99 protein-coding genes, 3 tRNA genes, 1 pseudogene and 1 riboswitch (1 of these 104 only partly in view) are annotated in these 114,165 nt (G+C 71.3%); of the genes and pseudogenes, 62 read left to right on the top strand and 41 right to left on the bottom strand.

The window, feature by feature from the left end; all coding sequences use genetic code 11:
• Together ctaD and IE263_RS31500 are read left to right on the top strand one after the other, a co-directional pair.
• Nucleotides 1–1,266: the 3' portion of an aa3-type cytochrome oxidase subunit I gene (gene ctaD, locus IE263_RS31505; protein WP_189941235.1), read on the top strand. The gene continues 432 nt to the left of window position 1, outside the view; the window shows 1,266 of its 1,698 coding nt (coding positions 433–1,698); the start codon falls outside the window, past its left edge; the stop codon is at nt 1,264–1,266.
• Between the two features lie 19 nt (nt 1,267–1,285).
• Nucleotides 1,286–1,639 carry a cytochrome C oxidase subunit I gene (locus tag IE263_RS31500; protein ID WP_189941234.1) on the top strand — a complete coding sequence of 118 codons (354 nt, stop codon included), beginning with the start codon at nt 1,286–1,288 and terminating at the stop codon, nt 1,637–1,639.
• A gap of 65 nt (nt 1,640–1,704) precedes the next feature.
• Here the strand turns inward: IE263_RS31500 and IE263_RS31495 are convergent, their stop codons facing one another.
• The 4 genes from IE263_RS31495 to IE263_RS31480 are packed head-to-tail and all read right to left on the bottom strand — an operon-like array spanning nt 1,705 to nt 3,644.
• Nucleotides 1,705–2,382 carry a class I SAM-dependent methyltransferase gene (locus tag IE263_RS31495; RefSeq protein ID WP_189941233.1) on the bottom strand — a complete coding sequence of 226 codons (678 nt, stop codon included), beginning with the start codon at nt 2,380–2,382 and terminating at the stop codon, nt 1,705–1,707.
• A gap of 9 nt (nt 2,383–2,391) precedes the next feature.
• A complete protein-coding gene (locus IE263_RS31490) occupies nt 2,392–2,631 on the bottom strand; it encodes a hypothetical protein (protein WP_229911274.1) in 240 nt (79 codons plus the stop codon).
• 12 nt (nt 2,632–2,643) lie between these two features.
• The gene (locus IE263_RS31485; protein WP_189941232.1) at nt 2,644–2,958 is read right to left on the bottom strand and encodes an AzlD domain-containing protein; all 315 of its coding nucleotides are present in this window, start codon (nt 2,956–2,958) and stop codon (nt 2,644–2,646) included.
• Nucleotides 2,955–3,644 (bottom strand): AzlC family ABC transporter permease, encoded by a 690-nt coding sequence (locus IE263_RS31480; RefSeq protein ID WP_189941231.1) that lies wholly within the window; start codon nt 3,642–3,644, stop codon nt 2,955–2,957. Before IE263_RS31480 ends, IE263_RS31485 begins: the two co-directional genes overlap by 4 nt.
• 81 nt (nt 3,645–3,725) lie before the next feature.
• On the opposite strand from IE263_RS31480, the gene IE263_RS31475 reads away from it, so the two are divergent.
• Nucleotides 3,726–4,298 carry a helix-turn-helix domain-containing protein gene (locus tag IE263_RS31475; protein ID WP_189941230.1) on the top strand — a complete coding sequence of 191 codons (573 nt, stop codon included), beginning with the start codon at nt 3,726–3,728 and terminating at the stop codon, nt 4,296–4,298.
• 210 nt (nt 4,299–4,508) lie between these two features.
• Here IE263_RS31475 and IE263_RS31470 read toward each other — a convergent pair whose 3' ends face one another.
• Nucleotides 4,509–4,712 carry a cold-shock protein gene (locus IE263_RS31470; RefSeq protein ID WP_003992177.1) on the bottom strand — a complete coding sequence of 68 codons (204 nt, stop codon included), beginning with the start codon at nt 4,710–4,712 and terminating at the stop codon, nt 4,509–4,511.
• Nucleotides 4,713–4,996: 284 nt separating this feature from the next.
• Between IE263_RS31470 and IE263_RS31465 the strand changes: the two genes are divergently transcribed.
• Together IE263_RS31465 and IE263_RS31460 are read left to right on the top strand one after the other, a co-directional pair.
• On the top strand, nt 4,997–5,845 hold the full coding sequence (locus tag IE263_RS31465) for a menaquinone biosynthetic enzyme MqnA/MqnD family protein (protein ID WP_189941229.1): 849 nt from the start codon (nt 4,997–4,999) through the stop codon (nt 5,843–5,845).
• 177 nt (nt 5,846–6,022) lie between these two features.
• Complete coding sequence (locus IE263_RS31460) at nt 6,023–7,804, top strand: serine/threonine-protein kinase (protein WP_189941228.1); 1,782 nt, start codon at nt 6,023–6,025, stop codon at nt 7,802–7,804.
• A gap of 42 nt (nt 7,805–7,846) precedes the next feature.
• Here the strand turns inward: IE263_RS31460 and IE263_RS31455 are convergent, their stop codons facing one another.
• Nucleotides 7,847–10,003, bottom strand: coding sequence for a hypothetical protein (locus IE263_RS31455; protein WP_189941227.1), 2,157 nt, complete (start codon nt 10,001–10,003; stop codon nt 7,847–7,849).
• A 284-nt stretch (nt 10,004–10,287) separates the two neighbouring features.
• Between IE263_RS31455 and IE263_RS31450 the strand changes: the two genes are divergently transcribed.
• From IE263_RS31450 to IE263_RS31430, 4 genes are all read left to right on the top strand, one after another.
• Nucleotides 10,288–11,817, top strand: coding sequence for an alpha/beta fold hydrolase (locus IE263_RS31450; protein ID WP_229911273.1), 1,530 nt, complete (start codon nt 10,288–10,290; stop codon nt 11,815–11,817).
• Nucleotides 11,818–12,313: 496 nt separating this feature from the next.
• Nucleotides 12,314–13,012 (top strand): prepilin peptidase, encoded by a 699-nt coding sequence (locus IE263_RS31440; RefSeq protein WP_189941367.1) that lies wholly within the window; start codon nt 12,314–12,316, stop codon nt 13,010–13,012.
• Nucleotides 13,013–13,085: 73 nt separating this feature from the next.
• Complete coding sequence (gene mqnC, locus IE263_RS31435) at nt 13,086–14,285, top strand: cyclic dehypoxanthinyl futalosine synthase (RefSeq protein ID WP_189941226.1); 1,200 nt, start codon at nt 13,086–13,088, stop codon at nt 14,283–14,285.
• Between the two features lie 23 nt (nt 14,286–14,308).
• The gene (locus tag IE263_RS31430) at nt 14,309–14,914 is read left to right on the top strand and encodes a hypothetical protein (protein ID WP_189941225.1); all 606 of its coding nucleotides are present in this window, start codon (nt 14,309–14,311) and stop codon (nt 14,912–14,914) included.
• Between the two features lie 81 nt (nt 14,915–14,995).
• Here the strand turns inward: IE263_RS31430 and IE263_RS31425 are convergent, their stop codons facing one another.
• Nucleotides 14,996–16,030: a chitinase gene (locus IE263_RS31425; RefSeq protein ID WP_189941224.1), complete on the bottom strand. Its 1,035-nt coding sequence runs from the start codon at nt 16,028–16,030 to the stop codon at nt 14,996–14,998.
• Between the two features lie 394 nt (nt 16,031–16,424).
• Between IE263_RS31425 and IE263_RS31420 the strand changes: the two genes are divergently transcribed.
• From IE263_RS31420 to IE263_RS31405, 4 genes are read left to right on the top strand one after another with little or no spacing between them, the layout of a single operon-like run.
• Nucleotides 16,425–16,733 carry a hypothetical protein gene (locus tag IE263_RS31420; RefSeq protein ID WP_189941223.1) on the top strand — a complete coding sequence of 103 codons (309 nt, stop codon included), beginning with the start codon at nt 16,425–16,427 and terminating at the stop codon, nt 16,731–16,733.
• A 19-nt stretch (nt 16,734–16,752) separates the two neighbouring features.
• On the top strand, nt 16,753–19,134 hold the full coding sequence (locus tag IE263_RS31415; RefSeq protein ID WP_229911270.1) for a bifunctional polysaccharide deacetylase/glycosyltransferase family 2 protein: 2,382 nt from the start codon (nt 16,753–16,755) through the stop codon (nt 19,132–19,134).
• Nucleotides 19,134–20,249 carry an acyltransferase family protein gene (locus IE263_RS31410; protein ID WP_189941222.1) on the top strand — a complete coding sequence of 372 codons (1,116 nt, stop codon included), beginning with the start codon at nt 19,134–19,136 and terminating at the stop codon, nt 20,247–20,249. The genes IE263_RS31415 and IE263_RS31410 overlap by 1 nt, the downstream gene beginning before the upstream one ends.
• Before the next feature lie 32 nt (nt 20,250–20,281).
• Nucleotides 20,282–20,977 carry a demethylmenaquinone methyltransferase gene (locus IE263_RS31405; RefSeq protein WP_189941221.1) on the top strand — a complete coding sequence of 232 codons (696 nt, stop codon included), beginning with the start codon at nt 20,282–20,284 and terminating at the stop codon, nt 20,975–20,977.
• 37 nt (nt 20,978–21,014) lie between these two features.
• On the opposite strand, the gene IE263_RS31400 is transcribed toward IE263_RS31405, so the two are convergent.
• Nucleotides 21,015–21,329 carry a PASTA domain-containing protein gene (locus IE263_RS31400; RefSeq protein WP_189941220.1) on the bottom strand — a complete coding sequence of 105 codons (315 nt, stop codon included), beginning with the start codon at nt 21,327–21,329 and terminating at the stop codon, nt 21,015–21,017.
• Between the two features lie 143 nt (nt 21,330–21,472).
• On the bottom strand, nt 21,473–21,979 hold the full coding sequence (locus IE263_RS31395) for a GNAT family N-acetyltransferase (RefSeq protein ID WP_189941219.1): 507 nt from the start codon (nt 21,977–21,979) through the stop codon (nt 21,473–21,475).
• A gap of 98 nt (nt 21,980–22,077) precedes the next feature.
• On the opposite strand from IE263_RS31395, the gene IE263_RS31390 reads away from it, so the two are divergent.
• The gene (locus tag IE263_RS31390) at nt 22,078–23,373 is read left to right on the top strand and encodes a geranylgeranyl reductase family protein (RefSeq protein ID WP_373312133.1); all 1,296 of its coding nucleotides are present in this window, start codon (nt 22,078–22,080) and stop codon (nt 23,371–23,373) included.
• Nucleotides 23,374–23,422: 49 nt separating this feature from the next.
• On the opposite strand, the pseudogene IE263_RS31385 reads toward IE263_RS31390, so the two are convergent.
• Both IE263_RS31385 and IE263_RS31380 read right to left on the bottom strand, forming a co-directional pair.
• Nucleotides 23,423–23,776 (bottom strand): annotated as a pseudogene (locus IE263_RS31385) (peptide deformylase); the annotation flags it as partial.
• A gap of 72 nt (nt 23,777–23,848) precedes the next feature.
• Entirely contained in the window at nt 23,849–24,685 is an 837-nt protein-coding gene (locus IE263_RS31380) for a C40 family peptidase (RefSeq protein ID WP_189941218.1), read from the bottom strand.
• A gap of 713 nt (nt 24,686–25,398) precedes the next feature.
• Between IE263_RS31380 and IE263_RS31375 the strand changes: the two genes are divergently transcribed.
• The 15 genes from IE263_RS31375 to recQ all read left to right on the top strand — a co-directional run bounded on the left by IE263_RS31375 (nt 25,399) and on the right by recQ (nt 43,775).
• The gene (locus tag IE263_RS31375) at nt 25,399–25,758 is read left to right on the top strand and encodes an NADH-quinone oxidoreductase subunit A (RefSeq protein WP_030494815.1); all 360 of its coding nucleotides are present in this window, start codon (nt 25,399–25,401) and stop codon (nt 25,756–25,758) included.
• A 13-nt stretch (nt 25,759–25,771) separates the two neighbouring features.
• On the top strand, nt 25,772–26,326 hold the full coding sequence (locus tag IE263_RS31370) for a NuoB/complex I 20 kDa subunit family protein (RefSeq protein ID WP_055635348.1): 555 nt from the start codon (nt 25,772–25,774) through the stop codon (nt 26,324–26,326).
• Nucleotides 26,323–27,087 (top strand): NADH-quinone oxidoreductase subunit C, encoded by a 765-nt coding sequence (locus IE263_RS31365; RefSeq protein ID WP_189941217.1) that lies wholly within the window; start codon nt 26,323–26,325, stop codon nt 27,085–27,087. Before IE263_RS31370 ends, IE263_RS31365 begins: the two co-directional genes overlap by 4 nt.
• Entirely contained in the window at nt 27,084–28,424 is a 1,341-nt protein-coding gene (locus tag IE263_RS31360) for an NADH-quinone oxidoreductase subunit D (protein WP_189941216.1), read from the top strand. Before IE263_RS31365 ends, IE263_RS31360 begins: the two co-directional genes overlap by 4 nt.
• Entirely contained in the window at nt 28,421–29,293 is an 873-nt protein-coding gene (gene nuoE, locus IE263_RS31355; protein ID WP_189941215.1) for an NADH-quinone oxidoreductase subunit NuoE, read from the top strand. The genes IE263_RS31360 and nuoE overlap by 4 nt, the downstream gene beginning before the upstream one ends.
• Nucleotides 29,293–30,639 carry an NADH-quinone oxidoreductase subunit NuoF gene (gene nuoF, locus IE263_RS31350; protein WP_373312131.1) on the top strand — a complete coding sequence of 449 codons (1,347 nt, stop codon included), beginning with the start codon at nt 29,293–29,295 and terminating at the stop codon, nt 30,637–30,639. The genes nuoE and nuoF overlap by 1 nt, the downstream gene beginning before the upstream one ends.
• Nucleotides 30,636–33,143: an NADH-quinone oxidoreductase subunit G gene (locus IE263_RS31345; RefSeq protein ID WP_189941213.1), complete on the top strand. Its 2,508-nt coding sequence runs from the start codon at nt 30,636–30,638 to the stop codon at nt 33,141–33,143. Before nuoF ends, IE263_RS31345 begins: the two co-directional genes overlap by 4 nt.
• Nucleotides 33,140–34,501: an NADH-quinone oxidoreductase subunit NuoH gene (nuoH, locus tag IE263_RS31340; protein WP_189941212.1), complete on the top strand. Its 1,362-nt coding sequence runs from the start codon at nt 33,140–33,142 to the stop codon at nt 34,499–34,501. Before IE263_RS31345 ends, nuoH begins: the two co-directional genes overlap by 4 nt.
• On the top strand, nt 34,494–35,135 hold the full coding sequence (nuoI, locus tag IE263_RS31335) for an NADH-quinone oxidoreductase subunit NuoI (protein ID WP_189941211.1): 642 nt from the start codon (nt 34,494–34,496) through the stop codon (nt 35,133–35,135). Before nuoH ends, nuoI begins: the two co-directional genes overlap by 8 nt.
• Nucleotides 35,132–35,998, top strand: a complete 867-nt coding sequence (locus IE263_RS31330; protein WP_189941210.1) for an NADH-quinone oxidoreductase subunit J — start codon at nt 35,132–35,134, stop codon at nt 35,996–35,998. Before nuoI ends, IE263_RS31330 begins: the two co-directional genes overlap by 4 nt.
• Nucleotides 35,995–36,294: an NADH-quinone oxidoreductase subunit NuoK gene (nuoK, locus tag IE263_RS31325; protein ID WP_019756142.1), complete on the top strand. Its 300-nt coding sequence runs from the start codon at nt 35,995–35,997 to the stop codon at nt 36,292–36,294. The genes IE263_RS31330 and nuoK (IE263_RS31325) overlap by 4 nt, the downstream gene beginning before the upstream one ends.
• Nucleotides 36,295–36,309: 15 nt before the next feature.
• A complete protein-coding gene (nuoL, locus tag IE263_RS31320) occupies nt 36,310–38,301 on the top strand; it encodes an NADH-quinone oxidoreductase subunit L (RefSeq protein WP_189941209.1) in 1,992 nt (663 codons plus the stop codon).
• A gap of 5 nt (nt 38,302–38,306) precedes the next feature.
• Nucleotides 38,307–39,878, top strand: a complete 1,572-nt coding sequence (locus IE263_RS31315; RefSeq protein WP_189941208.1) for an NADH-quinone oxidoreductase subunit M — start codon at nt 38,307–38,309, stop codon at nt 39,876–39,878.
• Nucleotides 39,875–41,524 (top strand): NADH-quinone oxidoreductase subunit NuoN, encoded by a 1,650-nt coding sequence (nuoN, locus tag IE263_RS31310; RefSeq protein WP_189941207.1) that lies wholly within the window; start codon nt 39,875–39,877, stop codon nt 41,522–41,524. Before IE263_RS31315 ends, nuoN begins: the two co-directional genes overlap by 4 nt.
• Nucleotides 41,525–41,768: 244 nt before the next feature.
• Nucleotides 41,769–43,775 (top strand): DNA helicase RecQ, encoded by a 2,007-nt coding sequence (gene recQ, locus IE263_RS31305; protein ID WP_189941364.1) that lies wholly within the window; start codon nt 41,769–41,771, stop codon nt 43,773–43,775.
• Between the two features lie 63 nt (nt 43,776–43,838).
• Here recQ and IE263_RS31300 read toward each other — a convergent pair whose 3' ends face one another.
• Nucleotides 43,839–44,777 (bottom strand): M56 family metallopeptidase, encoded by a 939-nt coding sequence (locus IE263_RS31300; RefSeq protein ID WP_189941206.1) that lies wholly within the window; start codon nt 44,775–44,777, stop codon nt 43,839–43,841.
• A gap of 160 nt (nt 44,778–44,937) precedes the next feature.
• The gene (fahA, locus tag IE263_RS31295; protein ID WP_189941363.1) at nt 44,938–46,149 is read right to left on the bottom strand and encodes a fumarylacetoacetase; all 1,212 of its coding nucleotides are present in this window, start codon (nt 46,147–46,149) and stop codon (nt 44,938–44,940) included.
• 381 nt (nt 46,150–46,530) lie between these two features.
• On the opposite strand from fahA, the gene IE263_RS48905 reads away from it, so the two are divergent.
• Together IE263_RS48905 and IE263_RS31280 are read left to right on the top strand one after the other, a co-directional pair.
• Nucleotides 46,531–48,063 carry a DegT/DnrJ/EryC1/StrS family aminotransferase gene (locus IE263_RS48905; RefSeq protein WP_268256077.1) on the top strand — a complete coding sequence of 511 codons (1,533 nt, stop codon included), beginning with the start codon at nt 46,531–46,533 and terminating at the stop codon, nt 48,061–48,063.
• A gap of 238 nt (nt 48,064–48,301) precedes the next feature.
• A complete protein-coding gene (locus tag IE263_RS31280; protein WP_229911286.1) occupies nt 48,302–50,473 on the top strand; it encodes a lipopolysaccharide biosynthesis protein in 2,172 nt (723 codons plus the stop codon).
• A gap of 379 nt (nt 50,474–50,852) precedes the next feature.
• Here IE263_RS31280 and IE263_RS31275 read toward each other — a convergent pair whose 3' ends face one another.
• The 6 genes from IE263_RS31275 to IE263_RS31250 form a co-directional block, all read right to left on the bottom strand.
• Nucleotides 50,853–52,019, bottom strand: coding sequence for a glycoside hydrolase family 26 protein (locus tag IE263_RS31275; protein WP_229911268.1), 1,167 nt, complete (start codon nt 52,017–52,019; stop codon nt 50,853–50,855).
• Entirely contained in the window at nt 52,016–52,531 is a 516-nt protein-coding gene (locus tag IE263_RS31270; RefSeq protein WP_229911267.1) for a DUF1616 domain-containing protein, read from the bottom strand. The genes IE263_RS31275 and IE263_RS31270 overlap by 4 nt, the downstream gene beginning before the upstream one ends.
• 93 nt (nt 52,532–52,624) lie before the next feature.
• A complete protein-coding gene (locus IE263_RS31265) occupies nt 52,625–54,529 on the bottom strand; it encodes a hypothetical protein (RefSeq protein ID WP_229911266.1) in 1,905 nt (634 codons plus the stop codon).
• Nucleotides 54,530–54,632: 103 nt separating this feature from the next.
• Entirely contained in the window at nt 54,633–55,388 is a 756-nt protein-coding gene (locus tag IE263_RS31260; protein ID WP_189941359.1) for a polysaccharide deacetylase family protein, read from the bottom strand.
• 173 nt (nt 55,389–55,561) lie between these two features.
• The gene (locus IE263_RS31255) at nt 55,562–56,896 is read right to left on the bottom strand and encodes a glycosyltransferase family 2 protein (RefSeq protein ID WP_189941205.1); all 1,335 of its coding nucleotides are present in this window, start codon (nt 56,894–56,896) and stop codon (nt 55,562–55,564) included.
• Between the two features lie 89 nt (nt 56,897–56,985).
• The gene (locus tag IE263_RS31250) at nt 56,986–58,080 is read right to left on the bottom strand and encodes a GNAT family N-acetyltransferase (RefSeq protein ID WP_189941204.1); all 1,095 of its coding nucleotides are present in this window, start codon (nt 58,078–58,080) and stop codon (nt 56,986–56,988) included.
• Nucleotides 58,081–58,368: 288 nt separating this feature from the next.
• On the opposite strand from IE263_RS31250, the gene IE263_RS31245 reads away from it, so the two are divergent.
• Nucleotides 58,369–58,830: a carboxymuconolactone decarboxylase family protein gene (locus IE263_RS31245; protein WP_189941203.1), complete on the top strand. Its 462-nt coding sequence runs from the start codon at nt 58,369–58,371 to the stop codon at nt 58,828–58,830.
• Nucleotides 58,831–58,874: 44 nt separating this feature from the next.
• On the top strand, nt 58,875–59,699 hold the full coding sequence (locus IE263_RS31240; protein WP_189941202.1) for an HAD family hydrolase: 825 nt from the start codon (nt 58,875–58,877) through the stop codon (nt 59,697–59,699).
• A gap of 12 nt (nt 59,700–59,711) precedes the next feature.
• On the opposite strand, the gene IE263_RS31235 is transcribed toward IE263_RS31240, so the two are convergent.
• Complete coding sequence (locus tag IE263_RS31235) at nt 59,712–60,182, bottom strand: transglycosylase SLT domain-containing protein (protein WP_189941201.1); 471 nt, start codon at nt 60,180–60,182, stop codon at nt 59,712–59,714.
• A 3-nt stretch (nt 60,183–60,185) separates the two neighbouring features.
• Nucleotides 60,186–60,366: riboswitch (cyclic di-AMP (ydaO/yuaA leader) on the bottom strand.
• A gap of 293 nt (nt 60,367–60,659) precedes the next feature.
• Nucleotides 60,660–62,162 (bottom strand): peptide MFS transporter, encoded by a 1,503-nt coding sequence (locus IE263_RS31230; RefSeq protein WP_189941200.1) that lies wholly within the window; start codon nt 62,160–62,162, stop codon nt 60,660–60,662.
• A gap of 244 nt (nt 62,163–62,406) precedes the next feature.
• Here IE263_RS31230 and IE263_RS31225 point away from each other — a divergent pair, with 244 nt between their 5' ends.
• From IE263_RS31225 to IE263_RS31210, 4 genes are all read left to right on the top strand, one after another.
• Nucleotides 62,407–63,417 carry a polyprenyl synthetase family protein gene (locus IE263_RS31225; RefSeq protein ID WP_189941199.1) on the top strand — a complete coding sequence of 337 codons (1,011 nt, stop codon included), beginning with the start codon at nt 62,407–62,409 and terminating at the stop codon, nt 63,415–63,417.
• Nucleotides 63,418–64,416: 999 nt separating this feature from the next.
• The gene (locus IE263_RS31220) at nt 64,417–65,637 is read left to right on the top strand and encodes a LolA family protein (protein ID WP_189941198.1); all 1,221 of its coding nucleotides are present in this window, start codon (nt 64,417–64,419) and stop codon (nt 65,635–65,637) included.
• A gap of 34 nt (nt 65,638–65,671) precedes the next feature.
• Nucleotides 65,672–66,658 carry an ABC transporter ATP-binding protein gene (locus IE263_RS31215; RefSeq protein ID WP_189941358.1) on the top strand — a complete coding sequence of 329 codons (987 nt, stop codon included), beginning with the start codon at nt 65,672–65,674 and terminating at the stop codon, nt 66,656–66,658.
• Complete coding sequence (locus IE263_RS31210; protein WP_189941197.1) at nt 66,645–67,541, top strand: ABC transporter permease; 897 nt, start codon at nt 66,645–66,647, stop codon at nt 67,539–67,541. Before IE263_RS31215 ends, IE263_RS31210 begins: the two co-directional genes overlap by 14 nt.
• Before the next feature lie 57 nt (nt 67,542–67,598).
• On the opposite strand, the gene IE263_RS31205 is transcribed toward IE263_RS31210, so the two are convergent.
• The 3 genes from IE263_RS31205 to IE263_RS31195 all read right to left on the bottom strand — a co-directional run bounded on the left by IE263_RS31205 (nt 67,599) and on the right by IE263_RS31195 (nt 70,166).
• Complete coding sequence (locus IE263_RS31205; RefSeq protein WP_189941196.1) at nt 67,599–68,186, bottom strand: flavodoxin family protein; 588 nt, start codon at nt 68,184–68,186, stop codon at nt 67,599–67,601.
• A 49-nt stretch (nt 68,187–68,235) separates the two neighbouring features.
• On the bottom strand, nt 68,236–69,513 hold the full coding sequence (locus IE263_RS31200; RefSeq protein WP_229911265.1) for an amidase family protein: 1,278 nt from the start codon (nt 69,511–69,513) through the stop codon (nt 68,236–68,238).
• Nucleotides 69,514–69,635: 122 nt separating this feature from the next.
• Nucleotides 69,636–70,166: a DUF6668 family protein gene (locus tag IE263_RS31195; RefSeq protein ID WP_189941195.1), complete on the bottom strand. Its 531-nt coding sequence runs from the start codon at nt 70,164–70,166 to the stop codon at nt 69,636–69,638.
• A gap of 173 nt (nt 70,167–70,339) precedes the next feature.
• On the opposite strand from IE263_RS31195, the gene IE263_RS31190 reads away from it, so the two are divergent.
• Nucleotides 70,340–71,710: a tetratricopeptide repeat protein gene (locus tag IE263_RS31190; RefSeq protein WP_189941194.1), complete on the top strand. Its 1,371-nt coding sequence runs from the start codon at nt 70,340–70,342 to the stop codon at nt 71,708–71,710.
• 21 nt (nt 71,711–71,731) lie between these two features.
• Here the strand turns inward: IE263_RS31190 and IE263_RS31185 are convergent, their stop codons facing one another.
• The 9 genes from IE263_RS31185 to IE263_RS31145 form a co-directional block, all read right to left on the bottom strand.
• Nucleotides 71,732–72,685, bottom strand: a complete 954-nt coding sequence (locus IE263_RS31185; RefSeq protein ID WP_189941193.1) for a M28 family metallopeptidase — start codon at nt 72,683–72,685, stop codon at nt 71,732–71,734.
• Between the two features lie 162 nt (nt 72,686–72,847).
• The gene (locus IE263_RS31180; protein ID WP_189941192.1) at nt 72,848–73,312 is read right to left on the bottom strand and encodes a VOC family protein; all 465 of its coding nucleotides are present in this window, start codon (nt 73,310–73,312) and stop codon (nt 72,848–72,850) included.
• A gap of 83 nt (nt 73,313–73,395) precedes the next feature.
• Nucleotides 73,396–74,346: an EamA family transporter RarD gene (rarD, locus tag IE263_RS31175; RefSeq protein ID WP_189941191.1), complete on the bottom strand. Its 951-nt coding sequence runs from the start codon at nt 74,344–74,346 to the stop codon at nt 73,396–73,398.
• 199 nt (nt 74,347–74,545) lie between these two features.
• A complete protein-coding gene (locus tag IE263_RS31170) occupies nt 74,546–75,400 on the bottom strand; it encodes an SDR family oxidoreductase (RefSeq protein WP_189941190.1) in 855 nt (284 codons plus the stop codon).
• A gap of 239 nt (nt 75,401–75,639) precedes the next feature.
• Nucleotides 75,640–76,719: a 2-oxoacid:ferredoxin oxidoreductase subunit beta gene (locus IE263_RS31165; protein WP_189941189.1), complete on the bottom strand. Its 1,080-nt coding sequence runs from the start codon at nt 76,717–76,719 to the stop codon at nt 75,640–75,642.
• Nucleotides 76,712–78,640 carry a 2-oxoacid:acceptor oxidoreductase subunit alpha gene (locus IE263_RS31160; RefSeq protein WP_189941188.1) on the bottom strand — a complete coding sequence of 643 codons (1,929 nt, stop codon included), beginning with the start codon at nt 78,638–78,640 and terminating at the stop codon, nt 76,712–76,714. The genes IE263_RS31165 and IE263_RS31160 overlap by 8 nt, the downstream gene beginning before the upstream one ends.
• Nucleotides 78,641–78,921: 281 nt before the next feature.
• A complete protein-coding gene (locus IE263_RS31155) occupies nt 78,922–79,593 on the bottom strand; it encodes a LuxR C-terminal-related transcriptional regulator (RefSeq protein WP_373312145.1) in 672 nt (223 codons plus the stop codon).
• A gap of 637 nt (nt 79,594–80,230) precedes the next feature.
• Nucleotides 80,231–81,586 carry a sensor histidine kinase gene (locus IE263_RS31150; RefSeq protein WP_189941187.1) on the bottom strand — a complete coding sequence of 452 codons (1,356 nt, stop codon included), beginning with the start codon at nt 81,584–81,586 and terminating at the stop codon, nt 80,231–80,233.
• 149 nt (nt 81,587–81,735) lie between these two features.
• Complete coding sequence (locus IE263_RS31145; RefSeq protein ID WP_189941186.1) at nt 81,736–82,995, bottom strand: sensor histidine kinase; 1,260 nt, start codon at nt 82,993–82,995, stop codon at nt 81,736–81,738.
• Between the two features lie 208 nt (nt 82,996–83,203).
• Between IE263_RS31145 and IE263_RS31140 the strand changes: the two genes are divergently transcribed.
• From IE263_RS31140 to IE263_RS31085, 12 genes are all read left to right on the top strand, one after another.
• Nucleotides 83,204–83,599, top strand: a complete 396-nt coding sequence (locus IE263_RS31140; RefSeq protein ID WP_189941185.1) for an NADH-quinone oxidoreductase subunit A — start codon at nt 83,204–83,206, stop codon at nt 83,597–83,599.
• Nucleotides 83,590–84,219 (top strand): NADH-quinone oxidoreductase subunit B, encoded by a 630-nt coding sequence (locus IE263_RS31135; protein ID WP_189941184.1) that lies wholly within the window; start codon nt 83,590–83,592, stop codon nt 84,217–84,219. Before IE263_RS31140 ends, IE263_RS31135 begins: the two co-directional genes overlap by 10 nt.
• A complete protein-coding gene (locus IE263_RS31130) occupies nt 84,216–86,042 on the top strand; it encodes an NADH-quinone oxidoreductase subunit C (protein WP_189941183.1) in 1,827 nt (608 codons plus the stop codon). Before IE263_RS31135 ends, IE263_RS31130 begins: the two co-directional genes overlap by 4 nt.
• A complete protein-coding gene (locus IE263_RS31125) occupies nt 86,039–87,007 on the top strand; it encodes a complex I subunit 1/NuoH family protein (protein ID WP_189941182.1) in 969 nt (322 codons plus the stop codon). Before IE263_RS31130 ends, IE263_RS31125 begins: the two co-directional genes overlap by 4 nt.
• Before the next feature lie 2 nt (nt 87,008–87,009).
• Nucleotides 87,010–87,603: a NuoI/complex I 23 kDa subunit family protein gene (locus tag IE263_RS31120; RefSeq protein WP_189941181.1), complete on the top strand. Its 594-nt coding sequence runs from the start codon at nt 87,010–87,012 to the stop codon at nt 87,601–87,603.
• Entirely contained in the window at nt 87,600–88,238 is a 639-nt protein-coding gene (locus IE263_RS31115) for an NADH-quinone oxidoreductase subunit J family protein (protein ID WP_189941180.1), read from the top strand. The genes IE263_RS31120 and IE263_RS31115 overlap by 4 nt, the downstream gene beginning before the upstream one ends.
• Nucleotides 88,238–88,645, top strand: coding sequence for an NADH-quinone oxidoreductase subunit NuoK (gene nuoK / locus IE263_RS31110; protein ID WP_189941179.1), 408 nt, complete (start codon nt 88,238–88,240; stop codon nt 88,643–88,645). Before IE263_RS31115 ends, nuoK (IE263_RS31110) begins: the two co-directional genes overlap by 1 nt.
• A complete protein-coding gene (locus IE263_RS31105) occupies nt 88,642–90,636 on the top strand; it encodes an NADH-quinone oxidoreductase subunit 5 family protein (RefSeq protein ID WP_189941178.1) in 1,995 nt (664 codons plus the stop codon). Before nuoK (IE263_RS31110) ends, IE263_RS31105 begins: the two co-directional genes overlap by 4 nt.
• Nucleotides 90,637–90,642: 6 nt before the next feature.
• On the top strand, nt 90,643–92,217 hold the full coding sequence (locus IE263_RS31100) for an NADH-quinone oxidoreductase subunit M (protein WP_189941177.1): 1,575 nt from the start codon (nt 90,643–90,645) through the stop codon (nt 92,215–92,217).
• Nucleotides 92,214–93,737, top strand: coding sequence for an NADH-quinone oxidoreductase subunit N (locus IE263_RS31095; RefSeq protein WP_189941176.1), 1,524 nt, complete (start codon nt 92,214–92,216; stop codon nt 93,735–93,737). The genes IE263_RS31100 and IE263_RS31095 overlap by 4 nt, the downstream gene beginning before the upstream one ends.
• Nucleotides 93,738–93,919: 182 nt before the next feature.
• Nucleotides 93,920–94,783, top strand: coding sequence for a zinc metalloprotease HtpX (htpX, locus tag IE263_RS31090; protein WP_189941175.1), 864 nt, complete (start codon nt 93,920–93,922; stop codon nt 94,781–94,783).
• Nucleotides 94,780–95,172 (top strand): YccF domain-containing protein, encoded by a 393-nt coding sequence (locus IE263_RS31085; RefSeq protein WP_189941174.1) that lies wholly within the window; start codon nt 94,780–94,782, stop codon nt 95,170–95,172. The genes htpX and IE263_RS31085 overlap by 4 nt, the downstream gene beginning before the upstream one ends.
• Before the next feature lie 265 nt (nt 95,173–95,437).
• On the opposite strand, the gene IE263_RS31080 is transcribed toward IE263_RS31085, so the two are convergent.
• Entirely contained in the window at nt 95,438–96,694 is a 1,257-nt protein-coding gene (locus tag IE263_RS31080; RefSeq protein WP_189941173.1) for an APC family permease, read from the bottom strand.
• Between the two features lie 259 nt (nt 96,695–96,953).
• Between IE263_RS31080 and IE263_RS31075 the strand changes: the two genes are divergently transcribed.
• On the top strand, nt 96,954–97,220 hold the full coding sequence (locus IE263_RS31075; protein WP_189941172.1) for a GlsB/YeaQ/YmgE family stress response membrane protein: 267 nt from the start codon (nt 96,954–96,956) through the stop codon (nt 97,218–97,220).
• Nucleotides 97,221–97,319: 99 nt separating this feature from the next.
• Here IE263_RS31075 and IE263_RS31070 read toward each other — a convergent pair whose 3' ends face one another.
• Complete coding sequence (locus tag IE263_RS31070; protein ID WP_189941171.1) at nt 97,320–97,808, bottom strand: YajQ family cyclic di-GMP-binding protein; 489 nt, start codon at nt 97,806–97,808, stop codon at nt 97,320–97,322.
• 136 nt (nt 97,809–97,944) lie between these two features.
• On the opposite strand from IE263_RS31070, the gene IE263_RS31065 reads away from it, so the two are divergent.
• Nucleotides 97,945–98,077: transfer RNA gene (locus tag IE263_RS31065), tRNA-Phe, on the top strand.
• 94 nt (nt 98,078–98,171) lie between these two features.
• Here the strand turns inward: IE263_RS31065 and IE263_RS31060 are convergent.
• Entirely contained in the window at nt 98,172–98,462 is a 291-nt protein-coding gene (locus IE263_RS31060) for a hypothetical protein (RefSeq protein ID WP_189941170.1), read from the bottom strand.
• 99 nt (nt 98,463–98,561) lie between these two features.
• Between IE263_RS31060 and IE263_RS31055 the strand changes: the two genes are divergently transcribed.
• Entirely contained in the window at nt 98,562–98,774 is a 213-nt protein-coding gene (locus tag IE263_RS31055) for a hypothetical protein (protein WP_189941169.1), read from the top strand.
• A gap of 20 nt (nt 98,775–98,794) precedes the next feature.
• On the opposite strand, the gene IE263_RS31050 is transcribed toward IE263_RS31055, so the two are convergent.
• Nucleotides 98,795–99,451 (bottom strand): SDR family oxidoreductase, encoded by a 657-nt coding sequence (locus IE263_RS31050; RefSeq protein WP_189941168.1) that lies wholly within the window; start codon nt 99,449–99,451, stop codon nt 98,795–98,797.
• Between the two features lie 146 nt (nt 99,452–99,597).
• Nucleotides 99,598–100,848, bottom strand: a complete 1,251-nt coding sequence (locus tag IE263_RS31045; protein ID WP_189941355.1) for an amidohydrolase family protein — start codon at nt 100,846–100,848, stop codon at nt 99,598–99,600.
• A 235-nt stretch (nt 100,849–101,083) separates the two neighbouring features.
• Between IE263_RS31045 and IE263_RS31040 the strand changes: the two genes are divergently transcribed.
• The 9 genes from IE263_RS31040 to IE263_RS31000 all read left to right on the top strand — a co-directional run bounded on the left by IE263_RS31040 (nt 101,084) and on the right by IE263_RS31000 (nt 109,457).
• Nucleotides 101,084–101,156, top strand: a tRNA-Thr gene (locus tag IE263_RS31040).
• A 46-nt stretch (nt 101,157–101,202) separates the two neighbouring features.
• Nucleotides 101,203–101,275 (top strand) — tRNA-Met (locus tag IE263_RS31035).
• Between the two features lie 90 nt (nt 101,276–101,365).
• Nucleotides 101,366–101,530, top strand: coding sequence for a 50S ribosomal protein L33 (gene rpmG, locus IE263_RS31030; protein WP_003948671.1), 165 nt, complete (start codon nt 101,366–101,368; stop codon nt 101,528–101,530).
• Nucleotides 101,531–101,648: 118 nt separating this feature from the next.
• Entirely contained in the window at nt 101,649–102,101 is a 453-nt protein-coding gene (locus IE263_RS31025; protein WP_189941167.1) for a MaoC family dehydratase N-terminal domain-containing protein, read from the top strand.
• 1 nt (nt 102,102) lies between these two features.
• Complete coding sequence (locus IE263_RS31020; protein WP_189941166.1) at nt 102,103–102,531, top strand: MaoC family dehydratase; 429 nt, start codon at nt 102,103–102,105, stop codon at nt 102,529–102,531.
• Between the two features lie 96 nt (nt 102,532–102,627).
• A complete protein-coding gene (locus IE263_RS31015) occupies nt 102,628–103,683 on the top strand; it encodes a UDP-N-acetylmuramate dehydrogenase (RefSeq protein ID WP_189941165.1) in 1,056 nt (351 codons plus the stop codon).
• A gap of 410 nt (nt 103,684–104,093) precedes the next feature.
• Entirely contained in the window at nt 104,094–108,026 is a 3,933-nt protein-coding gene (locus IE263_RS49585) for a CHAT domain-containing protein (protein WP_189941164.1), read from the top strand.
• Nucleotides 108,013–108,807 (top strand): hypothetical protein, encoded by a 795-nt coding sequence (locus IE263_RS31005; protein WP_189941163.1) that lies wholly within the window; start codon nt 108,013–108,015, stop codon nt 108,805–108,807. The genes IE263_RS49585 and IE263_RS31005 overlap by 14 nt, the downstream gene beginning before the upstream one ends.
• Complete coding sequence (locus tag IE263_RS31000) at nt 108,807–109,457, top strand: RES family NAD+ phosphorylase (RefSeq protein ID WP_229911264.1); 651 nt, start codon at nt 108,807–108,809, stop codon at nt 109,455–109,457. Before IE263_RS31005 ends, IE263_RS31000 begins: the two co-directional genes overlap by 1 nt.
• A gap of 399 nt (nt 109,458–109,856) precedes the next feature.
• Here IE263_RS31000 and IE263_RS30995 read toward each other — a convergent pair whose 3' ends face one another.
• From IE263_RS30995 to IE263_RS30985, 3 genes are all read right to left on the bottom strand, one after another.
• A complete protein-coding gene (locus IE263_RS30995; protein ID WP_189941162.1) occupies nt 109,857–110,405 on the bottom strand; it encodes an FHA domain-containing protein in 549 nt (182 codons plus the stop codon).
• 14 nt (nt 110,406–110,419) lie between these two features.
• Nucleotides 110,420–112,465, bottom strand: coding sequence for an AAA family ATPase (locus tag IE263_RS30990; RefSeq protein ID WP_189941161.1), 2,046 nt, complete (start codon nt 112,463–112,465; stop codon nt 110,420–110,422).
• Between the two features lie 26 nt (nt 112,466–112,491).
• On the bottom strand, nt 112,492–114,165 hold a 1,674-nt coding region (locus tag IE263_RS30985; RefSeq protein ID WP_189941160.1), incomplete at its 5' end, for a hypothetical protein.

Below are 114,165 nucleotides of genomic sequence, written 5' to 3'. Positions count from 1 at the left end.
CTCACCCCGAACGGCGCGGCCGACTTCGGCTGGTTCGCCTACACCCCGCTCTCGGACGCCACCCGTACCCCCGGCCTCGGTGGTGACCTCTGGGTCATGGGTCTGGCCTTCTCCGGCTTCGGCACCATCCTCGGCGCGGTCAACTTCATCACCACGATCATCTGCATGCGCGCCCCGGGCATGACCATGTTCCGCATGCCGATCTTCACCTGGAACGTGCTGCTGACCAGCGTCCTGGTCCTGCTGGCCTTCCCGGTCCTCGCGGCCGCGCTGTTCGCCCTGGAGGCCGACCGCAAGTTCGGCGCGCACGTCTACGACGCGGCCAACGGCGGCCCGCTGCTGTGGCAGCACCTCTTCTGGTTCTTCGGGCACCCAGAGGTGTACATCATCGCCCTGCCGTTCTTCGGAATCATCACGGAAGTCATCCCGGTCTTCTCCCGCAAGCCGATCTTCGGCTACATGGGCCTGGTCGCCGCGACCATCGCGATCGCGGGGTTGTCCGCGACGGTGTGGGCCCACCACATGTTCGTCACCGGCGGTGTGCTGCTGCCGTTCTTCGCCTTCATGACGTTCCTCATCGCCGTCCCGACCGGCGTGAAGTTCTTCAACTGGATCGGCACGATGTGGAAGGGCAGCCTCTCCTTCGAGACCCCGATGCTCTGGGCCACGGGCTTCCTCGTGACGTTTCTCTTCGGTGGTCTGACCGGCGTCATCCTGGCCTCCCCGCCGATGGACTTCCACGTCTCCGACTCGTACTTCGTGGTGGCGCACTTCCACTACGTCGTCTTCGGCACCGTCGTCTTCGCGATGTTCGCCGGCTTCCACTTCTGGTGGCCGAAGTGGACCGGCAAGATGCTCGACGAGCGGCTGGGCAAGGTCACCTTCTGGACGCTGTTCGTGGGCTTCCACGGCACGTTCCTGGTGCAGCACTGGCTGGGCGCCGAGGGCATGCCGCGCCGGTACGCCGACTACCTCGCGGTCGACGGCTTCACCGCCCTGAACACGATCTCGACGATCAGCTCGTTCGTGCTCGGTCTGTCGATCCTGCCGTTCTTCTACAACGTGTGGAAGACGGCCAAGTACGGCAAGCCGGTCGGCGTCGACGACCCGTGGGGCTACGGCCGCTCCCTGGAGTGGGCCACCTCCTGCCCGCCGCCGCGGCACAACTTCGTCACGCTGCCGCGGATCCGCAGCGAATCCCCGGCGTTCGACCTGCACCACCCCGATGTGGCGATGGCCGAGGCCGAGGCCTACGGGGTCCGGTAGCGAATGACAGGGGACAGGGATGAGCGATCCGTCGCACCGAGAAGCCGCGGGCGTCGACCTCGGCAACGAGGTTGAGGGATATCTGCTGTGGCAGGCCAGGATCACGGAGGCGGAGAGACGCGCGCGTGAGTTCGTCGCACCCATGGAATGGGCCACCACCGCACAGCGCGACGAGATCGAACAGCACTACGTGGCGGACAGCCTCAACCGCGCTCGCGGCGACCTGGAGAGGGTGGCGGCTCGTTGTGTGTCCCTGCGGGGTGAATACGAGCGGCGCTACAGGACACTGCGGCTGCGCTGCGTGGGCTGGGCAGTGGCCACGAACGCCGGTCTCGTCGCCCTTGTCGCCTCTTTCGCGTTCCGGTGGCGATGATGTCGATGTCCGGTGAACCGGGCCGCCGGCTCGTGCTGGTCCCGGGTCGGCGGAAAACCACTCGTCTAGCCGTCCGCCGCCGCCGTCGTCGGCTTACGGGCGATCAGGTACGCCTGCGGCACCGGCTCGCCCCGGTCCGTGTCCGGCTCGCGCACCGTCCGGACGCGGACGTCGAAGCCGGCCGCCGTCAGCAGGTCGGCGACCGGCTCGGGGCGCCGTCGTAGGAAGTCCAGCGCCACCGGATGGCCCCAGGGGCGGTCGTGGTGCCGGGGCTCGTCGCCGACCTGGAAGGCGAGGAGCAGGTGGCCGCCCGGGGTCAGGACCCGGTGGAACTCGGTGAACAGGGCGGGGAGTTCGTCCACGGGGATGTGGATGGAGGAGTAATAGGAGACGACCCCGTCGAGGGAGCCGTCCGCGTGGCCGACCAGGTCGAGCATGGAGCCCTGCTCGAAGGGGATCCCGGGGTTCTCGCGCCGGGCGATCGCGAGCATCGACTCGGAGAGGTCGAGGCCGGAGACGGACAGGCCGAGGGAGGCGAGGTAGCCGGTCACCCGGCCGGGGCCGCAGCCGAGGTCGGCCACCTTTCCGCCCTCGCCGACGAGTTCGGCGTACGCGGTGAGGAAGGCCCGGTCCAGCGGCATCGCCGCCAACACGTCGCGGAAGTGCTTGGCGTAGTCGTCGGCGACGGCGTCGTAGAAGGTGCGGGTGGCGGTGAGGAAGTCAGCGTGGTCGGTGTCGGTCATGGCCGGAGCCTATTCGGGACGCGCCTCGCCCCGACCCTCGCCGCCCTCTCCGCGCGCGCGTGCGGCGCCCACGCCGGCCCCGACGGCCGTGCCCAGTCCCAAGCCCAGGGCGAGGCCGAGTCCGAGGTTGTCGAAGACGGTCATCCCGAGCGCGATGCCGAGGGCTGTGCCGGTCGAGAGGCCGAGCGCCATCCAGTTCACCGGTGTGTTCGGGGCGGGAGACGGGTCGCCCTGTTCAGCGTTGTCCATTCGAACATCTTTTCATGCCACGCCCGCCGCCCGCAGCATCGCCGTGGCCACCGCCGCCCCCAGCACGACCACCGCGAACGGTGCCCGTCGCCAGGCCAGTACGGCACCCACCAGCACCCCGGCCGGCCGCGCCCATCCGGCGAAGCCCCCGCCCTCGGTCAGCGCGCCCGTCGCCAGCAGCGCGACCAGCAGGACCACCGCCCCCGCCGACAGCAGCTCCTGCACCCGGGCGGGCAGTTCGACCCGTCCGTGCAGCGCCGGGCCGACCAGCCGGAAGGCGTACGTCCCGACCGCCAGCACCAGGATCACGGCGACCGACGCGCTCATACGGCGGCCTCCTTACGGCCGTACGGAATCAGTCCGGCGAGTGCCAGCAGGACCGGCACTCCGGCGGGGAGGGCGGGGGTCGCGGCCAGGGCCAGGAGGGCGCCGAGGGCCGCTGCTCGTCGTAGGGGTGCGTCCTTGCGGAGGGCGGGGAGGACCAGGGCCACCAGGACGGCGGGGAAGGCGGCGTCGAGGCCGTAGGCGGCGGTGTCGCCCAGGGCGGTGCCGGCGAGGGCTCCGGCCAGCACGCCCGCGTTCCAGACCGCGAACAGGCCGAGGCCGGAGATCCAGAACGCGGCCCGGCGGCGCGCCGGGTCCGGCTGGGCGAGGGCGAAGGCGACCGTCTCGTCGGTCACGAGGTGCGCGCCGAGGAGGCGGGCCGCGCGGCCGGGGCCGAGGAGGTCGGCGACGGCGAGGCTGAAGGCGGCCGTACGGGTGTTGAGGAGGAGCCCGGTGGCCGCCGCGGCGAACGGGCCGCCTCCGGCCAGCAGCACGCCGACCGCGCTGAACTGCGCCGAGCCCGCGTACACCACCAGGGACATCACCACCGGCACCCAGACCGGCAGCCCGCCGGCCACGGAGATCGCGCCGAACGAGACCCCGACGACACCGCTCGCCAGCCAGACGAGGGAGCTGTCGCGGATCAGACGGCGGTTGCGGGTCCAGGGTGTTCGGGGCAGCGAACGCATGTTTTCTACAATGAACAAAGCGGTCGGTGTTCGTCAAGGCGAACGAACGTACCGCCACAGCGAACGAGGGAGTCATACGACGTGTCCGATGCCGCGCCCCCGCCCTCCCGCCTGCCCCTCGACTGGATCGCCGCCTCGCTGCGGCGCGAGCGGACCCGGGCCGGGCTGTCCCTGTCCGAGCTGGCCAAACGGGCCGGCATCGCGAAGTCCACGCTGTCGCAGCTGGAGGCGGCGAGCGGGAATCCGAGCATGGAGACGATCTGGGCGCTGGGCGTGGCGCTCGGGGTGCCGTTCGCCGCGCTGGTCGAGCCGCCCGTGCCCGCCGTCCGGGTGATCCGGGCGGGAGAGGGGCCCACTGTCGCCTCCGAGCAGGCGCCGTACGTGGCGACCCTGCTGTCCGCCAGCCCGCCGGGCGCCCGGCGCGACATCTACCACCTGCGGGCCGAGCCCGGCGCCGCCCGTGAGTCGGAGCCGCACATCCCGGGCACGGTCGAGCATCTGATCGTGAGCACGGGACGGGTGAAGGCGGGGCCGGTCGGGGAGACGGTGGAGCTGGACCCCGGGGACTACATGACGTACCGGGGCGATGTGCCGCACTCGTACGAAGCGCTGGTGCCGGGGACGACCTTCGTGCTGGTGATGCAGCACGTGTGAGTTTCCCGAGGATTCATGGCGGGATTTCGACGGTTCACGCAGGACTCCCCGAAGATTCACCGGTGCTTCCCCGGGATTCACCGTGGCTTTCCCAGGGTTCACCGGGGCTTCCCGGAGATTTCCCGGCGGGAAAGGCAGGAGCCCCGCTGCCGTGCGGCGCGGGGCTCCTTGGGTACTGCTCTCAGACTTGCGATCTCACGGGTGTGAGGCTCAGACGGGAGTGACGTTCTCCGCCTGGGGGCCCTTCGGACCCTGCGTCACGTCGAAGGAGACCTGCTGGTTCTCCTCCAGCGAACGGAAGCCGCTCGCGTTGATCGCGGAGTAGTGGACGAAGACGTCGGGGCCGCCGCCTTCCTGGGCGATGAAGCCAAAGCCCTTTTCGGCGTTGAACCACTTAACGGTTCCGGTAGCCATAAGCCCTCCTTGGGCCCAAAGGGTTGCCCTGCTCCAGAACCTGCAAGTGTGAAAACAGTGCCGCACAACTGCATACGTCTGAAAACGACGAGAGCCCGCGGTTACATGCTCCGCAGGCTCTGTACTGCAAGGAAACCAAACTGCAACTTGCGGCGAGCCTAGCACGCAGGCAGCCGAAAGCAATAGAGGTCAAGATCACGTCACCCGAATGTTTGAACGTCCGGGGGGAAGTTGACCCGGGGGGCGGAGTCCGCAGCGTACCCGACGGGGTCTAGTCTCGCGATGTGGACAATTCTCGCACCCGGCCGCGCGTCGGCCACATCCAGTTCCTCAACTGCCTGCCCCTCTACTGGGGGCTCGCGAGAACCGGCACACTCCTCGACTTCGAGCTGACCAAGGACACCCCGGAGAAGCTCAGCGAGCGGCTCGTGCGAGGGGACCTGGACATCGGTCCCGTCACCCTCGTCGAGTTCCTCAAGAACGCCGACGACCTGGTCGCCTTCCCCGACATCGCCGTCGGCTGCGACGGCCCGGTCATGTCCTGCGTGATCGTCTCCCAGGTCCCGCTGGAGCGGCTGGACGGCGCCCGGGTCGCCCTCGGCTCGACCTCCCGCACCTCCGTGCGCCTGGCCCAGCTGCTGCTGTCCGACCGCTACGGCGTCCGGCCCGACTACTACACCTGCCCGCCCGACCTCAGCCTGATGATGCAGGAGGCCGAGGCGGCCGTTCTCATCGGCGATGCGGCCCTGCGGGCGAACCTGCTGGACGGGCCGAAATTCGGGCTCGAGGTGCACGATCTCGGCCAGCTCTGGAAGGAGTGGACCGGGCTGCCGTTCGTCTTCGCGGTGTGGGCGGCCCGCCGCGAGTACCTGGAACGCGAGCCGGTCATCACCCGCCAGGTCCACGAGGCCTTCCTCGCCTCCCGCAACCTCTCCCTGGAGGAGGTCGGCAAGGTCGCCGAGCAGGCGGCCCGCTGGGAGGCCTTCGACGAGCGGGTCCTGGAGCAGTACTTCACCACGCTCGACTTCCGCTTCGGCGGACCGCAGCTGGAGGCGGTGACCGAGTTCGCCCGGCGCGTCGGGCCGACGACGGGCTTCCCGGCGGACGTGAAGGTGCAGCTGCTTCAGCCCTAGGGACAGGTCCTGGCTCGCGTCGGCCCTGATTCTGTTCAGCCGTGGTTCTGTTCAGCCGTGGTTCTGTTCAGCCGTGGTTCTGTTCAGCCGTGGTTCTGTTCAGCTGTGGCTCTCTTCAGCCCTGGCTCCGTGGAGCCGTAGTCTGCTGGCGAGTCGTACGGGGGAGGGGTGGTCGTCATGCAGCCGCTCGGAGCCGACGAGCCCACCGGCGTGGGGCCCTACCGGCTGCTCGGCCGGCTCGGCTCCGGCGGGATGGGCCGTGTCTACCTGGGCCGCAGCGCCGGCGGCCGCACGGTCGCCGTGAAGATCGTGCACCCGCACCTCGCCCTCGACGAGGAGTTCCGCGCCCGTTTCCGGCGCGAGGTCGAGGCCGCGCGGAGAGTCGGCGGCGCCTGGACCGCGCCCGTGCTGGACGCCGACCCGGAGGCGCCGGTGCCCTGGGTCGCCACGGGATACGCGGCCGGCCCCTCGCTGGCGTCGGCGGTGGCGGGCGGGGGCCCGCTGCCCGCGCACACGGTACGGGTACTGGGCGCGGGGCTCGGGGAAGCGCTCGCGACCGTCCACGATCTGGGGCTCGTGCACCGGGACGTCAAACCGTCCAACATCCTGCTGACCGTCGACGGGCCCCTGCTCATCGACTTCGGCATCGCGCGGGCGACGGACGGTACGGCGTCGCTGACGTCGACCGGGGTGTCCGTCGGCTCACCGGGCTACATGGCGCCCGAGCAGATCCTCGGCAAGGGGGTCACGGGGGCGGCCGACGTGTTCTCCCTGGGGGCGGTACTGGCGTACGTGGCGACCGGGGAGCCGCCGTTCCCCGGGGACTCCTCGGCCGCGCTGCTCTACAAGGTCGTGCACGAGGAGCCGGTGCTCGGAGAGCTCGGGGGTGAGCTGCGGGAGGTGGTCGAGGCGTGCCTGGCGAAGGAGCCGGGGGCACGGCCGGCTCCCGGGGAGGTGGCCCGGCGGCTCGCTCCGCAGGGGGCGGCGCGGCTGGTGGCGGGTGGGTGGCTGCCGGGGGCGGTCGTGGAGCAGGTGGGGCGGACTGCCGTAGAGGTGCTGAATCTTGAGGCTGCGGGGGCGGCTGCGGGGGCAGGGCCAGGGCCGGTTTCCGGGCCGGTGGGGTTCAGCAGTCCGTCGGTGGGGGAGACGCAGGCGCCGGTGACGACGGGGAATGCGCAGGCGCCGGTGACGGTGGGGGAGGCGCAGGCGCCCGTGACGGCGGGGGACGCGCAGGCGCCGGTGGGCGTGGGGGAGTTCGGGCCGCCGTCGGTGACCGTCGGGGAGTTCGGGCCGCCGCCGGTGATGGGGGCGCCGACTCCGGTGGACGCGGTGCCCACGCCTCGTGCGGGCGGGGAGCGGCCCGGGAAGCTCTCCGTGACCGTCGCGGCCGCCGCGACGCCGGGGGAGGGCGGTCGCGGGCGGCGGCTGAGCTGCACGGTCGCGCTGGCGGTCGCGGGGGCGATGGCGGCGGTGACGGTGGGGTCGGTGTTCGTCTTCGACCTGCTGCCGGGGACCTCCGGCGACGCCGGGAACGACGCCGGCAGTGGTGCCTACTCCTCGGCACCCCCGGCTGCCACGCCCACCCCGGCCGACGGCGCCCCGGCCACTGCGGTGCCCGCCCGTTACGTCGGCACCTGGGAGGGGCCGGGCAGCGGGCTCGACGGCAAGCTGCCCATGGGAACCTTCCGGGTGACGGTCCAGCGTGCCGAGGTGGGCGAGAAGATGGGAGAGCTGCGCCAGACGGACATCCTCGGCGCGGTCTGCCTCGACATCCTGACCCTGAAGCAGGTGACGGAGAAGGAGGTCGTCGCCACGTCGGTCGGCGCGAAGAGCAACCACGCCGGCTGCAACCCGAAGCCCCACACCATCCGGCTCACCCCGACGGGGGACGACCTCACCTACAGCTCGGACAGCGCGGCGGAGGGGAATCCGGTGGCGCGGATGTCGCGGGTCAAGTAGCGGGTCCGGCGGGCGAGTTCTCGCCGTTCTCGCAGCGGTTCACTACGCGGGGGCGGGCGGATCCGCGAGGGCCGTGGTCCCCGGGGTGCCTGTGGTGCCTGTGGTCCCCGTGGTGCCTGTGGCCGCCGCCCAGTCACGCACCGCCGCGATCAGCCGGGGAATGTCCTGCGGGACAGCGGACAGCGGTCCCTCGGTCTCGTAGTACGGCGCCCCCTCCCCACCGGGCAGCCGCAGCAACAGGGTGGGGATGGTCCGTGGTTCCACGACAGCCGTGTCCTGGCACTCCGCGCACACCGGCAGCATCCGGCGGTGCGGGCCCTCCGGCGCGACCCGTACGTGGCGGCGGGTGCGGGCCGGTCCGTGGAGCGGGTTCACGCCGCAGCACAGGTCGTTGAGCTCACCTGCGAGCGCGGCGCGGCCCGCACGGGCGAGGAGGGTGACGGCGACGAGGATCGCCGGGTCCTGGGGGGCCGTGGCGGCGTCGTCGAGTCGGCCGGGGTCCCTGTCGACGAGCAGCAGCGCGGCGTCGGCGCAGTCGCGGAGCCGGGCCCGGGCGGCCGGATCGTCCACCTCGCCCCTCCCCATGTCCCGCACCAGCGTCCGGAGTTCACTGCGCGCCACCATCAGCAGATACGCCGCCGACGGCTCCGTCGGTGCCGTGTACGGCAGCAGTTCTGTCGGCAGCGGCTCCGGGTTGCGGCGCCGGATGACCGCGCCGGCGATTCCGAGAGCGCCCGCGACGAGGGTGAGGAGGACCACCGCGGCGAAGGCGCCGAGCAGCAGACCGGGCCAGAAGTCGCCGGAGAAGAGCGGGCGGAGAGTGGTCTCCGAGACGGGGTCGGAGGCGGGGGCCGGGGCGGAGGGGTGCTCCGGCTCGGCCGTGCGCGGGGAGTCGTCCAGGTAGGTCATGAGCCGGTCGAGCCGCTCGCCGAGCAGGTGGTCGTCGGCCTCGTCCGCCGCGTCGTCGCCGTACGCGATGGGCTCCGGCAGGTCGAAGTACAGGCGGGTGCTGTCCAGCCGGAGGCCGTGGTTGAGGACGGTGATGAAGCCGTCGTGCGGATCGGCGACGACGTACACGCCGGCCCTGCCGAGGCGTTCGTGCACCGAGGCGGCGAACAGCTCGGGATCGGCGGCGGACTCGTCCTCGCTCAGCTGCGGGACGAGCGCGACGTACACCGGGCCACCGCCCGCCGAGCGGGCGAACGACCGGATCCGCTCGCGCAGGCGGTTCGACTGGCCGGCTTCCAGCACGGATCGGCTCTCCGGATCCTCGTACACCGGGTCCTTCGCCAGACCCGCCGCCACACGGTCCACGCGGGCCGACAGGTCGGCGGCCGTGGGTGCGGGGGCGGCGCTCGACCGGGTCTGGTCGAAGAGGAGGGTCGCGGTGAGGGCGATCCCGCCGGCGGCCAGGAGGGCGAGGGCGGGGGCGAGCCACGGCCGTCCCCACGCCGGCCGCGCCGCACCCGGCCGCGCCGCACCCGGTCGACGCCCACGCCAACGCCGTACGTACGCCGTCACCAGCAGCAGCGACAGCGGTACGGCGGCCAGCAGGATGCCGGTGAGGAAGGACTGGTTGTCGCGGTCGGTGGGGCCGATGTACTGGGCCGGGGGGTCGTCGTCGGCGTACTTCTCACGCGCCGCGTCCGCCCGGGCGGCGGCCTTCGCGGAGCCCTGGGCGACGACCTCCGCGAAGCGTTCCATGCTGCGCAACGGGCCCGCGTCATACGGCAGTTCGTACGTGGTGACCGTCAGGGCGTCCTCGACGGGTGCGCGTACGCCGAAGGCGGCCGCCTCCGTCACCCCGACGCCGTCGACCAGCACGTACAGCCCGTCCCGGCCGAGCTCGTCGTGCACCGCGCCGAGCAGTTCCCTGTCGTCGCCGCGCTGTGGGGGAAGGACGAGGACGTACGTCGGGACACCCGTCCGCTTCGCCAGCTCGGCGAACTCGGGCGCCGTGGAGCGGGGGATCTCGCGGGGTAGCTGGTCGGTGACGTGGACGGGGTTCGTACGGAGGCGGGCGGCGAGGTGGGCCGCCTGCGCGGATTCCGGCTCCGCTGCCCACGTGGTCGTGGCGGACGCGAACAGGGAGGCGAGGAGGAGGAAGAGGGGGACGAGGAGGGTGGGGAGGAGGGTGAGGAGGGCCCGTATGCGTACAGGTCCCCGAGCGTCCGTACCCCGTGCCACGACTGTCCTCACGACTGCTCCCCCGACTCTCCTGCACCGTGTCCCGCGGCACCCTACTGAGGACTTCGCTACTGCGAAAGCGAAGTCCTTCAGGCAGGCGCTGAAGGGGGGTCAGGGGAAGACCCGGGGTGCTGGGGGGCAACCCCTGAGGCACATTCCCGAGGCCGGCCCTGGGGGTGTCCCGGGGACTTCCCTGATTCCGTTCTCCAGTGGTTGTGGCGCTCTTCGCCTGCCTGCCACGGTCGTTGCGGGACAGTCCCCGTGATCCATTGCGCAGGACCCTCGGAAGGGACTTCATGCAACCGTTCTTCAGAACGCTCACCGGAGTGCTCGCCGCCGGAGTGCTCGCCGGAGCGCTGACGCAGGGTGCGGCGGCGGCCGCGGCCGGGCCGGCCGGCAGGAGTGCGACGGCGTCGGCCGCCATCGACTGGAAACCGTGTCCGAAGGACGCCACGGCGGAGTGCGGCAGCTTACGTCTGCCCGTCGACTGGGCTCGTCCGTCGGGGGAGCAGTTCGAGCTTGCGGTGGCGCGTCGCAAGGCCGCCGATCCGGATCGCCGGGTCGGTGTGCTGTTCGTCAACCCGGGCGGGCCGGGCGACTCGGGCGTGGACTTCGCCGTGCGGCGGGCCACAGGGCAGTTCAGCGCGGACATCCTGGAGAGGTTCGACATCGTCGGCTTCGATCCGCGTGGAGTCGGGGGAAGTCAGCCGGTGAAGTGCTCGACGGAGTTGCTGGACCGACGGCCGTCGGCATATCCCCGTGACCAGGCGGAGTTCGAGCGGCTCGCCGCGTACAACCGGGCCCTGCGGGAGGACTGCCGACGCCACAGCGGGCCGGTCTTCGACCACGCCGACACCTTGAGCGTCGTCCGGGACATGGACGCGCTGCGCAGCAGCCTCGGCGAGCAGAAGATCAACTACTTTGGCCACTCCTACGGCACGCTGATCGGCCAGCAGTACGCGGAGCGGTACGGCGACCGCATCCGGTCCATGGCCCTCACCGCGAACGTCGACCACAGCATCGGCGCCCGGGAGTTCATGGTCTCCTCGGCGGCCGCCGCGGAGGACTCGTTCCACCAGTTCGTGCGGTGGTGCGACCGCACCCCCTCCTGCGCCCTGCACGGCCGGGACGTCACCGCCGTATGGGACGGCGTCCTCGCGCGGGCGGACCGGGGCGAGCTGCGCGACCCGGAGAACCCGGACACGCTCCTCACAGCACACGCGATCACTCTCGTTGCCTTCAAGGCGTTCTACGACCCGGACTGGGAGGAACTGGCCACGTACGTGGCGGGACTCGACGCGCAGGAACGGCGTGCGGCCCCACCTCGGACGGCGACGACGCAGAGGACGGATCAGCAGACGGATCAGCAGACCGAGGAGAAACCATTTCACGCAGTCTTCTGCCAGGACTGGAACATCCGGACCGAGGACTACCAGGAGTACGCCCAGCTGACCGCGGCCGAACTACGCGCCGCCCCCCACATGCGCGGCTCCCCCCGTGTGCACGACGCCGTCGTCGGCTGCGTGGGCTGGCCGGAGAAGGTGAACAACCCGCAGCACCGGCTGCGCATCCCAGGGACCACTCCGAGGATTCTCATGCTTCACTCGCTCCACGACCCGGCGAACCACTTCACCTGGGCGGCGAACATACATCGGCAGACCCGCGGGACGACCGTCCTGCTGCCCTACGAGGGCGCGGGCCACAGCGTCTACGGCCGCACCGACTGCACCCGCGACGCCGTGGACGCCTACCTCACCGAGCGGCGCATACCGAGCCCGGGAAGCCGCTGCGCCGCAGCTGAGAAGCAGGCCCTCACCGGAGGCTGAACCGCGTGGGGACGCTGCGGGGCCGGGACCTGCGGACGAGGGCCGTGGGCGGCCGCGGGATCTCTGTAGGCTCGACGCACCGCCCCCCCTGCCCGCACACGACCTAGGACACCGCCATGGCGCGACGCAGCACTTCACCCTTGACGGGCTCGACGGGAAGCCCGGCGGGAAGCCCGACGGCGCCCGGGCGGTTCGGCGTCGCGGTCGCGGTCGCGGGATGAGTGAGATCGCGCCGCTCGACGCCGTACTGATCGCCGTCGCGGCGGTGTGGGGCGCGGTGACGGGGGCGCTGCTGCCGCGGGCCGCCTATCGGTTCTCCGTGCCGTGGGAGGAGCCGGAGGCGGAGTCCGGGCGGGAGGCGGAGTCCGGGCGGGAGGCGGAGTCCGGGCGGGAGGCGGAGTCCGGGCGGGAAGCCGAGCGCGGGCGTGACGCCGAGCGCGGGCGGGAAGCTGAACCTGGGCGGGAAGCCGAGGCCGGGCGGGGCGAAAAGGCCGCGGTGGAGGCTGCTCCGGGCTGGCGGACGGTCTGTCCGAGCGGGCACCCGGTCCGCGGCTGGCTCGGTCCCGCCCGCTGTGCGAGCTGCGCCGCCGCCGTCCCGACGGCCGTCCACGCGGACGCGGGACCTCTCCCGCCCACGCCCTCCACGGCGTCCTACGGCCCCGCCGCCCCCCTCCTCGCCGGAGTCACCGCCCTCCTCTGCGCCACCCTCGCCGTCGCCACCGGCATCCGCCCCGAGCTGGCCGTCTGGCTGCTGATCGCGCCCGTCGGCGTGCTGCTCGCGGTCGTCGACCGGCGTGTCCAGCGGCTGCCCGACCCGCTCACCCTCCCGCTCGCCCCCACCGCTCTCGCGCTGCTCGGCGTGGCCGCGCTGCTGCCCGAGCACGCCGGGGACTGGACGACGGCCCTGCTGGGCTCACTCGCGTTGAGCGCCGGCTATCTCGTCCTGCACCTCATCAACCCCGGCGGCATGGGCTTCGGCGACGTGAAACTGGCCCTCGGTGCGGGCGCCGCCCTCGGCTGGTACGGCTGGGCCACGGTCATGTTGGGCACCTTCGCAGGGTTCCTGCTCGGCGCGCTGTACGGCGGCGCGCTCGTCGTGGCGAGGAAGGCCGGGCGCGGGACGACGATCCCGTTCGGGCCGTTCCTGCTCGCGGGAGCGTTCGTGGGGCTGCTGATCGGCGCGTACGCGGCCTGAAGTGAGGCTGGTGAAAACGCTGGCGTAGGCTGGTTCGGTCCGTCCACAACCCTTGACGAAAGGGATGCCCCCGGTGACCGAGAAGGCCGACCTGCAGTCCGTGCTCGACCGTGCCGCCGCCGGTGGGCGGATCACGCCGCAAGAGGCCCTCGACCTCTACCGTGACGCGCCCCTGCACGCGCTGGGGGCCGCCGCCGACGCCGTACGCCGCCGTCAGTACGCCGGTACCGAGCACATCGCGACGTACATCATCGAGCGGAACATCAACTACACGAACGTGTGCGTCACGGCGTGCAAGTTCTGTGCCTTCTACGCGGCCCCGAAGGACAAGGCCAAGGGCTGGACGCGCGACCTGGACGACATCCTCCGCCGGTGCGCGGAGACCGTCGAACTGGGCGGCACCCAGATCATGTTCCAGGGCGGGCACCACCCGGATTACGGCGTGGAGTACTACGAGAAGCACTTCTCCGCCATCAAGAAGGAGTTCCCGCAGCTCGTCATCCACAGCCTGGGGGCGAGCGAGGTCGAGCACATGGCGCGGATCTCCAAGGTGTCCGTGGAGGAGGCGATCCAGCGCATCCACGCGGCGGGTCTGGACTCCTTCGCCGGCGCCGGCGCGGAACTGCTCCCCGAGCGCCCCCGCAAGGCCATCGCGCCCCTCAAGGAGTCCGGCGAGCGCTGGCTGGAGATCATGGAGGCCGCGCACCGGCTGGGTGTCGAGTCCACGTCGACCATGCTGATGGGCACCGGCGAGACGAACGCCGAGCGCATCGAGCACCTGCGGATGATCCGTGACGTGCAGGACCGGACGGGCGGCTTCCGGGCCTTCATCCCGTACACCTACCAGCCGGAGAACAACCACCTGAAGGGCCGCACCCAGGCGACCCTCTTCGAGTACCTGCGGATGATCGCGATCGCCCGCCTCTTCCTCGACAACGTCCGCCACATCCAGGGTTCGTGGCTGACCACGGGCAAGGAGGTCGGCCAACTCTCCCTGCACTACGGCGCGGACGACCTCGGCTCGATCATGCTGGAGGAGAACGTCGTCTCCTCGGCCGGCGCCAAGCACCGCTCCAACCGCCTGGAGATCATCGACCTGATCCGCAAGGCGGGCCGCGTCCCGGCCCAGCGCTCCACGACGTACGAGCACCTCGTCGTCCACGACGACCCGGCGAACGACCCCGTCGACGAGCGGGTGATGTCCCACATCTCGTCGACGGCGATCGCGGGCGGGACGGCCCACCCCGAGCTGAAGCTGCTCGCGTCCAACTAGCCGGCCTGCCGACCGACCTCGCCATGCTCACGATCCACGCGGACTCCAAGGGCCGGGCGCTCGCCGTCAAGGGCGCGTGGATCGCCGAGGCGGGCCCGCTGGAGGACCTCGTCGCCGCCCATCCGCGCGCCCGGGTGCGCCAGTGGCCCGGCATCCTTACCCCTGGGCTCGTCAACCTGCACGGCAACGAGCTGCTGGAGGAGGCCTACCACCCCGACCCGCGCGAGGCCGACGAGCTGGGCACCGAGCCGCTGACCGGGGACGCGCTCGCGGCACTCGAACTGGACGACGCCCGCTGGGGCGCGAGCGCCCGGCGCGGGGTGCAGCGCATGCTGGCGCACGGCACGGTCGTGGCGGCCTGCGAGGAACTCCGCAACCGCGCGGTCCGGGACGCCGTACGCCGCTCCGGCCTGGGGACCATGGGCCGGCTCGGGCGACCCGGCGGAGTGCCCTCGCTCGACCCGTACGCCTCCGGCTGGCCGGTGGAGTTCGCACAGCCCAGGGAGCCCGGCTCCGCCGCCCGGTTCGCGTTCTTCGACGTCCCGGACGAGGCCGCACTCGCCGAACGGGGGGCCGCGACCTGCGTGGCGACCGTGGTCGAGGGGCGCCTGGTGTACCGGCGGCGCTGAGGGCGCCCTGCAGGGGCGCGGGGAACTGCGCGACCAGCCACCAAGGACCCGCAGTCGGCCGACGACAGAACCCGCCGAGGCCTACTCCGAGAACGCCTCCGCGAACGCCCCCGAACTCTGCTCCACCCCGCTGCAGTTGGTCAGCGGGTCGTCCGTGGAGGTGCCGTCCGCACACTGCTGGTCGCGGAAGGTCGACCACATCGACACCCACGCGATCCCCTTCCCCTCGGCGAACGTCCGCACCTGAGCCGCGTCCGCCAGCGTGAAGGTCTCGTTGTCGACGTCGTTGACGCCGATCATCGAGGTGAGCGCCATGCCCTTCCAGGCAGCGGCGTCCGACGTGCCGAAGATCTTCTTCAGCTGGGTGTGCGCGGCCGTGGCCGAGGCGATCGCGTAGCCGCCCATGTCGCCGGTGTACGACTCGCCGTAGTTCATCGTCATCAGGTTGACGGTGGAGACCTGCACGTCGTACATGTTCGCCGACTCCAGCAGCGCGAGGCCGTCGGCGTCCAGTCCCGAGGGCATCACCGGAAGGGTGAAGGAGACCTCCAGGTCGGGGCGTTCCTTCTGCAGCACGGCGATGGCCTGGGAACGCAGGGCGACCGAGGCGGAGTCGGTCAGCTCGTCGCCCTCGATGTCGAAGTCGGCCTGCGTGGAGCCGGCCGCGTCGAGCGCGGCGCCGTACGCCTCCGCCAGTTCCGGCACGCTGTCGCAGACCGCCGCCAGCTCCTTTCCGGAGGCCCCGCCGAAGGAGACACGGACCGAGGCACCGGAAGCGGTGAGCGCGGAGATGCGGGACTTCACCGTCGTGTCGCCGATGGCGTGCGCCCCGTTCCATTCCGGGGTGCACCCACTCCCGTCCGAGATGACGAAGGCGAGGTTGTACGTCGTGGGGGATCCGGCCGCGTCGTTCTCGGAGGCCTCGGTGGCGCTCACGTACGGCGCGTAGGAGGTGTGCGTACTGAACGCGGCGCTCTGCGACGGGGAGGCACTGCTGCTCTTTTCGGGCGCCGCGGCTGCCGCGTCCGACGTGCCGCCGGACCCTGCGGAGCATCCCGTCGTGGCCAGAGCAAACAGGCAGCTGAGCCCTGCCGCAGGCCTCAGGAAACTCCTCATTGCGCATGCACCCGCTCTCGTGATTTCTGTCGCAGGACGGAAACAAAGGGTGTTTCCGGGGTGGAAATGTCTCACATACGGGCAGCTCGCGCGGGAACAGTGCGCACACAGGCATTCCATGGATGTAATCGCGCAAAAGAGGGCAACTGCCCGCCCAAAAGGGACAATCAACCGTCTCATTCCATGAGGTGGCCGCGCAGGGATTTCCCGGATCTCTCAGGCAACGGACAGGTTCGGCCGTTTCTCATGGTTCTCTCACATGAAGCTCAGAGTTTAGGCCACATAAAGGCTCCCTAGTGTCTGGGGAATGCATTCCGAGCCTGCCGTCGAAAGCCGTGCCGCCACTCGCAGTCGCCGCCGCAAACGCGGAAACGACTCCGCCGCGGACGGGCCCGTGTTCGTTGACAACTCCGGACGCAGGTCCAAGCTGCTGCGCCGGATCGGCCTCCTCCTGGGCGTCGGCTGCCTCGCCTACGCGGTCGTCCTCGGCGCCGCCTTCATGGGCTGGGGCACCTCGCTGACCCCGTCCTCGCTGCTGCCGTTCGGCGGCAGCGGCCAGGGCGGCCAGCGCGGCCAGGGCGGTCAGGGCCCCAGCGGTGTCCGTCCCGACGGCGGCCTGGGCAACCAGATCGGCCTGCCGGGCGGCACTCTGCCCTCGGGCGCCGCCTCCCCGACCCCGTCCGCCTCGGCGACCGCCAACTGACCGGAGCGCAGCCACCCTCATGACGACGACTCCCACCCGCGGCCGGCGCCGCGCCCCCTCCCGCATGGAGCGGGCGGCGGGCAAGGCCGCGGCCCTGCAGAAACCCCGTGTCATCCTCGCCGGTCTGCTCCTGCTCGCGCTGACCAGCGTGATGCTGCTCGACGGCTATCTGCGCGCCGAGGTCGGCGGCGACCAGCGCGTCCGCACCGGGGCCAGTTCCAGCAAGGTCCCCGACGACGTCCTCGACGGCGGCCCGATCCTCACCTTCCGCGGCGGCCAGGCTACCACCCTCTCGGTGCCCGACAAGACGATCGCGCTCACCTTCGACGACGGCCCCAACCCCACCTGGACCCCCGAGGTGCTGGAGGTCCTCCAGAAGTACGACGTGCCCGCCACCTTCTTCGTGGTCGGTTCGATGGTGTCGCGCTACCCGAGCGTCGTGAAGGACATGGTCGAGCAGGGCCACGAGGTGGGCATCCACACCTTCACCCACATCGACCTCTCCTACCAGAGCGACACCCGCGTCGACCGCGAGATGCAGCAGACCCAGCTCGCGCTCGCGGGCGCGGCCGGCATCACCACCACGCTGTTCCGGGCGCCGTACTCCTCGAAGACGGACGCCATCGACAACTACAGCTGGCCCGTCTACGAGAGGCTCGGTGAGGACGGCTACACCAGCGTGTTCATCGACACCGACAGCGACGACTGGAAGCGGCCGGGCGTCTCGAAGATCATCGAGGGGGCCACGCCGGAGGACGGCAAGGGCGCGTCAGTGCTCTTCCATGACGCGGGCGGCGAGCGCTCGCAGACGATCGAGGCACTGCCGACGTACATCGAGAAGATGAAGGCGGCGGGGTACACCTTCACCACCATCAGCGGGGTCATGAGGGCGCAGAACGCGACCGCGCCCGGGGGGTCCGGCCGGCAGCAGGCCGGCGGTGCGGCCGAGGCGGGGGCCGCGGGTGCCACCGGTGCGGCGGGTGCAGGGGGTGCCGGTGGTGCCGCCGGCGCGGCTGGTTCCGAGGGTGGGCAGCCCGGTGCCGGTGCCGGTGCAGGGCCGAACGGTGAGGGCGACGGTGCCACCGTGAACGTTCTCCAGGCCGCCCACCGCGAGGCCACCGGCCTCACCCTGTACGAGGGCAAGGCCCTCGTCGCGGCGGTCGCTTTCGCCGAGTGGACGGTGCCGGCGCTCTCGGTCGGGCTGATGGTCGTCGGCGTGGCCGTCATGGGCCGCTTCGGGATGATGCTGCTCCTCGCCCGCCGCCACTACAGGATCCGCAACAAACGCCGCTTCAGCTGGGGACCGCCGGTCACCGGCCCGGTCAGCGTGATCGTCCCCGCGTACAACGAGAAGGAGTGCATCGCCAACACCCTCGAGTCGCTGTCGCAGAGCACCCATCCGATCGAGATCATCGTCGTCGACGACGGCTCGAGCGACGGCACGTCCGAGATCGCGCGCAGTGCGGCCGAGTCGCTCGGCATGTCGAACGTCCGCGTCATCCGCCAGCAGAACGCCGGCAAGCCGGCTGCGCTCAACAACGGTGTCCGCAGCGCCAGTTACGACATCGTCGTGATGATGGACGGCGACACCGTCTTCGAACCGGACACCGTACGGCAGCTGGTGCAGCCCTTCGCCGACCCGAAGGTCGGCGCGGTCGCCGGCAACGCCAAGGTCGGCAACCGCAACACCGTCATCGGCGCCTGGCAGCACATCGAGTACGTGATGGGCTTCAACCTCGACCGCCGCATGTACGACCTGCTGCGCTGCATGCCGACGATCCCCGGCGCGATCGGCGCCTTCCGCCGCGACGCCGTCCTCGAGGTCGGCGGCATGAGCGAGGACACCCTCGCCGAGGACACCGACATCACCATCGCCATGCACCGCGCGGGCTGGCACGTCGTCTACCAGGAGCACGCCAAGGCGTGGACGGAGGCGCCGGGCTCCCTGAAGCAGCTGTGGTCCCAGCGCTACCGCTGGTCCTACGGCACCATGCAGGCGCTGTGGAAGCATCGCAAGTCCCTGACGGACAAGGGTCCTTCGGGCCGCTTCGGCCGGGTCGGCATGCCGCTGGTCGTCCTCTTCCAGATCGTCACGCCGGTCTTCGCCCCGCTCATCGACGTGTTCACCGTCTACTCGATGATCTTCATCGACTTCAAGGCGGCCCTGCTGGCGTGGCTGGCGGTGCTGGGCGTCCAGTTGGTGTGCGCGGCCTACGCCTTCCGGCTCGACCGCGAGAAGTACCGCTACCTGCTGATGATGCCGCTCCAGCAGCTCGCCTACCGCCAGATGATGTACCTCGTCCTCATCCATTCCTGCATCACCGCCCTCACCGGCGGCCGCCTCCGCTGGCAGAAGCTGAAGCGGACGGGCGAGGTGGGGACACCGGCCGGAGTGAGTTGATGGGGGCGCACAGCAAGGGGGTGGTTCGGCCGGCTCCGTCGGCCGTCCCCTCGGACACCGCCCCTCTCCCGCGGCCGAGACCCACGGCTCGTGACCGGTACTTCGACACCCTGCGCGCCCTCGCGCTGGTCCGCGTCGTCGCCTATCACACCTTCGGGTGGGCCTGGGCCGGCTTCGTCTTCCCGTCCATGGGCACCATGTTCGGCCTGGCCGGCACCCTGATGGCGAAGTCCCTGGAACGCCCCGCGCTCAAGGTGGTGAGGAGCCGGCTCCGCCGTCTCCTGCCCCCCTTCTGGTTCTGGGGCGCCTTCGTGGTCGTCGCGATGCTGATCCACGACTGGATGCCGGGGTGGCAGATCGTGTACTGGATCGTGCCGCTGGGCGACCCCCCGGGCAATGCCTGGGGCGAGCAGGCCTGGGAGATTCTCTGGTACCTGCGCACGTACCTCTGGTTGGTCCTGCTCTCCCCGCTCCTGCTCCGCGTGTTCCGCCTGGCCCCCCTCCCCGTACTCGCCCTGTCCCTCGCCCCGATCCTGGTCCTGACCTTCCTCTGGGCCGGCCCCGACAACCGGGTCGGTACCGCCCTGTGGGACCTGTCGACGTACCTCTTCTGCTGGATGCTCGGCTTCGCGCACCGCGACGGCGTGCTCCAGCGGCTGAGACCGGCCCCGGTGGTCGTCCTCTCGCTCGCCGCGATGGCCTGCGGCGGCTGGTACGCCTTCGCGCACCAGGCCGACGTCGGCACCTACGACCTGGACGAGAATCCCCTCGCGCAGGCCTTCTGGTCGGCCGGTTTCGTGTTGCTGCTGATGTGGGCGAAGGCCTGCTTCCGGATCGACTTCGCCTGGCTCACCCGTTTCCGGCGCACGAACCGGGTCGTCACCGTCTTCAACGCGCGCGCGGTGACGATCTACCTCTGGCACGAGATCGCCCTGATCCTGGCGGTCCCGCTGATCGACCGGTTCTGGGACGTGCCCGCGTTCGAGAGGTATCTGCCGCTGGACAGCCAGTGGTTCCTGTTCGGCGTCGGCTGGCTGCTGATCGGCGTGTTCGTGCTGCTGTGCGGGTGGGTCGAGGACGTGGCGGCGCGGAAGAAGCCGAGGCTCCTGCCGTGAGCCGGTGGTGCGCGGGCTGCCACAATGGGCGGGTGACCCGCGCTTCCCTGAACAAGCAGCCGCACGAAGTCGCCTCGATGTTCGACGACGTGGCGGAACGGTACGACCTGACGAACGACGTCCTCTCGCTCGGCCAGGACCGGAGGTGGCGCAAGGAGGTCGCCCGGGCCGTCGACGCCCGCCCCGCGCAGAAGGTCCTGGACCTGGCGGCCGGCACGGCCACCTCCTCGCTGCCGTTCGCGCGGACCGGCGCCTACGTCGTCCCCTGCGACTTCTCCCTGGGCATGCTCCAGGTCGGCAAGAAGAAGCACGGCTGGCTGCCGTTCACCGCGGGCGACGCGACGAAGCTGCCGTTCAAGGACGACACCTTCGACGCCGTCACGATCTCCTTCGGCCTGCGCAACGTGCAGGACTTCGACGCGGCGCTGCGGGAGATGTACCGGGTGACGCGCCCCGGCGGACGGGTCGTGATCTGCGAGTTCTCGCACCCGACCTGGGCGCCCTTCCGCACGCTCTACACCGAGTACCTGATGCGCGCCCTGCCCCCGGTCGCGCGCGCGGTGTCCTCGAACCCCGAGGCGTACGTCTATCTCGCCGAGTCCATCCGTGCCTGGCCCGACCAGCCGGCTCTGGCCGAGCGCCTGCGCAAGGCCGGCTGGTCGAAGGTCGCCTGGCGCAATCTGACCGGCGGCGTGGTGACCCTGCACCGGGGCTTCAAGGAGAGCTGACCCCGGCGGGTCCGGTCGGGCCTGCGGGCGGCGGTGCCTACCTGGTGATGGCCTCGAAGGTGTCTCCCGGCTGGTCCAGCTCGCGTTGCATTCCGCCCCCGCCCGGCTTCGGCAGACGCGGCTCACGGACGCCCGCGCCTCCGCCGCCCTCGCCCTCGGCGAAGTCGAACCACACGGTGACGACCGCTCCGCGCGGCACCTCGACACCGGGCGGCGGGTACTGCCGTACGACGTAGTCGACGACGGTGCGGTGGAAGTCGGGCCGGTCGGGTGCGGCCAGCAGCACTCCTTGTGCCGTAGCCGCTTCGCGCGCGTCCATGGCCATCAGGCCGACGAGTTTCGGTACGCGCACTTCGGGTGTTTTGGGTGGTATGAGCACAGATGTCACCCCCAGCGGTACTGGAAGGGTAACCGCCTGAGGGGGCCGCCCGGAAGCACTCGGTGTCTTTCTGTAACAATCGATCACCGAGAGTCACTTAACCGGAATATGCGGGTCTACAGGTCGAGGCGGTAGCAGTGGCCTTCCCGCTGGGACTGGGGCGTCGTGAAGACGTCGGCGAGCCGCATGCCGAGCCGCTGGGTGACCGCGATCGAGCGGGCGTTGCGCGCGTCCACCATGGCCACGACGCTCGGCACCCCGGCCGTCCGCACCCGCTCCAGCGTCATCCGCGCGGCCGCCGTGACATACCCCTGGCCCCAGTGCTCCCGCGCGAGCCGCCAGCCGATCTCGACCTCCCCGGTCGGACCCCAGTCCCGCTCCCAGGGCTGCGCGCCGGTGAATCCGATGACCTGCCCGGACTCGTCGAGCATCGTCCACAGACAGAAGCCGCGTTCGGCGTCGTGCCGGCGCTGGCGGGCGGTGAGCTCCTCGTAGACGGACAGTCCCGCGGGCCTGCCGCCCTGGAACTCCATGACGTCCGGGTGGTCGAAGACCCGATGCCACGCGACCGCGTCCTCGTCCGTGGGGACACGCAGCCGTACGACGGGGAGAACTCGGTTCACGGAGGCAGCCCTTCAGCCGGGTGATCAATTCTGCTGAATAGACTGCCCATGTCCAGTGCCGGTCGGCACGCAGATTCCGAACTTGGGGAGATCCCGCCGTGACCGTCGTGACTGAGCCCCTCTCCGAAAACACCGCCGATGTGATCGTCGTCGGCGCGGGGCCGGCCGGCTCCACGACCGCGTACCACCTCGCCAAGGCCGGACTTGACGTGCTTCTGCTCGAGAAGACCGAGTTCCCGCGCGAGAAGGTCTGCGGCGACGGCCTCACCCCGCGCGCCGTCAAGCAGCTCGTCGCCATGGGGATCGACATCTCCGAGGAGGCCGGCTGGCTGCGCAACAAGGGCCTGCGCATCATCGGCGGCGGTGTCCGCCTGCAACTGGACTGGCCGGATCTCGCCTCCTTCCCCGACTACGGCCTCGTCCGCAAGCGCGACGACTTCGACGAGCAACTGGCGCGGCAGGCGCAGAAGGCGGGCGCGCGACTGTTCGAGCGCTGCAACGTCGGTGCCCCGATCATCGACGACCGCACCGGCCGCATCACCGGCGTCCACGCCAAGCTGGGCGAGGAGAAGCGTGAAGTCACCTTCCACGCCCCGCTCGTGGTCGCCGCCGACGGCAACTCCACCCGCCTGTCACTCGCCATGGGCCTGCACCGCCGCGAGGACCGTCCGATGGGTGTCGCGGTGCGCACCTACTTCACCTCGCCGCGCCACGACGACGACTACCTGGAGTCCTGGCTGGAGCTGTGGGACAGGCGAGGACCGGGCGAGGACCGTCTCCTCCCGGGCTACGGCTGGATCTTCGGCATGGGCGACGGCACCTCCAACGTCGGTCTGGGCGTCCTCAACACCTCCGACTCCTTCAAGGAACTCGACTGGCGCGAGGTCCTGAAGGCCTGGTGCGCCTCCATGCCGGAGGACTGGGGCTACACCCCGGACAACATGACCGGCCCGATCCGCGGCGCCGCGCTCCCCATGGCCTTCAACCGCCAGCCCCACTACACGAAGGGCCTGTTGCTCGTCGGCGACGCCGGCGGCCTGGTGAACCCCTTCAACGGCGAGGGCATCGCCTACGCCATGGAGTCCGGCCAGCTCGCCGCCGACGTCATCGTCCAGGCCCACGCCCGCTCGACCCCCGCGGGACGCGAACTGGCCCTCCAGCGCTACCCGCAGATCCTCAAGGACACCTACGGCGGCTACTACACGCTGGGCCGCGCCTTCGTGAAGCTCATCGGCAACCCGAAGGTCATGAAGATCGCGACCCAGCGCGGCCTGACCCACCCGCTGCTGATGAAGTTCACGCTGAAGCTCCTCGCCAACCTCACGGACCCGACGGGCGGCGACGCGATGGACCGCATCATCAACGGCCTGAGCAAGGTGGCCCCGAAGGCGTGACCGTCAGGCGGGCGTGACGAGGGCACGGGGTGGAGCGGTGGCCGCCCGGTCAGGCGGTGAGAGCCTGTTGCCTGGCGGCCCGGCGTGCGAACACCCCGTCCCGCCGGGCCGCCGCCTGCCGCAGCGCGTCCTTGCAGTCCCGCCCGGAGAGCCGGTCCAGATAGACGTGGCCGTTCACATGGTCGGTCTCGTGCTCCAGGCAGCGGGCGAAGTACCCGGTTCCCTCGATGACGAGCGGCTCGCCCTCCTCGTCGAAGCCGCGCACCACGGCCCGGTCCGGCCGCGGCCCCTCCATCGTCGCGCCCGGGAGGGAGAGGCAACCCTCTCCCTCCTCCAGGAGCCGTCGGTCGCCGGTGCCGAGAGCGTCCAGCACCGGATTGACAATGTGTCCGACATGTCGGACAGGAAGCCGGAAGGGCCGCTGCCCCCGAGCGGCTGCGGCCCTTCAATCCCGTGCGCTGCGCGCGGGCGCGTGTCAGAGCACGCGCACCGCACCCGACGCCGGGTAGCCGGAGAGGTCCTGGATGACGACACCCTTGGAGGGGTTGGCCGCGTCCAGGTACTGGCCGTCACCGATGTAGACGCCCACGTGGTAGGCGGAACCCTTGCCGCCCCAGTAGAGGATGTCGCCGACCTGGAGGTTGGAGAGCGACACGTCCGTGCCGGCCATCGACTGGTCCTGGGAGACACGCGGCAGGTCGACGCCGACCTGCTTGAACGCGGCCTGGACGAGGGAGGAGCAGTCCCACGCGTTGGGGCCGGTGGCGCCCATGACGTACGCGTCGCCCACCTGCGCCTTGAGGAAGGCGATGACCGTCGCGACGCTGCCGCTGGCCGGAGCGGAGACGCTCGTGGAGGCGGAGTCGGAGGCGGAGGTGGAGAGAGTGGTCCGCTCCGTGGAACGGGACACGGCGGCTTCGGCAGCCGCCTTGCGGGCCTCCTCGGCCTTCTTCTTCGCCTCGGCCTTCTTGGCGGCGGCGAGGTCCTTCTTGGCCTCCTTGGCCGCCGCGGCGGCGGCAGCGTCACGCTCGGCGTCGAGCTGGTAGTTCGCCGCGGCCTGCTGTGTGGCCTGCGCGGACTGCGCGACCTGGGTGGCCACGTCGCCGGTGAGCACGGGCAGTTCGAGCGTCTGCGTCACCGGCTCGGCGGCGTTGGCCGAACCTGCCGCGGTGGCGACGGCCAGCGTGCCGAGGACACCACTGGCGACTCCGGCCCGCATCGCGATCGTCGACGCGCTGCGGCGGGGCTTCCGGTGGCTGCGTATGTGAGCGGTGTGGGACATGGGTACAACCGGTACCAGGGGCTCCTTCATACCTTCAAGAAACGTGTGCTGCGCCACAATTGCTCAATGAGAGCCTCGAAAACCTGCCGCGTCACTCTTTATTGACGCCGTAACGGACATTACGGACGCAGGTGATCAAGCCTGTGATCATGGGCTTTCGCTGTTACGCCCGAATTGCCCCGCACTTACCACTGGTTGGGGCCGTTGGCCAAGCCCGGTTCTCGAGGGCCCCTCGCGGGTGTGGCGGAGGTCACGGAACGGTTACCGCGACGCCCGCGTCTCGCGCGAACGGACCGATCGCCTCCGCTCGTGAACGCGTGCACGCGTCCACACTCGGTCCCTCTGATCCTTCTGATGTGTGAACGCGCCCTCTATCAGGGCTCTGGATCCAGTGCCAATTTGCATGCGGGGGAAGTTTCTTGATATGGAGACGCCCCTCGCGGCCTGCGGTGACGAGCGGAAATGTCACTTCTTGTGATCACTCTGACGCTTCACGTACGAAGATCACCGCTGATATGACTTCATGATCCTTCGTCAGGTGGTGGAGATCACAAAGCTTGTGCAATACCCCGTGTCGCAGATCACAGAGTGGCGGGCATAAGATGCGAGGCAGTTGGGCTTGTGACCTGCTTCACATGTTCGCGATCTTCGTCCGGGATGAGCGGGGCTCGTGAGGCATATGAGGCGGAAGTGAGTCCACGCCATCGCCAGCAGTCAGTGCCGACTGAGAGGAGCGAGGAGCGGTGAACGCGTATGCGCCCATCCTCGTACTGGGAGCCCTCGGGGCAGGCTTTGCGATCTTCTCCGTGGTCATGGCCACGCTGATCGGTCCGAAGCGGTACAACCGCGCCAAGCTCGAGGCCTACGAGTGCGGAATCGAGCCGACCCCCACGCCGGCCGGCGGCGGGCGCTTCCCCATCAAGTACTACCTGACGGCGATGCTCTTCATCGTCTTCGACATCGAGATCGTCTTCCTCTACCCCTGGGCCGTCACCTTCGACGCCCTGGGGCTTTTCGGGCTCGTGGAGATGCTGCTCTTCGTGCTCACCGTCTTCGTCGCCTACGCGTACGTGTGGCGGCGCGGCGGCCTGGAATGGGACTGAGGGGCCTTTAGTCATGGGACTCGAAGAAAAGCTGCCGAGCGGTTTCCTGCTGACCACCGTCGAGCAGGCCGCGGGCTGGGTGCGCAAGGCGTCCGTCTTCCCCGCCACGTTCGGCCTCGCCTGCTGCGCCATCGAGATGATGACCACCGGCGCCGGCCGCTACGACCTGGCGCGCTTCGGCATGGAGGTCTTCCGTGGTTCGCCCCGCCAGGCGGACCTGATGATCGTCGCGGGCCGGGTCAGCCAGAAGATGGCGCCCGTGCTGCGGCAGGTCTACGACCAGATGCCGAACCCGAAGTGGGTGATCTCCATGGGCGTGTGCGCGTCCTCGGGCGGCATGTTCAACAACTACGCGATCGTCCAGGGCGTCGACCACATCGTCCCCGTCGACATCTACCTCCCCGGCTGCCCGCCGCGCCCGGAGATGCTGATGGACGCGATCCTCAAGCTCCACCACAAGATCCAGAACTCCAAGCTGGGTGTGAACGCCGAGGAGGCGGCCCGCGAGGCGGAGGAAGCGGCGCTCAAGGCCCTGCCCACGATCGAGATGAAGGGGCTGCTGCGGTGAGCGACGCGAACGGCACCAACGGCGTGAACGGCTCCATGAACGGGGTGAACCCCGAGAAGGACCTCGCCGCCTCCAACCTCCCCGGCCAGCGCGGCCAGGGCGGCGAGGAGATCCGCGTCCAGCGCGGCATGTTCGGCGCCAACAACGGCGGCGACACCTCCGGCTACGGCGGCCTCGTCCGCCCGGTCCGGCTCCCGGGCCCGGCGAGCCGGCCCTACGGCGGATGGTTCGACGAGGTCGCCGACGAGCTCGAGGGCGCGCTGGAGGAACAGGGCCTCCTCCCCGAGAACGCGATCGAGAAGACGGTCGTCGACCGCGGCGAGCTCACCTTCCACATCGAACGCGAGCACCTGCTGCGCGTCGCCCGCACCCTGCGCGACGACCCTGCCCTGCGCTTCGAACTGTGCACCGGCGTCAGCGGCGTCCACTACCCGAACGACAAGGGCCGCGAGCTGCACGCCCTCTACCACCTGCGCTCGATCACCCACAACCGGCTGATCCGCCTCGAAGTCAGTACCCCGGACACGGACCGCCACATCCCGTCCCTGGTCTCCGTCTATCCGACCAACGACTGGCACGAGCGCGAGACCTACGACTTCTTCGGGATCGTCTTCGACGGTCACCCGGCCCTGACGCGGATCATGATGCCGGACGACTGGCAGGGCCATCCACAGCGCAAGGACTACCCCCTCGGCGGCATCCCCGTCGAGTACAAGGGCGCCCAGATCCCGGCTCCGGACCAGCGGAGGTCGTACTCGTGAGCACGCAGTCAGCATCCGCGGCCTCGGCCGCCTCGGCGCGCGAGACCACCGAGGGCACCGTCTACACGGTCACCGGTGGCGACTGGGACGAGGTCGTCCAGTCCGCGGCCCGCGCCGACGACGAGCGCATCGTCGTCAACATGGGCCCCCAGCATCCCTCCACCCACGGGGTGCTCCGCCTGATCCTGGAGATCGAGGGCGAGACGGTCACCGAAGCCCGCTGCGGCATCGGCTACCTCCACACCGGCATCGAGAAGAACCTCGAGTTCCGCACATGGACGCAGGGCACCACGTTCGTGACGCGCATGGACTACCTGACGTCCTTCTTCAACGAGACCGCCTACTGCCTCGCCGTCGAGAAGCTGCTCGGCATCGAGGACCAGATCACCGAGCGAGCCAAGATCATCCGGGTGCTCCTGATGGAGCTGAACCGGATGTCCTCCCACCTGGTGTGCATCGCCACCGGCGGTATGGAACTCGGCGCCACCACGATCATGATCTACGGATTCCGTGATCGTGAAATGATTCTCGACATCTACGAGCTCATCACGGGCCTGCGGATGAACCACGCGTACATCCGCCCCGGCGGACTCGCCCAGGACCTGCCGCCCGGCGCGGTGGACCAGATCCGCGAGTTCGTGAAGAAGATGAAGAAGAACCTCCCGGAGTACGACAAGCTCGCCACCGGGAACCCCATTTTCAAGGCCCGCATGCAGGACATCGGCTACCTCGACCTGGCCGGCTGCATGGCCCTCGGCGCCACCGGTCCGATCCTGCGCTCCACCGGCCTGCCGCACGACCTGCGCAAGACGCAGCCGTACTGCGACTACGAGACGTACGACTTCGACGTCCCGACCGCAGACTCCTGTGATGCCTACGGCCGCTTCCTGGTCCGGCTGGAGGAGATGCGCCAGTCGCTCATGATCGTCGAGCAGTGCCTGGACCGGTTGCAGCCCGGCCCGGTCATGGTCGCCGACCGGAAGATCGCCTGGCCCGCCCAGCTCGCCCTGGGGCCGGACGGCCTCGGCAACTCCCTCGACCACATCAAGAAGATCATGGGCACCTCCATGGAGGCCCTGATCCACCACTTCAAGCTGGTCACCGAGGGCTTCCGCGTCCCGCCGGGACAGGCGTACGCGGCCGTCGAATCGCCCAAGGGCGAACTCGGAGTGCACGCCGTGTCCGACGGCGGCACCCGCCCCTACCGGGTCCACTTCCGTGACCCGTCCTTCACCAACCTGCAGGCCATGGCGGCGATGTGCGAGGGCGGCCAGGTCGCCGACGTCATCGTCGCCGTCGCGTCCATCGACCCCGTGATGGGAGGCGTCGACCGGTGACCACCTCTTCTTCGGAGCGGGGCGTCAGCCTGGGCATGCCCGAGCTGCCCGCGCCCGGCTACCCGGACGACGTCCGAGCACGGCTCGAGCGGGACGCGCGCGAGCTCATCGCCCGCTACCCCGACTCCCGGTCCGCTCTCCTGCCGTTGCTGCACCTCGTGCAGTCGGAGGAGGGCCACGTCACGCGCACCGGGATGCGGTTCTGCGCGGACATGCTGAACCTGACCACCGCCGAGGTCACCGCCGTCGCCACCTTCTACACCATGTACCGGCGCCGGCCGAGCGGTGACTACCAGGTGGGCGTCTGCACCAACACCCTGTGCGCGGTGATGGGCGGCGACGCCATCTTCGAAGCGCTCCAGGAGTACCTCGGGGTCGGCAACGGCGAGACCACCGACGACGGCAAGGTCACCCTGGAGCACATCGAGTGCAACGCGGCCTGCGACTACGCGCCGGTCGTGATGGTCAACTGGGAGTTCTTCGACAACCAGACCGTGCAGAGCGCGAAGCGCCTGGTGGACGACCTGCGGACCGGACGTACGGTCTCGCCCACGCGCGGGGCGCCGCTGTGCACCTTCAAGGAGACCGCCCGGATCCTGGCGGGCTTCCCCGACGAGCGCGAGGGCGCCGTCGAGGCGAGCGGCAGCGCGGGACCGGCGTCGCTGGTGGGCCTTCGCCTGGCAAGGGGAGAGGCCGCACCCGCGCGCGTGGTCCACCCGCGCGACGGCGGACCGCACGACGAACCGCAGGACAGGGCGGTGCACGAGCCGTCGCCGACCGAGCACCTCAGTTCGCATGACGCGCCGCAGGACACATCGGCCTCCGACCCAGCCCACCCGGCAGGGCCTACCGCCGAGGAGGGGGAGTGATGACCTTGGCACCCGAGCTGAAAGACATGAGTCCCGAGAAGCTGCTCGCACCCGTGCTGTCGGCCTTCTGGGACGAGGACAAGTCCTGGACGCTGGACGTGTACCGAAGGCACGAGGGATACGAGGGGCTTCGCAAGGCGCTCGCCATGTCGCCGGACGACGTGATCGCGTACGTCAAGGACTCCGGTCTGCGCGGGCGCGGCGGCGCGGGATTCCCGACGGGAATGAAATGGCAGTTCATTCCCCAGGGTGATGGAAAACCGCACTATCTAGTTGTCAACGCCGACGAGTCGGAGCCCGGGACCTGCAAGGACATCCCGCTCCTCTTCGCGAACCCGCATAGCCTCATCGAGGGCATTGTCATCGCGTGTTATGCCATCAGGTCGTCGCATGCCTTCATCTATCTGCGTGGTGAAGTCGTCCCCGTGTTGCGGCGGTTGCACGAGGCCGTGCGCGAGGCCTACGCGGCGGGCTACCTCGGCGAGAACATCCTGGGCAGCGGACTCGACCTCGAACTCACCGTGCACGCGGGCGCGGGCGCGTACATCTGCGGTGAGGAGACCGCGCTGCTGGACTCGCTCGAAGGCCGCCGTGGTCAACCGCGGCTCCGTCCCCCCTTCCCTGCTGTCGCGGGCCTCTATGCGTGCCCGACTGTGGTGAACAACGTCGAGTCGATCGCGTCAGTTCCCGCGATTCTGCAGAACGGCAAAGAATGGTTCAGGTCGATGGGCAGCGAGAAGTCCCCGGGCTTCACGCTCTACTCGCTCAGCGGCCATGTCGCCAGCCCCGGCCAGTACGAGGCCCCGCTCGGCATCACCCTCCGTCAGCTCCTCGAGATGAGCGGCGGCATGCGACCGGGCCACCGCCTCAAGTTCTGGACGCCGGGCGGCTCCTCGACACCGATGTTCACCGACGAGCACCTCGACGTCCCTCTTGATTACGAAGGAGTGGGTGCCGCGGGTTCCATGCTGGGCACAAAAGCTCTCCAGTGCTTCGACGAGACGACCTGCGTCGTGCGGGCCGTCACCCGCTGGACCGAGTTCTACGCCCACGAGTCCTGCGGCAAGTGCACCCCGTGCCGCGAAGGCACGTACTGGCTCGTGCAGTTGCTGCGGGACATCGAGGCCGGCAAGGGCGCGATGTCCGACCTCGACAAGCTCAACGACATCGCCGACAACATCAACGGCAAGTCCTTCTGCGCCCTCGGCGACGGTGCCGCCTCGCCGATCTTCTCCTCGCTCAAGTACTTCCGCGAGGAGTACGAGCAGCACATCACGGGCCGCGGCTGCCCCTTCGACCCGGCCAAGTCGACGGCCTGGGCCGACCGCACGGAGGTGAACGCATGACCGTGACCACCAGCGCTCCCACGGGCGGGGGAGAAGCGGCGGTCCCGCCGGAGGATCTCGTCACGCTGACCATCGACGGCGCGGAGATCAGCGTGCCCAAGGGCACCCTGGTCATCCGGGCCGCCGAAGAACTCGGTATCGAGATCCCGCGCTTCTGCGACCACCCCCTCCTCGACCCGGCCGGCGCCTGCCGCCAGTGCATCGTCGAGGTCGAGGGCCAGCGCAAGCCCATGGCGTCCTGCACGATCACGTGTACGGACGGAATGGTGGTGAAGACTCACCTCACCTCGCCGGTGGCCGAAAAGGCCCAGCACGGCGTGATGGAGCTGCTCCTCATCAACCACCCGTTGGACTGCCCGGTCTGCGACAAGGGCGGCGAGTGCCCCCTGCAGAACCAGGCCATGTCGCACGGCAACGCCGAGTCCCGCTTCGACGGCAGGAAGCGGACGTACGAGAAGCCCGTCCCCATCTCCACGCAGGTGCTGCTCGACCGTGAGCGGTGCGTGCTGTGCGCCCGGTGCACGCGGTTCTCCAACCAGATCGCGGGCGACCCGATGATCGAGCTGATCGAGCGGGGCGCGCTGCAGCAGGTCGGCACCGGTGAGGGCGACCCCTTCGAGTCGTACTTCTCCGGCAACACCATCCAGATCTGCCCGGTCGGCGCGCTGACGTCGGCGGCGTACCGATTCCGGTCCCGGCCCTTCGACCTGGTCTCCTCGCCCTCGGTGTGCGAGCACTGCTCCGGCGGCTGCGCCACCCGCACCGACCACCGGCGCGGCAAGGTCATGCGGCGGCTCGCCGCCGACGACCCCGAGGTCAACGAGGAGTGGATCTGCGACAAGGGGCGGTTCGCGTTCCGGTACGCGCAGCAGCGGGACCGGCTCGAGACGCCGCTCGTCCGGAACGCCGAGGGCGCCCTCGTACCGGCTTCCTGGCCGGAGGCGTTGCAGATCGCGGCGCAGGGGCTGCTCGCCTCGCGCGGCAGGACCGGTGTCCTGACCGGCGGCCGGCTCACGATCGAGGACGCGTACGCGTACAGCAAGTTCGCGCGCGTGGCGCTCGACACCAACGACATCGACTTCCGCGCGCGCGTGCACAGCAGTGAGGAGGCCGACTTCCTGGCGGCGAGGGTGGCCGGACACGGCCGCGACCTCGACGGCGCGGGCGTCACGTACACCTCGCTGGAGAAGGCGCCCGCCGTCCTGCTGGTCGGGTTCGAGTCCGAGGAGGAGGCACCCGGCGTCTTCCTGCGGCTGCGCAAGGCCTGGCGCAAGCACGGCCAGAAGGTGTTCTCGCTGGCCACGCACGCCACCCGCGGCCTCGAGAAGGCGGGCGGCACCCTGCTGCCGGCCGCTCCGGGAACCGAGACCGAGTGGCTGGACGCGCTGGCCGCCGGGGCCGGCCTGGAGGACGAGGCGGGCAGCAGGGCCGCCGAGGCGCTGCGCACCGAGGGCGCGGTCATCGTCGTGGGCGAGCGACTGGCCGCCGTGGCCGGCGGTCTCACCGCCGCCGTACGCGCCGCGACCGCGACCAGGGCCGAGCTGGTGTGGATTCCGCGCCGGGCGGGGGAGCGGGGCGCGATCGAGGCCGGTGCGCTGCCGTCGCTGCTGCCGGGCGGGCGTCCGGCCACCGACCCGCGCGCGCGGGAGGAGGTCGCGGCCGCCTGGGGGCTCGCCCACCTTCCGCACCGCTACGGCCGGGACACCGGGCAGATCATCGAGGCCGCCGTCGGCGGTGAGCTGCAGGCACTGCTCGTCGCGGGTGTGGAGGTCGCGGACCTGCCCGACCCGGCACGCGCGCGTGAGGCGCTCGACGAGGTGGGCTTCGTGGTGTCGCTGGAGTTGCGGCCCGGCGAGGTCACCGAACGCGCCGACGTCGTCCTGCCCGTCGCCGCGGTCGCCGAGAAGGCGGGTGCGTTCCTCAACTGGGAGGGCCGGGTGCGCTTCTTCGAGGCCGCGCTCAAGCCCGACCAGATGACCCGTCGCCTGGCGCCGGGCGACGCGCGCGTGCTGCAGATGCTGTCCGACGCCATGGACGTCCACCTGGGCCTGCCGGACCTGCGCACCGCGCGCGCGGAGCTGGACCGGCTCGGCGCCTGGGACGGGCCGCGGGCCACCGCACCGCTGGAGAGCGCGGGCGTCCTGCCGCGACCCGCCGCCGGTGAGGCCGTGCTCGCCGGGCACCGGCTGCTGCTCGACCAGGGCGTCCTCCAGCAGGGTGACGAGGCGCTCGCCGGGACGCGGCACGCCGCACGCGCGCGCTTGTCGCCCGCGACGGCCGCCGAGGCGGGCGTCAAGGACGGTGACGCGCTCGCCGTGACCGGCCCCGCGGGGACGGTCGCACTCCCGCTGCAGATCACCGACATGCCCGACCGGGTGGTGTGGCTCCCGCTGAACTCCGTCGGCGGGGGCGTCGCCTCCGACACCGGGGCACGGCCCGGCTCCCTCGTCCGCATCGGCCCGGCGGCGCTCGCCGCCGAAGCCCCCCAGGAGGTGGAGGCATGAGCCCGTACCTCGCCGCTGAAGACCTCTCGATGTTCGGCCGCGACCCCTGGTGGCTGGTCCTGATCAAGGCGGTGTTCTGCTTCGCCTTCCTGATGGTGACCGTGCTGTTCTCCATCGTGTGGGAGCGCAAGGTCGTCGCCTGGATGCAGCTGCGCATCGGCCCCAACCGGCACGGCCCGTGGGGCATGCTCCAGTCGCTCGCCGACGGCATCAAGCTGATGCTGAAGGAAGACCTCATCGTCAAACGCGCGGACAAGGTGGTGTACGTCCTCGCACCGATCGTCGCGGCCATCCCGGCCTTCATGGCGATCGCGGTGATCCCCTTCGGCCCGGCCGGCAACGAGATCTCGATCTTCGGCCAGCGCACCACGATGCAGCTCACCGACCTGCCGATCGCGATGCTCTACATCCTCGCGGTCGCCTCGGTCGGCATCTACGGCATCGTCCTGGCGGGTTGGAGTTCCGGCTCCACCTATCCGCTGCTGGGCGGTCTGCGCTCGTGCGCGCAGATGATCTCGTACGAGATCGCGATGGGCGCCGCGTTCGCTTCGGTGTTCCTCTACTCCGGGTCGATGTCGACGTCGACGATCGTCGAACAGCAGCAGGACCGCTGGTACATCATCCTGCTGCCGGTCTCCTTCATCCTCTACATCGTCACGATGGTCGGCGAGACCAACCGCGCCCCCTTCGACATGCCGGAGTCCGAGGGCGACCTGGTCGGCGGCTTCAACACCGAGTACTCGTCGATCAAGTTCGCGATGTTCATGCTCGCCGAGTACGTGAACATGGTGACGGTGTCGGCCGTGTCGGCGACGCTCTTCCTCGGCGGCTGGCGGGCGCCCTGGCCGATCAGCGGCTTCTGGGAGGGCGCGAACCACGGCTGGTGGCCGATGCTCTGGTTCACCGTCAAGGTCCAGTTGCTGCTGTTCTTCTTCATCTGGCTGCGCGGCACGCTCCCCCGCGTCCGCTACGACCAGCTGATGAAGCTCGGCTGGAAGGTCCTCATCCCGGTCTCGGTGACATGGCTGATGCTCGTCGCGACCGTGCGGACCCTGCGCAACGAGAACTACGACTTCGCCGACATCGCCCTCTACGTCGGCGGCGGCGTCCTGGTTCTGCTGCTGCTCTCCTTCGTCGTGGACATGTTCCGCGACCGCGGCAAGCAGGCCGAGGCCCCCGCCGAGCCCCCCGGCTTCGACCCGATGGCGGGCGGGTTCCCCGTACCGCCGCTGCCCGGACAGGAACTGCCGCCGGTGCCCAGGCGCCGTCCGCGCCGGGACCGGGAGCTGATTGTCAGTGGTGCGCCCGATACTCAGAGTGACGGATCTCTGGATGGAAAGGAGGCGTCCGATGACTGAGGAGTCCAAGGAGACCAAGCCCGGTTTCCAGAACCCCGTGGCCGGCTTCGGCGTGACCTTCAAGGCCATGTTCAAGAAGCGGCTGACCGAGCAGTACCCGGAGCAGAAGAAGACCACGGCTCCGCGGTTCCACGGACGGCACCAGCTCAACCGCCATCCGGACGGCCTGGAGAAGTGCGTCGGCTGCGAGCTGTGCGCCTGGGCCTGCCCCGCCGACGCCATCTACGTCGAGGGCGCGGACAACACCGACGAGGAGCGCTACTCGCCGGGCGAGCGGTACGGCCGCGTGTACCAGATCAACTACGCCCGCTGCATCCTGTGCGGCCTGTGCATCGAGGCGTGCCCCACGCGCGCGTTGACGATGACCAACGAGTTCGAGCTCGCCGACTCCAGCCGCGCCAACCTGATCTACACCAAGGAGCAGCTGCTGGCCGGCCTCGAGGAGGGCATGGTCGACACACCGCACGCCATCTACCCCGGCATGGACGAGCAGGACTACTACCGGGGCCTGGTCACGGAGGCCGCGCCCGGCACCGAGCGGCAGGTCGCCGTCTCCAAGGGCGAGGCCCCGCAGGAGGCCGCCTCCACCTTCGGTGAGGGCGAGCCCGCCTCCGAGGAGGTGATCGGACGATGAGCGCGCAGCTCGCCGCTTACTCCACCTCGCAGCTCGCCGCTTACTCGACGTCCACCGGCGAGGCCTTCCAGTTCTGGGTCCTCGGCACCGTCGCGGTGATCGGCGCCCTGTGCACCGTCTTCATGAAGAGGGCCGTGCACAGCGCGCTCTGCCTCGCCGGCACCATGATCATCCTGGCGGTGTTCTATCTCGCCAACGGCGCCTATTTCCTGGGCATCGTGCAGATCGTCGTCTACACCGGCGCGATCATGATGCTGTTCCTGTTCGTGGTGATGCTCGTCGGCGTCACCGCGGCGGACTCCCTGAAGGAGACCATCAAGGGCCAGCGTTGGCTGGCCCTCGTCTGCGGCCTCGGCTTCGGCATCCTCCTGGTCGCGGGTATCGGCAACGCCTCCCTGACGGAGTTCAGCGGCCTCGCCGAGGCCAACGCCGGCGGCAATGTGGAGGGCCTCGCGGCCCTGATCTTCACCAAGTACGTCTTCGCCTTCGAGATCACCGGTGCCCTGCTCATCACGGCCGCCGTCGGCGCCATGGTGCTCACCCACCGTGAGCGCACCGAGCGGGCCAGGACCCAGCGTGAGCTGGCCGAACAGCGCGTCCGCGAGGGCACGAACGTACCGCCGCTGCCGGCGCCCGGTGTGTACGCGCGGCACAACGCCGTGGACATCGCGGGCCTGCTGCCCGACGGCACCCCGTCGGAGCTCACGGTCAGCAAGACGCTGCGCGAGCGTGGCCAGATCCGGGACGTGTCCACCGAGGCGCTCAACGACCTCAAGGCGCTGGAACAGCGCGCGGAGGAGCGCCTGGAGCGGACCGCGATCGAGCCGCCGACCTTCAAGCGGACCGAGGAGGCGTCGAAGTGAACCCCGTCAACTACCTCTACCTCGCCGCTCTGTTGTTCACGATCGGCGCGACGGGCGTGCTGATCCGGCGCAACGCGATCGTCGTGTTCATGTGCATCGAGCTGATGCTCAACGCCTGCAACCTCGCGCTCGTCGCCTTCTCCCGGATGCACGGCAATCTCGACGGCCAGATCATCGCCTTCTTCACGATGGTCGTCGCCGCCGCGGAGGTCGTGGTCGGACTCGCGATCATCGTGTCGCTGTTCCGTTCCCGCCACTCGGCCTCGGTCGACGACGCCAGCCTGATGAAGCTGTAAGGGGTCGGAAGAATCGTGGAGAACCTGATTGCGCTGCTGATCGCGGCGCCCCTGCTCGGAGCGGCCGTCCTGCTGGTCGGCGGCCGTCGGCTCGACGCCGTCGGCCACTGGATCGGCACGGTCCTCGCGGCCGTCTCCTTCGTGCTCGGCCTCGTCCTCTTCGCCGACCTGCTAGGCAAGGACGCCGAGGACCGCACGCTGACGCAGCACCTGTTCAGCTGGATCCCCGTCGAGGGCTTCCATGCGGACGTCGCCTTCCAGCTCGACCAGCTGTCCATGACGTTCGTCCTGCTGATCACGGGCGTCGGCTCGCTGATCCACCTCTACTCGGTCGGGTACATGGAGCACGACGAGCGGCGCCGCCGCTTCTTCGGCTACCTGAACCTGTTCCTCGCGGCGATGCTGCTGCTCGTCCTCGCCGACAACTACCTGCTGCTGTACGTCGGCTGGGAGGGCGTCGGTCTCGCCTCCTACCTGCTCATCGGTTTCTGGCAGCACAAGCCCAGCGCCGCCACCGCCGCGAAGAAGGCCTTCCTGGTCAACCGCGTCGGCGACATGGGCCTGTCGATCGCCATCATGCTGATGTTCACGACCTTCGGCACCTTCGCCTTCGGCCCGCTGCTCGGCACGCACGAGCAGGCGGGGCTCGCCGGTGACGCGACCGAGGGCCAGCTCACGGCCATCGGCCTGATGCTGCTGCTCGCGGCCTGCGGCAAGTCCGCTCAGGTCCCGCTGCAGTCCTGGCTCGGGGACGCCATGGAGGGCCCGACCCCGGTCTCCGCCCTCATCCACGCGGCGACGATGGTGACCGCGGGCGTCTACCTGATCGTCCGCTCCGGAGCGATCTTCGACGCGGCACCCGACGCCCAGCTCGTCGTCACCATCGTCGGTGCCGTCACGCTCCTGTTCGGTGCGATCGTCGGTTGCGCGAAGGACGACATCAAGAAGGCGCTGGCCGGCTCGACCATGTCGCAGATCGGCTACATGGTGCTGGCCGCGGGTCTCGGCCCCATCGGCTACGCCTTCGCGATCATGCACCTGGTGACGCACGGCTTCTTCAAGGCCGGCCTCTTCCTCGGCGCCGGCTCGGTCATGCACGGCATGAACGACGAGGTCGACATGCGCAAGTACGGCGGCCTGCGCAAGTACATGCCGATCACCTTCATCACCTTCGGCCTCGGCTACCTCGCCATCATCGGCTTCCCGGGTCTGTCCGGCTTCTTCTCCAAGGACAAGATCATCGAGGCGGCCTTCGCCAAGGGCGGCACCGAGGGCTGGATCCTGGGCGGCTGCGCGCTGCTGGGCGCGGCCATCACCGCGTACTACATGACGCGCGTGATGCTGATGACCTTCTTCGGCGAAGAGCGGTGGAGGAACCAGCCCACCCGCTCCCCGGAGGCGCCGAGCGCCGAACCCGCGGCCGAGCACCACGGCGAGGCTGCATCTGATCATGTCGCTACCGCGACGGGTGAGCCGCACCCGCACGAGTCACCCAAGGTCATGACGATCCCGATGATCGTCCTGGCGATCGGGTCGGTCTTCGCCGGAGGCTTCTTCAGCATCGGCGAGCGCTTCGTGCACTGGCTGGAGCCCGTCACCGGATACGAGCACGGGCACCCGCCGGTCAGCGCCCTCACGGTCACGCTGTCCACGGTGGCGGTGATGGTGATCGGCGTGGGCATCGCCTACGCGCAGTACGGTCGTCGCCCCGTCCCGGTCGTCGTCCCGCGCGGGTCGCTGCTCACCCGGGCCGCCCGGCGCGACCTGCTCCAGGACGACTTCAACCACGTGGTCCTGGTCCGCGGCGGCGAGCACCTCACGCGGTCCCTGGTCTACGTCGACCACACCCTGGTCGACGGTGTCGTCAACGGCACGGCGGCCTCGGTCGGCGGTCTCTCCGGGCGCATGCGCAAGCTCCAGAACGGCTTCGCGCGGTCGTACGCGGTCTCGATGTTCGGCGGTGCGGCGGTCCTCATCGCCGCGACCCTGCTGATGAGGGCGGTCTGATACCGATGTCCTTTCCTCTGCTGACAGCGACGGCGGTGCTCCCGGCGATCGGGGCGATCGCCACGGCCGCCGTCCCGGCCGCACGGCGCAACGCCGCCAAATCCCTGGCGTTGCTCTTCTCCCTCGCCACGCTCGTCCTGGCGATCGTCGTCCTGGTCCGCTTCGACCCGGACGGCGCCCGCTACCAGCTCACCGAATCCCACTCCTGGATCGCGGACTTCGGGGTCCGGTACGAGCTGGGCGTGGACGGCATCGCGGTGGCGCTCATCGCGCTCACGGCGCTGCTGATCCCGTTCATCATCCTGGCGGGCTGGCACGACGCCGACCCGCTGGAGACCGGCAGCAAGCGCTGGCGGCCGACGCAGGGCTTCTTCGCCCTGATCCTGGCCGTCGAGGCGATGGTGATCCTCTCCTTCGAGGCCACCGACGTCTTCCTCTTCTACATCTTCTTCGAAGCCATGCTGATCCCGATGTACTTCCTCATCGGTGGCTTCGGGGACCGTGCCCACGAGCACGGCGAGGAGACGGCGTCCACGCAACGGTCGTACGCGGCCGTGAAGTTCCTGCTCTACAACCTGGTCGGCGGGCTGATCATGCTGGCCGCGGTGATCGGGCTGTACGTGGTCGCCGGGAACTTCTCGCTCACGGAGATCGCCGAAGCGCGGGCCAACGGCTCGCTCGACATGGCGACGAACACCGAACGCTGGCTGTTCCTCGGCTTCTTCTTCGCCTTCGCGGTGAAGGCGCCCCTGTGGCCGCTGCACACCTGGCTGCCCAACGCCATGGGGGAGGCCACCGCCCCGGTCGCCGTCCTCATCACGGCGGTCGTCGACAAGGTCGGCACCTTCGCGATGCTCCGCTTCTGCCTCCAGCTCTTCCCGGAGGCGTCGAAGTGGGCGACGCCCGCCATCCTCGTACTGGCGCTGATCAGCATCATCTACGGGGCGTTGCTCGCCGTCGGGCAGCGGGACATCAAGCGGCTGGTGGCGTACGCGTCGATCTCGCACTTCGGGTTCATCATCATGGGCATCTTCGCGATGACCAGCCAGGGCCAGTCGGGCGCGACGCTCTACATGGTCAACCACGGGATCTCGACAGCCGCGCTGATGCTGGTCGCCGGCTTCCTGATCTCGCGGCGCGGCTCGCGGCTCATCGCCGACTACGGCGGTGTGCAGAAGGTCGCCCCGGTACTCGCCGGCACCTTCCTGATCGGCGGCCTGGCGACGCTGTCGCTGCCCGGACTCGCCCCCTTCGTCAGCGAGTTCCTGGTGCTGGTCGGCACGTTCGCGCGCTACCCGGCGATCGGCATCATCGCCACCTTCGGCATCGTCCTGGCCGCGCTTTACACCCTCGTCCTCTACCAGAGGACCATGACGGGCCCGGTGAAGCCCGAGGTCTCCGCGATGCCGGACCTCCGCGCGCGTGAGCTCGTGGTCGTCGCCCCGTTGATCGTGCTGCTGATCTTCCTGGGCGTCTACCCGAAGCCCGTCACGGACATCGTCGACCCGGCGGTCAAGCAGACGCTGTCCGACGTACAGAAGAAGGACCCCCAGCCCGAGGTGGAGGCGGCCAAGTGAGCACAGCAGTCGTCCACAGCCTGTGGACAACCGCGGCCGATCCGATCTCGAAGATCGACGCGCCGAAGATCGAATACGCGCAACTGTCGCCGACCCTGATCGTCGTGGGCGCGGCGGTCGTCGGGGTGCTGGTCGAGGCGATCGTCCCGCGCAAGCACCGTTACTACGCCCAGCTGTTCGTGTCCGTCGTCGCGTTGACCGCCGCCTTCGCCGCGGTCGTGGCGCTGGCGGCGGACGGGTACGGCACCACCAAGGCGCGCATCGCAGCGATGGGCGCGATCGCCGTCGACGGGCCGGCTCTGTTCCTGCAGGGCACGATCCTGCTGGCCGCCCTGGTCGGCCTGTTCACCTTCGCCGAACGGCGGCTCGACCCGGCGGCACACGGCAACCGCGTCGACTCCTTCGCCGCGCAGGCCGCCTCCGTACCCGGCAGCGACAGCGAAAAGGCCGCGGTCAAGGCCGGGTTCACGACCACCGAGGTCTTCCCGCTGCTGCTGTTCGCCGTCGCGGGCATGCTGATCTTCCCGTCGGCCAACGACCTGCTGACCTTCTTCATCGCCCTGGAAGTCTTTTCCCTGCCGCTGTACCTGTTGTGCGCGCTGGCCCGCCGCAAGCGGCTCATGTCGCAGGAGGCCGCGGTCAAGTACTTCCTGCTCGGCGCCTTCGCCTCCGCGTTCACCCTGTTCGGCATCGCCCTGCTCTACGGCTACGCGGGCTCCGTGTCGTACGCCACGATCGCGCAGGTCGTCGACGGCACGGTCACGAACGTGAGCCCGGCGCTCGCCGACACCATGGGAAACGACGCGCTGCTGCTCGTCGGCGCCGCGATGATCGTCATGGGGCTGCTGTTCAAGGTGGGCGCGGTGCCGTTCCACATGTGGACGCCGGACGTCTACCAGGGCGCGCCGACCCCGGTCACCGGCTTCATGGCCGCGGCGACCAAGGTGGCCGCCTTCGGCGCCCTGCTGCGGATCCTGTACGTCGTCCTGCCCGGCCTGCGCTGGGACTGGCGGCCGGTCATGTGGGGCGTCGCGATCGTCACCATGCTGGGCGGTGCGATCGTCGCGATCACCCAGACCGACATCAAGCGGCTGCTGGCGTACTCGTCCATCGCGCACGCCGGATTCATCCTCGCGGGTGTCATCGCGACCACCCCTGACGGTGTCTCGTCCGTCCTCTTCTACCTGGGCGCGTACTCGTTCGTGACGATCGGTGCGTTCGCGGTGGTGACGCTGGTTCGGGACGCCGGCGGTGAGGCGACCCACCTGTCCAAATGGGCGGGGCTGGGCCGTCGTTCGCCGCTGGTGGCGGCCGTGTTCGCGGTGTTCCTGCTGGCCTTCGCCGGCATCCCGCTGACCTCCGGGTTCGCCGGCAAGTTCGCCGTGTTCAAGGCGGCGGCGGAGGGCGGGGCGGCACCGCTGGTCGTGGTCGGTGTGATCTCGTCGGCGATCGCGGCGTTCTTCTACATCCGCGTCATCGTGCTGATGTTCTTCAGCGAGCCGCGACCGGAGGGGCCGACCGTCGCGGTGCCGTCGCCGCTGACGACGACCGCGATCGGAGTGGGCGTCGCGGTCACGGTGGTGCTCGGTGTGGCGCCGCAGTACTTCCTGGACCTGGCGAGCCAGGCGGGCGTGTTCGTGCGCTGAGGTCTCCGGACCACGCACAGGCCGGCCCGGCACCCGTTCCTGGGTGCCGGGCCGTCGGCGTGTCGGGAGAGGGCTCGCTACTCGCTCTCTCTCCTCCCGCGGCTTGATCCGCTTCGCTCATCACCCGAGGCCACTGATCGATTACGGAGTGAATGACGGAAGCCTGTGGATAACTCCGGCGGTGTCAGTCCGGGCCCCTATCGTGGAGGCAGTGGTCGAGGGACGACGTACGGGGGACGGGACGATGCGCGGGACGGGCGGGATCAGGGAGATGCCAGGGATCACCGAGATGCCGGGGACGGAGAGCGAGGCGCTGGCCACGCTGCACCGGGTCTTCGGATACGAGACCTTCCGCGGCGAGCAGGAAGCGGTCGTCGAGCATGTGGTGGCCGGTGGGGACGCGGTCGTCCTCATGCCGACCGGCGGCGGCAAGTCGCTGTGCTACCAGATCCCGGCCCTGGTCAGGCCCGGTACGGGCGTCGTCGTCTCCCCGCTGATCGCGCTGATGCAGGACCAGGTGGACGCGCTGCGGGCGCTGGGCGTGCGCGCCGGGTTCATGAACTCCACGCAGGACTTCGACGAGCGGCGTGTGGTCGAGGCCGAGTTCCTGGCCGGCGAGCTGGACCTGCTCTACCTGGCGCCGGAGCGGCTGCGCCTGGACTCCACACTGGACCTGCTCTCGCGCGGCAAGATCGCGGTCTTCGCGATCGACGAGGCGCACTGCGTGTCCCAGTGGGGCCACGACTTCCGCCCCGACTACCTGGCCCTGTCCCTCCTGGGCGAGCGCTGGCCGGACGTCCCGCGCATCGCGCTCACGGCGACGGCCACACACGCGACGCACCAGGAGCTCACCCAGCGGCTGCACATGCCGACGGCCCGGCACTTCGTGGCGAGCTTCGACCGGCCCAACATCCAGTACCGGATCGTGCCGAAGGCCGACCCCAAGAAGCAGTTGCTGAGCTTCCTGCGGGAGGAGCACGCGGGCGACGCGGGCATCGTGTACTGCCTCTCGCGCAACTCCGTGGAGAAGACGGCCGAGTTCCTCTCGCGGAACGGCATCGAGGCGGTGCCGTACCACGCGGGCCTGGACGCGGGCACACGCGCGACGCACCAGGCGCGGTTCCTGCGGGAGGAGGGCCTGGTCGTGGTGGCGACCATCGCCTTCGGCATGGGCATCGACAAGCCGGACGTGCGGTTCGTCGCCCACCTCGACCTGCCCAAGTCGATCGAGGGCTACTACCAGGAGACCGGCCGTGCCGGGCGAGACGGACTGCCGTCGACGGCCTGGATGGCGTACGGCCTCAACGACGTCATCCAGCAGCGCAAGCTGATCCAGTCGGGGGAGGGCGACGAGGCGTTCCGCAGGCGGGCCGCCGCGCACCTGGACTCCATGCTGGCACTGTGCGAGACAGCCCGGTGCCGCCGTGGACAGCTCCTCGCCTACTTCGGCCAGGAACCCGGTCCGGCGGGCTGCGGCAACTGCGACACCTGCCTCGCCCCACCGGAGACCTGGGACGGCACGGTCGCGGCGCAGAAGGTGCTGTCGACGGTGGTGCGGCTGCAGCGCGAGCGAGGACAGAAGTTCGGCGCGGTGCAGATCGTCGACATCCTGCTGGGCAAGCGCACGGCCAAGGTGATCCAGTTCGACCACGACCAGCTGTCCGTGTTCGGCATCGGCGAGGAGCTGACCGAGGGCGAATGGCGCGGTGTCGTACGGCAGTTGCTGGCGCAGGGGCTGCTCGCGGTGGAAGGCGACTACGGCACGCTGGTGCTGACGGAGGCCAGCGGGGCGGTGCTGCGGCGCGAGCGGGAGGTGCCGCTGCGCAAGGAGCCGAAGAAGCCGGTGACCGCCAAGGCGGGCTCGTCGTCCTCGTCCGGTCGTGGCGACCGCAAGGCGAAGACGGCCGCTGCGGAGCTGCCCGAGGAGCTGCTCCCCGCCTTCGAGGCCCTGCGCGCCTGGCGCGCCGAACAGGCCCGCGAGCAGGGCGTCCCGGCGTACGTCATCTTCCACGACGCCACGCTGCGGGAGATCGCCACGGTGTGGCCCACGTCGGTGCGGCAGCTCGGCGGTGTCAGCGGGGTCGGTGAGAAGAAGCTGGCGACGTACGGGGAGGGAGTGATCGGCGTCCTGGCCTCGCTGGGCGGGGCGCCGGGCTCGGCTCGGGCGGCCGCCTCGGATGCGGAAGGCCCGGACGATCCGGACGACTGGCCCGAGATGGCGGCGGAGCCGGAGCCCGAGGACTGGATATAGGGGACCGGACACAGGGGCGGGGCAGACAAGGCCGACGGCTGAGGGCGGCTGGCGGCGTGGCGGTCAGTTCAGCGCCGTCAGCCCCGGGGCGAAGGTGATCAGCAGGGGCAGCAGCGGGACCAGCGCCGCCACCGTCGTCGTCAGCGCGCGGTGCCGGCGGAGCAGTCGTGGGGGCGGCTGGAGAAGGCGGTCCACGCGTTCGCCCAGGAGGCGGCGGCTGGAGGCGCAGGACAGGACGCCGCGGTGCTGGTTCAGCTCGATCAGGGCCAGGGCCGTGGTCAGGTGGCCGCAGCGGCGGGACGCCGTGTCGTCGGCGGCGAGTTCGACCAGGCGGTGGGTCTGGTCGCAGAAGTGGGCGAACAGCGGGACGCGCGGGAAGCCGGTCGCCAGGGCCGTCGACAGGTGCAGGAGCCAGTCGTGGTGGGCGCGGGCGTGATCGCGTTCATGGGTGAGGACCGCGTCGAGTTGATGGGAGGTGAGGCGGTGCAGAGCACCGGTGGTGACGATCAGTTGGGGAGGGTTGCCGGGCATCCACCAGGCGTCCGGGTACTCGTCCTCCAGGACGAGCAGCGGGCCGCGGGCGGAGGGCAGCCCCGCGGGGAGGTCGGGAGCGCGTTCCCGCAGGTGCGCGCGGGCCTGGCCGCGGCGCCGGCGCGCCTCGACCAGCTCGCGGGCGAGCATCGCGGTGGTCCAGGCCGCCCCGCAGGCCAGCAGCAGGGTGAGAGCGGTCGCCCACACAGGGGCCGTGGCGAGGTCGTACGCCTCGGTCACGGCCGGCGGCGCGGGGGCGAAGACCTGGGCGCGGACGGTGTGGAAGACGGCGGCGGCGCCCAGCACCAGGGCGGTCAGACAGCACAGCAGGACCGTGGCGACCAGGCACTGCCACACCCACAGCGCGACCACCGGCTCCCGCTCGGGCCACTCGGCCCGGGTCAGCGCACGCGGGACCGGCAGGGCGGCGGTCAGCGCGACAACGCTCAGCAGGAGCAGGCAGAGAGTCATGCCGAGGGCTCCGGATCCTGGTCGAAGAGGACGGGGGCGGAGAACGGGTCGGAGCGGACGGGCCGGCCGGGACGGGCGGTCGTGCTCCGGGTGCGTGCGTACGGCGGGCCCGGCGCGAGGACCGTTCCCGCCGCCAGTATGACGGCGGGAACCGCCGGAGTCAGCCCGCGAGAACGCGCCCGCTCACCTCTCCCAGCCCCACGCGCAGACCGTCCGGCCCCGGCGCCCAGGCGGACAGGGTCACCACGTCTCCGTCCTCCAGGTACGTGCGCTTGCCGTCGGGGAGTTCCAGGGGGTCGCGGCCGTTCCAGGTCAGTTCCAGCAGGGAGCCGCGCTGGTGTTCGGCCGGGCCGCTCACCGTGCCCGAGCCGTACAGGTCGCCGGTGCGCAGGGAGGCGCCGTTGACGGTCATGTGGGCGAGTTGCTGGGCGGCCGTCCAGTACATGGTGGAGAAGGGGGGTTCGGAGATGACGTGACCGTTGAGGGCGACGGAGATGCGCAGGTCGTAGCCGGCGGGGTCGGTGCTGGTGTCGTCCAGGTAGGGCAGCAGCGGGTGGGTGCGCTCGGGGGGTGAGACACGTGCCGCGTCCAGCGCCTCGAGCGGGGTGACCCACGCCGAGACCGACGTGGCGAAGGACTTGGCGAGGAAGGGGCCGAGGGGCACGTACTCCCAGGCCTGGATGTCGCGGGCCGACCAGTCGTTGAGGAGGCACAGGCCGAAGACGTGGTCGCGGAAGTCGGCCAGCGGGACCGGGCGGCCCTGCTGCGAGGGCACCCCGACGACGAAGCCGACCTCGGCCTCGATGTCGAGTCGCGTGGAGGGACCGAAGACGGGGGCGGGGTCGGTGGGCGCCTTGCGCTGGCCCGACGGGCGGACCACGTCCGTGCCGGAGACCACGACCGTGCCGGCGCGGCCGTGGTAGCCGATGGGCAGATGCTTCCAGTTGGGCAGGAGGGTGTCCGTGGCGTCCGGGCGGAAGATCGCGCCCGCGTTCCGGGCGTGGTGCTCGGAGGCGTAGAAGTCGACGTAGTCGGCGACCTCGAAGGGGAGGTGCAGGGTCACCGAGGAGAGGGGGTGCAGCAGCGGGGCGAGGGTCTCGTGGTGGGACGGGTCCGTGACCCACTCCGTGAGGGAGCTTCGTACCTGCGACCAGGTGGTGCGGCCCGCCGCCAGCAGGGGGTTGAGGGTCGGGCGGGTGAGCAGGGCGGCGTGCGGTGAACCGAGGGCCCGGGCCGCCCCGCCCGCGTCCAGGACGTGGTCGCCGAGCCGGACGCCGACGGTCCGCTGCTCGGAGCCGGGAAGGGAGAAGACGCCGTACGGCAGGTTGTGCGGGCCGAAGGGGTCACCCTCGGGGAGGTCGAAGGGGGCCAAGGGGGGCATCGGGTGTTGCCTCGCTTTCGTGCTCGCCGTGCATGCGCCGCCTGTGCGCCGTGCATGCGCCATATATGCACATTCGTTCGTCATGGCCGAGTGCTCGCCATGTGCGGGGGCTCCGTGGGTGCTGTGCCTGTGTGCTGAGCCGCCGCACACGTTACGGCTGACCTCGGAGGAGAGATACCGCAGCGACACGGAAGTGACACGGGAGGTGACGGATGGGGTGGCCGACTCGCAGCGCTCCGCTGTCGCATGTGTACGGGAAGTCGTCCACAGGCGGGACCGCAATCTTGACGGAGCGGTGCGAACAGGGAGACTCTGGGCGGGTGCTGGAAGGCCTCGGGGAGGGGGCGTTCCCATGGCACACCTGGGGGGCGGATGGCCAAAGGGGAGGCCGGCCTCGGGTCGGCGCGGCGTGGTTCACGGCCGAAGCGGCTGGAAGAGACCATGCGCGGCAGACTCGGCCGGGAATGCGTGTACGTGCCGTCGTGCCGGTTCGGGCTGTTCGTGGCCTTGCGCCACTGGTGCCCGCCCGGCGGACGGGTGTTGATGTCGCCGGTCAACGACGACGTGATCTTCTTCGTGGTGCTGGCGGCCGGACTGCGGCCCGTACAGGCGCCGTTGAACCCGCTGGACGCGTCGATCGACGTCGACGCCGTGCCCGACGAGGTCTGGGGCTCGCTGTCGGCGGTGCTCACGACGAACCTCTACGGCAATCCGGACGACGCGCCGCGGCTTCGGGAGAAGTGCGACGCGCTGGGGATTCCGCTGTTCGAGGACGGGGCCCACGCCATCGGCAGCGAGGTGGGCGGGCAGCCGGTCGGCGCCTGGGGGGACGCTTCCGTGTTCAGCCTGTCCAAGCATGTCGGGGCCAAGGCCGGGGGCTTCCTGTCCTGTGCCGACCCGGGCCTGCGCGAGGCCCTGGAGAAGACCTGCGAGGACCTGCTGCTGCCCGGGCGGCTCACGGCCGAACTCGCCTTCACGGTACGGCCGTACGCCGAGGCGGCCGTGCGGGGACTGCGGCTGCGGCGTGCCGCGTGGGCCACGATGCGGCTGCTCGGGCTGATGGAGCGCGAGGAGATCCGGATGCCCTTGCGGGCGGAGGAGCTGGCGCGGGCGGTCGACGCGGCACCGGACCTCACCGCGCACGACTCCTGGGTCCGCGTCGACATGCACGACTACCGGCTGCGTTCCGGACGGCTGCGCCTGGGCCGTATCGGGCGCAGACTCGACCGTCTCGACGAGGTGCTGGACGCCTGCCGGGCGGGCACGGAGCTGCTGCAGTCGACGCCGTGGGCGAGACCGGTCGGACGCGGTCCGGAGGGCGCGGTGCCGGACGGGGAGCGCTCGCGACTCGGCTCCTCGCCAGGCCAGGGTGCCGTACCGGGAGTGGGGCAGGCCGGGCGGGAGCCGGCGCCGGCCTCCCGGCCGGGACCCGGCCAGGGTGCCGTGCCGGCAGCGGGGCTCGCCGGGCAGGGCCTGCCGCTGGAGTCCCGGCCGGGCTTCTCGGTCGGCTCTCTGTCCGGCTCTCTGTCCGGCTCTCCGCCCGGCTCTCCGCCCGGCTCTCTGTCCGGTTCTCCGCCCAGCGCTCTGTCCGGTTCTCTGTCCGGTTCTCCGTCCGGCGCCCAACCCCTCTTCCGCGTCCCCCTGTTCGTCGCCGACCGGGATGCCGCGAGCGCGGCGCTCGCGCGGCGGGGGATCGTCGTCGGGTACCTCTACGACCCGCCGCTGGACGACTACGCGGGCGCGGACTTCACGGACCCCTCGCCCGATCCCGCCGGTGCCCGCTGGTTCGCGCGGCATGCGCTGCCCGTGGATCCGTTGCGGGCGCGGCAGGTCGTCGAGGTGCTTCAGGAGTCCGGCGTGCGGCCGGCGCAGGTGCCGGGAGGGCTGGAGCCGACGCGTGGCTGAGAGAGGGGCGGGGACGCAGACCGGGACACACACCGAGGCGCAGGCCGGGAGAGGGACCGAGGCACAGGCAGGGAGAGAGACCGAGGCGCAGGCCGGCAGACAGGCGGGGATTCAGGTGCAGGAGCCCGTCGCACCGCTCGCCGGCTCGGCCGGCCCCGCCGGAAAGGGCGCGGCCGAGCCGAAGCCGGACGGCGACGGCCATGGCTCCGACTCCCTGTTCAAGAACGCCTACTTCCTGATGCTCAGCACCGGCGTCTCCGCCGTGCTCGGCCTCGGTTTCTGGCTCGTGGCCGCCCGCTACTACGCGGAGGAGGCCGTCGGACAGGGCTCCGCAGCCATCGCCGCGATGCGTCTGCTCGCCAGCATCACGGCGACGACGATGATCGGCGCCGTCGTGCGCTTCGTCCCGCGTGCGGGACGGGCGACGGGCTCGCTGGTGTGGCGGGCGTACGCGGCGAGTTCGGTGGTCGTGGCCATCGCCGCGTTCGTCTTCCTGCTCACCCTCGACCTGTGGGGAGCGTCGTACGCGCCGCTCGGTACGCCGCTCGCGGGGGCGGTGTTCGTCGTCGCGTGCGTGGCGTGGGCGCTGCTCACGCTCCAGGACGGTGTGCTCACCGGGCTGCGCAGATCGGGGTGGGTCCCGATCGGCAACGCGGTGTTCTCGATCGGCAAGCTGATCCTGCTGGTCGTCTTCGCCACCGCGCTGCCGGTGCTCGGCATCTTCGTGTCCTGGGCCGCCGCCATCGCCTTCTCGACGCTGCCGCTCGGCTGGCTGATCTTCCGGCGGCTCATCCCGCGCCAGGCCGCCGCCGACCGCGACCTGGAGCCGCCCCGGCTGCGCGACATGGGCCGCTTCCTGGCCGGCGACTCGCTGGGGGCGCTGTTCAGCCTGGCGATGATCAACCTGCTGCCGGTGATGGTCGCGGTCCGCTTCAGCGCCGCCGAGAACGGCTACTTCTACGTGGCGTACACCGTCGGCGGCACGATGGAGTTCATGGCCATCAACATGGCCTCCTCGCTCACCGCACACGCCTCGCACGACCCGCGTCAGCTCGCCGAGGGTGTCCGCGGGGCGCTGCGGCGCATGATCCTGCTGCTGGTGCCGGTGGTGCTGGTGCTGGTGCTGTTCGCGCCGCAGATCCTGCTGCCGTTCAGCCCGGACTACGCCGAGCACGGCACCACCGTGCTGCGCCTGCTGGCCGCCGGTGCGCTGCCCCGGGTCGTGGTGGAGCTGTACATCGGGGTGCTGCGCGTGCAGGGCCGCACCGGTGTGCTCGCCGCCCTCCAGGGCGCCATGTGCACGCTCGTCCTGGGCAGTGCGGCCCTGCTGTTCAGCCCGCTCGGTATCGCGGGCGCCGGCTGGGCGGTGCTGCTCAGCATGACGCTGATCGCCGCCGTCTCCGTCGTCGGCCTGCGCTCCGCGCTGCGCCGCAACGACCGCCTGCCCGCCGACCGGGCCACCACCGCCCCGGCCTACGGCACCCGCTGGGCGCGGCTGAACGCCACCGCGGGATACGGCACGAGCTGGGCGCGCCGGGGGGCGTACGAGCGGGAGGGCGCCGACGAGGACACGGTCACCCTGTTCATAGGGCGTCCCGGGTACGAACGCGAGGCGCTGCAGGCGGACACGCTGGCGCTGATAGCGCGGCCGCACCAGTCCGACGCGGGCAAGGGGGCCGAGGGGCGGGACGGGCCGGCTCTGTCCCCGGCGATGGACCGGTCCTCGGCGGCCGGGACCCGGGAGCGGTGGCTCGCGGGCGCCCTGTGGGGCCTGCTCGGTGCGGCCACCGTGGTCTTCTGGACGGCGCTGCGCGACCTGCCCTGGCTCGGTGGCGCGTCCGACGCACTGACCGGGCGCCAGATGCTGGGGGCGCTGCCGCTCGCGGCACTCGTCGCGGGGGGCCTGCTGCTCGTGGTGTTCGTCGGCTCGGTGACGCTGCGTGCCGCGCGCGACGCGTGGCTGCCGGGGGCGGCGCTGGGTTCCGCGCTGCTCGCCCTGTACGCCGTACCCGTGGCCCTCGGCTGGGAACCACGTCCGGTCGGTGGGGCGTTGTACTCGAAGACGGCCGCTGTCCTCGCGGAGGGGGTGGGGCTCGACGGGCCCGAGCCGCTGCTGCGGTGGGCACCGCCGGTCGTGCAGTTGTTGTGTCTCGTACCGCTGTGGCTGCTGCTGGCGCGCACGGGTGGGCGGTTGACGTGGCCGGGGCGCTGGGGAGTTCTCTATCTCGTCGCGCTGGGCGGCTGGGTGTGGCGGCAGGAGCTCGCTCCGATGGCCCTGCCCCTGTTCGTCGTCCTCGTCCTCGCCGCCCTGTACCTGTCGCCCCGCCGCGACACCGGGGCGACCGCGCACCGCACACCGCGCGACACCGGACCACGCGACACCGGACCACGCGACAGATCCAGGGACTGAGCAAGCACCGGAGCGGATCTCACGGTCCTCCCGGCGAAAGGCTGCTGTTCCTCCCGGCGAAGGGTCGGTCGCTGACGCTGTCGCACCCGTGCGCCCACCTGGCAGACCCGACGCTGCTCAAGGCCCTGCCGGCGGCTCCTGTCCAGGCGCGGCGCTGATGCGGCACTTCGGCATCCTCCGGCCTGCAAGGCCGGTCAGACCCCAGTGGTCAGCCCCAGCCTCAGTCCCAGCCGCAAGCCCCGGCCTCAGTCTCAGCCGTCAGTCCCAGCCGCAAGCCCCGGTCGTCAGTCCCAGCCGTCGGCCGCGGGCCGAGGCAGGCAAGATGCTGTCCCTCCCCGCACCCGCACCCGCACCTGCACCAGCACCCGCAGCGTCAGCGTCAGCGGGGCGGCACCGGCTGGTGGAAGTAGCCGTTCTTCCCTGCCTCCCGGTAGCCCTCGAGCCCCGGACCGTCGTCGACGGTCAGATCGCACGCGGCCTTCTCGGAAGTAGGCCGGTTCCAGTGCACCAGCGCCTTCACCTCCGGCAGTTTCTTCACGGCGGCGGGGATCTGGGTGTACCAGTCGCGCTGGCGCAGCGGGTTGTCGGCGTCGGGCGCGGTGGCGAACTCCGCGAGCATCACCGGCTTGCCGTCGGTGACGTTCGCGCGCAGCCATTCGTAGCTGGGCTGTTGGCTGCGCAGGAAGTCCTTCCAGTCGGAGGTGTCGTGGCACTGGTAGTAGTTGTACTGGTCCATGGCGATCCAGTCGACGTACTCGTCCCCGGGATACAGCGCCTTCATGTCGTTCGCGCTGCCGAGGTAGCCGGAGACGGTCCACACCCACACGACGTTGTCGGCACCCAGTTCACGGAACCGGTCGTGAAGATGGCGCCATGCCGCGACGAACTCCTCCGGGGTGCCCGCGCCTTCCTTGATGCGGGCGTCGGTCTCCTGGTCGAAGGAGACGAAGACGCGTTTGCCGTAGGCCTTGATGCGCCGGATCTGCGGATCGAGGATCTCCTTGTCGAGCTTCCCCGAGGCGATGTTCTTCCAGCCGAGCTGGGTCTCCGTCCAGTTCTCGTGGTGCGGCTCGGTCCAGACGGTGGACTCCCAGGCCAGCATGAGCAGCCTGTCCTTGCCGAGCTCCTGCTCGTCGGGGGTGAGCAGTTGTCCGTCGAGCTCGGTGCCCGACATGTCGTGGTAGTTGTAGACGAGGTCGAGCTTGCGGCCGATCCGCTTCTCGAAGCCGAGCACGGCGTCCTTGAGCGAGCCGTTCTCCGCGTACGGCACATGGGCGCCCCACCAGGCGCCGCAGGGCGGAACCAGTGCGTCGGTGGGAGCGCAGGGACCGGTGGGCAGCGCGCCCGAGGCCGCGTTGCCGGGCAGGGAGTTCCCGGAGGACTCCGGGTCCTCGGAGCGGCCTGCCCAGATGCCGAGCCCGGCGATCAGCGCGGCCACCGCCACCAGTACGACGGCCGTGTAGGTGCGCTTCGCGCCGCCCATGTCCATCACCCCGCGCGACTCGGACGGCTTGCGTGGCCCGCGCAGCCGGTGCTGTCCCGTCATGTGCCACTACCGCCTAAAGGTCCGCGTTCGGCGCGTTCTACCGCACCGCGCCGTGCGGCGGGCAGTGGCAGCCCCGGCAGGAACGCGGTGAACGTGGTGAAGCCCGCGAGCCAGAAGAGGAAGGCGGTCATCGAGAAGCTCTCCACCAGGAACAGCGAGGTGGCGGTGAGCACGCCGAGGGAGAGGCTGATGGGCGCGGCGAGCGCGACGGCCTCCAGCCTGGCGCCGGAGGCCAGCCCGCCCGGCTGTGGATACAGCGCCGCGCAGCCCGGGCCGAACAGGATGAAGAGCAGCACCGGGATCCAGCGCAGGGGTGAGGGGCCGGGTACGGCGGTGGCGGCCAGCGCGACCCAGCCCGAGGCCGCGACGAGGACTCTGAGGTGCGTCGATGTGACCCTGGTGTCCCTGGCCTCTTCGGCGTTGCCGACATCCGCGTTGCCGATGTCCTTGTTGCCGATGTCCTCGTTGCCCGTGTCCTCGTTGCCCGTGTCCTCGGAGTGTGTGGTGTTCATGGGCCGACCTGACTGATCTGACCGACCTGGCTGGCCTTCGTCGTCACTTCGATCACCTTGTGGTCATGGGGCGCGGTCATGCGTCGGAGTCGTTCATGGGGTGGCCGGGCGGTACTCCAGGACAACGCCGTACGGATGGCTCTCGACGGTCCTGAAGAGCGGCGAAGCGGACAGCTTCGAACGCAGGGTCTCGAAGCCGCCGGCCGGCAACAGGCCCTCTCCGGCGGTGTAGATGTCCTGGGTGCGGGTGAGGATGACGTACGCCCTGGTGCCCGGCGGGATCCCGTCGGCGAGGTAACCGGCCGGGTCCTTCAGCATCTTCTCGTTCTCGGGCAGCTCCTGTTCGGCGAAGAACCAGTGCTCGATACGGTCGTAGCGGTGGAGCGCCTGCGGGAAGGAACCGGTGGTGGCGAGGATCAGCGAGCCGTCGGGGGCCTTGTCGAGGGCCCGGGTGACCAGCGCGGTCTCCTCGGGCGGCGTGTAGTACATCTTCTCCTTGCCGTAGTACGACGGCAGGAAGCCGGCCAGCAGCACCAGCAGGACGGCAGGCAGCACGAAGGCCGCGGCCCTGCGCCACAGCGCCTTCGCCCTGCTGCGGTGGGCCCCCGCGACGGCCGGCACGAGAGCGGCGGCGGCGAAGAAGGCCGCTCCGGGCAGTGCGAACAGGTAGACACGGAAGAGCATCTCGCCGCCGTAGTCGTTGACGGCGAACAGCGGTACCGGGGCGGCCGACACCAGCAGCAGCGGCAGCGCGCTGCGGGTCAGCCGGCGCCGCAGCACGACGGCGGTCCCGGCGAGGGCGGCGACCGCGAGCACCATCAGCACATTGGCGGTGCCGGCGAGTTCGGGGCCGGGCCCGGTGAGCTGGCCCGCGTAGCCCGCGCGGGAGTTCTGCGTCAGCTCGCCGATCGACTCCTTGAGGGTGGAGAGCGTCTCGACGAACAGCGGGCGCCCCATGGTCAGGTCCCAGGTGAGCATCAGCAGCCCGGCGACGACCAGCAGCCCGTAGTTGCGGTAACGGCGGGTGAGGTTGAGCGCGAGCAGACCGACGCAGAGCATCACCGGGGTGAGCTGGTGCGTGGCGTTGATGGCGGCGATCAGCGGGGCGAGGATCACCACGCAGACCGCGCGCTGCTTGTTCGTCGTGGGCGGCGGCACGGTGGCGGCCGCATGGTCGAGGAAGGTGCGGTCGCGCAGCCGTCCGGCGGAACCGGGCCGCACGAAGTGCCGCAGCACCACCGCGAGGACCGTCAGATGCAGCAGGTACGCGAGCGCCTGAGGGGCGAAGTAGTCCTGACCCACCCAGTTGGCGAGCTGGAAGATCCAGACGGCGGTCCACACCAGCCGCCAGTCGTCGCAGAAGGTGCGGTAGATCAGGACGAGCACCGGCATCATGAGCAGGCCGACGACGATCGGTGCCCAGTTGGCGTACGCGGCGGCGCTCTCCACGCCGAAGGCGCGCACCAGGCCCGCGTTGAGCGTGAAGAAGCCCGGCCACTGGTCGTACGCGGACATGTTGCCCGACAGCGCCGCGTTCGGTCTCAACTCGCCGTTGGCGAGCAGCGTGTTGACGACGGCGTCGTGCTTGGAGGCCCAGGGGTAGCGCACCGCGTCGTACAGCACCGCCGGTGGCGCCTTGAGCGCGAACAGCAGCGCGGCGCAGTGCGCGGCCGGCCACCAGGGCGCGGTGCCCGCGCGCCGCAGACTGAGGACGAAGCCCGCGGTGAGGACCAGCAACGAGAGGTAGTAGGCGGTCGGGAGGCGGTCCAGCAGGCCGTAGTCGCCCATCTCCCGGAAGCCGATGCGCGGCAGTGCGTACACCCACAGTCCGGCGGCGAGCAGCAGCGTCAGCAGGCCGGCGTCGGGTGGACGGGGTGCGATCCGCCAGGATCTGCGGTCACCGTCGGCGGTCCGGCCCGGGCGCCCCGGGCCGGTGTCGAGGCCGGGGGTGGGCGGCACGCTGCTCTCAGTGGCCGGTACGGGCACATGTGACTGCACGCTGAGGCTCCCTCCCCCAGGCCAAGTATAGGAATTACCTCTGCTTTTCACACCAAAACAGCCGGACTCGTCTCCGCTGTGACGATTGCCCACGCACCCCGGCTCAGCCGGCGAAGACGGGGCCCCGCACGACGGCGCGGGCGCGGCGGTACCACCGCCAGCCGACCGTCTTCGCGCTGTCGCGGTACGGCGCGATCCGGGCACCCCGGCCCGCAAGCCAGTCCTCGACGTCGGCGACGGTGTGGCTCTGTCGCACGATGAGCCGGGCGATGCGGTACCGCTCGTCCCGGTCCGAGCTGAGGGCGTGCCGTACGGCGGTGGCCGTCTCGTAGCCGGCGGCGGCCGCCATGCGCCGTACCCGGCCGCTGTTGTAGCCGTGCGGGTAGGCGAGATGGCGGATGCCGTGCCCCAGCGCGTCCTCCAACACGGCCCGGGAGTCGCGCAGTTCACGCGCCAGGTCCCGGGGCGGCAGGGTGTCGAGCTGGGCGTGAGTGACGGTGTGGCTGCCGACCTCCATGCCGTACTGCTCCAGCCCCGCCGCCTGGTCCAGGGTCATCATCGGGGCGGGCGGCAGCAGGCTGCGCCCGCCCGGCGTGATGGCCCCGGTGGTGAGGTAGGCGGTGGCGGCCAGCCCCCGCCCGGCCAGCGCCTCGGCGGTCGGCCCCGGCAGGTCGGCGAAGCCGTCGTCGAAGGTCAGCAGCACCGGCCGGGCGGGCAGCGGCGCCCGCCCGGCGAGATGAGCGGCGAGCGCGCTGACCGTGACGGGCGTACGGCCGCTGTCGACGACGGCGTCGAGATGCGCGGCGAACACCTTCGGGGTGACGGTGAACTCCGCGATCCAGTCGGGCGGATCCTCCATCACGGCGTGGTACAGGAAGACGGGGATGCTTCCCCCTGCCACCGGGTTGCTGTCCCCGGTCACCGGGTTGCTTCCCCCGGTCACCGGGTCGCTCCCCCCTGCCACCGGGTTGCTCCCCCCGGTCACCGGATCCCCCGCCCCGCCTATGCCGCCTCTGCCGCCCTCCGCCCCCTTCATCGTGACCCCCCGGAGGCCAGAGCCGATCGCAGTGCTCGTCGGGCACGCAGGTAGCCGAGTGGTCCGTAGGCCATTCCCCTGCGCTGGAGCCGGGAGAGGCGGCGTGGCCAGGGATGGGTTCGGGCGTCGTGGTCGCCCGGTGCGGTGCCCGTGTCCGAGTCACGGGTCGCGGTCAGGGAGCGGGCGTGGGCCAGGCCGCGGGGCAGGCGGGTGAGGAAGGCGGGGAGAAGGGCGGGACGGTTGACCAGGATGGCGGTCAGATAGGCGGTGAGGCCGGCGCCGTAGCCGTAGGCCTGGGTCTCCAGGTCGCGCCAGGTCTCCCGGTGGTGGTGCCAGACCAGGGCCTGCGGGGTGTAGTGCAGGCGGTGGCCCTGGGCGAGGACGCGGACGAAGCCGTAGAGGTCGTCGCCGCCGCGCGCGAGCGTCCCCGCACCCGTCGCCGGGTCGAAGCCGCCGACCGCGCGCAGCACGTCGGTCCGGAAGGCCATGTTGGCGCCGGAGCCGAACCGGCCCGCCGTGAACGGGAACAGGGGCTCGTCGGCAGGTGGGTCGGCGGGGTCGTACGTGCGTGGCGTGAAGCCCTTCGCGAAGCCGCCGTGGCTCTCCAGCAGCACCTGGGCCGGTGTGCGCAGCCGGGCCGGCAGGATCAGGCCGGTGGCGCAGCCGAGGCCGGGGTCGGCGGCGAAGGGCGCGGTGAGTTCCGTCAGCCAGCGCGGGTCGGCGACCACGTCGTCGTCGGTGAAGGCGACGACCTCGCCGCGCGCGGCCTCGACGCCCTTGTTGTGGGCGACGGCGAGACCGGGCACCGGCTCGGTCACGTACCGCACGCGCTCGGCGTACTTGCGTTCGATCAGATCCCGGGTCGCGTCCGTCACCGGCGCGTTGTCGACGACGACGATCTCGAAGTCCGGGTGGTCCTGGGCGAGCATCGAGTCGAGCGCGTGGGCGAGGCGGTCGGCCCGTTCCCGGGTGGCGATGACGACGCTGGCGTAGGGGACGGGGGGTGCCGTGACGGCCCCCGCCGGCTCCTCGGCGAACCGCTCTCGGGCCAGGCCGGCCAGCACCGTCTTCGGGTCGGTGCCCTCCGAGACCCGCCCGAGCAGCGTCCCGACCGGCCGACCACCCTTCCTGACCAGCAGGAACACCTCACCGTGCGTGACGGGCGGGCTGCCGGGACCGGGTCTGAGGCTCGCCTCGCCGGCTCCCGCCCGGACGCCTTCCGTCTCGACGCCCTCCGCCTCGGCGGCCCCCAGCTCCAGCTCGGCGACCTGAACCGGTCTGATGTCGAGGAACCGCCGGATCTCCTGCTCCGCATGTGGTGCGCGGGACATGAACCCTCCCCCTGTCATGAACCCTCCCCAGCCATGAGCCCTCCCCCGGGCACGACCAGTCGCGACCTCTGAGGACCTCTCAGGACCCGTCAGGCCCCCTCAGGACCTGTCACGACCTCTTGCGACCGGCGCAGCCGGCCCGCGCTCTTCAGAATCCGTGCGGCCGCCGCCGCGAGCCTCGGCCGCCCGCGCACGAAGTGGTGCGCACGGCGGGCGGGCTCACGACTGAGCCAGTAGAGCGCGGCGCCCGCCCCCGGACGCGTCCACGCTCCCTCGTAGACGGGCAGTTCACCCGTCTTCAGCGAGTCCTTGTACTCGGCCGCTCCCCGCCCCAGGTCGAGCAGGCCGATGCCCTCGGCGGCCGACGCCTCGGCCATCCGCAGATGCAGCACCAGACCGGGCGAGTACTTCGAGAACTCCGTGTCGTACGCCGGGAACCAGCAGGCCAGGACGCTTGCCGAGCGCAGCCCGAAGTGCGCGGCGATCGGCCGCTCCCCGGCGTACAGAACGGACAGCGTGCCGGAGCACTCCGGGGCGCGCGTCTCGGCGAGCGTGTCCACGAGCCGGGTGATCCACTCCTGTGCGAACCGGTCCCGGCGGCCGGTCCTGCGGTACTGCGCCGACTTCCACGCCATGAGCGCGCGCAGCGCGGCCGGGTCGCGTTCGTCGAACACGAACCGCAGCTCGCCCACCTGGCGGCCGAGCCTGCGCTCCTTGGCGAGGGTCGTCTTCAGGAACTTCGGCGACTGCGCCCGCAGCACGGACTCGTAGGTCTCGTACCCCTTCTCCACGTCGATGACGTAGGCCGCGTACTCGGCGGCCGCCTGCGAAGTGAACAGTTCTTGTTCCGCCTCCAGGTTGTCGAAGGCGAAGCTCGACAGCGAACAGGCCCGCATCAGTTCGTCCGCGTTCAGCCCGATTCCGGGGCTCAACACGGCTCCTTGGGCGTCCGAGACGCCGTACGCGAGGGCCTGGCCCTGGCCGAGCCGGCCGCGTTCATGGGGCAGGAAGCCGACCGGCTCGCGCCCCTCGTACACCACCGCCACCCGCGCGCGGGACCGTACGCGGCCCACGGCATCGGCGAACTCCGGTTCCATGAACGGGTTGCGCGGGACCGTCGAGGCGGCGCGCAGCGCACGCCACCGCTCCCGTTCCCCCTCGCCCAGATCCTCCGGCCTGAGCACACGAATACGTCCACTGCTCAACCTGACCCCCCGATCAAGTCCCCCCTGGACCCTTGGACGGTACCGCTCCAGACAGTTCGGGCGGTAGGTAGCGGAGCATGTTGTTGCCAACTGGTGCAGAGGCCTTTAACCGGCCTGTACCCGGCGTTGCGGCAGAAAGCCGTTTCTCCCCCCACGGTCTCTTTGCCCGCAGATTCCTTTCTCCGCCCTGTCACATCTCCCGCGCCCGCTCCGTCAGTGCAGTGAAAGCGACCGGCAAGCACACGCACTCGCCGAAGGAGACCGGCCATGCAGGCTCGGATGAAGAACCCCGCGTACGTCCTCCCCGGCGCCCTGAAGGGCATCGGCACGATCTTCCAGGCCATCGGCGAGGGCGGCCTCCCGCAGGAACTGGCGGAGATCGTCGGGCTGCGCGCCAGCCAGATCAACGGCTGCAGTGCCTGTGTCCACGGGCACGTGCAGAACCTGCGCAAGGCGGGCGCGAGCGAGGAGCGCATCGACTCCGTCGCCGCCTGGCGGGAGGCGCCCTTCTACGACGCCGCCGAGCGCGCCGCGCTGCAGCTGACCGAGGCGGTCACCCGTCTCGCGGACCGCTCGCACGAGTCCGTGCCGGACGCGCTGTGGGACGAGGTGGCCGACCACTTCGACGAGAAGCAGGTGTCCGCGCTGATCCTCGTCATCTCGCTCACCAACATGTTCAACCGCATCAACACCACCATCAAGGAGCCCGCGGGCACCACTTGGGGCTGAACGGTCGGTGAGTTGGGAGCGGCCGGGATCCGTATTCTCTGATCATGGCCGCACCCCTCGTATCTGCCGCGCGCTGCGCGTACTCCCTCATCGCCACCGACCTGGACGGAACGCTGCTCCGCGGCGACGACACCTTCTCCGACCGGTCGCTTCACGCGCTCGCGCGGGTGGCGGACGCCGGTGCCCGCCACCTGGTGGTGACGGGCCGCCCGGCCCCCCGGGTACGGCCGCTGCTGGAGAACCTGCGCAGCAGGGGGCTCGCGGTGTGCGGCCAGGGCGCGCAGTTGTACGACGCCGGCGCGGACCGCCTGCTGTGGTCGGTCACCCTGGACCGGGAGCTGGCCGGGACCGCGCTCGAAAAGATCGAGGCGGAGGTCGGGCAGGTGTACGCGGCCGTCGACCAGGACGGCGTCGACGGGCTGACGCTCATCGAGCCGGGGTACCGGATGCCGCACCCGACCCTGCCGGCCCTGCGCGTCGGCTCGCGCGAGGACCTGTGGTGCGAGCCGATCAGCAAGGTGCTGCTGCGCCATCCCACGCTGTCCGACGACGAGTTGGCGGCGACTGCCCGCTCGGTGGTCGGCTCGCTCGCGACCGTCACCATGTCGGGGCCGGGCACGGTGGAACTCCAGCCCTGCGGCATCACCAAGGCGACGGGGCTGGCCCTGGCCGCCGAACACCTCGGGCTGAGGCCGCAGGACACGATCGCCTTCGGTGACATGCCCAACGACATCCCGATGTTCGACTGGGCGGCGCACGGCGTCGCGATGGCCAACGCCCATCCCGAACTCAGGGCCGTGGCCGACGAGGTGACGACGTCGAACGAGGACGACGGCGTGGCCGTCGTCCTCGAGCGCCTCTTCCCCTAGGGAAGGTTCCGGTCAGTACGGGCCGAACACGTTGTCGATCGAGCCGTACCGTGCGGCCGCGTAGTTGCAGGCGGCCGTGATGTTGGCGACCGGGTCGTACGGGTCGTACAAGGTGCCGGGCACGTGGTACGCGGCGAAGGTCGGGTCGATGACCTGGAGCAGGCCCTTGGACGGGGTGCCCTTGGCCGCGTTGGAGTCCCACAGGTTGATGGCCTTCGGGTTGCCCGAGGACTCGCGCATGATGTTGCGGTAGATCCCGTTGTACGTGCCCGGGATGCCTCTCTCGGCCATGATCGCGAGCGACTGGCGGATCCAGCCGTCGAGGTTGTTGGGGTACCCGGCGAGCGTGGTCGCCGGGGTCTCGGTGGTGGCCGCGGAGGCGGCGGTCGCGCCGATGAACGGGAGGGCGAGCACGGCGGCGCCGGTGCAGGCGACGGCGATGGCGCGGGTGAAACGGCGGCGGGGCTGAGCGGCAGCAGGCATGGGGATGTTCCTCTCCGGCGCCTGCGGGGTGAGCTGTCGGGTTCGGGCGGGGAGGTGCCCGGCCGGCCGCCGTACGGATACGGCGACACGGCTTCACCCCAAGCCGGTCCGGTACGTGCCTGACGTACCGTCCGACGGCCTGCCTGGGTCCCCCGCTCCTGCCGTGCGCGAGTGGTTCGTCGATGGGTGGTCGGGCGGCGGCAGGATTAGGCGTCTGCCCGACTGGGCGGGAACGTATGCGAGAGCACATGTCGGGAACAAGTACCGGATTCACAGAAAACCCGTATTGACCTTGATGTGCGGTGTATGGGGTACTTGATCCTTTGCGTTCGCCAAGCATCAACTCGCTTGCGGAAAAAGCGGAATCACTTCCTCCGGTGCGAGGTGCGCTCCTGTCGCGAAGTGAGCCAACTCACCCGCGTTCACAAGAGGGGCGAATCGGACGTAAATCCCAAGTCCCTTGTAAAGGGGCGGAGCTCAGTGGACGGGGTGCATCGTGCGGCGCAGCCAGGGGGCTGCGGCCAGGACGGCCAGGCCGGCGGCGACCGCGATCGCGCCGTTGACACCGAAGTAGGCCGACGGGGAGACGTCGTCGTAGAGCTTCACCGTCTGTGCCTGGATCCCGCCCGCGAGGGCCAGGGAGAGGAACCACAGGGACATGGTCTGGCTGGAGAAGGCCGCCGGGGCGAGCTTGGCGGCGGCCGACATTCCGGAGGTCTGCAGGAGGACGTCGCCGAGACCGAGCAGCAGGTACGAGCCGACGATCCACCAGGCGGACATCAGAGGGGCGCCGGAGGCGGGCGCGGACGTCGGCAGGACCATGAGCAGGAACGACAGGCCGCCGAGGACGACGCCCAGGGCGATCTTGTTCGAGGCGTGCGGCTGGCCGCGGCCCATGCGCAGCCACAGGGCCGCGACGAGGGGGGCGAGGCCGACCTCGAAGGCGCCCAGGGCGGAGGCGTACCAGCTCGCCGGGAAGTCGACGCCGAGGATCGTCGTCTCGGCGTTCGTCGACGCCAGCAGCATCATCGTGGAGTACGCCTGGAACAGGATGAGGTTGAAGACCGTCGAGGACAGGAAGAGCACGACGTACGGGCGCAGCCGGCCGCGCTCCTCCTCGGTCACCCCGGGGCTGGCGAACATCACCGCGAAGCAGGCGACCGGGGCGAGCACCGAGACGAGGGTGAGCAGGTCGACGAAGCGGTCCAGGGTCAGCCAGCCGGCCGCCGCGAGCAGCACGGCGACGGCGGTGGCGACGACGAGGCCGGAGGCGATTCTGTGGACCGCCAGGCGCATCGCGACGGGCGCGAGGGCGAATTCCGCCGTGTGCTTTCGCCCGGCCAGGTGACGGCGGCCGGTCACGTACTGGATCAGGCCGAACGTCATACCGATCGCGGCCGCCGAGAAGCCCCAGCGCCAGCCCTGGTGGCCGCCGAGCCAGCCGGTGATCAGCGGGCCCGCGAAGGCGCCGATGTTGATCGCCGTGTAGAAGAGCGCGAAGCCGGCGTCGCGGCGGTCGTCGTCGGTGCGGTACAGCTTGCCGGTCAGGGTGGCCACGTTGGGCTTGAGCAGGCCGGTGCCCGCGCTGACCAGGCCGAGGCCCACCCAGGACGTGCCGGCCGCGGGCACGGCCATGGCGTAGTGGCCGCAGGTGATCAGGACACCGCCCCACAGCACCGCGCGGCAGGAACCCAGGACGCGGTCGGCGAGCCAGCCGCCGGCGACGGAGACCAGGTACACGAGGGTGCCGTAGGCCGCCGAGACGGAGGCGGCGGTTCCGGCCGGCAGGCCCAGACCGCCGTGCGCCACCGTGTCGGCGAGGTAGAGCACCAGGACGGCCTGCATGCCGAGGAAGGAGAAGCGTTCCCAGACCTCCAGGCCGCAGAGGGTGAGCAGCCCCTGGGGCTGGCCGAGGAAGGAGTGGTCCTCGCGGGGAGGGGGCCGGTCGTCGGGTTCGACGTCTACCTCTGCGCGGGACATGAATCACTACTTCCTGGTGAGTCGATAAATGTCCGTTCGTATCGGCTGATCAGAAACATACCGGTCGTGATCCGAAGCCGCCCGGGCTGATCCGGGCAGCTCCCGGTCGAGCGATGTGAGGGCCGGGGACGTGGGGGCTTATCGGTGATCGAAAGGTGACCGGATACGCTGACTCGAGTGATGGCAGCGACCTATCGACAAACCGTGTAAGCGCCAGCAGACACCAGCAGACAGGAGACTCCTCGTGACCGTCGTCGGGCCGTTCGGGCTGAGCGTGCGGGACCAGGCTCTGGAAGCCGATGTCCAGGCCGGATTGGCGGCTGTCGAGGAAGGCTTGCTCGAGGCCACCAAGAGTGAGGTTCCGTTCATCACGGAGGCCGCGCAGCATCTGGTGCGGGCCGGCGGGAAGCGGTTCCGGCCACTGCTCGTGATGCTCGCGGCGCAGTTCGGGGACCCGTACGCGCCCGGGGTGGTGCCGTCGGCCGTGGTGGTGGAGCTGACCCACCTCGCCACGCTGTACCACGACGACGTGATGGACGAGGCGACGGTACGGCGCGGGGTGCCCAGCGCCAACGCCCGCTGGGGCAACTCGCTCGCCGTCCTCACGGGTGACTTCCTCTTCGCGCGCGCCTCGCACATCCTCGCCGACCTCGGGCCCGAGGCGGTGCGGGTGCAGGCGGAGGCGTTCGAGCGGCTGGTCACCGGGCAGATCCTGGAGACGGCCGGGCCGCAGGACGGGCGCGATCCGGTCGAGCACTACCTCGATGTGCTGGGCGGGAAGACCGGGTCGCTGGTGGCGGTGTCCTGCCGCTTCGGGGCGATGATGTCGGGGGCCGACGAGACGGTCGTGGACGTGCTGACCCAGTACGGGGAGCGGCTGGGGGTCGCCTTCCAGCTCGCGGACGACGTGCTGGACATCGCGTCGGACTCGCACGAGTCGGGGAAGACGCCGGGCACGGATCTGCGGGAGGGCATTCCCACGCTGCCGGTGCTGCGGTTGCGGGAGCGGGCGGCACGGCTGGCTCTGCCGGAGGACGTCGCGCTGTGCGAGCTGCTGGACTCCGACCTGAGTGACGACGCTCGGCACGCGGAGGCGCTGGCCGCGCTGCGGGCCCACCCGGCGCTGGAGCAGGCTCGGGCGGACACCGTGCGGTATGCGAAGGAGGCGCGGGCCGCGTTGGCTCCCTTGCGGGAGTGTGATGCGAAGGTTGCGCTGATGGAGTTGTGTGATGCGGTGGTTCATCGGGCGGGGTGAGTTTGCCCACCCGCCCGCCCGACTCGGTCTCTCGAGAGGTGGCCCTCGAAAAGCCTCGGGGCTCCGCCCCGGACCCCGTTGGGGGGTTCGCCCACCCGCCCGCCCGACTCGGTAGGTGGAGAAGCGGGGCTTGAACAGCCCGGGGGCTCCGCCCCGGACCCTGCGGGGCTGCGTGCCCTGTATCCCTGCGGGGGCTGCGTGCTCTGTACCCCTGCGGGGACCCCGTCCCCTGCACCCCCGCGGGACTGCGTCCCCTGCACCCCTGCGGGGACCCGTCCCCTGTACCCCTGCGGGGCTGCGTCCCCTGCGGGGACCCGTCCCCTGCACCCCCGCGGGGCTGCGTCCCCTGCGCCTCTGCGGGGGCTGCGTCCCCTGCACCCCTGCGGGGGCTGCGTGCTCTGTACCCCTGCGGGGACCCCGTCCCCTGCACCCCTACAGGGCCCCGCCCCTCGCATCCCCGCCGGGGGAGCCCCCCGGCAATGAGCCCGGTCAGGGTCCGGTCAGGTGGTGGCCGGGCGCTCCCGCGCGGTGGAGTCGCGTGATGTGACCGCCTCACATCCTCCTGGGCACGTGCGCTCGTCGGCAGTTGGCCAGTTGAGCCCTCTCTTCGCGGGCAGTCGCTTCTGCACCCCTCGCCCGCGCGGCGGAGCCGCATGAAGTGACAGCCCCGCGCCCCTTGGGCAGCCCTTTGGGTCCGTGCACTCTGCGTCAGACGTCCAGTTGGGCCCTGTCTCCGCGGTCAGTCGGTCCTGCGGGGACGTTCAGCAAGTCCGACTCCCTGCCCCACCCCCTACGGGTCACCTCCACCCACCCCCACCCCGTGTCATACCGGAGGCGTACACGGAGTTGAGTCCCGGGGCTGACGTATGAGGTCGGCTGATTTGGTCAGATGGAAACCACGGAAAACACCACTCCTCACCGATTCGGGTGAGAATGGCGGCTTGAAGTGGGGACGTTCGCGAGATGACAGCCGCCGCCGACGACGGAGGTAAGGCACACATGGCACCGTACGCATCCGACGACAGCACGCACGCCGGGGAGGCCGACGACCTGCGCGTCGGGCGCCGCAAGGCCATGCGGTACGTCGTTCCGGTCACCGTGGCGGGTGTCGCGGCGGCGACGATCGGGCTCGTCCCGGCGATCGCCGACTCGGGCGACCCCGACCTGCCGAAGATCAGCGCACAGCAGCTCATCGAGAAGATCGCCGCCTCGGACGTGCAGCAGCTCTCCGGCACCGTGAAGATCACCACCGATCTGGGCCTGCCCGACCTGGGCGGGTTGGAGAGCGGGCTGCTCTCCGGGGCCACGGGCGGCGAAGGCGACGGCTCTTCCGCCGACCCCTCCGCCAAGCTCACCGAACTCGCCTCCGGCACGCACACCCTGCGCGTCGCCGCCGACGGCCCGGACAAGCAGAAGCTGTCCCTGCTGGAGAACGCCGCCGAGTACAGCGTCATCCACAACGGCAAGGACGTGTGGGGCTACGACAGCGCCTCGAACGAGGTGTACCACTCCACCGCCCCCGCGGGTGAGGACCCGAAGGACGCCGAGACGCCCGTCCCCGCCACGCCCAAGGAGCTCACCGAAGAAGCCCTGAAGGCCGTGGACGACACCACCTCCGTCACCGTCGACGGCACCGTCCAGGTCGCCGGCCGGGACGCCTACAAGCTGCTGGTCAAGCCCAAGCAGTCGGGGTCGACCGTCGGTGCGATCAGCGTGGCCGTCGATGCCGAGACCGGGCTGCCGCTGAAGTTCACGCTGACCCCGACCAGCGGCGGCGCCGCCGTCGTCGACGCCGGTTTCACCCAGGTCAGCTTCGCCAAGCCGGCCGCTTCCACCTTCGACTTCACCCCGCCCAAGGGCGCGAAGGTGACCGAGGAGGAAGCCGGTGACGCGGCCGAGGCGCCCGGGCACTCCGGCAAGGCCCCCGAGGAGGACTTCGACCGGGACCTCGCCGGTCTCAACGTCCTCGGTGAGGGCTGGACCTCCATCGCCACCTTCGACACCGGCGGCGAAGGCGTCCCCTCCTCCGGCGACATGGCCGACGCGGGCGCTCTCGGCGGCTTCCTGGACTCCTTCGGCGACAAGGTCACCGGCAAGTTCGGCTCCGGCACCGTCTTCTCCACCCGCCTGATCAACGCCCTGGTCACGGACGACGGCAAGGTGTACGCCGGCGCCGTCACCAAGGACGCCCTGGTGAAGGCGGCGAACGCGGGGCAGTAAGTACCCTGACGTGAACCGACGATCGGGGGAGCCGATGGACGACGACGCGGCGGAGGCGGCGCCCGAGGCGGCGGGTGCGGATGACACGACCGACACCGTCATCCACACCCGTGCCCTCACCAAGCGCTACCGCGGCGGACAGCTCGCCGTCGACGGCCTCGACCTGGCCGTCCCGGCGGGCAGCGTCTTCGGCTTCCTCGGTCCGAACGGCTCCGGCAAGACCACCACGATCCGCATGCTGATGGGCCTCATCGAGCCCACCTCCGGCACGGCGCGGGTGCTGGGGCGGCCCATGCCGCACGCCTCCCGCGCCGTCCTGCCGCATGTCGGCGCCCTCATCGAGGGTCCCGCCCTCTACGGCTTCCTCTCCGGCCGCGACAACCTCCTGCGCTACGACGCCGCCGACCCGACCGCGGATCCGCGCACCCGGCGTGCCCGCGTCGCGGAGGCGCTGGAGCGGGTCGGGCTGACGGCCGCGGCCGGGAAGAAGGCCAAGGCGTACTCGCTCGGCATGAAGCAGCGCCTCGGCCTCGCCGCCGCCCTTCTCCAGCCTCGCCGACTGCTCGTCCTCGACGAGCCGACCAACGGACTCGACCCGCAGGGGATGCGTGAGATCCGTGTCCTCGTCCGGGAGTTGGCCGCCGACGGCACCACCGTCTTCCTCTCCTCCCACCTCCTCGACGAGATCGAGCAGGTGTGCACCCACGCGGCCGTGATGGCACGCGGTCGCCTTCTCACCCAGGGCCCGGTCGCCGACCTGGCCGCCCGGGCACGGGGCCGGCTCGTCGTGACCACGCCGGACACGGCGGACGCGGCCCGCGTGCTGAAGGAACAGGGCATCGGCGACGTAGTCGTCTCCGAGGACCGGGTCACGGGCGAGCCCGGCGACCGCGAACTGGCCGACCTCAACACCGCGTTGGTGACGGCAGGCGTCCGCGTACGCGGCTTCGGCGTGGAACGGGCCTCCCTGGAGGACGCGTTCGTGGCACTCACGGGGGAGGGGTTCGATGTCGCAGGTTGATCTCGTGGAGGCGGAGAGGGCCGCCGTCGCCAAGCCCTCCCCCCTGTGGACCCTCGGCCTCTTCCGCAGCGAGTTCGTCACCACCCTCCGCCGCTGGCGCACCCTCGCCCTGCTGGGTGTGCTGGCCGCCGTGCCGATCCTCGTCGGGATCGCCGTGAAGATCGAGACGGAGGACGGCTCGACGGCCGGACAGCAGGGTGGTGGCGGTGAGGGGCCGGCGTTCATGGCGCAGATCACCAACAACGGCCTGTTCCTGGTGTTCACGGCGCTGGCGGCGACGCTCCCGTTCTTCCTGCCGATGGCCGTCGGCGTCATCGCGGGCGACGCGGTCGCCGGTGAGGCGAACGCCGGCACCCTGCGCTACCTCCTCGTCGCCCCCGCCGGCCGCACCCGCCTCCTGCTCGCCAAATACGCGACCACCGTGGCCTTCTGCCTGCTGGCCACCCTCGTCGTCGCGGTCTCGGCGCTCGCGGTCGGCGCGTTGCTGTTCCCGCTCGGCGATCTCACCACCATCTCCGGCACCCGCATCAGCCTCGCCGACGGCCTGGTCAGAGCCCTGCTGATCGCCCTGGTCGTCGCCGCTTCCCTGCTCGGCGTGGCCGCGCTCGGCCTGTTCGTCTCCACGCTCACCAACAGCGGCATCGCGGCGATGGCGACGACCGTCGGCCTGCTGACCACCGTCCAGATCCTCGACCAGATCCCGCAACTGCACGCGATCCAGCCGTACCTGTTCTCCCACTACTGGCTGTCCTTCGCCGACCTGATGCGCGACCCCGTCTACTGGGACGAGCTGCGGAAGAACCTCGGCCTGCAGGCCCTGTACGTGGCCGTGTTCGGCTCGGCGGCCTGGGCGCGGTTCACGGCGAAGGACATCACCGCGTAGCCGGCCGGGCCCAGGGCGGGGGCGGGGGCAGGGGCAGGCGCAGGGAAGCGGCCGGGATCATTCCGTCTCGTAGGGGAAGCGCGCGAAAGGCGCCTCCCGCGCGAAGAACGTCTTCGCGCGCGCCAGCGCCTCCGTGTCCCTCAGCACGTCACCCGGCTTGCTGCCGTTGCCGAGCAGCACCCCGCCGAACCGCATCCCCATGTAGGCGGCCGAGTGGTGCAGTGCGTCGATCAGCGGGTCGGCGACCACCGCCTCCTCGTGCGCGAGCGTGGCCACGCCCCACAGGGTGCGCCCGGCGAGGCTGGGCTTGAAGTCGAGGCCGGGGGTGCGCAGCCACCCCGACCAGTGGTCCAGGTAGCGCTTGGTGTGGGCGGAGAGCGTGTACCAGTACAGCGGCGAGGCGATCACGATGTCCGTCGCCGCGAGCGTGGCGTCGAGCAGCAGGGCCGCGTTGCCCTCGGTGGGGCGGACGTGGTCGCTGTCGTGGCGCAGGTCCTCGAAGTCGGGCAGCGGGTGCTCGGCGAGGCTGATCCACTCCTGCTCGGCGTCGGCGGGCAGTTGTTCGGCGGCCTCCCGGGCCAGCAGTTCGGTGTTGCCCTCACTGCGGCTGCTGCCCAGCACGAACAGGAAACGGCGGTTGGTCATGGCTCGATCCCCCAGGATTGTCGGCGTACGACGATAGAGCGCATCTGCATTATATGTGCGTGCAACTACTCGCACCAGGGGGCACGAGGACCCCGGTCTCCGCCTCCGCGGCCGCCGCGACGGCCAGCAGAAGCGCTTCCCTTCCGTGCGCCGCCACCACCTGAAGCCCGGCTGGGCAGCCGTCCGCGCCGACCCCCGCCGGAATGCTGATCGCCGGGTGCCCGCTGAGGTTGAACGCCCAGGTGAACGCCGTCGAGTAGCGCTCGCCGGGCCCTTCGTGGCCGTGCGGGGGATGAGGGGTCGTAGGGGTCAGCAGCAGGTCGGCCCGCGCGAAGAGGTGAGCCAGCCGCCGGTCGTTGACACCCCGGAGGACCGCATCGGCCTCGGCCCCCGGCGCGCGAAGCGCGAGCCAGGCGGGTGCGGGATCCTCCAGTCGCAACGGCACCTCGTCCCGCAGCAGCCGTACGACACCGGCGTCCACGAGACGCCCGACGGCGGCACGGGCGAGGGCCAGGGGCTCCGGGGCGGGGTCGGCGAAACCGAGGTCGGGGGAGAAGACGGCGGTGGGCGGACAGGGCACGTCGGTGAGTGACCCTGCCACCTCGGTGAGCGGTCCGGTCGCCTCGGCGAGTGATCCAGGGGTGCCGGTGGGTGAGCCGGTCGCCTTGGCGAGTGATCCAGGGGTGCCGGTGAGCGGTCCGGTCGCCTCGGCGAGTGATCCAGGGGTGCCCGTGGGTGAGCCGGTCGCATCGGCGGCAGCCGCGCCCGCCATCACCCGCCAGTACGCCTCCGCGTCCGCCGCGTACCGCGCGAGTACGCCCGGCGCCGCCAGCCCCGTACGGTCGGCCGACGCGAACCGGCCGCCCGTCACCTTCAGGCCGACGATCCCGCACCAGGCCGCCGGGATCCGCACCGAGCCCGCCCCGTCGCTGCCGGTCGCGAGCGGGACCAGGCCGGCCGCGACCGCCGCCGCGGAACCGGCCGAGGAACCGCCCGGAGTACGGTCGGCGCGCCAGGGGTTGACGGTGCGGCCATGGGCGCCAAGTCCCCAGGTCTGCCAGGGAGTTCCGGGACCGGGCACGGCGGTCCTCCCCACCGGCACGCATCCGGCGTCGATCAACGGCCCCGCCGCCCGCAGCCCGTGCCGTCCCTTGACCCCGATCGGCACCCCGGCCAGCGGCAACCACTCACCCGCGGCGACCCGCCCGTCGACCTCTTCCGCCCAGGCCGGAGCCTCCTCCTCCCACACCTCGACGAACGCACACAACTCCCGGTCGGCCCGCCGGATCCGCTCCAACGCCGCGCCGACGACCTCGCCGGCCCCCAACCGCCCCTCCCGCACAGCGGCGGCGATCTCGACGGCAGCCGCGGGCGCCGACCCCGCCGACGCTTCCCCGGCTCCCCGCCGCCCCTCGGTTCCCCCGTCCGACCCCTCACGCGCCCGCGGCGTCAGCGGGTCCGCCGAGTCGGCGCGCCCGTCAGGCGGGACAGTGGGTCCGTTTCACGGGGCGGGGTGCCGGAGAGGTCGCCGAGGCGCCAGGAGGGGACCCAGGGGACGCGGTACACGTCGATGGCTGACTCGATCAGGTGAATTCGGTGGGCGAGGGGGCGGGGCAGCCGGCCCGGGGCGTCCGCGACCAGGACGACCGCCTCCAGGTCGAGGCCGGGCGGGGCCTCGCCGCGCCGGAAGACTTCCAGGGTCCGTAGCGCGGACTCCAGGCCGGTCGCGTGGGTCCGGGCGACGAGGAGGACGGACGAGGGGGCGTCCGGGCCGGGCCAGTCGCGTCCGCAGTCGTGGCCGCCGTAGACGGAGGCGAGCGTGGAGGTGCCGGCGCCGCCGTGCGTGGCGAGCCAGGAGAAGCGCCGGGAGGTGGCGGCGGAGGCGGCGACGGACTCGTACGGCCCCGGTACCGGCTCCGGTGTGGCCACCGGTCCGCGGATCCAGATCTCCGGCCCGCGCTGCCCGTCCGTCGTCCGCATGATCCGTACCTCTCCTCGACCTCGTCCTCTCCCCGCGCCCGCCGGTCGTGTCGGCCGCCCTTGGAACGAGGCTGTGACGTCGTGGTGACGTGAGGACCGGGAGCGAGCGGAGAGACTCAACACTACGTGTACGTGTGCGTGCACGGGTGATGAGCGTTCGAGTGAGGGAACCGATGTCGCGACTGAGCCGCGAGAAGAAGCGGGAACAGCAGCAGGCCGGGCGGCCGGCCGCCGTGGTGGCGCCGCTCGACGTGCACGTCCCCGGGGGCGGGACGGCGACGATCGGCGGAGTGCCCGTCGTCGCGGCCGACGGTCAGGAGATCCAGCACGCCGTCCTGGGCCACCTCCACCGCATCGCCCTCGCCACGGGTCATCCGGTCGTCGCCACGGTCCACGACGAGCGCATCGGGTACGTCGTTCCGCTGCGCGTCGACCCGGACGGTTCCAGCCACTTCACGGGGGAGCCGCTGCGGGTGGGTCCGCCGAGGGAGACCGGACCTGCTGCCGCTCCTGTCGCTTCCGCCCCTGAGGCCGATCCTGCCCCGTCAGCCGCTCCCGTTCAGGAACCGTCCGCGCAGCCGCAGCGCGACAAGGCCACGCACTTCCTGCGCACCGTGCCGGAATCGGCGTCGACATCGGCACCGGCGTCGACTCCGGTGCCGGAACCGGTGAAGGAACCGGTGAAGGAACCGGCTCCCACCTTCCCGTTGCGCACGGTGCCGGAGCCGTGGGACGACATCCCGGCCTCCGACATCCGCGCCTCCGACATCCCGGCCTCCGACGTCCCGGCCCCCGGCACGGTCAGCGCTCCGACGGGTGTCTTCGGCCCGCCTCCCACGATGGACGCGCCGCCGGACCCGGAGGCCCACCGCACCCCGGACTCCGAGCCTGCCCCCGTCCCCGACCCCGAACCGGCCCCCCTCCTCGACCCGAAGGCCGACTCCGGCCTCGGCCTCGGCCTCGACCTCGGCCTCGACCCCGACTCCAAGCCGACCCCCGCCCGTGGCTTCGACGCCGTCGCGGAGGCCGTACTCGGGGACGACCCCCGCAGTCTCCCCGGCAAGGACGGCGGTCCCGCCCTCCTCGGGGAACCGATGGCGCGGATCAACGAGGCCGTGCGGGCGGGCCGGATAGAGACAGCGGCGGCGCTCGCGGAGCAGACCGTGACGGAGGCCTCGGGAACGCTGGGGCCGGAGCACCCCGAGGTGCTCAGGCTGCGCGAACTCACCGCGTACATCGCCTACTTGGCCGGTGACCCGCTCCGCTCCTTCCACCTCTCCCTCGACCTGGCCCGCATCGGCCGCCGCACCCGCGACGCCGAGGCCGCGTACGGCAACGTCCAGAGCGCGGCGGCGGCCTGGCGTGCCGTACGCGACCCCTTCCAGGGGCTCAACCTCGGGACCGAACTCCTCGGCCTGTGGACGGAGTTGACCACCGAGGAGGGTCCGGCGGCCGACGACGTCGAGCAGTTGGAGTCGGCGCGCGCCCGCATGACCCGGCTGGCCGAGCGGGCCCGCAACGCGGGTGCGCAGCAGCGGGGTTGAGCCCTGGCGGCCCGTCGGCGGCTACTGCGACAGCGTCCACACCGCGTGCGCGAGCGCGTCCGCGTTGCGGTTCAGGGCCGTGTCGTTGACGTTGGCGGTGGTGTCGCAGGACGAGTGGTAGCAGCGGTCGAAGGCCTGCCCGGACGTACCGCCCCACTTGGCCACCTGCGCCGCCGTCTTGGCGCGGCTGGCCCCGGTGAACAGGCCACCGACCGGGACGCCCGCGCTCTTGAAGGGCGCGTGGTCGGAGCGCCCGTCTCCCTCGGTCTCGATCTCCGTCGGGACGCCGATGCCGGTGAAGTAGTCCTTGAAGGTCTTCTCGATGGCCGGGTCGTCGTCGTAGATGAAGTAGCCGGGATTCGGTGAGCCGATCATGTCGAAGTTGAGGTAGCCGCTGATCCGGGCGCGGTTCGCGGCGGACAGGTTGTTGACGTAGTACCGCGAGCCGACCAGGCCCAGTTCCTCCGCGCCCCACCAGGCGAACCGCAGGTGCTTGGTGGGCTGGTAGTCGGTGCGGGCCACGGTGAGCGCGGCCTCCAGGACGGCCGCGGAACCGGTGCCGTTGTCGTTGATGCCGGCGCCGGAGCTGACGCTGTCGAGGTGCGAGCCGGCCATGACGACCTGGTTGGTGTCGCCGCCGGGCCAGTCGGCTATCAGGTTGTAGCCGACCCGGCTGGACGCGGTGAACTGCTGGATCGTGGTGGTGAATCCGGCGGCGTCCAGCTTGGCCTTCACATAGTCGAGGGAGGCCTTGTAGCCGGCGCGGCCGTGGGCGCGGTTGCCGCCGTTGGCGGTGGCGATGGACTGCAGCTCGGTCAGGTGCGCCTTGACGTTGGCAACCGGTATGTCGGGCGCGGCGGTGACCGCGACGGGTTCGGAGGCGGGCGCCGCGCCGGCTGTGAACCCGGTGGCGAGCAGCGTGACGGCCGCGACGGCGGCGGCCGCCGACGCCCGCCCGGAAACGGAGAGCTTCATGGTGGGGGGCTCCGAGTTCCAGAGGGGCTCCCCATGGGTTGCCACAGGGAACCCACAGTGAATGGGGTGTCTGGATGGTGAAGCTGTGGCCAACTCTCCGTCAAGAGCGCTATCCGGACAGGGAGTTCAGGCATCCGGACAGCGGAGCTCCCCGCTCGTTGCTCAGTGCACGCAGAACTCGTTCCCCTCCGGGTCCGCCATCAACACCCACGCCCCGGACGGCTCCTTCACCTCCCGCAGCACGCTCGCCCCCAGCCCCGCCAGCCGTTCGACCTCGCCCGCGCGCCGCTCCTCGCCGGGATGCAGATCGAGATGGAGCCGGTTCTTGACCGTCTTCGCCTCCGGCACCCGCTGGAACAGCAGCCGCCTCCCCAGCCCGGTGCCGCTGTCCGCGTCGAACGGGTCCTCGGGATGCCGTACGGCGATCAGGTCCCGGAAGGCCGGGCGGCCGTGGAACTCCACCGTCGCCTCGCCCGGCAGCGCGCCCAGTTCCAGCAGCCGCTCGACGAGGGCGCTGTTGTCCTCGACCTCGTAGTGCAGCGCGGCGGCCCAGAAATCGGCCTGCGCGTGCGGGTCGGCGCAGTCGAGGACGAGCTTCCAGTGCACGGGTGCGGGTGTCTGTGTCATGCCGACCACTCCTAGTGGCTGTGCGCACCCGTGGCCAAGTGAATTGCCGGAACGGAGTGTCGGAGTGCCGGAGTGCCGGAGTGTCACGCGTCCACGGGAGCCGAGTCGGTCCTCGCCGCGTCGGGCACGCTCACCCGCTCCCTCGGCCTCCGCGCGGAGCGCCAGGCGTCGCCGGTCAGCAGGATCAGCGCCAGCCAGACGAGGGCGAAGCCGGCCCAGCGCTCGGGCGGCATCGCCTCGTGGAAGTAGAGGACGCCGAGCAGGAACTGGAAGACCGGCGCCAGGTACTGCAGGAGGCCCAGCGTGGACAGCGGGACGCGGATCGCCGCCGCGCCGAAGCAGACGAGGGGGAGTGCGGTGACGATGCCGGTGGAGGCGAGGAGGGCGGCGTGTCCGGCGCCCTCGCTCGCGAAGGTGGAGCCGCCGTCGGCGGACAGCCACAGCAGGAAGCCCAGGGCGGGCAGGAACTGGATCGCGGTCTCGGCGGTCAGCGACTCGACGCCGCCCAGGTTGACCTTCTTCTTCACCAGCCCGTAGGTGGCGAAGGAGAAGGCGAGGCAGAGGGAGATCCACGGCGGGCGGCCGTATCCGATGGTGAGGACGAGCACGGCGGCGAAGCCGATGCCGACCGCCGTCCACTGCACGGGACGCAGCCGCTCCTTGAGGATCAGCACGCCCATGGCGATGGTGACCAGCGGGTTGATGAAGTACCCGAGGGACGCCTCGACGACATGCCCGCTGTTCACGGACCAGATGTAGACGCCCCAGTTGACCGTGATGACAGCCGCGGCGACGGCGACGAGCCCGAGCCGGCGGGGCTGCCGCAGCAGCTCACCCGCCCATGCCCAGCGCCGGACGACGACCAGCGCGGCGGCGACGAAGACGAGGGACCACACCATGCGGTGGGCGAGGATCTCCACCGCCCCGGCGGGCTTGAGGAGGGGCCAGAACAGCGGGACCAGGCCCCACATCCCGTACGCCGCGAAGCCGTTCAGCAGGCCTATCCGGCCCTCACCCTTCGACGTCCCGGCCACGGGCCCTCCTTCTCGCCGTTCGCCCACGTGCGGGCATGCGTGGTCGAAGGTAACGCCGGGCGCCCCCGTCTGTCATGCCCGTATCGCTATACGGTCATGACAGACGGGGGTCGGGTCGCTCAAGGCCCCTTGGGGGGAGTGCGGCCCTTGAGCGTGGCTCCTCGATGCCGGAGGGCGGCCTTGGGCGCGGCTGTGGATCTCAGCCCTTGAGCGCGGCCGTGATCGCCTCGGAGAGCGGGGTGGTCGGGCGGCCCGCCAGGCGGGAGAGGTCGCCGGTGGAGACGACCAGCTCGCCCTTCTCGATCGACGCGTCCACACCGGCGAGGATCGCGGCGAGCGGCCCGGGCAGTCCGGCGCCCGTCAGGATGCCGGTGAAGGCCTCGACGGACACGGCGTTGTAGGCGATCTCCTTGCCGGTCTGCCGGCTCAGCTCGGCCGCGTACTCCGCGAAGCTCCACGCCTCGTCGCCGCCCAGCTCGTACGTCTTGTTCTCGTGACCCTCGCCGGTCAGGACGGCGACCGCGGCGGCGGCGTAGTCCGCGCGGGAGGCGGAGGAGACGCGGCCCTCACCGGCGGCCCCGACGACGGCGTTGTGCTCGAGCACCGGGGCGAGGTTCTCGGTGTAGTTCTCGTGGTACCAGCCGTTGCGCAGCAGTGTGTACGGCAGACCGGAGGCGCGCACGGCCTCCTCGGTGGCGCGGTGGTCGTCGGCCAGCGCGGCGGTCAGGCTGCCCGGCGCGCTGGTGTACGCCAGCAGCGCCACCCCGGCCGCCTTCGCGGCGTCGATGACGACCTGGTGCTGCTGCGGGCGGCCCTTGTCGAACTCGTTGCCCGAGATCAGCAGCACCTTGTCCCCGGCGGCGAAGAGGCCGTCGAAGGTCTCGGGGGCGTTGTAGTCGGCGATCGCGAGCTTCACGCCGCGGGCCGCGAAGTCGGCGGCCTTGGCCTCGTCGCGCACGACGGCGGTGATCTGCTCCGCCGGAATCTTCTCCAGCAGCTGCTCTACTACGTGGCGGCCGAGCTGTCCGGTGGCTCCGGTGACGACGATGCTCATGGTTCAGAACTCCCTAGGGGGTGTGCGGGACTGCCACTAACCCTAGGGAGTGCGCTAACTGAGCGAAAGTACCCACTTTGAAGTAAGGTACTTACGTTGCAGTAAGTGACGAGGTGGCGTGGCCGACGTTAGAGGAGGCCCGCCGGACATACGGCGAGGCCCGGGAACGCCGGTCCCGGGCCTCGTCCACCCCGTCGGTCTGCCGGGGCACTGTCGCTCTCTCCGTCGATCTGTCCGTCTCAGCCGACGACCGTCCAGGTGTCCCCGCCGGCCAGCAGCGCCGCCAGGTCGCCCTTGCCGTGCTGTTCGATCGCCGTGTCCAGTTGCTCCGCCATCTGCGTGTCGTAGACCGGCCGCTCGACGGCACGGAACACGCCGATGGGCGTGTTGTGCAGGGTGTCCGGGTCGGCCAGCCGGGACAGGGCGAAGGCGGTGGTCGCGGACGCGGAGTGCGCGTCGTGGACGAGGATCTCGGACTCGTTCTCCGGGGTGACGGCGACGACCTTCAGATCGCCGGTCGCCCGGTCCCGCACCACGCCCTTGGCCAGGTCGCTCCCGAACCGGATCGGCTGCCCGTGCTCCAGCCGGATCACCGCCTCCTCGGCCGACTTCTTGTCCTTCAGCGCCTCGAACGCGCCGTCGTTGAAGATGTTGCAGTTCTGGTAGATCTCGATCAGTGCCGTACCCGGGTGGGCGGCGGCCTGGCGCAGCACCTCCGTCAGGTGCTTGCGGTCGGAGTCGATGGTCCGCGCCACGAACGAGGCCTCCGCGCCGATGGCGAGGGACACCGGGTTGAAGGGCGCGTCCAGCGAGCCCATCGGGGTCGACTTGGTGATCTTGCCGACCTCGGAGGTGGGCGAGTACTGGCCCTTGGTGAGGCCGTAGATCCGGTTGTTGAACAGCAGGATCTTGAGGTTGACGTTGCGCCGCAGGGCGTGGATGAGGTGGTTCCCGCCGATGGACAGCGCGTCACCGTCCCCGGTCACCACCCACACGCTCAGGTCCCGCCGGCTGGAGGCGAGGCCCGTGGCGATGGCGGGGGCGCGGCCGTGGATGGAGTGCATGCCGTAGGTGTTCATGTAGTACGGAAAGCGCGAGGAGCAGCCGATGCCGGAGACGAAGACGATGTTCTCCCTGGCCAGCCCGAGCTCCGGCATGAAGCCCTGGACGGCCGCCAGGATCGCGTAGTCACCGCAGCCGGGGCACCAGCGCACTTCCTGATCGGACTTGAAGTCCTTCATGGACTGCCTGGCCTCGGCCTTGGGGACGAGCGAGAGCGCCTCGATCGTGCCCGTGCCTTCCGTGGACGTCTCAGCCATCGATGGCCTCCTTGAGCGCCGCGGCGAGCTGTTCCGCCTTGAACGGCATACCGTTGACCTGGTTGTACGAGTGCGCGTCGACCAGATACCGCGCCCGGATCAGGGTGGCGAGCTGGCCGAGGTTCATCTCGGGAATCACGACCTTGTCGTACGCCTTCAGCACCGTGCCCAGGTTCTTCGGGAACGGGTTCAGATGCCGTAGATGGGCCTGCGCGATCGACTCCCCGGCCGCCCGCAGCCGCCGTACGGCCGCGGTGATCGGCCCGTAGGTCGATCCCCAGCCCAGGACCAGCGTTCTCGCCTCGTGCGGGTCGTCGACCTCCACGTCCGGGACGTCGATGCCGTCGATCTTGGCCTGGCGGGTGCGGACCATGAAGTCGTGGTTGGCGGGGGCGTACGAGATGTTGCCCGTGCCGTCCTCCTTCTCGATGCCGCCGATACGGTGCTCCAGGCCCGGCGTCCCCGGGATCGCCCACGGCCGGGCGAGGGTCTGCGGGTCACGCTTGTACGGCCAGAAGACCTCGGTACCGTCCTCCAGGGTGTGGTTGGGGCCCTGCGCGAACTGCACGGTCAGCTCGGGGAGCTCGTCCGGCTCGGGGATCCGCCAGGGCTCGGAGCCGTTGGCGAGGTAGCCGTCGGAGAGCAGCATCACCGGCGTGCGGTAGGTGAGGGCGATACGGGCGGCCTCGAGTGCGGCGTCGAAGCAGTCGGCCGGGGTGCGGGGGGCGACGATCGGGACCGGGGCCTCGCCGTTGCGCCCGAACATCGCCTGGAGCAGATCGGCCTGCTCGGTCTTGGTCGGCAGCCCGGTGGAGGGCCCGCCGCGCTGGATGTCCACCACCAGCAGCGGCAGCTCCAGGGAGACCGCGAGCCCGATGGTCTCGGACTTCAGCGCAACCCCGGGACCGCTCGTGGTGGTGACGGCGAGCGACCCGCCGAAGGCCGCCCCCAGCGCCGCCCCGATGCCCGCGATCTCGTCCTCGGCCTGGAAGGTCCGCACACCGAAGTTCTTGTGCTTGCTGAGCTCGTGCAGGATGTCCGAGGCCGGGGTGATCGGATACGAGCCCAGGAACAGCGGCAGGTCGGCCTGCCGGGAGGCGGTGATGAGCCCGTACGCGAGCGCCAGATTCCCGGAGATGTTCCGGTAGGTACCGACGGGAAAGGCCTTGACGGCCGGAGCGACCTCGTAGCTGACGGCGAAGTCCTCGGTGGTCTCCCCGAAGTTCCACCCGGCGCGGAAGGCGGCGATGTTGGCGGCCGCGATGTCCGGCTTCTTCGCGAACTTCGACTTCAGGAACTTCTCGGTGCCCTCCGTCGGCCGGTGGTACATCCAGCTCAGCAGGCCCAGCGCGAACATGTTCTTGCTGCGCTCGGCCTCCTTGCGGGTGAGGTCGAAGTCCTTCAGGGCCTCGACGGTCAGTGTCGTCAGCGGCACCGGGTGCAGGTGGTAGCCGTCGAGCGAGCCGTCCTCCAGGGGCGAGGCGTCGTAGCCGACCTTCTGCATCGCCCGCTTGGTGAACTCGTCCGTGTTGACGATGATCTCCGCGCCGCGCGGCACGTCCCCGATGTTGGCCTTGAGGGCCGCCGGGTTCATGGCGACCAGCACATTGGGCGCGTCGCCCGGGGTGAGGATGTCGTGGTCGGCGAAGTGCAGCTGGAACGAGGAGACGCCGGGGAGGGTGCCGGCGGGCGCACGGATCTCGGCGGGGAAGTTCGGCAGGGTCGACAGGTCGTTGCCGAACGACGCCGTCTCCGAGGTGAAGCGGTCGCCGGTGAGCTGCATACCGTCACCCGAGTCCCCCGCGAACCTGATGATCACCCGGTCGAGACGGCGGACGTCCTTCGTCCCGGCCGGTTTGCGCTGCTCTCCTACTACGGTTCCGTCGGCCTGTTCCGCTGCGCTGCTGACCTGACTGGTCACTGAACTGGACCTCCCTCGAGGTGGCTGTCCCGGAGCGGCCTTCCGGAAGGCCCTCCTGGATCAACCCTACGTCTGTGAGGGTCGCCTTCCCTCGGCCATTCGTATGACGGTCACTCTTCTGAGACGGCCCGGCGCCCTGACTTGTCATGATTTCCCGCCCCCCGGCGCTGTACCGGGAGACGCACCGGCCCGCTCACCGGTTCTTGTGAGATACACCGACCGGCTCGCGACTCGCTTGTGGCGAGCCGGTCGGCGCCTGACGAGGGCACAGTGCCACTTCGTTACGAATTGAGGTAGGTAAGGACCGCGAGAACACGGCGGTGATCCCCGTCACTGGGGGAGAGACCGAGCTTCAGGAAGATGTTGCTGACGTGCTTCTCGACCGCCCCGTCGCTCACCACCAGCTGCTTGGCGATCGCCGAGTTCGTCCGCCCCTCGGCCATCAGCCCCAGGACCTCCCGCTCACGGGGGGTGAGCCCGGCCAGCACATCCTGCTTACGGCTGCGCCCGAGCAGCTGCGCGACCACCTCCGGATCGAGGGCCGTACCACCCTCGGCGACCCGCACCACCGCGTCCACGAACTCCCGCACCTCGGCGACCCGGTCCTTCAGCAGATAACCCACGCCCCGGCTGGAACCGGCCAGCAGTTCGGTCGCGTACCGCTCCTCCACATACTGCGACAGCACCAGCACCCCCAGCCCCGGATACGCCCTGCGCAGCTGTACGGCGGCCCGCACCCCCTCGTCCGTGTGCGTCGGCGGCATCCGCACATCCGCCACGACCACGTCGGGCAGCGCACCCTCCGCGTCCAACTCGGTGACCGTCTTCACCAGCGCCTCGGCGTCCCCGACCCCCGCCACGACCTCATGCCCCCGATCGGTCAGCAACCGGGTCAGCCCCTCCCGCAACAACACCGAGTCCTCAGCAATGACCACCCGCACCCTGACCTCCACGCTCTCCGTCCCCCCGCCCACGTCCCTGTCCACCCGTCTGGTCGAACAGCCCCAGCATTCCAGCAATGGGGCGGGGCGCGCCTTGATGACGGGGGGTTTCGGCCGTTTGGGAGGGGAGGGGGAAGGGCTGGGGGCGGAGGGTGGCGGTCGGAGGGCTGGGGGGCGGAGGGTGGCGGTCGGAGGGCTGGGGGGCGGAGGGGCGGGGGTTGAGGTTGGGGTTCGGGGCGGAAGGCTGGGGGCGGAGGGTTGGGGTTCGGGGAGGAGGGTCGGGGATTGAGGGCTGGGGGTGGGGGCGGGGGGTCGGGGATTGAGGGCTGGGGGTGGGGGCGGGAGTCCGGGGTTCGGGCCGGGACTGGGAGTCCGGGGCCTGGGGGCCGGAGGCCGAGGTGGGCTGTTGAATGCCGGTCGGGGCAATCCAGCCCGTCCGGCGTTTGAGGACGAGGCCCGTTCAGGGCCGAAGCGGGGTGCGGGGCGGCAGCCCCGCATGGGGTGCAGGGGCGGAGCCCCGCCGGGGTCGAAGGGGCGGAGCCCCTGGCGGGGTCGAAGGGGCGGAGCCCCTGGCGGGGTCGAGGGGCGGAGCCCCTGGAGGACGGGAAGGGTAGGGGCGGCGGGGGCGAAACCCCCACCGCCCCCGGACCTACGCCCGCCAGGGCAACTCCGCAGTAACCCGCGTAGGCCCCCCCACCGGCGAATCCACCACCAGAATCCCGTCCACCGCGTCCAGCCGCCCGGCCAACCCCGCCAGCCCCGACCCGCCGGAGGCACCCGCACCCCCCACCCCGTCATCGACGACCTGCACCATCAGCCGGTTCTCCACCCGCCACACATCGACCGAGGCCGACCGCGCCCCGCTGTGCTTGCTGATGTTCTGCAGCAGCTCGGAGACGGTGAAGTAGGCAATCCCCTCGATGGCCGGAGCCGGCCGCTGGGCCAGATCCACCTCCACCTGCACCGGCACCGTGCACCGGGAAGCCACCGCCGACAGTGCCGCATCCAGCCCCCGATCCGTCAGCACCGCAGGATGAATCCCCCGCGCCAGATCCCGCAGCTCCTGCAGCGCCGTCTTCACCTCACCGTGCGCCTCGTCCACCATCCGCGCCGCCGCCTGCGGGTCCTCCCGCAGCTTCTCCTTCGCCAGCCCCAGATCCATCGCCAGCGCCACCAGCCGCGCCTGCGCCCCGTCGTGCAGATCCCGCTCGATGCGCCGCAGGTCGGCCGCCGCCGTGTCCACCACGACCCCCCGGTCGGACTCCAGCTCCACCACCCGCGACGCCAGCCGCGACGGCCCGAGCAGCCCGTGCACCAGCACCCGGTCCACCGTCGTCAACGCCCGCACGATCCACGGAGTGGCCAGCGTGAACAGCAGCCCCACCAGCGCGGTCACAGTGATCTCGAACGGGTTGTCGAGGTAGACCTGGTGCTGCTCGTCCCCGTACAGCTGAAGCCCGCCCTGCCCGCCGTACATCGGGAACAGCCAGAACCACAGCGGATACGTCAGCATCGCCCAGCCGTACGACCAGAAGGCGACCGCGACGGCGAAGGAGAACACCGCCCACGGCAGATGCAGCACCGCGTACAGCACATGCCGCCAGGACGTGCCGCTCCTCAGCACGGCGCCCATCCAGGCCATGGCGCCCCTCCCGCGCGGCCGCAGCGGCTCGGGCGTGGCCACCTCCAGACCGAGCAGCGCCCGCGCCCGCGTCCGCTCCACCGATCCGAAGCCCCGGCACGCCGCCAGGCCCGCCGCCAGCACCGGGATGCCGAGGAACGTCACCAGCAGCCCCGCGCCCAGCGACAGCATCGTGACCGCGAACGTGAACAGCAGGATGCTGATCGGCAGGCTCAGCAGCACATAGGCGAACTCGCGCCAGGCACGCGCCTCGACCGGCGCCCGCAGCGCCAGCGGCAGCCGGTGCCGTCGCTCGCCGCCGCCGGGTCCGTGCCCGTCGGCGTACCGCGTGTAGTCCCCGTACTCGCTGTACTGCGTGGCCATCGGCGTGGTCCGTTCTACTCGTCTCGTCCGCAAGGTGTCGGCAGGTGTCGGCGGGGTGCGTCGTCAGGTGCCGTCCCCTGCCTCAACCCTGCTCGGCGGCGGGCGTACGGGCCATGGAGTCCGTCGGCGTCTTGGAAGGGGGGTTTTCCCTACCTCGTGCGTTCCCCCGCGCGCTGCGGCCGGCCCGGCTGCTCCGCCCGGTCCCGCCAGGGCAGCTCCGCGGTCACCGTCGTCGGACCGCCCGCCGGCGACTCCACGACGAACAGGCCGTCCACGGCGTTCAGCCGCTCCGCGAGCCCCCGCATCCCCGAGCCGCCGTCCAGCCGCGCCCCGCCCCGGCCGTCGTCCCACACCTGTATGAGCAGCCGGTTCTCCACCCGCCACACGTCGACGGAGGCCGACCGCGCCCCGCTGTGCTTGCTGATGTTCTGCAGCAGCTCGGAGACGGTGAAGTAGGCGATGCCCTCGATGGCCTGCGCCGGTCTCGACGGCAGGTCGGCCGTCACGGTGACGGGCACCGTGCACCGCGAGGCCACCGCCGACAGCGCCGCGTCCAGGCCCCGGTCGGTCAGGACGGCCGGATGGATGCCCCGAGCCAGGTCACGCAGCTCCTGGAGCGCGAGCTTCACCTCGCCGTGCGCCTCCTCGACCATGGCCGAGGCCGCGTCGGGGTCCTCCAGGAGCTTCTCCTTCGCCAGGCCCAAGCCCATCGCCAGGTTGACGAGCCGGGCCTGCGCCCCGTCGTGCAGGTCCCGCTCGATGCGCCGCAGGTCGGCGGCGGCCGTGTCGACGACGACCCCCCGGTCGGACTCCAGCTCGGCGATCCGCCGCTCCAACTCGTCGGAGGGCGAGAGGAGGGCCCGCACCATCGCCCGGTCCGCGTTGGTCAGCCCGCGCGCCAGAAACGGCAGCACCGGCCACAGCACGAACAGCGAGGTGAGGGCGATCGTGAACGTGAGGATCCCCCAGGGCAGCCGTATGAAGTCGTAGAGCACCGTCCGCCAGGCCACCGGGTCCTTCAGCGCCAGCCACATCCCCTGGAAGACATTGCCCGCCCGGCGTAACGGCAGCGGGCTGGGCTCCTCGATCCGCACCCCGAGCAGCAGCCGTGCCCGCCCCCGCTCGAACCGGCCGATCAGCCGCGCCCCCAGCAGCCCGAGCGCGAGCAGCGGCAGCCCGACCACCGTGAGCGTCAGCGTGGCGCCGGTGAACAGCACCGTCATCACGTACGTGAAGCCGATGACCGACATCGGCAGGTTCGCCAGGAGGTGCGCGATCTCCTTCCACGTCTGCGGGTCGTAGGCGAGGCGGGCGGGCGGCAGACGGTCGTCGCGCCCCGCCGTCCCCGGGCCGGCGGCGGGCACGGAGGGCCGGTACGCGGCCGTGGGTGCGGGCTTCGATGCGGTCATACGGGCCAGCGTGCCGTGCGACGCAGCCCCGCGCCATCAGGTTCGCCCCCACCGCCACCCGGAGAAAACCCGGACCCCCGTTGCTCCAGGCATGACGGGCTGCTTACCGTGCCTTTATCAGGCCCTAGACTCCCGTGCGTACAGATCGTCGAACAGGCCGAGGTCGGGGAGCGAGGGACGGACGGTGCTGCAGACGTCGCACGAAACGATGAGGGATTCGACGGTCGTCGTCGCGTCGGACTACTTCCACTCCTACGCGGTCGTCGGGCTCCTCGCCGCTGTCGGCGTGCTGTTCGTCGCGGTCGCCTTCGGCGCGGGCCGCCTGCTGCGCCCCGTGGTCCCCACCCCCGAGAAGCTCCTGACGTACGAGTGCGGCGTCGACCCCGTCGGCGAGGGCTGGGCCCACACCCAGGTCCGCTACTACGTGTACGCCTTCCTCTATGTGATCTTCGCGGTCGACTCGATCTTCCTCTTCCCCTGGGCGACGGTCTTCGCAGCCCCTGGCTACGGCGCGACCACCCTCGTGGAGATGTTCATCTTCCTCGGCTTCCTGGCCGTGGGCCTGCTTTACGCCTACAAGAAGGGCGTCCTGGCATGGACGTGACGCCAGAAGTGACTCCTTCCGGGCCCGAGCCCGTGTACCTGCCCGAGCCGAAGCGGCTGGGCGCGCTCGCCCGCCTCGCCCCCGAGCCGATGAAGGTCGTCCTCAACTGGGGCCGCCGCTACTCCCTCTGGGTCTTCAACTTCGGCCTCGCCTGCTGCGCGATCGAGTTCATCGCCGCGTCGATGGCCCGCCACGACTTCATCCGCCTGGGCGTCATCCCCTTCGCGCCGGGCCCGCGCCAGGCCGACCTGATGGTCGTGTCCGGCACGGTCACGGACAAGATGGCCCCGGCCGTGAAGCGCCTCTACGAACAGATGCCCGAGCCGAAGTACGTCATCTCCTTCGGAGCCTGCAGCAACTGCGGCGGCCCGTACTGGGACTCGTACTCGGTGACCAAGGGCGTCGACCAGATCATCCCGGTGGACGTCTACGTCCCAGGCTGCCCGCCGCGCCCCGAGGCGCTGCTCCAGGGCATCCTCAAGCTCCAGGAGAAGATCGCCCGGGAGTCGCTGGGCGAGCGGTACACCTCCGGCGCGGCCCGCCCGTCGGCGGCGGCGCTGCAGAGCGGGCTGGTGCAGCCGCCGGCCGCGACCGCGGACGCGGGGGAGGTGGGCCGATGACCGAGGTCGGCTGGCTGCCCGCCGGACCCGAGGAACTGTTCGGCCCGGAGGCCACAGCCGAGGAGTCGTACGAGGTCCTGACGGTGGACGTGCCGTCCACCTCGTGGATCACTGCGCTGGAGACGGCCCGCGACCGCCTCGGCTGCACCTACTTCGACTGGCTGAGCGCGGTCGACGAACCGGGCACGGGCTTCCGCGTCTCGGCCCACGTCGTCGCCCTCTCCCCGGTGCGTCGACTGCTGCTGCGCACGACGGTCCCGCACGAGTCCCCGACGCTCCCCTCCGCCGTCGACGTCTACGCCGGCGCGGCCTGGCACGAACGCGAGACGCACGAGATGTTCGGCGTCGACTTCCAGGGCCACCCCGCCCTGGACCACCTCCTGCTGCCGGAAGGCTTCGAAGGCAACCCCCTCCGCAAGGACTTCGTCCTCGCGGCCCGCGTCGCCAAGGCCTGGCCCGGCGCCAAGGAGCCCGGCGAATCCGAGCACGGCGGCCCCAAACGCCGCCAGATGCTCCCCCCGGGCGTCCCCGACCCGAACGAGTGGGGCCCTCTCAAGGGCCAACTGCCCCCTGCCCCGACCCGCCCGGCACGGGGCGCCGCGGCTGGGCGCGCGGCCGGGGAACGCCCGGCGCGGACGCCCGGCGAACGTCCGGCGCGGCCCGCGGGGGAGCGGCCTGTGCGGCGTACGCGGACGGCGGCCGAAGGGTCGGTGAGCCAGGCGGGAGCGGCGCCGGAAGCATCGCCGGGAGCGGTGACCGAGGGTGCTTCAGCCGCACCGACGGCCGCGGAAGCCGCGCCCGCGACGGGTACGGCGGGTACGGCGCCTTCGCCGGAACCGTCGGCTCCGCGCCCGACCCGGAGCACGGCCGGACCGCGCCGTTCCCGAAGCGCGACCGAGGGCTCGGCTTCCCAACGGACGGGAGGTACGGCTGCCGCGGAAGGAACGGCTCCCCGGGAGGAGACGGCCGCCGCGGAGCCACCGGCTCCCGAGACCCCAGCACCTTCGCAGACCACGGAACCTTCGCAGACCACGGAACCTTCGCCCACCCCCGAACCGCCGACGACTGCGCAGCCCCCGGCGGGACCGCGCCGCGCGCGCAGCGCGTCGGAGGGCTCGGCGAGCCAGCGGTCGGCGCCCCCTGGCGAGGCCACCACAGGCGGGGCCGGCCGCCCCGCCGCGGGTCCGCGCCGAGCGCGCAGCGCGTCGGAGGGCTCCGCCAGCCAGCGGGCGGCCACCCCGCGCGAGGCCACCCGCCCCTCCCCGTCCCCCCGCAGCTCGGACGCCCCCTGGCACCACGCCCGCCCCGCCTTCGACGAACCGGAACCGAAACGAACGGCCTCCGGGCAGCCGGGGCCGGAGCTGACCGAGTCCGAGCGGCCGGGGTCGGAGCGGGCTGCCGCCGGGCAGGCGGAGCCGGAGGGGGACGCCCTCGGACAGTCGCGGCCGGAGCGGCCCGAGCCCGGGCAGCCGCGGTCGGAGCGGGCTGCCGTCGGGCAGGCGGAGCCGGAGGGGGACGCCCTCGGGCAGTCGCGGCCGGAGCGGCCCGAGCCCGGGCAGCCGGAGCCGGAACGGCCCGAGCCCGGGCAGGCGGAGCCGGAGCGGGCCATCCCCGAGCAGCCGGGGCGGCAACAGACCGAGCCGCAGCAGCCGGAGCGAAAGCGGACCGAGCCCGAGCAGCCTGGATCGCAGCAGCCCGCCCCCGAGCAGCCCGAGGCGGGCAAGGAGCCGTCTCCCGGCAGGGACGACACCCGCACTGCCACCCCTGAGAACAGCACCCCGGACAGCGACACCCCCGAGAATCCCCCAGGAGGCCGGCAGTGAACGACGCTCTCGACGTCGCCCTGCGACTCCTGGTCGTGTTCGTCGTCTTCCTCACCTTCCCCCTGATCGTCGGCCAGACCGAGCACAAGGTGATGGCCCATATGCAGGGCCGCCTCGGCCCGATGTACGCCGGCGGCTTCCACGGCTGGGCCCAGCTCATCGCGGACGGCGTGAAGTTCGCGCAGAAGGAGGATGTCGTCCCCGCGGGCGCGGACCGCCGTATCTTCCAACTCGCCCCCGCCGTCGCCCTCCTCCCGTACCTCCTTGTCCTCCTCGCGATTCCCATCGGGCCGAGCGAGGGCGCGGTCGGCGAGGTCATCGACGCGGGCGTCTTCTTCGTGCTCGCCGTGATGGGCGTGGGTGTCCTCGGCTCCCTCATGGCCGGCTGGGCCAGCGCCAACAAGTTCTCCCTCCTCGGCGGCCTGCGCACCGCCGCCCAGCTCCTCGCCTACGAACTCCCGATGCTCCTGGCAGCCGCCTCGGTGGCGATGGCCGCCGGGACCGTGTCCCTCCCCGGCATCCTCGACGCGTTCGAGTGGTGGTGGCTGCCCTGGCAGATCGTCGGCGCGATCGTCTTCTTCGTCGCAGGCCTCGCCGAACTCCAGCGGCCCCCGTTCGACATGCCCGTCGCCGACTCGGAGATCATCTTCGGTGCGTACACCGAGTACACCGGCCTCCGCTTCGCTCTCTTCCTCCTGGCCGAGTACGCCGGAATCATCGTCCTGTGCGGTCTGACCACCGTCCTCTTCCTGGGCGGCTGGCACGGCCCCTGGGGCGCCGACGGCCTCGGCTGGGTCTGGACCCTCCTGAAGACCGCGGTCCTGGCCTTCCTGGTCATCTGGCTGCGCGTCACCTACCCCCGCCTGCGCGAGGACCAGCTCCAGAAACTCTCCTGGACTCTCCTCGTCCCCCTCTCCCTCGCCCAGATCGCCCTCACCGGCATCGTCAAGGTGGTGATCCAGTAGCCATGGCTGAGCCTCTACCGCCCACCCGGCCCCGCATCCCCGGCTCCGGCCTGGCCAAAGGTCTGGCCGTCACCCTCCGCACGATGACGCGAAAGACCGTCACCGAGCAGTACCCGGACACCCAGCCCGACCTCCCGCCGCGCACCCGCGGAGTGATCGGCCTGTTCGAGGAGAACTGCACGGTCTGCATGCTGTGCGCCCGCGAGTGCCCCGACTGGTGCATCTACATCGACTCCCACAAGGAGACGGTCCCGGCTGCGACCCCCGGCGGCCGCGAACGCAGCCGCAATGTCCTCGACCGCTTCGCCATCGACTTCTCCCTGTGCATGTACTGCGGTATCTGCATCGAGGTCTGTCCTTTCGACGCTCTGTTCTGGTCCCCGGAGTTCGAGTACGCCGAGACCGACATCCGCGACCTCACCCACGAACGCGACAAGCTCCGCGAGTGGATGTGGACCGTCCCGGCCCCGCCCGCCCTCGACCCCGGCGCGGAGGAACCGAAGGAGATCGCCGCCGCTCGCAAGACGGCCGAGAAGCTGGCAGCCACGCAGGCGGCCCAGACCGCACCGAACGAACCCGAGGGAGGAGAGGCGTGACCCTCGCCCAGGCACCGCACGGCTTTCTCTCCCCGACCGGCGTCGAGATCGCCTTCCTCCTCGTCGGTCTGGTCACCTTCGGCGCCGCCCTCGTCACCGTCACCACCCGGCAGCTCGTCCACGCCGCCCTGTGGCTGGTGGTCACCCTCGGCGGCCTCGCCGTCGAATACCTCCTGCTCACCGCCGAGTTCATCGCCTGGGTGCAGGTCCTGATCTACGTGGGCTCCGTCGTCGTCCTCCTTCTCTTCGGTCTGATGCTCACCAGGGCTCCCATCGGCCGCTCCCCGGACGCCGACTCCGGCAACCGCTGGGCCGCACTCACCGTGGCCGTCGCCGCCGCGGCCGCGCTGGTCTGGGTGGTCGTCGACGCCTTCCGCACCACTTGGATCGACCTCGACGGCCCGGCCGCCGGCTCCACGAAGGTCACCGGTGCGAGCCTCTTCCAGAACTGGGTCCTCCCCTTCGAGGCCCTCTCCGTCCTCCTCCTCGCCGCCCTGGTCGGCGCGATCGTCCTGTCGCGCAAGGCGAAGGCGGAGACGAGCTCTCCCCCTGTGAACTCCCAGGCCACCACCGAGAGTTCCCCATCCGTCCCGGATGCCCGGAAAATCCCGGCCGAGCAGGAAGGCGCCCGCTGATGCACCTCGCCTATCCCGCCGTCCTCTCCGCCCTCCTGTTCTGCACGGGCCTGTACGGCGTCCTCGCCCGCCGCAACGCGATCCTGGTCCTGATGTCGGTCGAGTTGATGCTCAACGCCGTCAACCTCAACCTCGTCGCCTTCGACGTCTGGCTCAGCAGGACCGCCGAGGAGACCCTGCACTCCGGCCAGGCCCTGACCCTGTTCACCATCGCCATCGCCGCCGCCGAGATCGGCATCGGACTGGCGATCGTGCTCGCCGTCCACCGCAACCGCGGCACCGCCGACATCGACAAACTCCGCGACACCGCCGAGGGTCACGAGAGCCGGCCGGTCGACGGCCTCGACAGCGGCACCTCGACGGCCGAACCGACCGGGCGGACCGAGAAGGCTGAGGCCACCGCGTGACCACGACCACCCTCGCCGTCCTCGTCCCCCTTCTGCCGTTCCTCGGCGCGGCCGCCGGCCTGCTCCTGGGCCGCACGGCCCCCGGCTTCGTCCGCCCGCTCGCCGTCCTGCCGACCCTCACCTCCCTCGTCCTGGCCGCCCTGGTCGCCGTACGCCAGGGCGGAGACGCGGCCGTCGACGCGGCCACCGAACTCACGCCCACCGGCTCCATCCCGATCGAACTCGCCCTGTACATCGACGGCTTCGCCGCACTCGTCGCCGTCCTGGTCGGCCTGGTCGCCACCTGTGTGCAGGTCTACTCGACCGGCTACCTCCGCGAGGACCCGCGCTACCCCTCGTACGCGGCTCTCGTCGCCCTCTTCACCTCCGCGATGTTCCTGGTCGTCTACTCCGGCGACCTGATCGTGCTGCTGGTCGGCTGGGAGGTCATGGGCATCTGCTCCTACTTCCTGGTCGGCCACTACTGGGAGACCCCCGAGGCCCGCGCCGCCTCGATCAAGGCCTTCCTGGTCACCAAGCTCGGCGACGTCCCCTTCCTCATCGGCCTGTTCGCCCTCGCGACCGACGCCGGCTCCTTCCGGATCACGAAGGTCCTCGGCGCCGTCGCGCACGGCGGACTCGACCACCCGACCCTCATCGCCCTGCTGCTCCTGGCGGGCGTGGCCGGCAAGTCGGCGCAGTTCCCGCTGCACACCTGGCTCCCGGACGCGATGGCGGGCCCGACGCCCGTCTCCGCGCTGATCCACGCCGCGACGATGGTCGCCGCCGGTGTCTACTTCATCGCCCGTCTCCTCCCGGTGTTCGAGGCCTCCCAGGCCGCGATGGTCGTCCTCGCCGTCATGGCCGCCGTCACGATGGCCGGCTCGGGTCTCGCCGCGCTCGCCCAGGACGACATCAAGCGCGTCCTCGCCTACTCGACGATCGGCCAACTCGGCTACATGACCGGCGCCCTCGCCGTCGGCGACCGCGGTGCCGCCGTCTTCCACCTCCTCTCGCACGGCGCCTTCAAGGCGCTGCTGTTCCTCGCGGCCGGCGTGATCATCCACGCCGCCGGCACCAACTCCCTGGCCGCCATGTCCCGCATGACCGGCCTGCGCGACCGCGTCCCCGACGCCTTCTGGACGATGACCGTGGCGCTCCTCGCGCTCGCCGCGATCCCGCCGTTCAGCGGTTTCTTCTCCAAGGAGTCCGTCCTCGGCGCCGCCGAACACGTCACCACCGGCCACACCGAGCACGCCCCGGCCGCCGCGGGCTGGATCGTCCTTGTCGCCGGCCTGGTCACCGCCCTCCTCACCGCCGCCTACGCGGCCCGCCTGTGGCTACTGGCCTTCCACGGCCGGGGCACCGAGGCCCCCGACCACGGCCGCCAGCCGCTGACCATGACCGTGGTCCTGTGGGTGCTCGCCGCCCCGTCCCTCGCTCTCGGCGGGTTCGCCTACCGCTCGCTGCCCGACTGGTTCGACGGCCGCGATCTCGCCCCGGCCCTCGCCACCTCCGTCCTCGGCACGGGCATCGCCCTGATCGGGGTCCTCGTCGTCCACGCCGCTTGGCGCCACACCACCGCGCAGGCCGCCCGCGTGCCGCTGGGAGCGGTCGCCGCCCACCCCGAGGGCGACGCCGGGCTGGTGGAGGCGGAGGCCATCGCGACGCACGCACCCGCCTACGGAGACGTGGCCTCGGCCCCCGACCCGGCCGATCCCGGACGGCTTCTGCTGGGCCCGCTGCACCGTCACGCGGCCGTCGGCTTCCACTTGGACGCCGTCTACCGGGCCCTGTTCGTCCGCCCGGTCCAGGGCGGAGCGAGCCTCGTCCGGTTCCTCGACCGTGAGGTCGTCGACACCTACGTACGCGGCGCGGGCACCCTGCCCCGCTGGCTCGGGACCGCCGTACGGCGCGCCCAGACCGGCAACGTCCAGACCTATGTGAGCGCGCTGCTCGCCGGCACCGTCGTCCTGGCGGTCGTCGCCCTCCTCGTCGCCACGGGAGCGTGAGCAGGCGTGATCGATATCAGCGAGTCCGTGATGCAGTTCCTTCTGGCGTTCATCGTCGTCGGCCCGCTCCTCGGCGCCGCCGCCGCTCTCCTGCCCGCCCCGCCCGGGCTGAAGGGGAAGTCACCCGAGCAGGCCGTGCTCCGGCACGGCGTGACCGTGACCGGCGCGATCCTCATCGCCACGATCGTCCTCGCGCTCGGCTTCGACCACGACCAGCCGTCGAAGATGCAGGCCACGACCGACATCAGCTGGATCCCCGCACTCGACGTGCGGATCCACCTCGGCATCGACGGCATCTCCCTCCCCCTTCTGGTCCTGACCGCGCTGCTGACCTTCCTCTGCGCGCTCTACTCGTACTTCAACCTGCCTGCGGGCCCGAGCCCGAAGGCCTTCGTCGCGCTGCTGCTCGTCCTCGAGTCCGGCACCCTCGCCACCTTCGCCGTCCTCGACCTGCTGCTGTTCTTCCTCGCCTTCGAGATGGTCCTGATCCCGATGTACTTCCTCATCGCCCGCTGGGGCGGTGAGCAACGGACCCAGGCGGCCTGGAAGTTCATCCTCTTCACCCTGCTCGGGTCCGTCGTCATGCTGCTCGGCTTGCTCCTGATCGGAATCACGGTGGGCACGTTCGACATGGTGGCACTCGCCACTGACAACGGCCGGTCGCTGACCACGTCCGTGCAGGTCATCGCCGTTCTGGCGGTCGGAATCGGGCTCGCGGTCAAAACGCCGATGTGGCCGCTGCACAGCTGGCTGCCCGACGCCCACACCGCCGCCCCGACCGTCGGCTCGGTCCTCCTCGCCGGTGTCCTGCTGAAGATGGGTACGTACGGGTTCGTCCGGATCCTCCTCCCGGTCGCGCCCGACGGATTCCACACCTTCGCGCCCTACCTCGCCGCCTTCGCCGTCGTCGGCATCATCTACGGATCCCTGGCCTGCCTGGCCCTCGCCAAGCAGGGCGCGAAGGGCGACCTCAAGCGCCTGATCGCCTACTCCTCCGTCGGCCACATGGGCTTCGTCCTGCTCGGCATCGCCTCGACGACCCCGACCGGCGTCAACGGAGCCCTGTTCGCCAACATCGCCCACGGCCTCATCACCGGCCTGCTCTTCTTCCTGGTCGGCGCCCTGAAGGACCGCACCGGCACCACCGACCTCGACACCCTGGCGGAAGAGACCGGCGCCGCGCTCTACGGCAAGGCCCCCCGCCTCGGCGGCCTCCTCGCCTTCGCCGCGGTCGCCTCGCTCGGTCTGCCCGGCCTCGCCGGATTCTGGGGCGAGATGCTGGCCCTGTTCGGCGCCTTCGACCCGGCCGACGACCTCAGCCGCCCTGCCTTCCTCACCTTCACCGCGATCGCCGCGTTCGGCACCCTGCTCACGGCCGCCTACCTGCTCGTCGTGGTCCGCCGCGTCTGCATGGGTGCCGCCCCGCAGGACGCCCAGCGACTCACCGACGTCCGCACGTACGAGCTCGCGGCCTGGACGCCGCTCGTCGTCCTCACCGTCGTCGCCGGCCTCTGGCCCAAGGCCCTCCTCGGCCTGACCGACCCGGCCGTGCAGCAGCTCCTCGCAGGAGGCACCCGATGAGCTCCCTGGCCCAGCCCCTGGCCGAGTCGGTGGTCCAGTCCGTCGACTGGCTCGCGATCGCCCCGCCCACCCTCGCGGCCGTCGTCGGCCTCGCCGTCCTCGTCACCGACCTGTTCGTGCCCGACGACAGGAAGCCGCTCCTCGGCTGGCTCTCCGTCGCGGGCCTGGCCGCCTCCACGGCCCTGCTGCTGCCCCTCCTGGACGGCGACCGCTCCACCTTCTGCCTGACCGGCGACACACGCGTGTGCAGCTACACGGCCGACCGCTTCACCCTGGTCATCCAGTTCCTCGTCCTCGGCGGAGCGCTGCTGGCCGCCCTCCTGTCGGTCACGGCCCTGAAGGACGCCCGCAGACGACTCCCCGAAGGGGAGTTCTGGTTCCTGCTGCTGTCCTCCGCCGCCGGCGCCGCCCTCCTGCCCGCCTCCCGCGACCTCGCCACCCTGATCGTCGCCCTGGAGGTCGCCTCCCTGCCCGCCTTCGCCCTCGTCGGCATCCGGCACGGCGACCGCCGGTCCTCCGAAGCGGCCCTGAAGTTCTTCCTGTCGTCCGTCACCGCGACCGCCGTCAGCCTCCTGGGCATCAGCTTCGTCTACGCCACGACCGGCACCCTGTACCTCACCCAGGTGGCCGACCGCATCCAGGACGTCGACGGACAGCTGCACACCCTCGCCCAGACCGGCGTGGTCCTCACCCTGATCGGCTTCGCCTTCAAGACGGCCGCCGTCCCCTTCCACTTCTGGGTTCCCGACACCTACGTCGGAGCCCCCCTCCCCGTCGCCGCCTACCTGTCGGTCGTAGGCAAGGCCGTCGGCTTCTCCGGCCTCATCCTCGTCACCGTCATCGGCTTCCCCTCCTACTCCGAGGTCTGGGGACCGTCCCTGGCGGCGCTGGCCGCCCTCACCATGACCGTCGGCAACGTCGGCGCCCTCCGCCAGCAGGCCACGCGCGCGTACAGCGCCGTACGCCTGCTCGCCTGGTCCTCCGTCGGCCAAGCCGGCTACCTCCTCGTCCCGATCGCCGCCGCCGCGTACGCCGACGACGCCGACCACGCGATCGGCTCCACCGTCGCCTACGCCCTCATGTACGCCGCCGTGAACCTGGGAGCTTTCGCGGTGGTGGCCCTGGTCGGACGTACGAAGGCGCACAACCGCATCACGGACTACCGCGGCCTGTACGCGAAGAACCCCCTGGCAGCCCTCCTCCTGGCCTTCTTCCTGCTCTGCCTCGCCGGACTGCCGCCGGGCATCATCGGCCTCTTCGCCAAGGTCACCGTGTTCTCCGCCGCCGTCGACGCGGGTCTGGGCTGGCTCGCGGTCGTCATGGCCGTCAACGTGGTGATCGCCCTGTACTACTACCTCCAGTGGGCGGCCCTGCTGTTCCGCGCCCCCGAGGGCGAACCCGTCCAGCACCGAGTCCCCGCGCCCCTCACGGCCGCGCTCACCCTCACCGCGGTCCTCGGCGTCGCCCTCTCCGGAGCACCCCAACTGGTCCTGCGTTTCGCCGACACCGCCCTTTTCTGAGCCGTCACCCGGACGGCGCACCCATGCCGCCGCGCTGACAAGGGAACTCGTGACCCTCGCCTGGCGTTGACCAGAACGGGAGGGTCCACTGGACGTGACACCACGGCACCAGTGGCATCGCAGATCAAAAGACAAGATCAGCAAGCAAGGGTTCCCCTGCCGCACGACTTGGAGGGCGTACCGTGCACCGCCGGCACAACGGGCTCAGGACCGCAGTACTCCTCGGGGGACTGTCCGCACTCATCATCGTCATCGGCAGCTTCTTCGGTCGCACCGGGCTCGTCGTCGCGGTCCTGATCGCGCTCGGCACCAACGCGTACGCGTACTGGAACAGCGACAAGCTGGCCCTGCGTGCCATGCGCGCCCGCCCGGTGAGCGAGTTCGAGGCCCCGGCCCTGTACCGCATGGTCCGCGAGCTCTCCACCCAGGCCCGCCAGCCCATGCCCCGCCTGTACATCTCCCCGACCGACGCCCCCAACGCCTTCGCCACCGGCCGCAACCCGCGCAACGCCGCTGTGTGCTGCACGGAGGGCATCCTCCGCCTCCTCGACGAGCGCGAACTGCGCGGCGTCATCGGCCACGAGCTGAGCCACGTCTACAACCGCGACATCCTCATCTCCTCGGTCGCCGGCGCCCTCGCCTCCGTGATCATGTTCCTGGTCAACTTCGCCTGGCTGATCCCGATCGGCCGCTCCAACGACGACGACGGCCCCGGCATCCTCGGCATGCTCCTGATCATGCTCCTCGGCCCGCTCGCCGCCAGCCTCATCCAACTGGCCATCAGCCGCTCCCGGGAGTACGAGGCCGACGCCTCCGGCGCCCAGCTCACCGGCGACCCCCTGGCCCTCGCCGGTGCCCTGCGCAAGCTCGAACTCGGCACCAAGCAGCTCCCGCTGCCGCCCGAGCCCCGCATCGAGACCGCGAGCCACATGATGATCGCGAACCCGTTCCGCCCGGGCCAGGGACTGTCCAAGATGTTCTCGACGCACCCGCCGATGGCGGAGCGCATCGCCCGTCTCGAGAAGATGGCAGGTCACCACCAGTGAAGACCATCCTGAACGTCATATGGCTCGTCCTCAGCGGCTTCTGGCTGTTCCTCGGATACGTGTTCGCGGGCCTCCTGCTGTGCATCACGATCATCGGCATCCCGTTCGGCGTCGCCGCGTTCCGTATCGGTGTCTACGCCCTCTGGCCCTTCGGCTACACCACGGTCGAGCGTCGCGACGCGGGCGCCCCCTCCTGCCTCGGCAACGTCCTCTGGCTGGTTCTCGCCGGCTGGTGGCTGGCTCTCACGCACATCGTCACCGGCATCGCCCTGTGCATCACGATCATCGGCATCCCGTTCGGCATCGCCAATTTCAAGCTGATCCCGGTCTCCCTGCTCCCGCTGGGCCGCGAGATCGTGCCCACGGACCAGCCGTTCGCCGCGCGCTGACCACGCACATCGGAGGGCTCTGCCCCCCACCACACGACCACCCGTTGTCCACAGAGGCCCAGTTGTCCACAGGTGGCTGGTTGTCCACAGTCGGCCGATTTTCCACAGGCCGGCCCGGCTGTCAGTGGCGGCCTGCATCATGAACGCATGACCGAGACCGAGCAGGCGACGACAGGTCGGGCGCCCGGCACAGCCGACGCCCGACCGTGGCCCGCGTCCCGCATACCCGGGCGGGCGCAGGCACCGACCTCGTAGCGGGCCTGGCCTACCGCCGCCTCGCAGCCACCCTCGCCCGTACCCCGTAGACGACCACGCCCACCGCCAGCACAGCCGCCCCCACGACCACCGAGGTCCCCGGCAGCGCGAACGCCAGCACCACGCACCCCAGGAGCCCCACCGCGGGCAGCACCCGCTTCAGGGGAGCCGGATCCAGGGTCCAGGCCGACGCGTTGGCCACCGCGTAGTACGCCAGCACACCGAAGGAGGAGAAGCCGATCGCGTCCCGTACGTCCACCGTGGCGGCCAGGGCCGCGACCACCGTGCCCACGGCCAGCTCGGCCCGGTGCGGTACCTGGAAGCGCGGATGCACGGCGGACAGCGCGCCGGGCAGATGGCGGTCCCGCGCCATGGCCAGCGTCGTACGCGAGACGCCCAGGATCAGGGCGAGCAGCGAACCCAGCGCGGCCACGGCGGCCCCGACCCGGACCACCGGCACCAGCCCCGGCACACCCGCCGCCCGCACCGCGTCCGCCAGCGGCGCGTCCGCGCGCCCGAGATCCCCCGACCCCAGCACGGAAAGGACAGCCACCGCCACACACGTGTACACGGCCAGCGTGATGCCCAGCGCCAGCGGAATCGCGCGGGGAATGGTGTGCGCCGGATCCCGCACCTCCTCGCCGAGGGTCGCGATGCGCGCGTACCCGGCGAACGCGAAGAACAGCAGGCCGGCAGCCTGGAGCACCCCGCCGAAGCCTCCGGAGGCCCCGATGTCCAGTCGCCCGGCGTCGGACTCCGCGGACCCCAGGCACACCACGACCACGGAAGCGAGAACCGCCAGCACCACCGCCACGATCACCCGCGTCAGCCAGGCCGACTTCTGGATGCCGCCATAGTTCACCGCGGTCAGCGCCACCACGGCCGCGACCGCCACCGCGTGCGCCTGCCCCGGCCAGACGTACGCCCCGACCGTCAGCGCCATCGCCGCACAGGAGGCAGTCTTCCCGACCACGAACGACCAACCCGCGAGATATCCCCAGAAGGGGCCGAGCCGCTCGCGTCCGTACACGTAGGTGCCGCCCGAGGCCGGGTAGAGGGCGGCCAGGCGGGCCGACGACGTGGCGTTGCAGTAGGCGACGAGCGCGGCGAGCCCGAGGCCGAGCAGCAGTCCGGAGCCCGCGGCGTGCGCGGCGGGAGCGAGGGCGGCGAAAATGCCGGCGCCGACCATCGAGCCGAGCCCGATGACCACGGCGTCTCCGACACCCAGGGTGCGCCGCAGCTCGGCGGCCGATCCGGACACTGTCATGAGCCGCACCCTACTGACCGAGGGAACCGCGGGGTGCCGCCCCGACGTCGTCCCCCTCAACGCGGCACGAACGCGCGCACAACGCACGATGGACGACGACGGCGCACCACACACCGACGCACCAACGACCCACCCACCAACGACCCACCCACCAACGACCCACGTACCAACGCACCAACGCACCAACGCACAGTCTGTCCGGAGCGACATCACAGTGCCGGGACAGTGCGGGCACAGCGCGGAAGGGCAGGTTCAGGACATGAGCATCATCAGCTGGATCATTCTGGGGCTGTTGGCCGGAGTCATCGCCAAGGTCCTGCTGCCGGGCCGGGACCCGGGCGGCTTCATCGGCACGACCTTCATCGGCATCGCGGGCGCCTTCATCGGCGGCTGGATATCGGCCCGCTGGCTGGACCACCCCATCACCAAGGACTTCTACGACGGCGCAACCTGGGCCGCGGCGATCGGCGGATCGCTCGTGCTCCTGATCGTCTACCGCATCGTGTTCGGCCATTCGCGCGACTGAGCGCGCCCCTGACCCGCAGCCAGCGGACGAGAAGGGTGGGCGCCCGTGGCGCCCACCCTTCCTCGTCACCGGTGGCTCGGGGCTGCCGGTGCTACCTGCCTACCGGTAGTTCACGAACTGCAGCGCGAAGTCGAAGTCCTTGCCCTTCAGCAGGGCGATGACGGCCTGCAGGTCGTCGCGGCTCTTGGAGCTGACGCGCAGCTCCTCGCCCTGGACCTGCGCCTTGACGCCCTTGGGGCCCTCGTCGCGGATGATCTTCGCCACCTTCTTCGCGTTCTCCTGGGAGATGCCCTCCTCGATCGACGCGAAGATCTTGTACTCCTTGCCGGAGAGCTGCGGCTCGCCCGCGTCCAGTGCCTTCAGCGAGATCCCGCGCTTGATCAGCTTCGACTGGAAGACGTCGAGGACAGCCTTCACCCGGTCCTCGGAGTTCGCCTCCATCAGGATCTTGTCACCGGACCACGAGATCGAGGCGCCCACGCCCTTGAAGTCGTAGCGCTGCGAGATCTCCTTGGCGGCCTGGTTGAGGGCGTTGTCGACCTCCTGCCGCTCGACCTTCGAGACGATGTCGAAACTGGAGTCGGCCATGTCCTGTGGCTCCTTGTATCGGGTGCGTATCGGGTGCGTGTCGGCGTCCTTGGGGCTCCGCCGAGCCCGGCGCAGGGCGCGGGCCGCATCCGGACAAGCCTAGCCACCCGGCCCCGTGCCGGCGCTGAGGAATCCAGGTGGCGAAGCACCCCTCCCCATCGGGTATCGTTTACGTCGTTGCCAGGGAGCACCGCCGAAAAGCGGTTCGAATCGGCAGCAAACCCGGCGGTGTGGCTCAGCCTTCCCAGGTTCGAATCCTGGCGCCGCCACGCTGAGTGAGACCCCCTCCGAACTGCGGAAACGCAGGGCGGAGGGGTTTTTCGTTGCGTTTCTCGTGGTGAGGGCGGGGGTGGGTGGCCTGGCTCACTCCTCCCCCGAGGGGGTTTCCTGCGGAGTCTTGGCGGCCCTCTTCACTTCCGCCTCGACGTCCGTGCGGGGTTTGCCCTCGTCCTTGGCGTAGTCGGTCACCGCGGCCTGGGCGTCCCGGGCGAGGTCGCGCCAGGCGCGCCACGCGGTTTCGTAGGTGTCGGTCTGGGTTTCCGACCAGGGGGCCGCCGTGGGTGCGCCGTAGGTGTCCCGCAGGTGCAGGACCCTCGCGTGTGCCTCGTCGGCCGCGCGCTGTTTCTCCACGAGTTCCTCGAAGGTATGTGCCACATGTACGGATGCTAGGGAGCGGGGCGTACTTCCGCGCGGCGAGCGGGGCGTGCGCCCGCCCCGGGGTGACCAGGTGGCGCACTGGGGCACACTGACCCCATGTCCAGCCGTCGCAGAACCTGCCCCGAGTGCCGTCGCGAGATCGCCGTCGTCGCCGGTCGGTTCGCCCGGCACGACCCGCCGGGGGCACGGGAGAACGGGCAGCTCACCTCCTGCCCCGGCTCGCGCCGGACGGCACAACTGGGTGCGGTGCAGCCGTCGTTGGACGGGTATGTCGTGCCCGACATACCCGGTCAGCTGCCTCTGTTCTGAGAACGGCGCCCCGGGACGCCTCAGTTCCCGGCCACCGACTTCACCGCCACCGACACCGGTGTCGACCCGCTGATCAGTTCCAGGGTCAGGCCGGCCGTCGCCGGGGTGTCCAGCAACTCCGCCAGGACGGTGGCCACGTCGTCGCGCGGGACCGAACCGCGGCCCGTGTGTGCCTCCAGACGGACGAGGCCCTTGCCCGCGTCGTCCGTCAGTGAACCCGGGCGCAGGATCGTCCAGTCGAGGGTGTCCAGGCCCTGGACGTACGCGTCCGCCTCGCCCTTGGCGCGCAGGTAGACGTCGAAGACCTCGGTGCCCTGGTGGTCGGGGTCCGCGCCGAAGGACGACACCACCACGAAGCGCCGTACGCCCGCCCGGACCGCCGCGTCCGCGAACAACACCGCCGCGCCCTTGTCGACGGTCTCCTTGCGGACCGTCCCGCTGCCCGGGCCGGCGCCCGCCGCGAACACCGCCGCGTCCGCGCCCCTCAGCCGCTCCGCGACCTCCTCGACCGATGCCGACTCCAGGTCCAGTACGACCGGTTCGGCGCCGACGGCCCGCAGGTCGTCGCCCTGCTCGGCCCTGCGGATGATCCCCGCGACCTCGTCCCCGCGCACGGCGAGCAGCCGCTCCAGCCGCAGCGCGATCTGACCATGACCCCCAGCGATGACAATGCGCATGCTTCCGACCGTACGCCCGTGCGGTCCCGTCCGCCGCTTCACCCGAACGCCCGAACGGGCCGCGTGGCGCCCGGCCCGGGTCATCGGCGCGCGCCCGCCCGACGGACGGGCCCGGGCGGGCGCGAGCCGCGTCCCTTGCGGGTGCCCTACGACAACTCCCCCCGCCACTGCCTCGGCAGCCCCAGCTCGGCTGCCGCCGCCGAGTCGCAGTACTCCCTCACCGCGCTCGTGCGGGCCACCAGCCGGCCCTGGTGGATCACGATGCGGCTGTAGGCCAGGGAGAGGGCGGACGGGAGGCGGTCGCCGCGGACTGCCAGGAGGTCGGCGGGGAAGCCGGCCTCCACGCGGACCTCGGGGAGGCCGAGGGCCGCCCTGGCGGAGGTGCTCACGGTGTCGTAGGCGTCCTCGGGGCGCAGGCCGTGGCGGGAGGCGAGGAGATAGGCGGCCTCCAGGGGGTCGCCGCGGCCGACGGGGTTGGACACGTCCCGCAGGGCACCGCTGCCGGCCGCGACGCGGACGCCGGCCGCGCGCAGCAGCCGTACGGGGGCGGTGCCGCGGCGTTCCGCGACGCCGCAGCCGCCCTGGGGGAGGCACACCACCGTCACGCCGGCGGCGGCCAGTTGGTCGGCGGTGCGGGTGGCGGCCTCGGCGGGGAGGTGGGCGAGCGCGGAGCAGGGGCCGACGGTGACACCGGGGCGCAGGCCGCCGGCCATCGAGGCGAGGCGGGCGAGGCGCGCCGGGTCGGTGGCGTCGGTGTGCAGATCGACGGGGCGGCCGTGTTCGGAGGCGACCTTCAGGACGGTCTCCACGTAGCCCGTCGGATCGGGGTCCAGGTCGGGGCAGCCGCCCACGACGGAGGCGCCCATCGTCACCGCCTCCCGCAGCGTCGCCACCCCGTCCGCGCCGGCCACCCCGGTCAGTACCCGGGGCATCGCCACCGTCGTCAGCTCGGTCAGCCCGCGCAGCGCACGCCGGGCCTCCAGGACGGCGGCCAGCGCACCCAGACCCTGCACGTCGCCCACGCGGACATGGGCGCGCAGCGCGGTCGCACCGTGGCCGAGGTGCAGCAGCGCGGCCTCCGTGGCGCGGCGCTGGACCTCCTCGGGGGCGTAGGAGACGGGGCCGTCGGCGTCGGCGGACAGGGCGGTGTCGACGTGGGCGTGGGGTTCGGCCGGGGCGGGGAGGAGGAGGTAGCCGCGGAGATCCACGCGGGTGCCGCGGGCCGTGCCGGCCGCCAGGCTGCCGGCCGTGCCGACCGCCTCGATGCGCCCCCGGCCCAGCCGTACGTCCACGGTCCGGCCGTCCGTGAGGCGCGCGCCGCAGAGCAGGAGGGCGACCGGGTCCGACCCACCGGGCAGGGACGACGACGGGGGCGGCTGCGGCTGGCTGTCGGGCATCGCGCTCCAGAAGCTCGGGAACTGCGCGGGGGGACGCAAGATCACGGAGAGTGAGTCGAGCCTAGGACGGCCGTCGGGTGCCGGCGGGGAGGAGCGCAATAGTCGTACCGGTGTGGTCCGGCGGCCCCCCGGGGGGGCGATGGGCCTGGCGGGACCTCGGGGAAACGGCCTGGGGCGGGGTACCCGAAACGGATTTGGGTGAACGGCGGCGGACCGTGTAATGTCTTCATCGCTCGCCCCAATAGCTCAGTCGGCAGAGCGTCTCCATGGTAAGGAGAAGGTCTACGGTTCGATTCCGTATTGGGGCTCTGGTGTGAGAGGTTCCCGCCGCGAGGCGGGACCCGATCGCATCACAGCGGTGTAGCTCAGTCGGTAGAGCAAGCGGCTCATAATCGCTGTGTCACCGGTTCAAGTCCGGTCACCGCTACTGACAGTAGCCGATTGCGGGGTCGGTCCTTCGATCGGCTACTCTTTCTTGCGTTGAATCAGTCCCATCCGTTCGTCAAGGAGCACTCACGTGGCTGCCACCGACGTCCGCCCGAAGATCACGCTGGCCTGCGTGGAGTGCAAGGAGCGGAACTACATCACCAAGAAGAACCGGCGTAACAACCCGGACCGTCTTGAGATGAAGAAGCACTGCCCGCGTTGCAACGCGCACACCGCGCACCGCGAGACGCGATAAATCAGGCTCGTACGCGAGGCCGTCCCCGAGTGATCGGGGGCGGCCTCGCGTCGTTGAGCGACCAGTACCGGTCAGTAGAGCAACCAGGTCAGCAGAGCAACCAGGAGGTGCCGAGCCCATGGCGCTCGACCAGTCCTTCGTGGGGCGAACCTACCCGCCCACCGATCCCTATGAGGTCGGACGGGAGAAGATCCGCGAGTTCGCGGAGGCCGTGGGGGACGCCAACCCGGCGTACACCGACCCGGAGGCCGCCAAGGCGCTCGGGCACCCCGATGTGATCGCCCCGCCGACCTTCGTGTTCTCCATCACCTTCAAGGCCGCGGGGCAGGTCGTCCAGGACCCGCAGCTGGGCCTGGACTACAGCCGGGTGGTGCACGGCGACCAGAAGTTCGCCTACAGGCGTCCCGTGCGCGCCGGTGACCGACTCACGGTGACCTCGACCATCGAGGGCATCAAGTCCCTGGCCGGCAACGACATCCTGGACATCCGCGGTGAGGTCCACGACGAGGCAGGCGAGCACGTCGTGACCGCCTGGACCAAGCTCGTGGCCCGCGCGGCGGAGGAGAGCTGACATGACGGCGAAGATCGCTTACGACGACGTCGAGGTCGGCACCGAACTGCCGGCGCAGTCCTTCCCCGTGACCCGTGCCACGCTCGTGCAGTACGCGGGCGCCTCCGGGGACTTCAACCCGATCCACTGGAACGAGAAGTTCGCCAAGGAGGTGGGCCTGCCGGACGTCATTGCGCACGGCATGTTCACCATGGCCGAGGCGATCCGCGTCGTCACCGACTGGACCGGCGACCCGGGCGCGGTCGTCGACTACGGCGTCCGCTTCACCAAGCCCGTCGTCGTCCCCAACGACGACCAGGGCGCCCTGATCGAGGTCAGCGGCAAGGTCGCGGCCAAGCTCGACGACAACACCGTGCGGGTCGACCTGACGGTCACCAGCGGGGGCCAGAAGGTGCTGGGGATGTCACGGGCGGTCGTACGGCTGGCCTGACACGCGCGCGTGCGGCGAGGTAAGGGGCGTTCTCCATTGCGGGGCGCCCCTTACACCTGCCCGGGGCTGTCGGTGGGGTCTCGTAGGCTTGGGCGCGTGCTGGTACTTCACGACGCCCCTCTCGCCCCGCTGACCACCTTCCGCCTCGGTGGTCCCGCGACGCGGCTGGTGACCGCGACGACCGACGCCGAGGTGATCGACGTCGTCCGCGAGGCCGACGCCGCCGGGACGCCGCTGCTGGTCATCGGCGGCGGCTCCAACCTGGTCATCGGCGACAAGGGCTTCGCCGGCACCGCCCTGCGCATCGCCACGCGCGGCGTCGAGCTCGTCGGTACGCGGCTGGAGCTGGCCGCCGGCGAGGTGTGGACCGACGCCGTCGCCCGGACCGTCGAGGCCGGGCTCGCCGGGATCGAGTGCCTGGCCGGCATCCCCGGCTCGGCGGGCGCGACCCCGATCCAGAACGTGGGGGCGTACGGCCAGGAGGTCTCCTCGACGATCACCGAGGTGATCGCGTACGACCGGCACACGGGCGAGACGGTCGCGCTCACCAACGAGGAGTGCGCGTTCTCCTACCGCCACAGCCGCTTCAAGGGCGACCCCGAGCGGTACGTCGTTCTGCGTGTGCGGTTCGAGCTGGAGGACGCGGGCGGGCTGTCGGCGCCGATCAAGTACGCCGAGACCGCGCGGGCGCTGGGTGTCGAACCCGGCGACCGGGTGCCGCTCGCCGAGGCGCGCGAGACCGTGCTGAAGCTGCGGGCCGGCAAGGGCATGGTGCTCGACCCCGAGGACCACGACACCTGGTCCGCCGGGTCCTTCTTCACCAACCCGATCCTCACCGACGCCGACTTCGCCGTGTTCCACGCGCGCGTGAAGGAGCGGCTGGGCGAGGGCGTCGAGCCGCCCGCCTACCCGGCTGGGGAGGGGCACACCAAGACCTCCGCCGCCTGGCTGATCGACAAGGCCGGCTTCACCAAGGGCTACGGCAGCGGGCCCGCCCGTATCTCCACCAAGCACACGCTCGCCCTCACCAACCGCGGCGAGGCCACGACCGAGGACCTGTTGGCGCTGGCCCGTGAGGTCGTGGCCGGGGTGCGGGAGGCCTTCGGCATCACACTGGTCAACGAGCCGGTGACCGTGGGCGTGCAGGTGTAGGAATCGCCGGGGGTGTGCGGGTGTAGGAGCCGCCGTGGGCGTGCGGGCGTAGGAACGCCGTGGGCGTGCGGGCGTAGGAACGCCGTGGGCGTGCGGGCGTAGGAACGCCGTGGGTAGGCGGGCGTAGGAACACCGTGGGTATGCGGGCGTAGGAACACTCTGGGCGTGCGGGTCCGGGAACCGAGTTGCCTCGGAGAGCACGGGGGCGACCGCGGGCCGTGGGCCTCCCCCGATCCGTGGCCCCGGCGGCCGCGGGCGCCCCTTCCTCGATGCTGCCGGGCGCGGGTCCGGTCCCGCGTCCCCCCAGTGTGGTTGTTTACCGGTCGTCACGGTCGAAATACGGTCGAACACCCTTCGTGACCGTCCCGGCGAGGCCAGTATGTGAGCGAACGGCATACGGGGAGGGACGCGTGGCGGTGAGTGGGGCGCAGGGGGCGGCGGCCCGGGGCGGGAACGGCGGGGAGGGACCGGGGCTCGGTGAGCTGTTCGGCAGGGCCGAGGCGCTCTGTCAGCAGTGGTCCGCGACCGGCGGCGGATCCGGCGGCCGGCCCGACGCGGGGGCGACCGAACGGATGCTGCGCGAGCTGGAGCGGGCGGAGGAGACGGCGGACGCCACGGCTCGCCGGGACGTACGGGCCGTGCGCGGCACGCTGCTCGCGGTGCGGTACCTGGCTGACCGGGAGACCGGCGGCCGGGACGAGGCGCTGACGCTGCTCCGCGAGGCCCGGACGACGGTCCCCGCCACGGAGCGGCAGGCGCGGCGGCGCGAGGCCATGACCCACCTGATGATCAGGATGCTGGTGCCGCAGTTCCCGGACCTCGCCATGCGGGGACGCGAGGACTTCGTCACGATGATGACCGTCGGCGCCACCTTCATGGCACCCGGCGGATCCGGGCTGCGCGAGGACCTGGCCGAGGTCAGCGCTCTCGTGGCGGAGCTGGCGGAGACCGCGGACCCCGCGCACCAGCCGACGCTGCAGACCTGGACGTCGGTGCTGGGGAAGATGCAGACGGCCGACGACCGGGACTCCCTGCTGGAACTGGGCGCGCTCGCCAACGCGACGGGGATGATGCCGCCGCAGCTGTCGCACTTCATGAACGTGGCCATGGAACTGCTCGGCACGCTGCCCGACGACTCGTCCGGTACCGCCACGCAGGGCCCGGAAGCGACCAGGGACGCGGACTCGAACGTGGCTTCGGACGCGGATCCGAATGAGGCTACGGACGCCGGTTTGAATGCGGCCATGGTCGCGGCTGCGGACCCGGTGGACCTCCCCGAGCAGGTGCGGCGGGCCGTGGACCAGCTGCTGCCGGTGATGGACGTGTTGGGGCCCGGTTTCCTGACCCCCGCCGAGGCGGAGAAGGCGGTGCAGGGGCTGCCTCAGGACTCCTGGCAGGACCGGGCCACCGCCGGACTCGCCCGCCTCGCCGTCTCCATGCGCAAGGGAGACGCGGAGGGCGTGACCAAGGCCGCGGAACTGCTGTTCAGGGCCTCGCACGACCACGACGCGCCCGCCGAGGTGATGGACATCCTGCGCGCCGGGGCGCTCGCCGGTGTCTCCATGAACGGCGGAAACCTCGCGGACGTGGACGCCGCGCGGCGCCTGCTCGCCGACAACTTCGACCTCGGGGACGTGGTCCGGCACATGCCAGCCGGCCCGGCGGGCCGGGAGCTGGTGACTGCCGGCCGCGCCCTGCTGCTGCACCAGCGCATCGCCGAGACACCCGAGGACGACCTCGACACGCTCGACGAGATCGGCGACATCCTCCTGGAGATGCGCCACGAGCTGACCGAGGACGACACGTCGGCCAACATCGTCCTGTTCATCCTCGGCTTCCTGCAGCTGCGCCGGGCCATGGCGATCGGACGCGCCGGCGGCACGCTCGGGCCGCCGCTGCGGCGGGCGCTGATGTATCTGCGCGAGTCGCAGGAACATCCCGCGCTGCCCGTCGCGCTGCGCAGTGTGATGCCTGCCGTACGGGCGATGACCAGCGCCCTGCAGCGGTTCGTCGACCCCTCCGCCGGAAGCCTGCTCGCGGAGGTCGAGGAGATCCGCGCCTCGCTCGGCAGCCCGGCCGTCGTCGCCGACCAGGACATCCGCACCCGGACCGGGATCGCGCTCGTCCTCGGTGTCGAGCACGACCGCGAGGGCACCCCGGCCGCCCTCGACGAGGCCATCAAGGAGCTGCAGGCGGCCCGCGGGGACATCGGCGAGCGCACGGCGTGCGGTACCGCCCAGGAGGTGTACCGGCTGCTCGCCGACTTCTACCGGCGGCGCGGCGCGGACGGCGACACCGGGCGCGCCCTGGAGGCCACCGAGAGGCTGCTGGAGAAGGTTGCCGAGGACGTCCTCCTCCAGATCGGCGCCGAGCACGGCCTCTCGGCCGCCCGCGCCGCCGCCGACCGCGGGGCCCGGGCAGCCGTCTGGGCCGCGGAGGCCGGCGACGCCGCCACCGCTCTGCGGGTGCTGGAGGCGGGCCGGGCCCTCGTACTGCGGGCCGTCGCGGCCTCCGAGAGCGTGCCCGAGCAGCTGGAGGCGTGCGGCGAGAAGGTCCTCGCGGCACGCTGGCGGGAGGCGTCACGGGCGGGGGCCGACGCGGCGGGTGCCGCGGCGGCGGCCGTACCGGGCAGGGCGGAGGCGCCGGCCGTGGGGGACGTACGGGGCAGGGCGGAGGCACCCGCTGAGGCGGATGTATCGAACGCGGCAGAGGCGCCAGGCAAGGCGGTTGTATCTAGTGCGGCGGACGCACTGGCGAGTGTGGATGCACCGAGCGCGGCGGATGGACCGGCCAGGGCGGATGCACCGAGCGCGGCGGACTCACCGCCCAGGGCGGATGCACCGAACGCGGCGGATGCACCGAACGCGGCGGATGCACCAGGCATGGCGGACACACCGGAGGCTGCGGGTGTGCGGAACGTGGCGGCCGGGTCGGACACGGTGGATGCGGCCGGGTCGGACACGGTGGATGTGGATGTCCTCATCCCCAGCACTCTGCGCCGTCGTGCGCTGACGGCACTGCGGGCCCGGGCGGTGTCCGCCGCCGTGCCGACCTGGCAGGACCTGGCGGACACCGCCGAGCGGGCCGGGGTCGACGCGGTGGTGCATCTGGTGGCCGGGGGAGGTGACGGGCCCGGCTGGGCGTTGGTGGTGCGGCCCGGCGGGGCACCACTGGCCGTTGAGCTGACCGGGCTGGCCGCGGCGGAGCGCGGGCCGCTGGAGGAGTACCTCGACGCCGCCCGCGACCGGTCCGCGCTCACCGCGCCCGGCGCCTCGGGCACGGCGGAGGCCCGCGCCCGGGTCGTGGACGTATGGAAGCGCGCGCTGGAGAACGTGTGCGGCTGGGCGGGGACCGCCGTGATGGAACCGGTGCTCGAGGTCGTCCGGCCCGGCCGGCCCGCCACGCCCGACGATCCGGTGCGGCTCGTGCTGCTGCCCGCCGGCAACCTGGGATCCGTGCCCTGGCACGCGGCCCGGCTCAGCGGCACCGTCGGGGAACGGCCCGCGTACGCCGTCGACCACGCCGTCATCAGCTACGCGGCCTCCGGCGCCGAGTTCGTACGATCGGCGCGGCGCGGACGGCTTCCGGTGGGCGCCGCGCCCGTGCTGGTCGCGGATCCGCGCGGCACGCTCGTGTACGCCCTGCACGAGGTCGACGGGTTGCGCGCCCGCTACGCAGGGGCCCGGTGTTACGGCGACCTCGACGCCGACGACGGGCACGTCGACGGCACGCCCGAGGAGCTGCTGCCGCTGCTGCCCGGCGGTACCGGTGAACGGCCCGCCACGCTCGTGCAGTTCAGTGTGCACGGGTTCGCCGGGGGCCGGCCCACCGTCTCCGGGCTGCTGCTGCACCCGCGGCCCGCGGCCGGCTCCGGAGTCCGCGAGGGCGGCGAGGACGACGCCGGCGTGCTCACCGTACGGCAGTTGCTGGGGGCGCCCGCCGGGCCGCCCGACGCGGCCGGGCCGCTCGTCGTGCTCAGTGCCTGCGAGACCGACCTCAGCACGCGCGACCACGACGAGACACTGACCGTCACCACGGCGTTCGTGGCGCGGGGCGCCGCGGATGTGATCGGCTCCAAGTGGACCGTGTCCGACGCGAGCGGGGCCGTTCTGATGAACGCCCTGCACCACTTCCTGGCCGAGGGCACCGACCCCGCCCGCGCGCTGCGCCGGACCCAGCTGTGGGCGCTGGACGCGCACCGGCCCGCTCTGCCGCTGAGTGCTCCGCTCGCCGCCGAGATCGAGGGCGAGCCGGCCCTGCCCGTCGAGGCGTGGGCCCCCTTCATCCACCAAGGCAGTCCCGCATCCGTCCGGCACGGAAGGAACACCGTTGGACACCAATGAGCTGCTGGCCCTGCTCGTGCGGCACCGCGCGGAGCTCAGACAGTGGCTGGACGACGAGCAGTACCAGCACTTCCTGACCCGCCTGGAGCGGCTGCGCGCGGCCGGCACGGACCCCGACCGGGCCGCCCGGGCCATGACGGCCGTCCTGCGGTCCCTGTGGCCCGTCCCGAAGGACGCGGGCGACCTGGCCAAGGCACTGCGCTCCGGCGAACGCGCGGTCGCGGCGGCCCCCACGGCCCCGTCCGAAGAGGCCGTACTCGCCGCCCTTGAGGCCCTGTACGCCGCCCCGTCCGCCGAGGTCGCCGGGTCCGGCGGGGTGACGGGGCGTCAGCCGGGCGGTCCTGCGACGCCCGGGGTGGGCGTGGTCGGCGAGGGCGGTGATCTTGCGGCCCCGTCGGTCGGCGAGACCGCCGACCCCGTGGCTGCCGTTCTCGCCGCTGCGCGGCGGCGGCTTCTCGCTGTGCCCTCGCGGGCTGCCGCGCCTGCCGGGAGCCCGGGCGCCGGGGCGAGTCCCGCTGATGTGATCGTGCTGGGCGATCCGGAGGATCCGGGCGCGGGCCTGCGAAGTCCCGAGTTCCAGTTCGACCCGGACACCGGGCGGCCGCTCGATGTCGTCGTGCGGATCAACCGGATCCTGCTGGCCGACCGCGACCCCTGGGGTGCCGCCGACTGGTGGCTGGGCGGCAACGCCTGGCTGGGCGGTGCGCCGGCCTCGCTGATCGGGCGGGTTCCGGACGAGCGGCTGGCGGACGCCGCCCTGGCGCTGGTGGAGGAGGACTGATGACGGATCAGCTTCCTCCGGCCGTCGAGATGACGCCCAAGGTCACCTTCCTCCCGGCCGGAACCCGGCTGTGGCGCTGCCACCGCACCCGTTACCCGGCGACCGAGTTCAAGAAGACGGAGGCGCACCTCTTCTACGGCGGTGCCCGTTTCGACTGCACGGCCGCCGACCCGTATCCGTACCTCTACGCCACCCGGGAGCCCACCACCGCGCTCGCCGAGGTGTTCCTGCGGTCCGTGGAGTTCGACGCGGTTCAGGGTGCCCGGCTCGTGCCCTGGGCGCAGGCGAGCCGCTACACGCTCGCCGAGATCGTCACGACCGCCGACCTCACCCTCATCTCCCTGCGCACCGAGGAGGACCTGGCGGCCGTCTGCCAGACGACCTGGCTGCTGGACTGCGAGCCCGAGCAGTACCCCAAGACGCGGTACTGGGCGCAGGAGCTGCGCAAGCAGGCGCCGGACGCGCAGGGGCTGCTGTGGCAGTCCCGGCGGCACCGGCCGCGGGAGGCGCTGGTGCTGTTCGGGGACCGCTGCGGGCCGAAGCCGTTGAGCACCGAGACCCTGGCGCGCCACGACCTCGCGACCTTCGAGGGCGTGGGCGAGGCGAACCGGCTGCTGGCCCCGCTGCGGGCGGCGATCGTGCCGTCGTAGTCCGTACGGCCGGTCACGGGTCGGCCTCGGCAGGATCGTGAGCGCCACGTTTCTGCCGGGGCCGGTCACGTCGCCGGCGTACGGCGGGAACCGGCCGCCCGTCCTCCCGGGTGCGCTCGCCGTTGACGTACGGCCAGGTCAGGGGTCGGCCTCGGCGGGATCGTGAGCGCCGTGTTTCTGCCGGGGCCGGTCACGTCGCCGGCGTACGGCGGGAACCGGCCGCCCGTCCTTCCGGGGGGCGCTCGCCGTTGACGTACGGCCCGGTCAGGGGTCGGTCTGGAGGACCGTGAGCGCCGTGTTCCTGCTGAGGCCGACCAGGCCGTCGGCGTGCGGCGGGGATCCGGTCGCCCTCCCGGGTGCGCTCGCCGTCGACGTACGTGCCGTTCGAGGTGCGGCCGGTCACGGGTCCGTCAGCAGGACCGTGAGTGCCACCCTTCTGCCGAGGCCGATCACGTCGCCGTCGTGCAGGGGGACTCGGGTGCCCTGGGGGATGCGCTCGTTGTTGACGTAGGTGCCGTTCGACGTGCCGGCCGGGTTCTCCGTCAGCCAGAGGGTGCCGTCCGGGGCCAGGCGGATCGTGGCGTGGCAGCGGGAGACGTCCTCCTCGCAGCGGAGGGCGGTGGCGACCTCGGGGCGGGCCCAGACCGGGTGGCGGCCCAGGCGCAGTGGGGGGCCCTCGCCGTGCCGTATGTCGAGCTGCGGGCGGGTGCCGACCAGGCGGAGGTGGCGGGCCGACTCCAGGCACTCCGGGCAGACGGACGTGCCCGAGGGCACGGGGAAGGCGCAGCGCCAACAGGGACGGGCCGGGCCCGGCGGGACTTGCGTGCGGGGCCGGAGGACCTCCTCCGGCCAGTCCTGCGGAGTCGGCGCGTACTCCTCCTCGTCCTCGTCGCCGAGGAGGGCGTCGTCGTCGGCCAGCCCCCGGTCGACGTGGCGGGGACCGGGCACCCCGGGCTCCTCCGTCACCACAGGCTCTTGCTCTCCGCGGCCGGCGCGCCGAGGTCCAGTTTCAGGTCGACCTCACCGTCCGGGGACACCACGACCCGCGAGACGGTGACCACGGTGCCCGGGGTCAGGCCCGTGCCGAGGTCGAACACCCCCCGGGCCAGCGGGTTGATCAGGTGGGTCTCCAGCTTCATGCCGATGCCCCGGCCGCCGTTGCGCCGGTCCCGTACGCACTCGTCGGCGAGGACCTGTTCCGCCTCCGGCAGCACCTGTAGCCTCAGTCCGCTCTGCCGTTCCATGTGCCGGACGATGTTGCGGAGTTGCAGCCGGAAGATGCTGCGCGCGGTGGGCTCGTCGATGTACTGGAAGACGACGATGTTGCCGCCGAGCCGGTTGAGCAACTCAGGGCGCTTCAGGGTGTGTTCGAAGTGGTGGCGGACGTTGCTCAGGATCTTCCGCTCGAACTCCGCGCGTTCCTCGGGGGTTTCCGGGAGCCGGTCGAGGCCGGCGGAGGAGTTCAGCGGGCGCCCGTCCTCGCCCGCCGGGCCGTGGACGCCCAGGTTGGAGGTGAAGATCAGGACGCACTCGCTGAAGTACGTCGTCACGCCCTGGCCGTCCGTCAGCCGACCGTCCTCCAGCACCTGCAGGAACTTGTCCAGGACGCCCTTGTCGGCCTTGTCGATCTCGTCGAAGAGCACCACCCTGAACGGGTCCTCGCGCACCGCGCGGGTCAGCTCGCCGCCCGCCTCGTAGCCGACGTATCCCGGCGGGGCGCCCACCAGGCGGTCCGCGGAGTGGGGTGCCGAGAACTCGCTCATGTCGAAGCGCAGGCACGCCTCCTCCGAGCCGAAGATGGTGTGGGCCACCGCCTTGGCCAGCTCCGTCTTGCCGGTGCCGGTCGGCCCGGCGAAGAACAGCACGCCGCGCGGCCGGTGCCCGGCGCCCGACGCCTGCGCCCCGGACAGGCCGAGCGCGGCCCGCTTGAGCACGTCCAGCGTCTGCGTGACCGCCCTCTCCTGCCCCAGCACCCGCCCCCGGATCTCGTCCTCGCCGTACCGGATGCTCTCCGCGACCGCGCCGCCCGTCCACGGCGTACGGCTGTCCCCCAACTCGTAGGTGCGCACCGCGCGTTCCATCTCGGCGAACGGGATCTTGCGGTCGCGGGCGAGCCGCATGCTCTCCCGCATCGCGCGCAGCGTCAGCCCGCTCGCCGACCGGGCGAACCGCTCGATCTGCTCCTCGGACACCTTCTCCGGGCCGGCCCCCGGCATCAGCGGGCCGACGTCCAGCGTGGTGGACGAGCGGCCCGCCTCGTCGGCGAGCAGGGTGGCCATACGGCGGCGCTGGCCGAGGTCCGGCATCGGGACGCCGATGCTGCGCACCCGTACGCTGCTCGTCACCATCCAGGCGGGCAGGTCCCGTTCACCGTCGGCGAGCCAGATGATCGGGTTGAACAGGGCGCGGCCGGACTTGTCGCGGCGGATCGGCCGGGCCTCCTCGGCGATCTTCAGGCAGTGCAGGAAGAACGTCCGCTCTGCGTCGCTGAGCTGGTTGACCTGGGTGGGGATCCGGGAGGCGTAGTCGACGAGCAGGGCCGCCGGGAGCGGCTTCTGGTAGTCGTCGTAGCGCGGGTCGCCCTGGAGGGGGCCCGGCCGCTCGCCGGTCCAGCCGCGGGCGAACGACTCGAAGACCCGCTCCACTCCGCCGCCGTCGGCGGCGGCCGGCTCCTTGCGGTCGGGGACCCCGCGGGTGTTGCGCCGCAGCAGCGTGTTCATGTCGAGCCCGTCGACACAGCGCGCGACGCTGAAGCCCGCGACGGCGTCGTAGCGCAGCAGGCTTGCGTAGCCGGCCCGCCGCAGCTGCTCCCACAGCAGATCCTCCAGACCGACGGCCTCGTAGCGGCGACCGCCGTCGGTCAGGTCGAGGGCGACCACGTAGTCGTCGCGGACGTTGCCGTGCAGTACGTACTGGGCGTGGACGCTGAGAGTGCCGGCCAGTTCGGCCGCGAAGGGCGGCGGCACGGTCCGCCGCACACGCGGCGACTCCAGGGCAGGACTGGTCATGGGTCCTCCGGGGACGTCGGGGGTGGTCAGCGGCCGGTGTCGCCGTGGTGGCGGTGGCGGGGGCGGACCGTGGGGCGGCGGGAGGGTTGTGCGGGGTGGTGGCTGGTGCGGCCGGGCTCGGTGGGACGGGCCTGGCCGGGAGCGGCGGTGATCGTCAGACCGGGGGCCGGGGCGCCCTCCACGACGGCGCCGGGGCTCCAGGCGAACGCGGCGCGGACGCCTTCCGCCTCGGTGAGTTCGGACAGCTGCCGTACGTACGACTCGCTCTCGGCGCATCGTTCGGCGTCCCGCTTCTGCCAGTCGGCCACCGCGTCGGGATCCCCGGCCTCCCCGGGCGGCAGCGGGCGGCGCATGGTGATGACGCGGGCCTGCCCGCCGGTGGTGAGGCGGAAGCGCAGCCAGTAGTGGCCGCCCCAGGCCGCCGGCGCGAAGTCCCAGTGCTCGCCGTCGGCGCGGGCGTGCACCGAGCCGTCCGCCCACCGCTCGGTCGCGCGCCGCAGCGCCGCCGCCACGTAGGCGCGGTGCAGGGCGCTGGAGCGGGCCACCAGGGCCTCCTGCACGGTCCGTTCGTCCGCCGGGGACGGCGGCACGCCGTCGCGCAGGACGCGTTCCAGCACGGAGACGGCGGCGGAGGCGTCCGGCAGTGGATCGACGCCGTCGGGCGCGGGGGAGCGGAGCACGTCGAGCCGCAGGGCCGCGTCCCGGCGGGCCGTCCCGGCCTGCTGCGCGCGCTTGGACTCGGTGCTCGCGATGAGCGCCGCCTCGTCGAGGAACGGCCGCACCGCCGAGGGCCGCCGGGCCACGGCCCGTCGGGCCTCCATCAGGCAGTCGTCGATCACGTCCCGGCTCGCGGAGGGGAGGGACAGCGGCAGCCGGGCCAGCAGCCGGGCGCCCTCGCGCAGGACGTCGTCCTCGGTGAGGGCACCGGCCTCGGTGAGGGCACCTCCGGACGGGACCGGCTCCTCGTGCTGCAGCTCCGGGGGCGGCCCTCCGTCGACGTACCGCTGCAGCGCGTCGAGTCTGCGCCGGCGCAGCTTGTCGTGCCAGGCCGCGCTCGCCGGGTCGTCCCGGTGCTGGAAGGGCAGCCGGGCCGTCGCGCGGGCCGCGCGGTGGGCCTCCACCCGGCGCAACGCCCGCTCGGCGTCCGCCAGTTGCCGCCACAGCCGGTCGAGGGGCACACCGACCGGCTGCACCGGCGACGGCACCGGTGGGTCACCCGGACCGGACGGCTCCAGACCCAGCACCATGATCCGGGCGTTGATGCCGGCCGCGGTCTCCGCCGCGCGCCGCCAGCACGCACTGCCGGCCTCCAGCAGCATCTGCCGCCGGGACAGGGCCGCCTGCTCGGCGGCGACCTTGTTGTTGAACTCCGCCAGCGCCACTGTGCCGCGCAGCGCCAGCCGGGTCGCGAGCAGCGCCCCGCTGAGGTCGGCGAGCCCGATCAGCGCGGGCACGATCAGGTCCTGGGCCTGCTCGGCGAGGGCCTGCGCCGCCTGCCCGACCGCGTCGGTGACCTGGTCGCCGACCGCGTCCGTCACCCCGCTCACGTCCGGCACCGACAGTGCTGTGGGGTCTGCGAATCCGGTGGGGTCTGCCAGTGCGGTGGGGTTCGCGAATCCGGTGGGGTCTGCCAGTGCTGTCGGGTCCGCGAACGCGGTGGGGTCTGCCAGTGCCGTCGGGTCTGCGAACCCCGTCGGGTC

The sequence above is a fragment of the Streptomyces aurantiogriseus genome (assembly GCF_014649375.1).
Classification (GTDB): Bacteria; Actinomycetota; Actinomycetes; order Streptomycetales; family Streptomycetaceae; genus Streptomyces; species Streptomyces aurantiogriseus.
Note: the sequence above shows the minus strand (reverse complement) of the source record. Positions and strands in the feature narration are given on the sequence as shown.

Excerpts from the sequence above, each read along its gene's own strand:
- IE263_RS31135 (WP_189941184.1), top strand. The coding sequence starts at position 83,590 with ATGGACGTGACGCCAGAAGTGACTCCTTCCGGGCCCGAGCCCGTGTAC.
- IE263_RS31190 (WP_189941194.1), top strand. The coding sequence starts at position 70,340 with ATGTCGCGACTGAGCCGCGAGAAGAAGCGGGAACAGCAGCAGGCCGGG.
- IE263_RS31410 (WP_189941222.1), top strand. The coding sequence starts at position 19,134 with ATGGGGGCGCACAGCAAGGGGGTGGTTCGGCCGGCTCCGTCGGCCGTC.
- IE263_RS31145 (WP_189941186.1), bottom strand. The coding sequence starts at position 82,995 with ATGACCGCATCGAAGCCCGCACCCACGGCCGCGTACCGGCCCTCCGTG.
- nuoK (WP_189941179.1), top strand. The coding sequence starts at position 88,238 with ATGCACCTCGCCTATCCCGCCGTCCTCTCCGCCCTCCTGTTCTGCACG.
- IE263_RS31450 (WP_229911273.1), top strand. The coding sequence starts at position 10,288 with ATGCAACCGTTCTTCAGAACGCTCACCGGAGTGCTCGCCGCCGGAGTG.
- IE263_RS31095 (WP_189941176.1), top strand. The coding sequence starts at position 92,214 with ATGAGCTCCCTGGCCCAGCCCCTGGCCGAGTCGGTGGTCCAGTCCGTC.
- IE263_RS31210 (WP_189941197.1), top strand. The coding sequence starts at position 66,645 with ATGTCGCAGGTTGATCTCGTGGAGGCGGAGAGGGCCGCCGTCGCCAAG.
- IE263_RS31500 (WP_189941234.1), top strand. The coding sequence starts at position 1,286 with ATGAGCGATCCGTCGCACCGAGAAGCCGCGGGCGTCGACCTCGGCAAC.
- IE263_RS31080 (WP_189941173.1), bottom strand. The coding sequence starts at position 96,694 with ATGACAGTGTCCGGATCGGCCGCCGAGCTGCGGCGCACCCTGGGTGTC.
- recQ (WP_189941364.1), top strand. The coding sequence starts at position 41,769 with ATGCGCGGGACGGGCGGGATCAGGGAGATGCCAGGGATCACCGAGATG.
- IE263_RS31045 (WP_189941355.1), bottom strand. The coding sequence starts at position 100,848 with ATGCCCGACAGCCAGCCGCAGCCGCCCCCGTCGTCGTCCCTGCCCGGT.
- IE263_RS31470 (WP_003992177.1), bottom strand. The coding sequence starts at position 4,712 with ATGGCTACCGGAACCGTTAAGTGGTTCAACGCCGAAAAGGGCTTTGGC.
- IE263_RS31495 (WP_189941233.1), bottom strand. The coding sequence starts at position 2,382 with ATGACCGACACCGACCACGCTGACTTCCTCACCGCCACCCGCACCTTC.
- IE263_RS31230 (WP_189941200.1), bottom strand. The coding sequence starts at position 62,162 with ATGTCCCGCGCAGAGGTAGACGTCGAACCCGACGACCGGCCCCCTCCC.
- IE263_RS31235 (WP_189941201.1), bottom strand. The coding sequence starts at position 60,182 with ATGCCTGCTGCCGCTCAGCCCCGCCGCCGTTTCACCCGCGCCATCGCC.
- IE263_RS31000 (WP_229911264.1), top strand. The coding sequence starts at position 108,807 with ATGACGGATCAGCTTCCTCCGGCCGTCGAGATGACGCCCAAGGTCACC.
- IE263_RS31170 (WP_189941190.1), bottom strand. The coding sequence starts at position 75,400 with ATGAGCATCGTCGTCACCGGAGCCACCGGACAGCTCGGCCGCCACGTA.
- IE263_RS31275 (WP_229911268.1), bottom strand. The coding sequence starts at position 52,019 with ATGACGGGACAGCACCGGCTGCGCGGGCCACGCAAGCCGTCCGAGTCG.
- IE263_RS31460 (WP_189941228.1), top strand. The coding sequence starts at position 6,023 with ATGCAGCCGCTCGGAGCCGACGAGCCCACCGGCGTGGGGCCCTACCGG.
- IE263_RS31300 (WP_189941206.1), bottom strand. The coding sequence starts at position 44,777 with ATGACTCTCTGCCTGCTCCTGCTGAGCGTTGTCGCGCTGACCGCCGCC.
- IE263_RS31140 (WP_189941185.1), top strand. The coding sequence starts at position 83,204 with ATGAGGGATTCGACGGTCGTCGTCGCGTCGGACTACTTCCACTCCTAC.
- IE263_RS31490 (WP_229911274.1), bottom strand. The coding sequence starts at position 2,631 with ATGGACAACGCTGAACAGGGCGACCCGTCTCCCGCCCCGAACACACCG.
- IE263_RS31120 (WP_189941181.1), top strand. The coding sequence starts at position 87,010 with ATGGCTGAGCCTCTACCGCCCACCCGGCCCCGCATCCCCGGCTCCGGC.
- IE263_RS31370 (WP_055635348.1), top strand. The coding sequence starts at position 25,772 with ATGGGACTCGAAGAAAAGCTGCCGAGCGGTTTCCTGCTGACCACCGTC.
- nuoF (WP_373312131.1), top strand. The coding sequence starts at position 29,293 with ATGACCTTGGCACCCGAGCTGAAAGACATGAGTCCCGAGAAGCTGCTC.
- IE263_RS31215 (WP_189941358.1), top strand. The coding sequence starts at position 65,672 with ATGGACGACGACGCGGCGGAGGCGGCGCCCGAGGCGGCGGGTGCGGAT.
- IE263_RS31240 (WP_189941202.1), top strand. The coding sequence starts at position 58,875 with ATGGCCGCACCCCTCGTATCTGCCGCGCGCTGCGCGTACTCCCTCATC.
- IE263_RS31220 (WP_189941198.1), top strand. The coding sequence starts at position 64,417 with ATGGCACCGTACGCATCCGACGACAGCACGCACGCCGGGGAGGCCGAC.
- IE263_RS31480 (WP_189941231.1), bottom strand. The coding sequence starts at position 3,644 with ATGCGTTCGCTGCCCCGAACACCCTGGACCCGCAACCGCCGTCTGATC.
- IE263_RS31055 (WP_189941169.1), top strand. The coding sequence starts at position 98,562 with ATGTCCAGCCGTCGCAGAACCTGCCCCGAGTGCCGTCGCGAGATCGCC.
- IE263_RS31185 (WP_189941193.1), bottom strand. The coding sequence starts at position 72,685 with ATGAAGCTCTCCGTTTCCGGGCGGGCGTCGGCGGCCGCCGCCGTCGCG.
- IE263_RS31025 (WP_189941167.1), top strand. The coding sequence starts at position 101,649 with ATGGCGCTCGACCAGTCCTTCGTGGGGCGAACCTACCCGCCCACCGAT.
- IE263_RS31255 (WP_189941205.1), bottom strand. The coding sequence starts at position 56,896 with ATGTCCCGCGCACCACATGCGGAGCAGGAGATCCGGCGGTTCCTCGAC.
- IE263_RS31130 (WP_189941183.1), top strand. The coding sequence starts at position 84,216 with ATGACCGAGGTCGGCTGGCTGCCCGCCGGACCCGAGGAACTGTTCGGC.
- IE263_RS31415 (WP_229911270.1), top strand. The coding sequence starts at position 16,753 with ATGACGACGACTCCCACCCGCGGCCGGCGCCGCGCCCCCTCCCGCATG.
- IE263_RS31165 (WP_189941189.1), bottom strand. The coding sequence starts at position 76,719 with ATGGCTGAGACGTCCACGGAAGGCACGGGCACGATCGAGGCGCTCTCG.
- IE263_RS31205 (WP_189941196.1), bottom strand. The coding sequence starts at position 68,186 with ATGACCAACCGCCGTTTCCTGTTCGTGCTGGGCAGCAGCCGCAGTGAG.
- IE263_RS31070 (WP_189941171.1), bottom strand. The coding sequence starts at position 97,808 with ATGGCCGACTCCAGTTTCGACATCGTCTCGAAGGTCGAGCGGCAGGAG.
- nuoI (WP_189941211.1), top strand. The coding sequence starts at position 34,494 with ATGACTGAGGAGTCCAAGGAGACCAAGCCCGGTTTCCAGAACCCCGTG.
- IE263_RS31150 (WP_189941187.1), bottom strand. The coding sequence starts at position 81,586 with ATGGCCACGCAGTACAGCGAGTACGGGGACTACACGCGGTACGCCGAC.
- IE263_RS31020 (WP_189941166.1), top strand. The coding sequence starts at position 102,103 with ATGACGGCGAAGATCGCTTACGACGACGTCGAGGTCGGCACCGAACTG.
- IE263_RS31280 (WP_229911286.1), top strand. The coding sequence starts at position 48,302 with ATGCTCAGCACCGGCGTCTCCGCCGTGCTCGGCCTCGGTTTCTGGCTC.
- IE263_RS31345 (WP_189941213.1), top strand. The coding sequence starts at position 30,636 with ATGACCGTGACCACCAGCGCTCCCACGGGCGGGGGAGAAGCGGCGGTC.
- IE263_RS31180 (WP_189941192.1), bottom strand. The coding sequence starts at position 73,312 with ATGACACAGACACCCGCACCCGTGCACTGGAAGCTCGTCCTCGACTGC.
- IE263_RS31260 (WP_189941359.1), bottom strand. The coding sequence starts at position 55,388 with ATGGAGGATCCGCCCGACTGGATCGCGGAGTTCACCGTCACCCCGAAG.
- IE263_RS31330 (WP_189941210.1), top strand. The coding sequence starts at position 35,132 with ATGAGCGCGCAGCTCGCCGCTTACTCCACCTCGCAGCTCGCCGCTTAC.
- IE263_RS30990 (WP_189941161.1), bottom strand. The coding sequence starts at position 112,465 with ATGACCAGTCCTGCCCTGGAGTCGCCGCGTGTGCGGCGGACCGTGCCG.
- IE263_RS31075 (WP_189941172.1), top strand. The coding sequence starts at position 96,954 with ATGAGCATCATCAGCTGGATCATTCTGGGGCTGTTGGCCGGAGTCATC.
- IE263_RS31050 (WP_189941168.1), bottom strand. The coding sequence starts at position 99,451 with ATGCGCATTGTCATCGCTGGGGGTCATGGTCAGATCGCGCTGCGGCTG.
- IE263_RS31425 (WP_189941224.1), bottom strand. The coding sequence starts at position 16,030 with ATGAGGAGTTTCCTGAGGCCTGCGGCAGGGCTCAGCTGCCTGTTTGCT.
- IE263_RS31380 (WP_189941218.1), bottom strand. The coding sequence starts at position 24,685 with ATGAAGGAGCCCCTGGTACCGGTTGTACCCATGTCCCACACCGCTCAC.
- IE263_RS48905 (WP_268256077.1), top strand. The coding sequence starts at position 46,531 with ATGGCCAAAGGGGAGGCCGGCCTCGGGTCGGCGCGGCGTGGTTCACGG.
- nuoH (WP_189941212.1), top strand. The coding sequence starts at position 33,140 with ATGAGCCCGTACCTCGCCGCTGAAGACCTCTCGATGTTCGGCCGCGAC.
- IE263_RS31315 (WP_189941208.1), top strand. The coding sequence starts at position 38,307 with ATGTCCTTTCCTCTGCTGACAGCGACGGCGGTGCTCCCGGCGATCGGG.
- IE263_RS31270 (WP_229911267.1), bottom strand. The coding sequence starts at position 52,531 with ATGAACACCACACACTCCGAGGACACGGGCAACGAGGACACGGGCAAC.
- IE263_RS31245 (WP_189941203.1), top strand. The coding sequence starts at position 58,369 with ATGCAGGCTCGGATGAAGAACCCCGCGTACGTCCTCCCCGGCGCCCTG.
- IE263_RS31485 (WP_189941232.1), bottom strand. The coding sequence starts at position 2,958 with ATGAGCGCGTCGGTCGCCGTGATCCTGGTGCTGGCGGTCGGGACGTAC.
- IE263_RS31430 (WP_189941225.1), top strand. The coding sequence starts at position 14,309 with ATGCTCACGATCCACGCGGACTCCAAGGGCCGGGCGCTCGCCGTCAAG.
- IE263_RS31195 (WP_189941195.1), bottom strand. The coding sequence starts at position 70,166 with ATGCGGACGACGGACGGGCAGCGCGGGCCGGAGATCTGGATCCGCGGA.